Below are 109,372 nucleotides of genomic sequence, written 5' to 3' on the forward strand. Positions count from 1 at the left end.
GCGCCTGAAAAAGGACTCCACCCGGCATGGAAACGTTGATCTCAACCCTCATTCTGCTGGGCGTTCTGAGCCTCAGCGTCGGCCAGTTGCTTGCCTTCTTCCTGTTGCTCTCGCGAGCGGGGCCAGCTGCGCTGCTTGCATTGATCATCCCAGGCTTTGGCTTCTTCCTCGGTCGCCGCCACGGCATCTATAAGTGGCTCCTGCTGCCGTATCTGGTGTGCATGGGGTGCTTCACCTCCGCCATGATCATGGCCGGATGAATCCCACCAAGAGTCTGCGAACAGCGCGCGCAGGAGCAGGTTGGTTTAACAGAAGGCGCTCTAGGACAGCTATTTCAGCGTGATTTCTCCTATTCGGGAGGCGCTATTCTTGCTGTTACAAAACCTCTTCAGCAGCGCTGATGGCATTTCATCCAACTGTCATATTCGCGTCATAGAGTCTTCATGCGGCCTGACGATACTGGCCCCCGTTCCATCCAACCCCATTCTCCTCAAGGAGCAAGGCATGAAACTCAAGCGTTTGATGGCGGCCCTGACTTTTGTCGCCGCAGGCGTAGGCACCGCCAGTGCGGTGGCCGCGATCGATCCGGCTCTGCCGGACTACCAGAAAGCCAGCGGTGTGTCGGGTAACCTGTCGAGCGTCGGTTCCGACACGCTGGCCAACCTGATGACCATGTGGGCGGAAGAGTACAAGCGCCTGTACCCGAACGTGAACGTGCAGATCCAGGCCGCCGGCTCCTCCACCGCGCCGCCGGCTCTGACCGAAGGCACCGCCAACCTGGGCCCGATGAGCCGCAAGATGAAGGACGTCGAGCTGCAGGCTTTCGAGCAGAAGTACGGCTACAAGCCGACTGCTGTTCCGGTGGCCGTGGACGCCCTGGCGATCTTCGTGCACAAGGATAACCCCATCAAAGGCCTGACCATGCAACAGGTCGACGCCATCTTCTCCTCCACCCGTCTGTGCGGCGGCAAGTCGGAAGTGAAGACCTGGGGTGACCTGGGCCTGACCGGCGACTGGGCCAACAAGCCCGTCCAGCTGTTCGGTCGTAACTCCGTATCCGGCACCTACGGTTACTTCAAGGAAGAAGCCCTGTGCAAAGGCGACTACAAACCGAACGTGAACGAGCAGCCGGGTTCGGCTTCCGTGGTGCAGTCGGTCAGCCAGTCCCTGAACGGCGTTGGCTACTCCGGTATCGGTTACAAGACCGCTAGCGTGAAGACCGTTGCCCTGGCCAAGAAAGAAGGCGGCGAATTCATCGAGGACAACGAGGCGAATGCCCTGAACGGCACCTACCCGCTGTCGCGCTTCCTCTACGTCTACGTCAACAAGGCGCCGAACAAGCCGCTGAACCCGCTGGAAGCACAGTTCCTGAAGATGGTGCTGTCCAAGACTGGCCAGCAGGTTGTCGTGAAAGACGGCTACATCCCGCTGCCGTCCAAAGTCGCCGAAAAAGCGATCAAGGACCTGGGTCTGTAATCAGCCTTCAAACCGGGCGGAGATCCCCGCCCGGCATGGGCTGACGCTTACTCGACCGAGCCCGCCAGCATGGCTCTGCTGGTGGGCTTTGTCGCGTCACTTCCATGTCATCTTTCTGTCATACAGAGCCGCTAGGGTGTCACCCCATGAACGACATGGCCAACTCCCCGATGACTTCTTCTCTCCCCGAGCGGATCGATTTCAATACGCCTGCCCTGCAGCGCAAGCGCCGTATCCGAGCGCTCAAGGATCGACTGACCCGTTGGTACGTCCTGGTCGGCGGTCTCGCCGTGCTGGCTGCCATTACCCTGATTTTCTTCTACCTCGCCTACGTCGTGCTGCCGCTGTTCCGCGGCGCCGAACTGGAGACGCGTGATCCCCTGGCTCCGGCCTGGCTGAAGACGGCCCAGGCGCCGCTCCTGCTGAGCATCGAAGAGCAGAACATGGTGGGCATGCGTGTCGCCGCGAACGGCGAGGTGATGTTCTTCGACGCCAAGAAAGGCGACGAGATGGATCGCGTTGCGCTCAAGCTGCCTGCCGGTACCAGCGTCACCTCCATCGCCGAGGACCAACCGGGACATCCGACCGTTGCGCTGGGCCTGTCCAATGGTCAGGTGCTGGTGTTCAAGCACAACTACAAGGTTACCTACCCGGACAACAAGAAGACCATCACCCCGCAGATCGACTATCCCTATGGCGAAGCTCCGATGAACCTGGATCCCCAGGGCCGTCCGCTGGAGCACGTGGCGATCGTCTCGGGTGATGACAGCCTGTTGCTGGCCGCGTCCACCGGCAGCGAGATGCTCCTGCTCGGCCTGACCCAGCAGGAAAACATGCTGACCGGCGAAAGCACCCTGCAGGAAGAGCGCATCAACCTGCCGCAAATCGCCGACCCGGTGAAAGCCATCTACATGGACCCGCGCAAGCAGTGGCTCTATGTGCTCAATGGCCGTGCCCAGGCCGACGTCTTCAACCTGAATACCCACCAGCTCAACGGCCGCTACAAGCTGCTGGATGACGCCTCCGCCGAAGTGACTGCCAGCAGCCAGCTGCTGGGTGGCATCTCGCTGATGGTCGGCGACTCCAAGGGCGGCATCGGCCAGTGGTTCATGGCTCGTGGTGAAGATGGCGAGCCGCGCCTGTCTCACGTACGTGACTTCAAGCTGGGCGACCAGCCGATCTCCAGCATCGCCCCGGAGCAGCGCCGCAAGGGCTTCCTGGCCCTCGACAAGCAAGGCAACCTGGGTATCTTCCACAGCACCGCGCACCGCACGCTGTTGGTGGAGAACGTCGCTCCGTCCGCCGGCCCGATGGCCCTGTCGCCGCGCGCCAACCGTCTGATCGTCGAGCAGGGTGGCGAACTGCGCCGCTTCAGCCTGAGCAACCCGCACCCGGAAGTGTCCTTCAGCGCGCTGTGGGGCAAGGTCTGGTACGAGAGCTACGACAAGCCGTCCTACGTCTGGCAGTCCACCGCTGCGACCACCGACTTCGAGCCCAAGCTGAGCCTGTCGCCGCTGACCTTCGGTACCCTGAAGGCCGCCTTCTACGCGATGATTCTCGCCGCGCCGCTGGCCATCGCCGCTGCCGTCTACACCGCTTACTTCATGGCGCCGGGCATGCGCCGCAAGGTCAAGCCGGTGATCGAGTTGATGGAAGCGTTGCCGACCGTGATCCTCGGCTTCTTCGCCGGCCTGTTCCTCGCGCCCTACGTCGAAGGCCACCTGCCGGGCATCTTCAGCCTGCTGCTGCTCACGCCTTTGGGCATCCTCGCCGCCGGCCTGATCTGGAGCCGACTGCCCGAGCGCATCCGCCTGAGCCTGCCGGCCGGCTGGGAAGCAGCGATCCTGATCCCCGTGGTCCTCGCCACCGGCGCCTTCGCCCTGTGGATGAGCCCGCACCTGGAGACGCTGTTCTTCGGCGGCGACATGCGCCTGTGGATCAGCCACGACCTGGGCATCACCTACGACCAGCGCAACGCCCTGGTAGTCGGCTTGGCCATGGGCTTCGCGGTGATTCCGAACATCTTCTCCATCGCCGAAGACGCCATCTTCAGCGTGCCGCGCAGCCTGACCTACGGCTCCCTGGCCCTGGGCGCCACGCCCTGGCAGACGCTGACCCGCGTGGTGATCCTGACCGCCAGCCCGGGCATCTTCTCCGCGCTGATGATCGGTATGGGCCGCGCCGTGGGTGAGACGATGATCGTACTCATGGCCACCGGCAACACCCCGGTCATGGATGTGAACATCTTCCAGGGCATGCGCACGCTGGCGGCGAACGTCGCGGTGGAAATGCCCGAGTCGGAGGTGGGCGGCACTCACTACCGCGTGCTGTTCCTTTCGGCACTGGTACTGCTGACCTTCACCTTCGTGATGAACACCCTGGCAGAGCTGATCCGTCAGCGCCTGCGCAAGAAATACGCGTCGCTCTAAGCGCCGCCCGACGAGGCTAGTTCCGTGAAACAGAAACAGGAATCCGTCAAAGCGTGGTTTGCCAGCGGTTCTCCCTGGGTGTGGATGAACGCGGGGGCAGTGTCCATCGCCGTGATCATGACCATCGGCCTGCTCGCCGTGATCGCCGTGCGCGGTCTTGGCCACTTCTGGCCGGCGGACGTGATCGAGGCGACGTACAGCGTCCCCGGTGAAGCCCCCAAGACCCTGATCGGCGAAGAAGTGCAGATCGAACAGGTGCCGCGTGCGCGCCTGCGCGGCGCCGGCCTGCCGGTGCCGGACAACGGCCCGGAGTTCATGACCCGCGAACTGCTCAAGCTGGGTAACCGCGACCTGTATGGCAGCGACTTCTCCTGGGTGATCGGCGAGTGGCTGACCGACCGTCACCACCCCGCCGAGCTGGTGACCCTGGAGCGCCGCGAGTGGGGCAACTTCTATGGCTACCTGCTGAGCGTGAAAGAAAACGGCAAGGTGGTCGCCGAAGGTCCGGGCGCCATGGCCGAGCTGCAGACCCGTCTCAAGCGCGTCGATGAGCTCTACACCAAGCTGTATCAGCTGGAGAAGAAGGACATCGGCGGCATCAACCACGGCCTGGAGCGCCTACGCCTGAAAGAGCGCGGCTTGCAGCTGAACAACAAGCTGGACGCCACTGCCGAGGCTGACATCGCTGCCGGCCGCGCCGAGCTGAACGCCCAGTACAAGGTGCTGGAAGAACAGCTCAACGGCCTGCACCAGGAGTTCAACCGCGACAGCATCGTCATGCGTGATGCCACCGGGCAGCAGACCGAAATCAGCGTCGGCAAGCTGGTGCATGCCTATCAGCCGAACCAGATGGGCGTCGCGACCAAGCTGAGCTTCTACTTCAAGAAACTATGGGAATTCCTCAGCGACGACCCGCGTGAAGCCAACACCGAGGGCGGTATCTTCCCGGCCATCTTCGGCACCGTGATGATGACCCTGGTGATGGCCGTGATCGTCACCCCGTTCGGCGTGATCGCCGCGGTCTACCTGCGTGAGTACGCTCGCCAGGGCCTGCTGACCCGGATCATCCGTATCGCGGTGAACAACCTCGCGGGCGTTCCGGCGATCGTCTACGGCGTGTTCGGCCTGGGCTTCTTCGTCTACGTGCTGGGCGGTTCCCTCGACCGGATGTTCTTCCCCGAAGCGTTGCCGGCGCCGACCTTCGGCACGCCGGGGCTGTTCTGGGCCTCGCTGACCCTGGCCATCCTCGCGGTGCCAGTGGTAATCGTGGCCACCGAGGAAGGCCTGGCGCGCATCCCGCGGGCCACCCGTGAGGGCTCGCTGGCACTGGGCGCGACCAAGGCCGAGACCCTGTGGAAGGTGGTCCTGCCGATGGCCAGCCCGGCGATGATGACCGGCCTGATTCTCGCCGTGGCCCGCGCCGCCGGCGAAGTGGCGCCGCTGATGCTGGTGGGCGTGGTGAAGCTGGCTCCGGCGCTGCCGGTGGACGGCAACTACCCCTACGTGCACCTGGACCAGAAGATCATGCACCTGGGCTTCCACATCTATGACGTCGGCTTCCAGAGCCCCAACGTCGAGGCTGCACGCCCACTGGTATACGCCACCGCGCTGCTGCTGGTGATGGTGATCGCCCTGCTGAACTTCTCGGCCATCGCCATTCGTAACCGCCTGCGCGAAAAGTACAAGGCGCTGGAAAACTGATTCTGCAGGCGGCAGGCAAGGCCCGCCGCCAAGCCTCCCAAGGAGACTGGATATGCAACATGAAACCGCAACCCATGGCATCGACATCGGCGCACTCGGCCGTGGCGATCGCCAGGGCATGAACCTGGAAAGCGAGACCGTCGCCCTGGAAGTACCCGGCCTGAGCCTGTTCTACGGCGAGAAACAGGCGCTGTTCGACGTCAGCATGAACATCCCCAAGCAGCGCGTGACCGCCTTCATCGGCCCTTCCGGCTGCGGCAAGTCCACCCTGCTGCGCTGCTTCAACCGCATGAACGATCTGGTCGACGGCTGCAACGTGAAGGGCGAGATCCGCCTGGACGGCCATAACATCTTTGCCAAGAACGTCGATGTCGCCGAGCTGCGCCGCCGCGTCGGCATGGTGTTCCAGAAGCCCAACCCGTTCCCCAAGAGCATCTACGAGAACGTGGTGTATGGCCTGCGCATCCAGGGCATCAACAAGAAGCGCGTGCTCGACGAGGCCGTCGAGTGGGCCCTCAAGGGCGCCGCGCTGTGGGATGAAGTGAAGGACCGCCTGCACGAATCCGCTCTCGGCCTGTCCGGCGGCCAGCAGCAGCGCCTGGTGATCGCCCGCACCATCGCTGTGGAGCCGGAAGTCCTGCTGCTCGACGAGCCTTGCTCGGCACTGGACCCGATCTCCACCCTGAAGATCGAAGAGCTGATCTACGAACTGAAATCCAAGTTCACCATCGTCATCGTCACCCACAACATGCAGCAGGCCGCGCGCGTCTCTGACTACACGGCGTTCATGTACATGGGCAAGCTGATCGAGTTCGGCGACACCGATACCCTGTTCACCAACCCGGCCAAGAAGCAGACGGAAGACTACATCACCGGTCGTTATGGTTAAGCGCTGCGCGCCAGCTTCAAGCCGCAAGCTACAAGCGGCAAGAACACCAGGAAACGACTGACTTGAAGCTTGCAGCTTGCAGCTTGCAGCTATTTCGCGGAGCGAAAGCATGATCAACAAAGAAAGCCTCACCCACCATATCTCGCAGCAGTTCAACGCCGAGCTGGAAGATGTGCGCAGCCATCTGCTGGCCATGGGCGGCCTGGTGGAGAAGCAGGTCAACGATGCGGTCAACGCGCTGATCGACGCCGACTCGGGCCTGGCCCAGCAGGTGCGCGAGATCGACGACCAGATCAACCAGATGGAGCGCAACATCGACGAGGAATGCCTGCGCATCCTCGCCCGCCGCCAGCCGGCCGCCTCCGACCTGCGCCTGATCATCAGCATCTCCAAGTCGGTGATTGATCTGGAACGCATCGGTGACGAAGCTTCGAAGATCGCTCGTCGCGCCATCCAGTTGTGCGAGGAAGGCGAGTCGCCGCGCGGCTACGTCGAGGTACGCCACATTGGCAACCAAGTGCGCAAGATGGTGCAGGAGTCGCTGGACGCCTTCGCCCGCTTCGATGCCGACCTTGCGCTGTCGGTGGCGCAGTACGACAAGACCGTCGACCGCGAATACAAGACCGCCCTGCGCGAGCTGGTCACCTACATGATGGAAGACCCGCGCGCCATCTCCCGCGTGCTCAACGTCATCTGGGCCCTGCGTTCGCTGGAGCGCATCGGCGACCACGCGCGCAATATCGCCGAGCTGGTGATCTACCTGGTACGTGGCACCGACGTGCGCCACCTGGGCCTGACCCGCATGAAGGAAGAAGTGCAGGGCACCGCTGGCAAGGCAGACAAGGCCGAATAAGCCGGACGCCCGTGCCAGAACGAACCCGGCCACCGCGCCGGGTTCGTCATTTTATGGCCGAGCGGTCCCTCACCAATGGCATGTAGCCACCCGGCAAGGCTATTCTTCGCCCTATCGTTTTCGGGAGATGCCGATGGGCAAAGTCAGTGTGCTGGTGGTGGATGACGCTCCGTTCATCCGTGACCTGGTGAAGAAGGGGCTACGGGACCATTTCCCCGGTCTGCAGATCGAAGAGGCGGTCAACGGCCGCAAGGCTCAGCAGTTCCTTGCGCGCCAAGCGGTCGACCTGATCCTCTGCGACTGGGAAATGCCCGAGCTCTCCGGTATCGAGTTGCTCACCTGGTGCCGCGAGCAGGACAGCCTGAAGACCACGCCCTTCATCATGGTCACCAGCCGTGGCGACAAGGACAACGTGGTGCAGGCGATCCAGGCCGGCGTCTCCGACTTCATCGGCAAGCCGTTCTCCAACGATCAGCTGGTGAGCAAGGTGAAGAAGGCGCTGTCGCGCGCCGGCAAGCTGGAGGCCCTGGCGGCGCAGGCACCGCAGCGCAGCCTGGTTGGCTCGCTGCCCAACGACTCCCTCGCCGCCCTTACCGGAGGCAAGGCCGAAGTCGTTCGCCCGGCGGCGGCACCCGCTGCACCAAGTCCGGCTGCAGCGGCGCCGACAGCAGCTGCCCCCGCTGCGCGCAGCGGCGCCAAGGGCCAGCAGGGGCAACTGCGGCTGCCATCGGCGAACCTGCCCTGCGTCATCAAGGCGTTGAGCCTCAAGGAGGCGCTGCTGGTGGTGAAGCGCGGAACGCCGCTGCCACAGGTACTGGAAAGCGCCGTACTGGACCTGGAGGAAGACAGCGATGTCGCTCGCCTCAACGGCTACCTGCATGCCGTGGCGGCGCTGGAGCCCAAGTCGGACAGCGAGTGGCTGCAGCTGACCTTCCGCTTCGTCGACCGTGACCCGCAGAAACTCGACTACCTGTCGCGCCTGATCGCCCGAGGCAGCACCCAGAAGCACTACGTGCCTGGAGCCTGATCCGGCTACAAATGCGCCGACCGGCGGGTAGTACTGCTTCACAGGCCGACCGGCGGCAGGTCGCGACGCAGGAGCGACGCTGCTAGTCTTGCCACCGTCGCCATACCTATAACCAGAGTCGACATGCTAGGGCGCAGTATCCTCCTGTGCGGTCTATTGGCCGCCTCCGGGACGGCTTCGGCCGTGACCATCTACAAGTACACCGACGCCAACGGCGTGGTCACCTACACGGACAAGGCCGTGCCGGGTGCGGCCGTCTTCGTCTTCCGCGATCGCATGGTCGAGCACCTGGAACAGCAGGTGAAGTTGGAGACCAGGAAGCACGCCGGCGGCGAAACGCTGCAGGTGCGCAACGACCTGTACGCGCCGGTGGAAGTGGAGCTGAGCGTGACCGGTGCGCAGAACGCCGTTGGGGTTCCGAAGCAGCCGATTCGCTGGGTGCTGCCGCCGCGCAGTTCGATCCGCCTGGCCACCCTCAGCGCGCTGGATCCCAACCAGCCGCTGCGCTACAAGCCCAAGCTGCGCTACGCGCTGGGTGATCCGCGGCCGGCACCGCTGTCCTATCAGTACGCGCTGCCGTGGGTGGGCGGCCCGTTCCGCCTGACCCAGGGTGCCAACGGCCGCTACAGCCATTTCACGCCCAAGGGCCGCTACGCCATGGATATCGCCATGCCGGTGGGCACGCCGATCGTCGCGGCACGCGGCGGCATGGTAGTGAAGATCGAGAACGGGCAGAACGGGCGCGGCAAGAACCCCTCGGGCAACTTCGTGCGCATCCTCCACGATGACGGCACCATGGGCGTCTACCTGCACCTGATGCAGGGCTCGGTGCTGGTTCGCGAGGGGCAGCGCGTAGCTACCGGCTCGCCGCTGGCCAAATCGGGCAATACCGGCAACAGCAGCGGCCCGCATTTGCATTTCGTGGTGCAGCGCAACGTCGGGCTGGATCTGGTCTCGATTCCCTACGACTTTGCCCAGCCAGTCGATACGCTGCCCAATTTCGCGGTGGTCAGAGAGCACTGACGGCCACTCCCTGCAGGAGCGATCCTGCTCGCGAGCAGAATTGCCAGCAGCGCCGGCGCCGGGCAAGCTCGCTCTTACGAACAGACAAAAAAGGCTGCCCTGGGGCAGCCTTGTTCATTTCCGCGCAGGAGAATCAATCCAGCTTCACCACCTTGGCGAGGACGATCCTCGGGCCTTTCATCTTCTTCACGATGATGCGCAGGCCTTCGGTATCCAGCACTTCCTCTTCTTCCGGCACGCGCTTGAGCGTGTCGTAGACCAGGCCGGCGAGGGTGTCGGCCTCGATGTGATCCAGGTCGATGCCCAGCAGGCGCTCCAGCTTGAACAGCGGGGTATCGCCACGCACCAGCAGTTTGCCGGGCTGGTAGGCAACGATGCCGCGCTCGGCCTTGCGGTGTTCGTCCTGGATATCGCCGACCAGCACTTCCAGCACGTCCTCCATGGTCAGATAGCCGACCACCTTGTGATCGGCTTCCTCCACCAGCGCGAAGTGCGAACCGCCCTGGCGGAACTGCTCCAGCAGGCGCGCCAGCGGCAGGTGCTTGGTGACCATTTCCAGCGGATGAGTCAGCTCATCGAGATCGAAGGACTCCGGCAGGCTATCCAGCGTGGCCAGGGCCAGCAGCAGATCCTTGATGTGCAGCAGGCCGATGAACTCGTTCTTCTCGCTGTCGTACACCGGGTAGCGGCTGTACTTGTGGCGGCGAATGGTGGCGAGGATGTCATCCAGCGGCGCAGTGCGCTCAAGGTAGACCAGGTCCTCGCGGGAGTTGGCCCAGTCGGCCACTTCCAGCTCGCCCAGCTCCACCGCCGAGGCCAATACGCGCATGCCCTGGTCGCTGGGATCGTGGGCGCGGCTGGAGTGCAGGATCAGCTTGAGCTCATCGCGGCTGTAGTGGTGTTCGTGATGCGGCCCCGGCTCGCCTTGTCCGGCAATCTTCAGGATGGCGTTGGCGCTGGCGTTGAGCAGCCAGATCGCCGGGTACATCGCCCAGTAGAACAGGTACAGCGGTACCGCCGTCCACAGCGACAGCAGCTCCGGCTTGCGGATCGCCCAGGACTTGGGCGCGAGCTCGCCGACCACGATGTGCAGGTAGGAAATGATGAAGAACGCAGTGAAGAACGACACGCCGCGGATGACTTCCTCGGAGTGCACGCCGACGGCGGCCAGCAGCGGCTCGAGCAGCTCGGCGAAGGCCGGCTCGCCGACCCAGCCCAGGCCAAGGGAGGCCAGGGTGATGCCCAGCTGGCAGGCGGAAAGGTAGGCGTCGAGCTGGTTGTGCACCTTGCGCAGGATGGTGCCGCGCCAGCCGTGCTGGTTGGCGATGGTCTCCACGCGGGTGGAGCGCAGCTTGACCATGGCGAACTCGGCGGCCACGAAGAAGCCGTTGAGCACGACGAGGAACAGGGCGAACAGGATCAGGCCGAAATCGGCGAAATAGGTGAGGAAGTTGCTACTAGGGGAAGGGTCCATGGTTCTGTTGGATTAAGAATGGACGGACAAGAATGCGGTTCGTGGGGCCTGGCTGGCAAGCCCGTCTATACCAGAGTCGAAGTCGGGCACCGTTATGCGCGGCTCTCCACCTGCTGCGTCGGGAAGTGGCAGGTGAAACTGCTGCCCTTGCCCGGCACGCTGCTGATGTCCAGGGTGCCGCGGTGGCGCAGCAACACGTGCTTGACGATGGCCAGGCCCAGACCGGTGCCGCCGGTACTGGCGTTGCGGCTGGAGTCGACGCGGTAGAAGCGCTCGGTCAGGCGTGGCAGGTGCTTGGGATCGATGCCGATGCCGCTGTCCTGCACGGCCAGGTGCGCGCCTTGTTCGTCCGCCCACCAGCGAATGCGGATCTCGCCCTCGTCGGGGGTGTACTTCACCGCGTTGAACACCAGGTTGGAGAAGGCGCTGCGCAGTTCGGCCTCGCTGCCCTTGAGCTTCACCTTCGAATCCGCCTCCAGGCTGATGCGATGGTTGCGCGCGCCGGACAGCGCCTGGGCGTCGTTGCGGATCGACAGCAGCATCAGGTCCACTGCCACCGGCTTGTTGTCCGCCGGGTAGTCGGTGGCCTCCAGCTTGGCCAGCAGGAGCAGGTCGTTGAGCAGGTTCTGCATGCGCCCGGCCTGCTGCTGCATCTGCTGCAGCGCGCGGGTCCAGCGCGGGTTCACGTCCTCGACGTTGTCCAGCAGCGTCTCCAGGTAACCGGCGATCACCGTCAAGGGCGTGCGCAGTTCGTGGGAGACGTTGGCGACGAAGTCCTTGCGCATCTGCTCCAGTTGGTGGACGCGCGTCACGTCGCGCACCAGCATCAGGTGTTCGCCGGCGCCGTACAGGGTGATGTGGAACTGCAGGCGCAGGTTGTCGCTGATGGGGGAGGAAAGCTCCAGCGGCTCGCGGTAATCCTCGCCTTCGAAGTATTCCTTGAAGCGCGGGTGGCGCACCAGGTTGGTCACCGGCTGGCCGCCGTCCTGCGGGCTCTTGAGGCCCAGCAGGCGCTCGGCGGACTGGTTCCACCATTCCAGGTTGCCATCGCGGTCGAGCAGGATCATGCCGTCGCGCAGGGCTGCCGTGGATTCCTGCATGCGATCGATCACCGCCTGCAGGCGCCCACGGGCCCGCTGGTTGCGCCGCTGCAGGTGGTAGATGCTGTCGAACACCTCGCCCCACAGGCCGTAGCCATCGGGCGGAGCCTCATCGGGCTGGTGATGCTTCAGCCACCTGTGCAGGCGCAGCAGTTGCCAGGTCGACCAACCGAGGTAGGCGCCCAGCGCCACGGCGATGGCCCAGCCGTACTGGCCGGTGATCAGGCCGAGTAGCGAGCCGGCGGCCACCACCAACAGCAGGTGGCGTATCAGCACGCCTCTCCAGTTCTGGGTCACGAAATTCCGTTCCTTGTACCCGTCAGACGAGAAGTCGGGTCAGCTCTTGGTCGAGAAACGATACCCGGTGCCGCGCACGGTCTGAACCAGATTTTCGTAGACCTCGCCCAGGGCCTTGCGCAGACGACGGATGTGCACGTCGACGGTGCGTTCCTCGACGTAGACGTTGCCGCCCCAGACCTGGTCCAGCAGTTGGCCGCGGGTGTAGGCGCGTTCCTGGTGGGTCATGAAGAACTGCAGCAGGCGGTATTCGGTCGGGCCCATCTCGGCGGGCTTGCCGTCGATGGTCACGCGGTGGCTGATCGGGTCCAGCAGCAGGCCGCCGACCTCGATCGGCGTTTCGCTGTCACCGGCGCCGGTACGACGCAGTACGGCCTTCAAACGGGCCACCAGTTCGCGCGGGGAGAACGGCTTGGTGATGTAGTCGTCGGCGCCGACTTCCAGGCCCTGGATCTTGTTGTCCTCTTCACCCTTGGCGGTGAGCATGATGATCGGGATGGCCGAGGTCAGCTCGTCGCGCTTGAGCCGGCGGGCCAGTTCGATGCCCGAGGTGCCCGGCAGCATCCAGTCGAGCAGGATCAGGTCCGGTTTGCGATCGACGATCACCGCGTGAGCCGTCTGGGCGCTGTCGGCCTCCAGACATTCGTAGCCGGCCATCTCCAGGGCCACGGCGATCATTTCCCGGATCGGAGCTTCGTCATCGACGATGAGGATTGTCTTGCCAACCATGCTGAGGCCTCAGAATTTCTGTAATGCGCCGCATTAGATAACGGAAATATTTCATGAATGTGACACGCCGATGGTAGCCGAGCCTGGTCGCAACACGCTCGTCTATGCTGATCGAGTCGCCGCGCGATGCTTGCGCGGCACACGGAACGCACCGGCCCGGTCGGCGGTGTGCCCGGCAGGCGAGCCTGCCGGAGTCTTGCGATGACGGTAGTGAGTGCGTTGTCGACGTCGCCCTGGCCGGCCCTGCCTGCATTCCTGCCTGCCTTTGCGCCGATGCTCGCGCCGTTTCCACCTCACCAGAGGAGAAGCGCTCATGAAACTGCTATTCCCGGCCCTGGCACTGGGTCTGATGCTGCCCGCGATGTCCGCCCTGGCCGCCGGCCCCGGCATGGAGAAGAACGGCATGCTGGTCGATGCCAAGGGCATGACGCTCTACACCTTCGACAAGGACAGCGGCGGCAAGTCGATGTGCAACGGCGGCTGCGCGCAGAATTGGCCTCCGCTGATGGCCGCTGCGGATGACAGCGCCATGGGTGACTGGACGCTGATCAAGCGTGACGACGGCAGCGCCCAGTGGGCCTACAAGGGCAAGCCGCTGTACACCTTCGTGCAGGACAAGAAGGCCGGCGACATGGCCGGTGAGGGCAAGATGGGCGTCTGGCACATGGCCAAACCGTAGCGTCTCTTTGTAGAAGCGAGCTTGCTCGCGAACTGCTCCGCTGCGGGGGCGATTCGCGAGCAAGCTCGCTCCTACAGGGTTTGTATCAGCGCAGGGCGAAATCCAGCACGGTGCCGAGGAAGATCGCCAGCCCCGCCCAGTGGTTGTGCAGGAAGGCCTTGAAGCACTTCATCGGCTCGCGGTCGCGGGTCGAATGGAACTGCCAGGCGAAGCAGCCCGCCGCCACGGCCAGGCCCAGGTAGTAATACAGGTGCATCGCCAGCTTGTTGCCGGCCAGGATCAGCAGCAGGAGCATCAGGCCCTGCAGGCTCAGGTTGATCACCCGGTCGGCATCGCCGAAGAGGATCGCCGTGGACTTCATGCCCATCTTCAGGTCGTCCTCGCGGTCGGTCATCGCGTAGTAGGTGTCATACGCGACCGTCCACAGCACGTTGGCGAAGAACAGCAGCCAGGCCACCGCCGGCAGGGTGCCGCTGGCCGCGGTGAAGGCCATCGGGATGCCCCAGGAGAAGGCCGCGCCCAGTACCACCTGCGGGTAGTAGGTGTAGCGCTTCATGAACGGGTAGAGCGCCGCGATGGCCGCGCCTCCGAAGGACAGCCAGATGGTCTGCGCGTTGGTGCACAGCACCAGCAGGAAGCTCAAGCCCAGCAGCACGAAGAAGGCGATCCAGGCTTCGCGCACGCTGATCCTGCCGGTTGCGAGCGGGCGCAACTGGGTGCGTTCCACGTGGCCATCGAGCTTGCGGTCGGCGAAGTCATTGATCACGCAGCCGGCCATGCGCATCAGCACGGTGCCGAGGACGAAGATCACCAGGTTCTTCACGCTCGGCACGCCGCCGCTGGCCATCCACAGCGCCCACAGCGTCGGCCAGAGCAGCAGGTAGATGCCGATCGGCTTGTCCATGCGCGTCAGCTGGATGAAGTCCCAGGCGCGGGGATGCAGGCGGGCGAGGGGTTTGATCAGGGCGACGAACATGGCGGCCTCCGGAAAACGATCCGGGAATTATACGGGCTGTTGTTCCACGCGTTGCCACAGTGTCGGCAGGAATACTTCGGCAACCAGCACGCCCAGGCCATCGCGGCTGAAGCAGGAGCGGCGTCCCCACAGGCGTTCGGCGCGGACCTCGGCGGGCAGGCTGGCGGCAGGATAGCGGCACACTTCGATGGGCCCGCGCAGGAAGGCGCGGTCACTGAACAGCAGTTCGCCCAGAGAGCGCGTGCCGAGCAGGCGCAGGTCGAAGCCCGAACCCTCCAGCGCCGAGCGCGCAGCGACGCTGCGGGCGAATACCCAGGGCGTGCCGTGGCCCTTCAGGTACACCTCGCGCACCCAGCCCTGGCCGCCATCCGGCACGCCCAGCGCAGCGCACTCATCGGTACGCAGGCGATGCCAGCCCTCGGCCAGCGGCTGCACAGCGAAGGCTCCGTCGGACAGCGCGGTAAGGCGGCGCGTCAGCGAACCTTCGTCGAACAGCCAGTCCACCACCTGGGCGGCGGGGGCAGGGTGCAATTGGGCGGCGGTGAGCCAGCGAGGCGGGTGGATCAGGGCGGCTTCGGGCACGGGTTCGACTGCGGTTGGCCAGGGACGCGGCAGCTTAACATGGCGGCTTTGCGGCTCCGATTGCGTTGTCTGCAACAGTGCCTTGCGCAAAACCCCACCAAAGGTTTGGCCGGCTACCCGCATTTTCCCAGGGGCTTGCGCCACAAGCCCATCGCCAGTAAAAAGCCGAACATTGGATGCACTGACGTCCAAGCGACAAGAACATGAGGGTGATAGCTGATGAAGAAGTGGCAGTGCGTGGTTTGTGGCCTGATCTATGACGAAACCAAGGGCTGGCCGGAAGAGGGCATCGCCGCCGGTACCCGTTGGGAAGATGTGCCGGAAGACTGGCTATGCCCGGATTGCGGCGTCGGCAAGCTGGATTTCGAGATGATCGAGATCGGCTGATCCACGGCCAATGGAATCCCCGCGACGGCGGCCTTCGGGCCGCCGTCTGCGTTTGTGCGGCCAGCAGGCCTCAGCCGTGCGCGGTAGACTGGGCGGACGCCGGGTTGGCCTTGCTGACGCAGCTCGGCGGCACGGGCGCCGTTGGCCGGCGCCGCCAAAGTGGGTTAGGTTCACTTCGCAATCGCAGGAGGGCTTGGCTGATGCGCAAATGGCAATGCGTGGTCTGTGGCTTCATCTACGACGAGGCGCTGGGGTTGCCCGAGGAGGGCATAGCTCCCGGCACGCCGTGGGAAGACATCCCGGCGGATTGGGTCTGCCCGGATTGCGGTGTCGGCAAGATCGATTTCGAAATGATCGAAATTTCCTGAACCCTGCCGAGATAACGAATCAACGCGGCGGCCCGATGGCCGCCGCGCCGTCTTTACGAAGTGCCGTCTTTTGGATATGGAGAGAGCAATGAGCGAAAACGCACCGCTGGTGATCATCGGCACCGGCCTGGCCGGTTACAACCTGGCTCGCGAGTGGCGCAAGCTGGACAGCGAGACGCCGCTGCTGCTGATCACTGCCGATGACGGCCGCTCCTACTCCAAGCCGATGCTCTCCACCGGCTTCTCCAAGGACAAGGACGCTGACGGTCTGGCGATGGCCGGGGCCGGCGCCATGGCCGACCAGCTCAAGGCGCGCATCCTCACCCACACCCGTGTCACCGGCATCGATCCGGGCCATCGGCGCATCTGGATCGGCGAAGAGGAGGTCCAGTACCGCGACCTGGTGCTGGCCTGGGGCGCCGAAACCATCCGCGTGCCGGTCGAGGGCGATGCCCAGGAGCTGATTTTCCCGATCAACGATCTCGAGGACTACGCGCGCTTCCGCGCTGCCGCCGCCGGCAAGCGCCGCGTGTTGCTGCTGGGCGCCGGCCTGATCGGCTGCGAATTCGCCAACGACCTGTCCAGCGGCGGCTACCAGCTCGACGTGGTGGCGCCGTGCGAGCAGGTCATGCCCGGCCTGCTCCACCCGGCTGCCGCCCAGGCAGTGCAGCAGGGGCTGGAAGGCCTCGGCGTGCGCTTCCACCTCGGCCCGGTGCTGAACAGCCTGGTGCGCGCGGGAGATGGCCTGGAGGCTCATCTTTCCGATGGCCAGGTGATCCCCTGCGACCTGGTGGTTTCTGCCGTGGGCCTGCGCCCGCGCGTCGATCTGGCCGCCGCCGCCGGCCTGGATATCAACCGTGGCGTGATGGTCAATCGCGAGCTGCGCACCTCCCACGCCGATATCTACGCCCTGGGCGACTGCGCCGAGGTCGATGGCCTCAACCTGCTGTACGTGATGCCGCTGATGTCCTGTGCCCGCGCGCTGGCCCAGACCCTGGCCGGCAAGCCGACGCCGGTGACCTACGGTGCCATGCCCGTGACGGTGAAGACGCCGGTGTGCCCGCTGGTGGTGTCGCCGCCTCCGCGCGGAAGCGAGGGCGAATGGCAGGTGGAAGGCTCTGGCCCGGACCTCAAGGTCCTGTGCCGGGATACCGCCGGTCGATTGCTCGGTTACGCCCTTACCGGCGCCGCCGTGAGTGAAAAACTCTCTTTGAACAAGGAGTTGCCGGCCCTGTTGGCGTGACAGGCGCCGTCTATGGCGTTTTTGCCTTGGGAAACTGCTCGCAAATTGTCAGACGATACTGGCGTACCAGCTTTCGGCGTGCCATTCTCCCCCCGTCTGCCGCAGCCTAGAGCCTGTACGGCAAGGCTGCGGTGCCTTGGGCGCTGTTGGGAAGACAGCACGGACACAACAACAACAAACCGTCAAAGAGGCATTTATGCGTAAACCAGAACTCGCCGCCGCGATCGCCGAGAAGGCCGACCTCACCAAAGAACAAGCCAACAAGGTGCTGAACGCGCTGCTGGATGAAATCACTGGCGCGCTCAACCGCAAGGACAGCGTTACCCTTGTCGGTTTCGGTACCTTCGTTCAGCGCCACCGTGGCGCCCGTACCGGCAAGAACCCGCAGACCGGCCAACCGGTCAAGATCAAAGCCAGCAATACCGTTGCCTTCAAACCGGGCAAGGCGCTCAAAGACGCAGTCAACTGATCGTCTCAAGCCCGGAGCCAGAGCGGCTCCGGGTTGCTTCCTGCGGTTACATAATCCCTCCAAAAGACCGGATGTAGTCCGTTTTGAAACTGGCTACAATGCGCAGACTTTTGTCTCGAACGTCGAGGTTTGTGCATGAAATTCCGTCTTCTCCTGTGGATGCTCGGTCGCCTGATGGCCAAGGCCAGCCGCGAAAACCCGGCATTCCAGAAGCAGCTCGAAGGCAAGGACCTGGTGTTCCAGCTCCACACCCTCGACGGCAAGGTCGCCCGCCACTACATCGTCAAGGACCTCAAGGTCAGTGCCCGCCGCGGCACGCACCCCAGCCCTGCCTTCGCGCTCGGTTTCAAGGACGGCGCCTACGGCTTCGCCACCATGACCTCGAAGAACCCGCAGTTGGCGTTCATGCAGGGCATCCAGAACAAGGACATCCAGATCCAGGGCAACCCCGGCCTGGTGATCTGGTTCCAGGGCCTGGTGAAGTACCTGAAACCGAAGAAGAAGGCCGCACCGGCGAGCGACAAGAAAGCCGCCTGAGGCGCTTTCTTGCGGACAGAAAAAAGGCCCCTGATGGGGCCTTTTGCATTGGCGCCGGCTTTCAGTGCCCCGGGTTGAACTGGTTGGCCAGCTCGCGCAGAACGGCTTCGGCATCGAGTACCTTGCGCACGGCGTCCTCGGCCTTTTCACGCGGGATGTCCAGGCGATCGAGCAGGTCCTGCGGGATATCGCTCTCCGGGCCGCTGCCGATGCCGTGGTTGCGCAGCAGGCGGGTCGCCAGGCACACCAGGTTGGCGTAGGCCGAGCAGTCGCCGGCATAAGATGGGTCGTGCTGGAAGCGCAGCGCGGTGTAGATCTCTTCCGGCATGTCCCAGGTGCGCATCAGCCAGGCGCCGATCTGCTCGCGGGTGATGCCCAGCAGGTGCTGCTCGACGAGGTTGTGCTCGACGTGCGGGTTCACTTCCAGGTGCCGGCAGATCAGCGAGAAATGCGGTGGGAAGATGTGCGCCAGGACCAGGTAGCCGATGCTGTGCAGCAGGCCGCCGAGGTAGGTCAGGCCGGCTTCCGGGCGTTCTGCGCGGGGCACGGCGCGGGTCAGGCCCTCGATCACCGCGGCGGTGTAGATCGCCTGGTGCCAGTAGGGCGTGGCGTGCTGCGGCTGGTCCTTGGGCAGGCTCAGGGTCTTGCCCAGGGCCAGGCCCAGGGCGAGGTTGATCACCAGGTCGAAGCCCAGCACGCGGACGATGGCGTCTTCCACCGAGCGGATCTTGCCGGGTGCGGCGTAGTAGGGCGAGGCCGCCCAACTGACCACCTGCGCGGCGAGTGCCGGGTCGGTTTCCACCACGCCGGTGATGTCGTCCACCGTGGCGTTGGGATCGACGCGCAGCTTGATGATCTTCTGCGCGGTTTCCGGCAGCGGCGGAATCTCGATGGTTTCTTCCAGGCGCTGCTGGATGCGGCGGGCGGTGAACGCCTGCACGGCCTGGGTGATTTCCTTGCGGTCGTCGTCCGGGCGGTCCAGGTTCGGCCGGATCGAGTCCAGCAGCACGCCGAAGCGCGCCGCGCTGGCTTTCTCCAGCAGGCTGCGGAAGGACGCCGTAGGAATCTCCAGCAGGGTGCCCGGCGTGCCGGATTCGATCAGCAGCTGGGGCTCCTGCAGCAGGCGCTCGTCATACAGGCACGGCGAACTGGTCAGCGGTGGCAATGCCGGCAGGCGGCCGAGCTGATGCTTGCCGAGCATGCGCTCCAAGCGATCGGGCTTGACCGCCACCAGCTTGCGCCCGGTGAGTTCGGCGAGGCGATTGAGGTCCAGCAGTTGGCTCTGGGGGAACAGCACCAGCAGGGTGCCGACCGCATCCTCCAGCAGGCTGGCCTGCACCCGACGCGCAGCGGAAAGCGTGCTGCCGTCGTTCACCTCGCGAGAGGGAATGCCCAGCTTGGCGAGCAGCTGCAGGATGACCTCGGGGGCCTGCGAGGAGTCGGATGGGGCGAGTGCGGCATCGCTCATGAATGTGATCCGGTTATCAACGGCTGGGTCGGAGTATAACCACGCAGTCAGCGTGACCGAGCGGTCAACTGACCGATGAGAGTGAAATACATCACACTTGTCCGTATTGCTGCCCGTGTCGCAGCCAGCGCGCCAGCAATGGGCTGACCGATTGCGGCCAGTGCGCCAGCAGGGCTTGGGCGGCATCGCGTACTGCGGGCAGCAGGTCGGCGTCGCGCATCAGGTCGGCGACCTTGAATTGCAGCAGGCCGGTCTGGCGGGTGCCGAGCATTTCGCCGGGGCCGCGCAGCTCCAGGTCCTTCTCGGCGATGATGAAGCCGTCGCAGGTCTCGCGCATGATCCCCAGGCGCTCGCGGCCGATTTGCGACAGCGGCGGGTGGTAGAGCAGCACGCAGTGGCTCGCCGCACTGCCCCGGCCGACGCGCCCGCGCAGCTGGTGCAGCTGGGCCAGGCCCAGGCGCTCGGGGTTCTCGATGATCATCAGGCTGGCGTTGGGCACGTCCACGCCGACCTCGATCACCGTGGTCGCCACCAGCAGCTGCAGCAGGCCTTCCTTGAAGGCTTCCATGACCACGGCCTTGTCCGCCGGCTTCATGCGCCCGTGGATCAGGCCCACGCGCAATTCGCCCAGCGCCGAGGAGAGTTCCTCGTAGGTGGTTTCCGCGGCCTGGCAGGTCAGTTCTTCGGATTCTTCGATCAGCGTGCACACCCAGTAGGCCTGACGACCTTCAGCGCAGGCGGCGCGAACCCGCTCGATCACTTCGATGCGGCGGCTGTCGGCCACCAGCACGGTGTTCACCGGCGTGCGGCCGGGCGGCAGCTCGTCGAGGATCGAGGTGTCCAGGTCGGCGTAGGCGCTCATCGCCAGGGTTCGTGGGATCGGTGTGGCGGTCATGATCAGCTGGTGCGGGCAGAGCCGTCCGTCCACGCCTTTCTGGCGCAGGGCGAGGCGCTGCTGCACGCCGAAGCGGTGCTGCTCGTCGATGATCACCAGGGCCAGGCGCTTGAACTTCACTTCGTCCTGGAACAGCGCGTGGGTGCCGACGATCATCGGCGCGCCGCCGGCGATCTGCTCCAGCGCACTGGCGCGGGCCTTGCCCTTGAGCTTGCCGGCCAGCCAGGCGACTTCGATGCCCAGCGGCTGCAGCCACTTGGTGAAGTTGAGGAAGTGCTGCTCGGCAAGGATCTCGGTGGGCGCCATCAGCGCCACCTGGTAGCCGGCCTCCAGTGCTTGCAGGGCGGCGAGGGCGGCGACCACGGTCTTGCCAGCACCCACGTCGCCTTGTACCAGGCGCAGCATCGGCTCGGGCTGGGCGAGGTCGTAGGCGATCTCCGCACCGACCCGCTGCTGCGCGCCGGTGGGCTTGAAGCCGAGGTTCTTCAGGTACAGCGCCGGCAGTCGCTTGGCCGGTGGCAGCTGCGGCGCGGCCTGGGAGCGCACGCTCTCGCGCAGGCGTTGCAGCGACAGCTGGTGGGTCAGCAGTTCCTCGAAGGCCAGGCGGTGCTGCGCCCAGTGGCGGCCTTCGGCGAGCTCTTCCAGATCGGCGTCCGGCGGCGGCCGATGCAGGTAGCGGATGGCTTCGTCCAGCGGGCCCAGGCGGTAGTCGCGGGCCAGCTCCGCCGGCAGCCAGTCCGGCAGGCTCGACGGGCCGAGGCGCGCCAGGGTCTGCTCGCTCAGCTGGCGCAGACGCTGCTGGGTAAGGCCTTCGGTGGTCGGGTAGATCGGTGTCAGCGTCTGCTCCACCGGCGCCGCGACGGCGTCGGTGAGCGAGCGGTATTCGGGGTGGTAGATCTCCAGGCCCGATGCGCCGGGGCGCGCCTCGCCGTAGCAGCGCAGGTGCGTGCCGCGCTTGAGGTTTTCCTTCTGCGCCTGGCTGAAGTGATAGAAGCGCAGGCTCAGCGTGCCGGTGCCGTCCTGCAGGCGCACCAATAAACTGCGACGCTTGCCCATCACCACGTCGGCGCCGGAGACCACGCCTTCGACCACCGCATCCTGCCCCGGGCGCAGCGCGCCGATGGGCGTGATGCGGGTGCGGTCCTGGTAGCGCAGCGGCAGGTGGAAGAGGATGTCCTGGAGGTTCTCCAGGCCGACCTTCGCCAGCTTCTCCTCCAGCGCGGCGCCTACGCCCTTGAGCGCGGTGACCGGGACGTTAGACAGATCGGTCATGCCGGCTCGGCTTCACCCTTGACGGTCGGCTTGGCGACCGAACAGAGGCGGATCGAGTCGGCCAGCACCTCTATCGCTCGCGGCCGCGGGAAGCTGGCGCGCCAGGCGATGGCGACGGTACGGAAGGGCACTGGCGCGCTGAACGGACGCACTTCCAGCACGCCCGGCGCGTAGTGGTGGCTGTCCACGGCGGAGAACGGCAGCACCGACACGCCCAGGCCGGAGGCGACCATGTGGCGGATGGTTTCCAGCGAGCTGGATTCCACCGTGGTGTGCTTGTTCTCGCTGCCCTTGTGGGTCGTCGGGCAGGCTTCGAGCACCTGGTCGCGGAAGCAGTGGCCTTCGCCGAGCAGCAGCAGGCTCTTGTCGTTGAGCAGCTCCGGGTCGATGGTCTTCTTCGCGGTCCATTGGTGGTCCGCCGGCATCAGCACGTAGAAGGGCTCGTCGAACAGCTGCAGGGTCAGCACGTCGGCTTCCTGGAACGGCAGGGCGATGATGATCGCGTCCAGCTCGCCGGTGCGCAGCTTGTCGCGCAGGATGTGGGTGAAGTTTTCCTCGATGTACAGCGGCATCTGCGGAGCGACCCGATGCAGCTGCGGGATCAGGTGCGGGAACAGGTACGGGCCGATGGTGTAGATGGCGCCGACCTTGAGCGGCGAGGTCAACTGGTTCTTGCCGGCCTGGGCCAGTTCGCGGATGCCCTGGGCCTGTTCCAGCACCTTCTGCGCCTGCGCCACGATGCCTTCGCCGACCGGGGTCAGGCGCACCGCACTCTTGCTGCGCTCGAAGATCAGCACGCCGAGCTCGTCTTCCAGCTTCTTCACGCCCACCGACAGGGTCGGCTGGCTGACATGGCAGCGCTCCGCGGCGCGGCCGAAGTGTTGCTCCTGGGCAAGCGTGACGATGTAGCGCAGTTCGGTCAGGGTCATGGCGACTAAATCCGTTGAGGTGGCCCAAGCATAGCGGCTGCACCGCCGCGAACCAACCGCGCTAAACTGCCGAGCTTTGATTCGCGGAGCCAAGCATGAGCAAGAGCACCTTCCCGAGCCTGATGATCGTCGGTTGCGGCGATGTCGGCAGCCGCCTGGGGCGTCAACTGGCCGCGCAGGACTGGCGCGTCCATGGCCTGCGTCGCAACGTCGCCGCGCTGCCGCTGGAAGTGCTGCCGGTGGCAGGTGACCTGGCCCAGCTCGAATGCCCCGATACCTGGCCGGTCGGCAGCCTGGATTACCTGGTGTACTGCGCCGCCGCGACCCAGCATGACGAGGCTGGTTATCGTGCCGCCTATGTCGAAGGCCTGCGCAATACCCTCGGTTGGCTCAAGCAGCGCGGGCAGACGCCCAAGCGCCTGCTGTTCGTTTCCAGCAGCGGCGTGTATGCCCAGCGCAATGGCGAGTGGATCGACGAGACCTCGCCGGCCGAGGCCGAAAGCTATTCCGGCAGCGTGATGCTCGAAGCCGAGCAGGTGGCGCTGCAGAGCGGCATTCCCGCCAGCGTCGTGCGTCTCACCGGCATCTACGGCCCCGGCCGCGAGTGGCTGCTCAAGCAGGTGCGCGAGGGCTACCGCGTAGCCAGCGAGCCGCCGCTGTACGCCAACCGCATTCACGCCGAGGACTGTGCCGGCCTGCTGGCGCATCTGCTGGAGGCCGATCGCCAAGGTGTTGCGCTGGAAGACTGCTACCTCGGCGTCGACAACGACCCCGCTGCATTGCATGACGTGGTCGCCTGGCTGCGCTCGCACCTTGGCGTGACCCACTGGGCCGACGAGCAGACCGTGCGCCGCGCCGGCAGCAAGCGCTGCAGCAATGCTCGCGCCCGTGCGCTGGGCTGGGAGCCGCGTTACCCGAGCTTCCGCGAAGGCTACGCGGCGATTCTCGCGGGCAAGCAGGACTGATGGACGCCAACCGGCTGCTGGTGCGCCCCTGGTTGCCGGGGGTGGAGTTGTTCCACGCGGACTTCTCCGGCCAGCCGTTCGGGCGTCATAGCCACGATGCCTTCGCCATCGGCGCCATCCTGCACGGCGCTGGCGGCTACCAGTGCCGTGGCGCGCACCACGTGCTGCCGGCCGGCACCCTGTCGCTGATGAACCCGGAGGAGCCACATACCGGCAATGCCGAGTCCGAGCGTCTGGTCTACCGCATGCTCTACATCGAGGAGTCGCGCCTGCTCCCGCTGCTGGGCCGCAAGCAGTTGCCGCGCGGCTTCCAGGCGCTCAATCCGAACGATGACGGGCAGGTGGCGGAAGCGCTGCGGCGTGTGGCCAGCGAGTTCGAACGCAACGATGCGCTGGCGCTGGAAAGCGAACTGCTGGCGCTGCTGGAGTTGGTGTTCGTCCGCCACGGTGGCATGCGCCCGACGGCCTCGGCCGCGCGCGATGGCTGCGCCACCGCAAAGCTGCGGGATTATCTGGAGGCGCATTACCGCGAGGCAGTCAGCCTCGAAGAACTCGCCACGCTGTTGCAGCGCCATCCGCGCCACCTGATCGAAGCCTTCCGCAACGCCTACGGCGTGCCGCCGCATACCTATCTGCTGCAGCGACGCATCCGCGAGGCCAAGCGCCTGCTGGTGGCTGGCGAGAAGCCGCTGGATGTCGCGCTCGCCCTGGGCTTCTACGACCAGGCGCATTTTTCCGGCACCTTCCGCCGCTTCACTGGCGTCACTCCCGGACGTTTCCTGCGCGCCACGCGCACCTGAGTTTCTTCCAAGACTCCACGAGGTCGGTCCTTTCAGACTGCGCGACGCCGCATTCGGGAGATCGCCATGTTCGCCGCCTTCGCGCTGGTTGCCAGCACTCACTTCGCCGCCCTGCTGTCGCCGGGGCCGGATTTCTTCCTGCTGATTCGCGCTGCGCTTTTGCGCGGCAGGCGCCATGCAGACGGTTGCGCAGCGGGCATCTCCCTGGCCAATCTGGCCAGCATGCTGTTGGTGTTGTTCGTCCTCGGCCTGCTGCCGGAGGTGGCGAGCCATGGGCTGCGCGTCGTGCAATTGCTGGGAGGTGGCTATTTCGTCTGGCTCGGTACGCAGGCTCTGCTGGCGCGGCGGAAGCTGGAGATTCCCACAGCCGGCGGCAACCACAAGGCGGGCGGCTTCCTGCGGGGAGTGCGCGAGGGGTTCCTGGCCAGCAGCCTGAATCCCAAGCTGCCGATCTTCTATACCGGGCTGTTCGGCGTACTCGGGCAGTTCCACCTGCCCGCCTGGGCACTGGGGGCCTGCGTGCTGTGGATGGGCGCGGTGGTACTGCTGTGGGACCTGTTGCTGGTGCGCCTACTGGATCGCCCGCGCTGGCGCGGCTGGCTCAAGCGTCGGGTGACGGCACTGGACAGGATCTGCGGGGGATTGCTGCTGGCGCTGGGCGGCTGGCTGCTGTGGAGCGGGCTGCGCTGATGCTGTCAGCCCGTCCGCTTGCGGATCAGTCGCGCTCCAGGGTCCAGACCTTGTTGCCCGGCGCGTAGCTGGGCATTTCATCGGCCTGGGCGCGATTTACCGCCTCGAACAGCTCCAGCTTGTCGCCGTCACGCTCGAACAGATACTCGCGGCCTTGCTGGCCCTGTTGCAGCCAGATGCTGTCGTTGTCGCCGCTCATGGCCGCGCAGTCGCCGGCCAGGCACAGCGCGTAGCGGTCGAAGCCCGGCATGCCTTCGAGGCTGCCGTTGGAGAGGAACTTGACCTTGCTGCCCTTGCCTTCGCCTTCCTCGATGATCCAGGTGCCGTTGAGGTAGGCCGCATACAGGGCGTTCTCGAAGGTGCTGCCGGCCGATGCCTGCGTCGCGGGCTGCTCCTTGGGACGCAGGAAGCGCTGTTCGGGCCAGTTGTCGCTGCCTACCTGCACCAGTTCCTTGCCGTCCAGCTCCAGGGATTCCTGGTTGCTGCCGTAGAACTCCACGCGGTAGTGCTTGGGATCGGTCTGGGTAAGCTGCCCTTCGCCCAGCTCGAAGCCGTTGCTGAAGGTCGCCTGGCTGGCCTTGGTGTCCAGCTTCCATTCCAGGTTCGGGCCGTAGGCCAGCAGCGCCTCGCGCAGCTTGCCACCCTTGCCGGCAGCATCGATGGCGGCCTGGTTGACCCAGACGCCGGAAGGGTCGGACGGGGTGCCGGCGCAGCCAGTAAGCAGGCCGATCAGAGCGCTCAGGATCAGGGCGCGACGCATGTTTGCTCCTTGCAGACAAAGGAACGGGGAAAGGGTCTGATGACGTTTCGTCGTGAACCGCGTTGCCGCGTCAAATCACGCCAGGCTAGACGCGGGGCGACGGTAATGGCGCTCCCTTACCTAGCCCCGCAACGACGCATGGCGTGATTTGACGCGCAACCCGAAGGGACGGGCCGCATTTTGCGCAGCGCTTCGTTACTCATTGTTCATTTGGAGTGACCAAACCACACGATTCGCGCCTCACCCTGCGCAAAATGCGGCTCCGTCGCGGCCACGTCGAAACGACATCAGACCCTCCGGGGCCCCGTAGGTGTTTCGTAGCGCTTATTCCAGGACGACGATGGCGTCCATCTCGACCTGCGCGCCCTTGGGCAGTGCGGCGACGCCAATGGCGGCACGGGCCGGGTAGGGCTGGGTGAAGTACTTGCCCATGATCTCGTTGACCTTGGCGAAGTGCGAGAGGTCGGTGAGGAAGATGTTCAGCTTGGCGACGTCGTGCAGGTAGCCGCCGGAAGCCTCGATGACGGCTTTCAGGTTCTCGAAGACCTGGACGGTCTGCTCTTCGAAGCCCTCGACCAGTTCCATGGTTTTCGGGTCCAGCGGGATCTGACCGGAGACATAGACGGTGTTGCCGGCCTTGATCGCCTGGGAGTAGGTACCGATGGCGGCCGGAGCTTTGTCGGTGTGGATAACGGTCTTGGTCATGTCGACTCCTTAGGGTGGGATCAGCTGCGCATGCGGGTGATGCGGATCACGCCCTTGAGCGCGCGCAGCTTCTTGATGACGCGGGCCAGGTGCACACGGTCATGCACGCTGACGACGAGCTGGACCACGCTGATGCGGCCGTCGCGCTCGTCCATGCTGATCTTCTCGATGTTGCCGTCGGCGGCGTTGACGCTGGTCGCCAGCAGGGCGATCAGGCCGCGCTGGTGTTCCAGTTCGACGCGCAATTCGACGTTGAATTCGCCGGTGACATCCTTGGCCCAGCTGAGCTGGATGCATTTTTCCGGGTTGTGGCGAATCTCGCTGATGTTCCGGCAGTTCTCCAGGTGCACGACCATGCCCTTGCCGGCGGACAGGTGGCCGACGATCGGGTCTCCCGGGATCGGCGTGCAGCACTTGGCGTAGCTGAGCACCAGGCCCTCGGTGCCGCGAATCGCCAGCGGACCTTCGGCGCTGGGCGCTTCCTCGCCTTCGCTGGACAGCAGGCGGCGCGCGACCACGTAGGCCATGCGGTTGCCCAGGCCAATCTCTTCGAGCAGGTCCTCGAAGACTTCCATGCGGTATTCGCTGAGCACACCCTGGATGCGTTCCTGCGGAATCTTCTCCAGGTGGCTGTCGAAGCCGGCCAGGGTCTTGTTCAGCAGGCGCTCGCCGAGGTTGATCGACTCGGAGCGGCGCTGCAGCTTGAGCGCGTGGCGAATGTGCGTGCGCGCCTTGCCGGTGACCACGAAGTTGAGCCAGGCCGGGTTCGGCCGGGTGCCCGGCGCGGTGACGATTTCCACCGTCGCGCCGCTCTGCAGCGGTTCGGACAGCGGCGCCAGGCGGCGGTTGATACGGCAGGCGATGCAGCTGTTGCCGACGTCGGTGTGCACCGCGTAGGCGAAGTCGACCGCCGTGGAGCCCTTGGGCAACTCCATGATGCGGCCCTTGGGCGTGAAGACGTAGACCTCGTCCGGGAACAGGTCGATCTTCACGTTCTCGATGAATTCCAGCGAGTTGCCCGCGCGCTGCTGCAGTTCGAGGATGCCCTTCACCCACTGGCGGGCGCGGGCGTGGGTGCCCTTCTGGGCTTCCTCTTCGCTGGACTTGTACAACCAGTGCGCGGCGATCCCGTGGTTGGCCATCTCTTCCATCTCGCGGGTGCGGATCTGGATCTCGATGGGCACGCCGTGCATGCCGAACAGCGTGGTGTGCAACGACTGGTAGCCGTTGGCCTTGGGAATCGCGATGTAGTCCTTGAAGCGACCGGGGAACGGCTTGTACAGGTTGTGCACGGCGCCGAGCACGCGGTAGCAGGTGTCGACCTTGTCGACGATGACGCGGAAGGCGTAGACGTCCATGATCTCGTTGAACGCCTTGCGCTTGCCGCGCATCTTCTTGTAGATGCTGAACAGGTGCTTCTCGCGGCCCAGGACCTGGCCTTCCATGCCTTCGCGGGCGAGGCAGTTGACCAGCGATTCCTGGATCTTGCCGACGATCTCGCGGCGGTTGCCGCGGGCTTTCTTCACCGCCTGGCGGATGCGCTCGGAGCGCATCGGGTGCATGGCCTTGAAGCCCAGGTCCTCGAACTCCACGCGCATGCTGTGCATGCCCAGCCGGTTGGCGATGGGCGCGTAGATTTCCAGGGTTTCCTTGGCGATGCGCCGGCGTTTCTCGCCCGACAGCACTTCCAGCGTGCGCATGTTGTGCAGGCGGTCGGCCAGCTTCACCAGGATCACGCGGATGTCGCGTGCCATGGCCATGGCCATCTTCTGGAAGTTCTCGGCCTGCGCCTCGGCCTTGGACTCGAAGTTCATCTGGGTCAGCTTGCTGACCCCGTCCACCAGTTCCGAGACGGTCTCGCCGAACTGCGCGGTGAGCGCTTCCTTGGCGATGCCGGTGTCCTCGATCACGTCGTGCAGCATGGCCGCCATCAGGCTCTGATGGTCCATGTGCATGTCGGCGAGGATGTTGGCGACGGCGAGCGGGTGCGTGACGTAGGCTTCGCCGCTGCGGCGGCGCTGCCCGTCATGGGCCTGCTCGGCGTAGTAGTAGGCGCGGCGGACCAGGTTGACCTGATCCGGGCCCAGATAGCTCGATAGCCGGTCGGCGAAGGCATCTATGCTCGGCATGGGTTCACCCCCTGCCGAGCAGTGCGTCGTGGCGCGCCGATTCGTCGGCCGGACATCGACTTACAGGGCCTCGTTGTTGGCCTCGTCTTCAAAAGCAGCGAACAGCGGCTCTTCTTCAACCACGTCCTCCTGCTGAACGATGTCAGCATCCACCAGGCCCGAGGCGATTTCGCGCAGGGCGACAACGGTGGGCTTGTCGTTTTCCCACGGTACCTTGGGCTCCTTGCCGCCGGTAGCCAGCTGGCGCGAACGCTTGGTGGCGAGCATGACCAGCTCGAAACGGTTATCGACGTTGTCCAGGCAGTCTTCAACGGTGACGCGGGCCATGGTGTTCCTCATTACGCAAATGGAGACCCGGAGAATTACCGGGCGGACTGGATAGTCTAAAAAATCGCCAATCTTTATGGAAGTGCCTTTGCTCGCCCGATTCAGGCCAGCAGGCGCTGCAGCAGCTCGGTATGGCGTTGCTGCTGGGCATCCTGGCGCAGCTGGCGGGCGCGGAAGATTGCCTTGAGGTCTTCCAGCGCGTGGGCGAAATCGTCGTTGATCACCAGGTGATCGTACTCCACATAGTGGCTCATTTCGCTGACGGCTTCCTGCATGCGCCGCTCGATGACCTCGTCGCTGTCCTGGCCGCGGTTGGTCAGGCGCTGGCGCAGGGCTTCCTGGGTCGGCGGCAGGATGAAGATCGACTGCGCCTGGGGCATCAGCCGGCGCACCTGCTGCGCGCCCTGCCAGTCGATCTCCAGGATCAGGTCGTTGCCCTCGGCCAGGGTCTTTTCCACCCAGCGCTGGGAGGTGCCGTAGAGATTGTCGAAAACCTGCGCGTGCTCGAGAAACTCGTTGCGTTCGAGCATGGCCTTGAAAGTGTCATGACCGACGAAGTGGTAGTTCACCCCGTCCACCTCGCCCGGACGCATGCCGCGGGTGGTGTGGGAAACGGAGACGCGCACGCTGGGCATGGTGTCGAGCAGGGCCTTGACCAGGCTGGTCTTGCCGGCGCCCGACGGCGCGGAAACGATGTACAGGGTGCCGGACATGGCGCTTTCCTGGAGTAACGGTTGACTGAATGGAAGCCGGAGGCGTCCGGCTTACTCGATATTCTGGACCTGCTCGCGCATCTGCTCGATCAGGACCTTGAGGTTGACCGCTGCCTGGGTCGAGCGCGGGTCGAAAGCCTTCGAACCCAGCGTGTTGGCCTCGCGGTTGAGCTCCTGCATCAGGAAGTCCAGGCGGCGGCCGGCAGCTCCACCGGCCTTGAGTACGCGGCGCACTTCGGTGATGTGGGTGGTCAGGCGGTCGAGTTCTTCGGCGACGTCGCTCTTCTGCGCCAGCAGGACCATTTCCTGTTCCAGGCGCTGCGGGTCGAGCTCGGCCTTCATCTCGTTGAAGCGGTCGAGGATCTTCTGGCGCTGGTTGGCGAGCATCTGCGGCACCAGCTCGCGCAGGTTCACCACTTCTTCCTGCATGGCGCTCAGGCGTTCGTCGATGATCTTCGCCAAGTCCGCGCCTTCGCGGGCGCGGCCGGCCTTGAGCTCGTCCAGGGCCTGGTTGAAGGCGGCCAGGGCGCTGGCATTGAGCGCCTGCGGATCGGCGGCATCGCCCACCAGCACACCCGGCCAGGCCAGCACGGCCAGCGGGTCGAGCGGGGCGGGCTGCTGGATCAGGCCGGCGACGGTCTCGGCGGCGGCGACCAGTTGCGCGGCGCGTTCGCGGTCGACCTGCAGCGGCTTGCCGGCGTTCTCCTCGTTGAAGCGCAGGGTGCATTCCACCTTGCCGCGCGACAGGCCCTGGCGCAGCGCCTCGCGCACCGCGCCTTCGAGGTCGCGGAAGGCTTCGGGCAGACGCAGGTTGGGCTCGAGGTAGCGATGGTTGACCGAGCGCAGCTCCCAACTGAGGGTTCCATGGGTGCCGGCGCGCTCGACGCGGGCGAAGGCGGTCATGCTGTGGACCATGGAATTACCTCGCTTGAAGACTGTGGGAAACGGCCGACAGGTCGTCGGAAACCGGCAATTGTAACCCAGCCTGGCGCGCCACCGCACACCGGCGGTGGTTGCGGCCGTCCGCTGGCCTCTATAATGGCCGACATTCCCCCGCCAGCAATCTGTACAGGATGCCTCCATGAACCGTCCCAGTGGCCGCGCCGCCGACCAACTGCGCCCGATCCGTATCACCCGCCATTACACCAAGCACGCCGAGGGTTCCGTGCTGGTCGAGTTCGGCGACACCAAGGTGATCTGCACCGTCAGCGCCGAATCCGGTGTGCCGCGCTTCCTCAAGGGCCAGGGCCAGGGCTGGCTGACCGCCGAGTACGGCATGCTGCCGCGCTCCACCGGCGAGCGTAACCAGCGTGAAGCCGCACGCGGCAAGCAGGGTGGTCGCACCCTGGAGATCCAGCGCCTGATCGGCCGCTCCCTGCGCGCCGCGCTGGACCTGAGCAAGCTGGGCGAGAACACCCTGTACATCGATTGCGATGTGATCCAGGCCGACGGTGGCACCCGCACTGCGTCCATCACCGGCGCGACCGTGGCGTTGATCGATGCGCTGGCCGTGCTGAAGAAGCGTGGTGCGCTCAAAGGCAACCCGCTCAAGCAGATGGTCGCTGCCGTTTCCGTGGGCATGTACCAGGGCGAGCCGGTGCTGGACCTGGACTACCTGGAGGATTCCGCCGCCGAGACCGACCTGAACGTGGTCATGACCGATGCCGGCGGCTTCATCGAGGTCCAGGGCACCGCCGAGGGTGCGCCCTTCCAGCCGGCCGAGCTGAATGCCATGCTGGAGCTGGCGCAGCAGGGCCTGCGCGAACTGTTCGAACTGCAGCGCGCCGCGCTGGCGGACTGATCCGCACTCGATACCCAACGGCAAGGAGCGAAAGGATGAGCGACGAAGTACCGGTACAGCAGGTTCAACCGAGCCAGGAAGCCCGCCAGTGGGCGATGTTCTGCCACTTCGCCGCCTTTCTCGGCTTCATCTTTCCCTTCGGCAACCTGCTCGGGCCGCTGATCGTCTGGCAGATCAAGCGTGAATCGGACCCGTTCGTGGACCGCCAGGGCAAAGAGGCGCTGAACTTCCAGATCACCGTGAGCCTCGCGGTGATGGTCAGCTTCCTGCTGATGCTGGTGGTGATCGGCTTCTTCCTGCTGGGGCTGGTGAGTATCGGCGCGCTGGTGCTCACCATCATCGCCGGGATCAAGGCCAACGAAGGGCTGGATTATCGCTATCCCTTCACCTGGCGCCCGATCAAGTAGGGGCTGAACTCCAGGCACGAAAAAGCCGGCTCGAAGCCGGCTTTTTTCTGTCCGCCTCTCGGCGGCACGACGGGGCTCAGATGCTCAGGGTCCAGTCGTAGTCCACGATCAGCGGCGCATGCTGGGAGAAACGCGGCTGGCGCGGCAGCTTGGCGCCGCGCACGAAGCGGCGCAGCCCCGGCGTGAGGATCTGGTAGTCGAAGCGCCAGCCCAGGTTGAGCAGCTCGGCCTGTTCGCTTTCCGGCCACCAGCTGTACTGGTCGCCTTCGCGGTTGACCTCGCGCAGGGCGTCGACGTAGCCCATGGTGCCGAAGATCTCATCCATCCAGCCACGCTCCGGCGCCATGAAGCCGGGCGATTGCTGGCATTCGCGCCAGTTCTTCACGTCCAGCTTCTGGTGCGCGACGTAGAGCGAGCCGCAATAGATGTATTCGCGGCGCTTGCGGCGCTGCTTGTTCATGTACTGGGCGAAATCGTCCATGAACTTGAACTTGTGGTTCAGGTTCTCGTCCCCTTCCTGCCCGGTAGGCAGCAGGAGAGTGGCGATACTCACTTTATCGAAATCGGCTTGCAGGTAGCGCCCGTAACGATCGGCCATCTCGAAACCCAGGCCGCTTATGACAGCCTTGGGTTGCAGACGACTATAGATTGCGACGCCACCCTGACTGGGCACTTCGGCATCGCAGGCGTACAGGAAGTAGCCATCCAGTTGGTAGGACGGGTCATCCAGATCGAAAGCGGAGGCGCGGGTATCCTGCAAGCAGATCACGTCGGCATTCTGGGCTTGCAGCCAACTGAGCAAACCACGCTCGGCTGCAGCCTGAATACCATTCACGTTCACACTGATGATCCGCATAAATGGCCCCCAAAATCACGTGTGTGTATGATACCCGAGCTCAAACGGTTTAGCTAAATTCATACCGGCCGGTTCTCTCCCATGCACGCATATCAACGCGATTTCATCCGCTTCGCCATCGAGCGCGGCGTTCTTCGCTTCGGCGAGTTCACCCTCAAGTCCGGGCGCACCAGTCCGTACTTCTTCAACGCCGGTCTGTTCAATACCGGGGTTGCACTGTCCCAGCTGGGTCGTTTCTACGCCAGCGCGGTGGTCGACAGCGGCATACCTTTCGACGTGTTGTTCGGCCCGGCCTATAAAGGAATCCCGCTGGCGGCCGCTACAGCGATTGCGTTGGCCGAACAGCACGGCCGCGACCTGCCCTGGTGCTTCAACCGCAAGGAAGCCAAGGACCATGGCGAAGGCGGCACGCTGGTCGGCGCGCCGCTGGCCGGCCGCGCGCTGATCATCGATGACGTGATCACCGCCGGCACTGCGATCCGCGAGGTCATGCAGATCATCGACGCCCAGGGTGCCCAGGCAGCCGGCGTGCTGATCGCGCTGAACCGTCAGGAGCGCGGCAAGGGTGAGCTGTCGGCGATCCAGGAAGTTGAACGGGACTTTTCGATTCCGGTCGTCAGCATTGTCTCGCTGGAGCAGGTATTGGAATATCTGGCCGGTGACGGTCAGCTCAAGCAGCATCTCGCGGCTGTCGAGGCTTATCGGGCGCAGTACGGTATCTAACCGCAACCAGGACGTAGGGCATGGCCAAGCAGGGTGCTTTCCGCTACAGGGTGTTGATGGGGCTTCTGGGAGCCATGCTCGCAGGCCAGGTGACGGCTGCCGGGCAGCCGACCAGCCAGGTCGAGATGTACCGTTACGTCAATGACAAGGGCATCACCGTCATCGACCGCCTGGGTGTCCCTCCGCAGTACATCGGCAAGGGCTACCAGGTGCTCAACGACCAGGGCCGGGTCATCCGCGAGGTTCCGCCGGCACCGACCGCCGCCGAGATCGAGCAGCGCAAGGCGGACGCCGCCCGCGCCAGCTCCGATCAGCAGTTGATGCGCATGTATACCAGCGTGGAAGACGTCGACCGTGCCCGCGATCGCAAGCTGGCCGAACTCGATGGGCTGGCCAGCGTGGCCAAGGGCAACCTGCAATCGCTGAAGATGCAGCAGGCCAACCTGCAGGCCCGTGCCGCCGACCAGGAGCGCGCCGGTCGCCAGGTGCCGGACGACCTGGTCGCGCAACTGAGCAACCTGCGCGACGATGAACAGCGCCTGCAGCAGGATATCGCTCGCTACCAGCAGTTGCGGATTCAGGCGCAAAGCAGCTTTGCCTCCGATCGGGCGCGCTTCGCCCAGATATCCGGCGGTAATTGACGCGCCGTCCGCCGCGCTCACTGCTGCGGCGAGACGCGCTCGAATTCGTTGATCTTCCCGCGCAGCCAGTCCGGCAGGGGCTGGCTCGTCCGGTCCTCGCCGGCATAGGCGTAGATCAGTTCCCCCAGCGTCAGCAACTGTTCGTCACACCAGATCGACACCTGGAAGGTCAGGCTGCTGCGGCCCAGGCGGCTGACGCGTACGCCCATTTCCAGCCAGTCGTCGAAGCGTGCCGGCGCCAGATACTCCAGGGTGGTCTTCACCGCGAACAGGTCGCCGCCGCCACGCAGCAGGTCGGCCGGGTAGCTCACGCCCAGATGGCGGTAGTACTCGGTGGTGGCGACGTCGGCGTAGGTCAGGTAATTGCCGTTGAAGACGATGCCCTGTGGATCGACTTCCGACCAGCGCACGCGCAGGCCGTGGAAGAAGCTGAAGTCATTGCGGGAAACGGGAGACGCGGCCATGTCAGAAGGACTCCTGTAGACCTTTCGAGGCCGGGCATCCATGGGGCTGAAGCGGCCTGGAACAGGCAAAAAAACACCCGCGAGGATCGCTCCTGGCGGGTGTCGTTGCGATCAGCGCTGCTTGCGGTTGGTGATCAGCGTGCCGACACCGCTGTCGGTGAAGATCTCCAGCAGCACGGCGTTGGGTACGCGGCCATCGATGATGTGCGCGCTGGTCACGCCGCCCTGGACTGCCTCGAGGGCGCAGCGGATCTTCGGCAGCATGCCGCCGTAGATGGTGCCGTCGGCGATCAGCTCGTTGACCTGCTCGGTGGTCAGGCCGGTGAGCACCTGGCCCTGCTTGTCCATCAGGCCGGCGATGTTGGTGAGCAGCATCAGCTTCTCGGCCTTCAGCGCCTCGGCCACCTTGCCGGCCACCAGGTCGGCGTTGATGTTGTAGGACTCGCCGTTGGCGCCTACGCCGATCGGCGCGATGACCGGGATGAAGTCGCCCTGCACCAGCATGTTCAGCAGGTCGACGTTGACCCCGGTGACTTCGCCCACGTGGCCGATGTCGATGATTTCCGGCTTGGTCATTTCCGGCGTCTGGCGGGTGACGGTGAGCTTCTTCGCGCGGATCAGCTCGGCGTCCTTGCCGGTCAGGCCGATGGCGCTGCCGCCATGACGGTTGATCAGATTGACGATGTCCTTGTTCACCTGGCCGCCGAGGACCATCTCCACCACGTCCATGGTCTGCGCGTCGGTGACGCGCATGCCATCGATGAAGTGGCTTTCGATCGACAGGCGGCTGAGCAGGTCGCCGATCTGCGGACCACCACCATGGACCACCACCGGGTTGATACCGACGGCTTTCATCAGCACCACGTCGCGGGCGAAGCTGTTCTTCAGCTCGTCCGTTTCCATGGCGTTGCCGCCGTACTTGATCACCAGCGTCTTGCCGACGAACCGGCGGATATAGGGCAGGGCTTCGGCAAGGACGCGGGCAACCTGGGCGGCGTCATCGCGGCTCTGGGTCATGGTGGGCTCCGGCATAGGGGTCAAAATGGCAGGCTGAGGGCGGGGTCGACCGCTTTCAGCTGGGTACGGAACACGTCCTTGATGCGTTCCAGTTCGTCCTGGGAGTCCGCCTCGAAGCGCAGCACCAGCACCGGAGTGGTGTTGGACGCGCGAACCAGGCCCCAGCCTTTGGGGTAATCGACACGCACGCCGTCGAGGGTGGTGAGGTTGGCTTCACCCCACTGGCCGCGGGCCTGCAGCGCCTCGATCAGGGCGAACTTGCCCTCGTCGGTGACGGTGATGTTGATTTCCGGGGTGGAGATGTCCATCGGGAACGCGGAGAACACGCGCTCGGCATCGCGCTTGTCCAGGCTGATGATTTCCAGCAGGCGCGCGGCGCTGTAGATGCCGTCGTCGAAGCCGTACCAGCGCTCCTTGAAGAAGATGTGGCCGCTCATCTCGCCGGCGAGCAGGGCGCCGGTTTCCTTCATTTTCTTCTTGATCAGCGAGTGGCCGGTCTTCCACATCACCGGGCGACCGCCGTAGCCGCTGATCAGCGAGATCAGGCGACGGGTGCACTTGACGTCGAAGATGATGTCGGCGCCCGGGTTGCGCGAGACCACGTCCTTGGCGAACAGCATCAGAAGGCGGTCCGGGTAGATGATGGTGCCTTCGTTGGTCACCACGCCCACGCGGTCGCCGTCGCCGTCGAAGGCCAGGCCCAGGTCGGCGCCGGTCTCCTTGACCTTGGCGATCAGGTCTTCCAGGTTCTCCGGCTTGCCCGGATCCGGGTGGTGGTTGGGGAAGGTGCCGTCGACATCGCAGTACAGCGGGATCACGGTGCAGCCCAGGGCTTCGATCAGTTGCGGGGCGATCACGCCGGCCACGCCGTTGCCGCAGTCCACCACCACTTTCAGCGGCTTGGCCAGGGCGATGTCGTCGCGAATCTGCTGGAAGTAGCGCGGCAGGATGTCGACCTGCTGCACGCTGCCGACGCCAGAGGCGAGGTCATCGTTCTGGATGCGCTCGCGCAGGGCCTGGATCTGTTCGTTGGCCAGGGTTTCGCCGGCGACGACGATCTTGAAGCCGTTGTAGTCCGGCGGGTTGTGGCTGCCGGTGAGCATCACACCGGATTTGCCTTCCAGGACGTTGGCGGCGTAGTACAGGACCGGGGTGGGCACCATGCCGATGTCGGTGACCTGGCAACCGCAATCGACCAGGCCCTGGATCAACTGCTGGACCAACTCGGGGCCGGACAGGCGGCCGTCGCGGCCGACGGAGACGCACGGCTCGCCGCGCGCCAGGCTTTCGGAACCGATCGCGCGGCCGACCCAGTAGGCGGTCTCGGCGGTCAGGGTATCGCCGACCACGCCACGGATGTCGTAGGCGCGGAAGATGCTGGCGGGCAGTTGCGGGGCTTTTGGCGTGCTCATAGCGGGTGTTTGCTCCAATCCCAGGAGATCCTGGTCTTCATCAAGAATGTCGATGTCCAGAATGTCGGTGTTCTGGAATAGCGGATCGACCAATGGCGATTCGGTGGCAGCGGCCGGGGCGCTGGCAGCGGTGGCAGCCGGGATCGGCTGGGCGGGAGCTGCGGGCGCGGCGGGTGCGCTGGCACCGGGTGTTTCGGTCTTGCGGCGTGGCTGGCGGGCCAGCGCCTGAGCCAGCGCCTGCAGACTCGGCAGGCTCAGCTCAGGTGCTTTGGCAGTGCGTTGGCCGGCGAGTTCCTGAACGAACTGCCCCAGGGCCTGTGCATCCTTGCTGACCCGGCGCTGCATCGCACTTTGCGCAAGGTAGAGGCCAAGGAGACTGCCCACCAGTGCCAGCAAGGCGGCGATACCCAGCAGGGTTGGCGAGTACAGCTGGTCGGTGACGGTCGGGCCGGGGGTGAAGCTCAGCTTCCAGTTCGGATTGCCACTGGGTAGCGCTACCGCAGCGGCGTCGCTGGCCTGCCCGCGTTGCAGCAGCAACTGGGCCGGCGAGTTGCCGAACTGCTGGGAAATCTGCAGCCGGCCGATATCGGCGGACATCGGCGGCAGGTTGCCGAGCAGGCGCTGCAGGTCGACGACCAGCAGCAGGGAGCCCTGGATCGAGTTATCCGCGGCGCGCAGGGCGATGGGGTTGTAGACCAGCCAGCGGGTCCCGACCTTGTAGGCCTCCGGCGCCACGGCCTGGCCGCTTTCGACACGGTGCAGCATATCCAGCGCGGCATAGTTCAGCGGGCCGGGGCGGGCGGTGTCCTGCACAGCCTGACCGTTGGCGTTCAGGTGGACGTCCACCAGCCCATCCAGATGGCCCTGGGTCAGCGCCTTCTCCAGTGCGGCGATGCGCGTCGGGTCATTGCTCTGCAGGGTCGGCAGCAACTGCGGGTCTCCTGCCATGGCGCGGCTGTCGGCGGCCAGCAGATTCAGGGACTGACGCAGCGCGCCGGCCTGGCTTTCCGACCAGGCGTTGCTCAACTGGGTGACGTGAGCCTTGTCGGCCTGGCCGAACAGGCTGAACCACAGCAGCGCGCTGGCCGCCACTACGCCGCCCACGGTAAGGATGAGCGATGGCAGCAGTGGTTTGAGGTCGACCTTGGGGGGCGATCCCCTGACGGGCTTCTCCGCCGGCACGAGTTCCGGCAGGTCGGCGCTGTCCTTGGCAGTGCGTTGGAAAAGTTTCATGCAACGTCTCCTCGGCGATTCATCCTGAAATGGGTAGGGGTCAATGGCTGCCGGAGTGCCCGAAGCCGCCGGCGCCGCGCTGGCTTTCGTCGAAGCTCTCGACCAGCTCGAAATGCGCCTGCACTACCGGCACCAGCACCAGCTGGGCGATGCGCTCGCCGATGGCGATCGTGAAAGCGGTATTGCCGCGGTTCCAGCAGGAGACCATCAGCTCGCCCTGGTAGTCCGAGTCGATCAGCCCGACCAGGTTGCCCAGCACGATGCCGTGCTTGTGGCCCAGGCCCGAGCGCGGAAGGATCAGCGCGGCCAGGCCCGGATCGGCGATGTAGATGGACAGGCCGGTGGGGATCAGCACGGTCTGGCCCGGCTCGAGGATGAGGTCTTCCTTGAGCATGGCGCGCAGGTCGAGGCCGGCGGAACCCGGGGTGGCGTACTGCGGCAGCGGGAAGTCGCTGCCCAGGCGGGGATCGAGGATCTTGGCTTGCAGGGAATGCATTGGGTTCTCAGTGTTGATGGATGCGGTCGGCGATGAAGGCGATCAGCTGGCGGGCGATCTTGCCCTTGCTGGTCTGGGCGAATGCAGTCTTGTGCAATTCGCGGTCGATGACCGTGATGGCGTTCTCTTCACTATTGAAGCCGATTGACGGATTTGCCACGTCGTTGGCGACAATCAGGTCGAGATTCTTGTCCTTGAGCTTGCGCGAGGCGTACTCGAGCAGGTTCTCGGTCTCCGCCGCGAAGCCGACGCTGAAGGGCCGGTCCTCGCGCAGCGAGAGGGTGGCGAGGATGTCGGGATTGCGCACCAGCTGCAAGAGCAGGCCATCACCCTTGGTGGGATCTTTCTTCAGCTTCTGCGTTGCGACCAGTTCCGGGCGGTAGTCGGCCACGGCGGCGGAGGCGATCAGGATGTCCGCCGGCATCGCCGCTTCGCAGGCGGCGAGCATGTCGCGGGCGCTGACCACGTCGACGCGGCTCACCCGGTCCGGAGTCGGCAGGTGCACCGGGCCGGTCACCAGGGTCACGCGGGCGCCGGCCTCGGCGGCCGCCTCTGCCAGGGCGAAGCCCATCTTCCCGGAGCTGTGGTTGGTGATGTAGCGCACCGGGTCGATGTTTTCCTGGGTCGGCCCGGCGGTGATCAGGATGTGCTGGCCGGTCAGTGCCTTGAACTCGAAGCAGTCGGCGGCCAGTTGCGCCAGCTCCTCGGCTTCGAGCATGCGCCCGGGGCCGACGTCGCCGCAGGCCTGGCTGCCGGCAGCGGGGCCGAAGAAGTGCAGGCCACGGCTGCGCAGCAACTCGGCGTTGACCTGGGTGGCCGGGTCGCGCCACATGGCCTGGTTCATTGCCGGGGCGAGGGCAACCTGTGCATCGGTGGCCAGTACCAGGGTAGTCAGCAGATCGTTGGCCACGCCCTGGGCCAGACGCGCCATGAGGTCGGCGGTGGCGGGGGCGATCAGGACCAGGTCGGCCCAGCGGGCCAGCTCGATATGCCCCATGGCCGCTTCGGCGGCGGGGTCGAGCAGGTCCAGGTGCACTGGATGACCGGAAAGGGCCTGAAGGGTGAGCGGGGTGATGAACTCGCGGCCGCCCTGGGTCATCACGACACGCACCTCGGCGCCCTGGTCGCGCAACCGGCGGACCAGTTCGGCGCTCTTGTAGGCGGCGATGCCGCCGCCGACGCCCAGAACGATGCGTTTACGATAGAGCCGCTGCATAGGCCAGCCTTAAATACGGAAATGGATGACGCGCGCTGAAGCCGACGACGCCTCCCCAGGCCTCCGGCTGCGCGAAGCGAGGGGGCTAAGATAGCACAGCGCCTGCGCGGGAACAGCGGGCGGCCTGACCGGGAGGTTCCTTGAGTATTCGTGACTGGCCTGCGGCGGAGCGCCCGCGGGAAAAGCTTCTCGAACGGGGCGCGGCGAGCCTGAGCGACGCCGAGTTGCTGGCGATCTTCCTGCGTACCGGCGTGGTCGGCTGCAGTGCCGTCGACCTGGCGCGGCGGCTGCTCAGCGAGTTCGGCAGCCTGCGGGCCCTGCTGGAGGCCGACCTGGAATCGTTCTGCAGTCACCTGGGGCTGGGCGTCGCCAAGTTCGTGCAACTGCAGGCCGTGCTGGAAATTGCCCGGCGCCACCTGGCGGAACAGCTCAGTCGCGATTCGGCGCTGGAAAGCCCCCAGGCCGTGCGTGACTTTCTCAAGGCGCGGTTGCGGCATGAGCACCACGAGGTGTTCGCCTGCCTGTTCATGGACAATCGCCACCGGGTGCTGGACTTCGAAGTGCTGTTCCACGGCTCCATCGACAGCGCCAGCGTCTACCCCCGGCAGATCGTCAAGCGCGCCCTGGCGCACAACGCCGCCGCGCTGATCCTGGCGCACAACCATCCCTCGGGGATCTGCGAGCCGAGCCACTCCGACCGCCTGCTGACCCGCCGCATCATCGAGGCGCTGGCGCTCATCGACGTACGCGTGCTGGATCACTTCATTGTCGGCGACGGCGAGCCGCAATCAATGGCCGAGTTGGGGATGGTCTGAGATGCGCCGCTGGATGTCGCGCAGCAGGCGTCGGCGAATCAGCCCGCTGACCGGGCGGATCGCCAACCAGTAAGGTGTGAACAGCAGGCGGCTGCGGCGGTCCGGGCAGTGCACGCGGGTTTCCGTTCGGACCTGGGTGTAGCCGTCCCGATCCGCTGGCTCGCAGGAAAAGTGCAGCATCAGCCTGGCTGTGCCGGGCTCGGCGAAGCGCCGGAAGGCTTCGCCGTCCGCGCACGAACGCAGGCCGAAGTCGCTGCGCCAGAAGCGTCCAACCAGCCCATAGCCGATTTCCCGGTCGGCGTGGCGACCCAGCAGGGTGAACTCGTGCAGGCCGAAGCGCGGGCGATCAGCCAGCGCGTTTCGTAACCCCAGGCGCAGGGCGAGCCGCGCCGGTGCCTCGCGGATCTGCAGAAAGCGCTGTACCAGCGGGTCCTGCTCGGCGGTGAGCTGGGTCACTGCGTCCAGCACCTGGCCGGGTGACGCCCGCATGTTCAGCGTGTGCCGCTCGGAGAACTGGAACTCCGGTAGCAGATGATTGAGCAGGACGTCGCTCAAAGCTGCACCTTGGAGAAATCCTGGCGACCGAAGGGGCTGACTGAATAACCCTTCACGTTCTGGCGGGTGAGCGCCGAGGCGGTCGGATGTGCCAACGGCAGCCACAGCGCCTGGTCGTGGATGATCTGCTGGGCCTGGTGGTACAGCGCGCTGCGCTTGGTCTGGTCGGCGACTGCCTTGCCCTGGCTGATCAGGCCGTCGAGCTTCTCGTCGCAATGACGGGCGAAGTTGAGGCCGGACTTCACGCTGGCGCAGGAGAATTGCGGGGTGAGGAAGTTGTCCGGGTCGCCGTTGTCGCCGGCCCAGCCCATGAACAGCAGGTCATGCTCGCCGGCCTTGGCGCGGCGGATCAGCTCGCCCCATTCGATCACGCGGATCTCGGCCTGGATGCCGATCTGCGCCAGGTCCGCCTGCAGCAGTTGTGCGCCGACACTGGGATTGGGGTTGAGCAGGCTGCCGGAGGGGCGGGTCCAGAGGGTGGTCTTGAAGCCGTCCTTGTGTCCGGCTTCGGCCAGCAGCGCGCGGGCCTTGTCCAGGTCGCGCGGGTAGCCGGGGATGTCCTTGGCGTAGCTCCAGGTGTTGGGGGGGTAGATGCCGTCGGCGACGGTGGCACTGCCGGCGAACACGCTCTTGAGGTAGGTGCCCTTGTCGAAGGCAAGGTTGATCGCCTGGCGCACCTTGGGGTTGTCCAGCGGCGGGTGCTGGCTGTTGATGCCGACGAACGCGGTCATGAAGGCCGGGGTCTGCTCGACCTTGAGGTCGGCGCTCTTGGTCGCCGCCTCGACGTCCAGGGGCTTGGGCGACAGGGCGATCTGGCATTCGCCGCGCTTGAGCTTCTGCAGGCGCACACTGGCGTCCGGGGTGATGGCGAACACGAGGTTATCCACAGCCGGCTTGCCGCCGAAGTACTCGGCGTTGGCGCTGTAGCGCACCACGGCGTCCTTCTGGAAGCGCTTGAAGACGAAGGGGCCGGTGCCGATCGGCTGGGCGTTGAGCTTCTCCGGGGTGCCGGCCTTCATCAGCTGGTCGGCGTACTCGGCCGAATAGATTGAGGCGAAGCCCATGCTGAGCATTGCCAGGAAGGTCGCGTCCGGATGGTTGAGGGTGAAGCGCACATGGCGCTCATCGACCCTCTCCACGGCTTTTACCAGGCTCGGCAGCTGCATCGACTGGGCATGGGGGAAGCCGCTCTGCGCGACCTTGTGCCAGGGTTGGGCCGAGTCGAGCATGCGCTGGAAGCTGAACACCACGTCGTCGGCGCTCAGCGTGCGGCTGGGCTTGAAGTAGTCGGTGTGATGGAAGGCTACGCCGTCGCGCAACTGGAAGTCGTAGGTCAGGCCGTCATCGGAGACCTTCCAGCTTTCGGCCAGGCTCGGTACTACGGCGCCCTTTGCAGCATCGAAGTCCACCAGGCGATTCATCAGTACGTCGGCCGAGGCGTTGGTGGTGGTCAGCGAGTTGTACTGGACCACGTCGAAGCCTTCGGGGCTGGCTTCGGTGCAGACACTCAGCGAGGCGGCACTGGCGAGGGCGGGAGAAAGAAAGAGGGCGAGAAGGGCAAGGCGCATGACGGACTCCGTGTAAGCTGGCAAGATGCCCATCCGCGAGGCTGGGCGGGTCATGCAAGGCTGTTGGCAGCCTCGAAGGAGCTACCCTAGACCAAGCCGCTGCCCGTCACAACGATGACAGGCGACGAACGGCACCAGTGCCGCGGCCCGCGGGGGCTGGCGTCGGCTTTTCCGAGTCATGCTTTCCCTTGCAGCGTGAAGTGACTTTCTGATATAAAGCTGCGCTCTTTTCTGGGGCCCTGCCTGATCCTGCGACTCGATCGCGGCGAAGCGGCAGTTAAGACCCCGGTGAAACTGAGAATCCTATTGAGTTAAGCAGCCAACCCATGCCGGGTTTGGCATGTGGTTTACAGAGGGCTGAGCCATGTCGAGAGTTTGCCAAGTGACCGGTAAGGGTCCGGTTACCGGGAATAACATTTCCCACGCACACAACAAAACCCGTCGCCGTTTCCTGCCGAACCTGCAGCATCACCGTTTCTGGGTTGAATCCGAGAAGCGCTTCGTGCGTCTGCGCGTTTCCGCCAAAGGCATGCGTATCATCGACAAGCGTGGCATCGAGGCCGTTCTGAACGACCTGCGCGCCCGCGGCGAAAAATTCTAAGGAGCTGCAGTCATGCGCGAACTGATCCGTTTGGTGTCCAGCGCCGGTACCGGCCACTTCTACACCACCGACAAGAACAAGCGTACCAAGCCTGAGAAAATCGAGATCAAGAAATACGATCCGGTTGTTCGCAAGCACGTGATCTACAAGGAAGCCAAGATCAAGTAATTGATCTTCGCCCTTGTGAAGAAACCCGCCCCTTGTGGCGGGTTTTTTCTTGCCCGCGGTTTCTGACGGAACCGCAGGCAAAAAAAGCCCGCCGATCGGCGGGCTTTTTCATGTTCGGTGGATCAGGCCTTCTGCTCGAAGATCACGTAGACCTTGCGGCATGGCTCCAGCACTTCCCAGGTGCCACTGAAGCCGGCGGGGATGACGAAGCGGTCGCCGACGCGCACGGTCTTGGCGCCGCCATTGGCGTCACGGATCACCGACACGCCCTGGAGAATCTCGCAGTACTCGTGCTCGGTGTAGCTGACGTTCCAGTGGCCGGGCTCGCCTTCCCAGATGCCCACGTTGAACTGGCCGCAGTCGCTGGCGTAGTGGTTGCGCACGTTCTGCGCCGGGTCGCCCTTGATGATGCGGTCCGGGGCGGGGCGGTAGTGTTCGGGGGCGGTGGTGGCCTGGGCGAAATCGACGATCTGCTCGACGTTCATGGCGGTCTCGGTTCTTTAGAGTTGTAGGCGAGAGTGCGTGCGGGCACGCGCAGCGCTGTTGGTTATTTACTCCGAAGCGGCTGTCGGAAAACCATCAGCCGACGAATCAGGGCAGTCTATGTTTAATAAAACGAACGTGACAAGGCCATTTGGCCGCTTAGTGTAAAAAATATTGAAAATTGGCTGCCTCCGGTTTAGGGTTGCCAACAGCATGCGTTTGCTCCGCCTTGCGGAATATTTGACAGCGCGCCCACGCCGGGCGCCTGCACCTGAATAAGTACATTAATAAGAGGACACGTTGTCATGGGTACCCTCACTCGCGCCGATTGGGAAGCTCGCGCCAAGGACCTGAAGATCGAAGGCCGCGCCTTCGTCAACGGTGAATACGTCGACGCCGCATCCGGCGCCACCTTCGACTGCATCAGCCCTGTGGATGGCCGCTTCCTGGCCAAGGTCGCCAGCTGCGACCTGGCCGATGCCGAAAGTGCCGTGCAGGTTGCCCGTGCTGCCTTCGACTCCGGCGTGTGGTCGCGCCTGGCCCCGGCCAAGCGCAAGAAGGTCATGATCCGCTTCTCCGAGCTGCTGCTGGAGAACGCCGAGGAACTGGCCCTGCTGGAAACCCTCGACATGGGCAAGCCGATCAGCGACTCGCTGAGCATCGACGTATCCAGCGCCGCCAACAGCCTGCGCTGGAGCGGTGAGGCGATCGACAAGATCTACGACGAAGTCGCTGCCACTGCCCACAACGAACTGGGCCTGGTCACCCGCGAGCCGGTCGGCGTCGTCGCCGCCATCGTGCCGTGGAACTTCCCGCTGCTGATGACCTGCTGGAAGCTCGGCCCGGCGCTGACCACCGGTAACTCGGTGATCCTCAAGCCTTCCGAGAAGTCCCCGCTGACCGGTATCCGTATCGCCCAGCTGGCCATCGAGGCCGGCATCCCGAAAGGCGTGTTCAACGTCCTGCCGGGCTTCGGCCACACCGTAGGCAAGGCCCTGGCCCTGCACATGGACGTCGACACCCTGGTGTTCACCGGTTCGACCAAGATCGCCAAGCAGCTGATGATCTACGCGGGCGAATCCAACATGAAGCGCGTCTGGCTGGAAGCCGGCGGCAAGAGCCCGAACATCGTCTTCGCTGACGCGCCGGACCTGAAAGCCGCTGCCGAAGCCGCTGCCAGCGCCATCGCCTTCAACCAGGGCGAAGTCTGCACCGCTGGCTCGCGCCTGCTGGTAGAGAAGTCGATCAAGGCCGAGTTCGTGCCGATGGTCGTCGAAGCCATCAAGGCCTGGAAGCCGGGCAACCCGCTGGACCCGGAAACCAACGTCGGTGCGCTGGTCGACACCACCCAGATGAACAACGTGCTGAGCTACATCCAGGCTGGCCACGACGACGGCGCCAAGCTGGTGGCCGGCGGCAAGCGCACCCTGGAAGAGACTGGCGGCACCTACGTCGAGCCGACCATCTTCGACGGCGTGACCAACGCCATGCGCATCGCCCGTGAAGAGATCTTCGGCCCGGTGCTGTCGGTCATCGAGTTCACCGATGCCGAAGAAGCCGTGCGCATCGCCAACGACACTCCGTACGGCCTGGCCGCCGCGGTGTGGACCAGCGACCTGTCCAAGGCCCACCTGACCGCCAAGGCGCTGCGCGCCGGCAGCGTGTGGGTGAACCAGTACGACGGCGGCGACATGACCGCTCCGTTCGGCGGCTTCAAGCAGTCCGGCAACGGCCGCGACAAGTCGCTGCACGCGTTCGACAAGTACACCGAGCTGAAAGCCACCTGGATCAAACTCTGATCCTCGGCTGAAGCAGGTCGGCCCCGATCCAGGGGCCGGCTCTGACAAAGAGCCACACCCGCGGCCGGGTTTCCCTCAGGGAAACCCGGCCGCTGTGCATTGCGCATCGGGCACCCTCGCGCCTGGCGTGCGCTCCGGATGGAACGGGAGAAAGACAATGCGTTGGGGTCCTTATTTTGCTGTGTGTGCTGCCGTGATCAGCATCGGTCTGGCCCTGGGCCTGACCATGCCGCTGGTTTCTCTGCGCCTGGAGAGCTGGGGTTACGGCAACTTCGCTATCGGCGTCATGGCGTCCACGCCTGCGGTGGGCGTACTGCTGGGCGCAATGATCGCCGGCCGCCTCGCCGCGCGTGTCGGTACACCGCTACTGATGCGCATCTGCCTGATTTCCGGGGCCTTCTCGGTGGGCCTGCTGGCGTTGCTGCAGAGCTATCCGGTCTGGCTGATCCTGCGCCTGCTGATCGGTGTGCAGCTGACCGTCGTGTTCATCCTCGGGGAGAGCTGGATCAACCAGCTGGCCATCGAGAAGTGGCGCGGCCGCCTGGTCGCCCTCTATGGCACCGGCTATGCGCTGAGCCAGCTGTCCGGCCCGGTGCTGCTGACCTTCATCGGCACCGCCGACGACCTTGGTTTCTGGTTCAGCGTCTGCCTGCTGGTGGGTGGTTCCCTGTTGCTGCTCGGCCGCACCGGCGCGCCCAAGGTCGACCCGCACAGTGCCAACGGCCGCGGGCTGTTCAGCTTCTGCGCCCAGCTTCCGGCGATTGCCTGGGCGGTGGTGCTGTTCGCCGGCTTCGAGGCCATGATCCTCACCTTGCTGCCGGTGTATGGCATCCAGCAGGGCTTCACCCAGGCCGTGGCACTGGCGATGGTGAGCACCGTGGTGGTCGGCGATGCACTGCTGCAACTGCCCATCGGCTGGCTGGCCGACCGCATCTCCCGGCAGACGTTGTTCAAGGGCTGCGGCATCGTGCTGTTCCTCAGCAGCCTGGCCATGCCTCTGCTGCTGCAGCACATCGCCATCTGGCCGATCCTGGTGCTTTTCGGTGCCAGTGCAGGCGGGCTGTTCACCCTGTCGCTGATCCTGATTGGCGAGCGTTATCGCGATGATGCGCTGGTTCGCGCCAACGCGCATGTCGCTCAGCTGTGGGGGATAGGCTGCCTGATCGGCCCCCTGGCGACCGGCGCGGCCAGCCAGTGGATCAGCGGCCATGCACTGCCACTGGTGATGGCGCTGGGCGCTGCGGGGTTCGTGGTGCTGGTGTCCTATCGCGGTTTGCCGCCGGTGATGCGCGCGACCGACGCCGAGCTGCAGCAGGAGCGCTCCTAGAGCATCTTCTCCAGCCCGATGGCGCCGGCGATCCATACGTTGAGCCGGCGCCAGACGTTGCCCGGCTCACGGTCCAGCGCCACCCGCTTGCCGCCACGCTCCTCGATCCAGATCAGCTTCGGCGGCTCGCTGCCCGGCGCTATCTTCACCTGGTAGCTGACGCTGGGCGACATGCTCGCCAGCGCCAGGCGGCGCACCTGGTCGGCCAGTTCCGGGCTGTCGACTATAATGCCGACCTCGGTGTTCCACAGCACCGAGCGCGGGTCGAAGTTCAGCGAGCCGACGAACACCTTCTGCTGGTCGAACACCGCCGCCTTGCTGTGCAGGCTGGCACTGCTCGACCCGCGCACCATCCACGGCGCTCCGGAGAGGCGCTGGTCCGGGTCGGCGCGCAGCTCGTAGAGCTTCACCCCGTGCTCCAGCAGCTCCAGGCGGTAGGGCGCGTAACCGGCGTGCACGGCCGGCACGTCGGTGGCTTCCAGCGAGTTGGTCAGCAGGCGCACGCTGACGCCGCTTTCGGCACGCTGGGTCAGGTAGTCGACGCCGGCGCTGGTCGGCACGAAGTAGGCCGAGACCAGGATCAGCTCCTTCGACACTTCGTCGAACAGCGGTTGCAACTGGGTGCTGAGCAACTGCTCGCCTTTCGGATCGCCCTGGTCGAGTACCTTCAGTGGCGTATCCCAGACCGCCTTTCCCGGCGCCCAGACCAGGTCGTCCAGCCAGTTCTGCAGATGCGGGCGGTCACTGTTGCGATTCAGCCGGGCGATATAGCTGGAGCTCTTCACCCGCTCCTTCGCCAGGTAGTGATCCAGCTTGCGGCGCATGCGATTGAGCTCGTCGAGATCCGGCTCGCCCCACAGGTAGTCCTCGATGGGCCGGCTGATGCGGCTGTTCCAGTACTGGTCGAAGCTCTGCCCCAGCGATTGCGCTACCGGGCCGACACCCATCAGGTCGAGGTCGCTGAAGTTCATCTCGGCCTTGGCGTCGAAGTACTCGTCGCCCAGGTTGCGGCCGCCGACGATGGCCACGCTGTTGTCCGCCAGCAGCAACTTGTTGTGCATTCGCCGATGCTGCTCGGAGAGGTTGAACAGCCGACCGAGGTTGCGCGTGACGCCGGTACTGCGGCCCAGGTGCAGCGGATTGAACAGGCGCACCTGAATGTTCGGATGGGCGGCGAGGGCGCCCAGTTCGTAGTCCCAGCCATCGCTGCTGGTGTCGTCGATCAGGATGCGCACGCGCACGCCGCGATCTGCCGCGTGCAGCAGTTCGCGGATCAGCGCGCGGGTGGTGAGACCGTCGTGGACGATGTAGTACTGGACGTCGAGGCTGCGCTGGGCCTTGCGGATCAGTTCGGCGCGGGCGAGGAAGGCGTCGACGCTGGACGCCAGCAGGTGGAAGCCGGACTGGCCGGGATGGGCGGCGGCGCGCTCGCTGATCTGATTGTCCAGCCGCGTGCCCTGCACCGGCAGCACGTGCGAGGGCTCGGGCGGCGGCGCGCTGGCGCAGCCACCCAGGGCCAGAAGGATCAGCAGGAGCAGGCGTGGAAGCAAAGAGGAGTCTCCGACAAGCCCGCCGGTGACGGGCTGCGGAAGATTCTAGCCGCTGCAGCGCGCAGGGGTCAGCCGCCGAGGGTTTCCTTGAAGCGGTACCAGGCCATGCCCAGGGCCAGCAATGGCGAGCGCAGCAGCTTGCCGCCGGGGAAGGTGATGTGCGGCACCTTGGCGAACAGCTCGAAGCCGCTGCCCTGCTGGCCGGCAATGGCCTCGGCGAGCAGCTTGCCGGCCAGGTGCGTGGCGTTCACCCCGTGGCCGGCATAGGCCTGGGCGAAGTACACATTGGGCTGGTCCGGCAGGCGGCCGATCTGCGGCAGGCGGTTGGCGCCGATGCCGATCATGCCGCCCCACTGGTAGTCGATGCGCAGGTTTTCCAGGTGCGGGAAGACCTTGAGCATCTTCGGTCGCATATAGGCGGCGATGTCCGCCGGGTCGCGCCCGGAGTAATGGCAGGCGCCGCCGAACAGCAGGCGGTTGTCGGCGGAGAGACGGTAGTAGTCCAGCGCCACACGCTGGTCGCACACGGCCATGTTCTGCGGCAGAAGCGCATGGGCCTGTTCGGCGGACAGCGGCTCGGTGGCGATGACGTAGCTGCCGGCAGGCAGCACCTTGCCGTCGAGGTAGGGATTCAGACGGTTCTGGTAAGCGTTGCAGGCGATCACCAGGGACTTGGTGCGCACACTGCTCTGGGCGGTACGCACGCGCACTTCGCTGCCGTAGTCGATGCCGGTGACGGCGGAGTTCTCGAACAGCTTCACGCCCAGGCTCTGCGCCGCGGCCGCTTCGCCCAAGGCGAGGTTGAGCGGGTGCAGGTGGCCCGAGCCCATGTCCACCATGCCGCCGACATAGAGGTCGGAGCCGACGATGGAGCGCATTTCCTCCTTCGGGACCATGCGCAGTTCATGGCGGTAGCCGAGGCCCTTCAGTTCGTCGAAGTCTTCCTGGAAGCCTTCGACGTCGGAAGGCTTGTTGGCCAGGTCGCAGTAGCCCCAGGTCAGGTCGCAGTCGATGGCGTACTGCTCGACGCGGCGACGGACGATTTCCACCGCCTCCAGGCCCATCAGCTTGATGGCATGGACGCCTTCGGCACCGATCACCGGCTCGAATTGCTCCAGGCCATGGCCGACGCCGCGGATCAGTTGGCCGCCGTTGCGGCCGCTGGCGCCCCAGCCGATCTGGTGGGCTTCCAGCAGGATCACCGAGAACCCGCGCTCGGCCAGTTCGATGGCCGTGTTCAGCCCGGAGAAACCTCCGCCGATGATGCACACGTCGGCCCTTTCCTCGCCGGCCAGGGGCGGTACTTCGAGGCGCCGATTGACGCTCGCGGCATAGTAGGACGGGGCGTGGCGGTCGGTGTGTACCGGCTGGTGAACGCGGGCGTTCATGTGCGATATCCTGATTTTTGTGTTGTTAAAATTTTACGCAGGATAAACGCCGACTTCCCGCCCAGCCAATAGGCAGCGGCGCAAAAAACGCCGGGAAGTCGTAAATAAACTCGATGAGCCTGCCGCGAACGGCGGGGAGTCAGTCCGGCTATTTAGTCGGGGATGGGCAGGGTGAGGCTTTCCTTCACCTCTTCCATCACGATGTAGCTCTTGGACTCGCGGACATGGGGCAGCTTGAGCAGGATGTCGCCCAGCAGCTTGCGGTAGGAGGCCATCTCCGAGATGCGCGCCTTCACCAGGTAGTCGAAGTGGCCTGACACCAGGTGGCACTCCAGCACGTGGGGCAGCTTGAGCACCGAGCGGCGGAAGTCCTCGAAGGTGTCTCCGGATTTGTAGTCCAGGCTGATTTCGACGAACACCAGCAGGCTTGCCTTCAGGTATTGCGGGTTCAGCCGGGCGTTGTAGCCCATGATGATCCCCTCGCGCTCCAGCCGGCGCACGCGCTCGGTGCACGGCGTGGTGGAGAGGCCGACGCGCTCGCCCAGTTCGGTGAAGGAGATGCGACCCTCTTCCTGCAGGATGCGCAGGATATTGCGGTCGATCTTGTCCAGTTCGCGGCGGCTTTGGTGCTGGGTTCTCATGGGAAAGACTCTGGGATGAGCTTTGGGGGAATATCGGCAATATAGTCGGTTGTGTAGGGAATATCACTGGCAACCCTTGAACTTCCCGCGCCGGGCGGCCAGCCTGTAGGCCAGAGTTCTGCCGTTTCCGGCTGCAATCGCCTGTTTTTTCCGGAGCCTTCGCATGTCGTTCCCCCGCCTGCGCACCGCCCTCCTGCTGCTGTTGCTGCTCCTGGCACTGGCGGTTGGCGCGGCGTGGCTGGCGGTTCCGCGGCTGCTGGCCAATGCCGGGGTGAGCATCGAGCAGTGGCAGGGCCTGAGCGTTTCGCGACAAGGGCTGACCCTGGAACAGATGGTTCTTCAGCGGCAGACACCCGATGGTGCGCGGTTGGCCATCCAGTTGCGCGAGGTCCGTGTCGGCTGGCCCGAACATGCCGATGGCCGCTGGCGCTTGAAGGAGCTGGCCGCCGGCAGGATCGATGTCCGCCAATGGCCGGGAGAGAGCGCGGAAGGCGAGGACGTCGCACTGCCGGACCTGGCCCAACTCAATCGCTGGCTGGCGTTGCTGCCCGGACGGCTGGCGCTGGAACAGGTTTTCCTCGAGCTGCCCTGTGCCCGCGAGCAGCGTTGCACCCTCAACGGCAGCGCCCACTGGCAGCAGATCCCGGGCGGCGCCGCGGCGCTGGGTGGCGAGTTGCGCCAGGGCGGGCAGCAGCTCGCCTTCAATGGCCTGTTGCAGCCCGGCGACGGGCAGTGGCGCCTGCAACTGGACAGCTTCCTCGACAACGAACAGCTGCTGTCGCTGGATTCGATCTGGGCGCCGGGCGCCCGCCAGCTCAGCGGCAGCCTTGCCAGCCCCGCCGTGCCGCCGGTGCAGGCGGTGCGCAACTGGCTGGGCATGTGGTTGCCAACGCCGAACCTGCCGCTGCCTATCCCCGAAGCCGGCCGCCTGCGCCTGAGCTGGAATACGCAGCTGGCTGGCAACGCCGCGTGGCCGGACTGGCCCGGCCTGCGCGATGGCCGCGGCAACATCGATCTTTCCCTGCAATTGCCGCAACCCTGGCCGCTGCCGGGCCTGGGCAACCTGCAGGGCGACCTGCGGCTGATCGCCAGCGGCACCGACCTTGGCTGGCGGCCCTCGGTGCTCAGCGGCGATCTGCGCCTGTCCGACCTCTACGGCGACTGGCTGCAGGCGCTGCCAGTGGGCCTGCGCCCGGCACGCCTGACGCTGCACATGGAGCCCGGCGTGGATGAAGAGGCCGGTAGTGTTCGCGCCGACCTGCACGCCGTGGGCGCCGCCGACTTGCGCCTGCGTTCCCGCGTGGCATTGCTGGAAGCGACGCCGCTGGCGCTGCAGCTGATGGATTCGCGGCTCGAAGGCAAGGTCCCGCACCTTGAACTGGCCGGCTTGCGTGGCGACAACAGCCGCTTCGACCTGCGCTTCGAGGGGCGCATCGACCAGCAGTCCGCCAACGTCGCCTTCGCCGATGGCGCGCAACTCCAGGTCGGCACCCTGGCCGGGCCGCAGTCGCTCAAGGCGAGCAAGCTCAGCGCCGTTCTCGGCAAGGGCGCACTCGACCTGGGCTATGCGGCCGATGCGCCGGCCACCCTGCAACTGAATGCGCCGCTGAAACTGGCCGCGGGCGAACTCCGTCAGCCCCACGTCAAACCGCTTTCCTGGAATGCCCTCGGGACGCTGGCGGCGAGCCTCGACAGCCAGCAGTTCAAGGGCCGCCTGCTGAACAGCGGCGGGCTGAATGCCGAAGTCGATCTGAACAATTCCGCCAGGCAGGGCGTTGCGCTGGTTGCGCGCCAGCCGGAGTTCTTCCTGCGCACCGGCAACCCGCTGGAGAAGTCCCTTGGCGACTGGCCGGCGCTGCTCAGCCTGAACAACGGCAAGGCCAGCTTCGACCTGAACTGGCGCCTGCCACCGGGTAGCGCGCCGCAGAGCCTGGGCCTGAACCTGCGCGGGCAAGGTCTGGAGGGCGTGTACGACCGCAGCGAGGTCCATGGCCTCGACCTGCAGGCGAAGTTCGCGCTGAACGGCTCGCAGATGGAGCTGCAGTTGCCGCAGGTGAAAGTCGCCTCGCTCAACCCCGGCGTGACACTGGGGCCGCTGTCGCTGCAGGCCAACTACAGGGGCTCGCTGGACGCACCGCTGGCCGGGCGGGTCGACTGGCAGCAGGCGGAGCTGGGTATGTTCAACGGTCGCGCATGGCTACCGCCGGGGGGCGTGGATCTTTCCGCGCGCCGCGAGGGTCTGACGCTGAAGCTGGAAGGGCTGGCGCTGGAGGCGATCCTGGCGGCCTACCCGGCGGAAGGGCTGTCCGGCAACGGCGTCATCGACGGCAACCTGCCGCTGGGCCTGCGCGAAGGCAAGCTGGTCATCCACGGCGGGGAAGTCGCCGCACGGCAGCCGGGCGTGCTGCAGTTCCGTTCGGAGAAGATCCGCTCCCTGGGCCAGAGCAACCCGGCCATGCAACTGGTGGCCACGGCCATCGACGATTTCCGCTACGACAAACTGAGCAGCCGCGTGGATTATGATGAATCGGGCAAGCTGCTTCTCGCCCTGAGCCTGAGCGGGCGCAACCCGGCGCTGGAGCAGGGCCGGCCGATCAACCTCAACGTCAACCTGGAGGAGAACGTGCCCAAGCTGCTCACCAGCCTGCAACTGAGCGACCGGGTCAGCGACACCATTCGCAAGCGCGTGCAGGAACGCCTGCGCAACGACCCGGCCGCCGCGCCATGACCGCAAGGAGAACCCCGATGCGCCTTCGCGCCGTTTTACCCTTCCTGCTCCTGGCAGGCGTCGTCCAGGGCTGCACGCCTACCGTGCAGTTGGCCGCGCCCAAGGAGCCGATCAACATCAACCTCAACGTGAAGATCGAGCACGAGATCTATATCAAGGTCGACAAGGCGCTCGACGGCATCATCAACGAGAACAGCGGCCTGTTCTGAGAAGGAGCCTTTGCATGAGATTGCACCGCAAACTGGGCGTCGCGCTGGTCGCCCTCTGCCTGAGCCTGCCGGTCATGGCCATGAGCCTGGAACAGGCGATGTCCGCCCTGGGTGGCGCCAAGTCCCAGGGTCTGGTCGGTGAACAGACCGACGGCTACCTGGGCGTCGTGAAGAATGGCGGTGACGCCGCCGATATCGCCGCGCAGATCAACGCGGCACGTCGCGCCGAATACCAGAAGGTTGCCGGGCAGAGCGGCGCCAAGCTGGCTGACGTCGAAGCGCTGGCTGGCAAGAAGGCCATCGAACGTACGCCATCGGGGCAGTACGTGCAGGTCAATGGTCAGTGGGTACGCAAGTAGCCGCGCCAAGGGGAATTCCCTGCTCGCCGCCACCTGTGGCGGCGAGTTCGGGGGCGGGCGGCGGGAGCAGGTAATTCCCGTCGGGGAATGGTCCGGCGGGAGAAGTTCTGGCCAATCCCATTTCGTTCGCTATTTACTCTGGATCTGGTGAAATTTTCACCAGATCATCGACCATTCGGTCTCGGCTGAAAATGCCGTAATCCTGGTGGATGTCCCTCCGTGAAAGCGACTTTTGCCAGGATTTTTCGTCAAATACCGCATCGCAATCAGTGAATATCGCTGAGCCCGACTTCCTATACTGCGCGCATCTACGTTCAGAATAAGAAACGTCTGCGCCCCTGGCGCGACGTAGGAGGCAAAGATGCGCGTTCTGGTGCTTGGCAGCGGTGTGATCGGTACCGCCAGTGCTTACTATCTCGCCCGTGCCGGCTTCGAAGTGGTCGTCGTCGACCGCCAGCCCGGCCCGGCCCTGGAAACCAGCTTCGCCAACGCCGGCCAGGTGTCGCCTGGCTACGCCTCGCCCTGGGCCGCCCCGGGCATCCCGCTCAAGGCCATGAAATGGCTGCTGCAGACCCACGCCCCGCTGGCCATCAAGCTGACCGGTGACCCCAGCCAGTACAGCTGGATGTGGCAGATGCTGCGCAACTGCAACGCCAAGAGCTACGCGGTGAACAAGGAGCGCATGGTGCGCCTGTCCGAGTACAGCCGCGATTGCCTCGATGAGCTGCGCGCCGAGACCGGCATCACCTACGAAGGCCGCTCCCTGGGCACCACCCAGCTGTTCCGCACCCAGGCGCAGCTGGATTCCGCCGCCAAGGACATCGCCGTCCTGGAAAGCACCGGCGTTCCTTATGAAGTGCTGGACCGCGCCGGCATTGCCCGCGTCGAGCCGGCCCTGGCCAAGGTGGCCGACAAGCTGGTCGGCGCCCTGCGCCTGCCCAATGACCAGACCGGCGACTGCCAGATGTTCACCACCAAGCTGGCCGAGATGGCCAAGGCCCTGGGCGTGGAATTCCGCTTCGGCCAGGACATTCAGCGCCTGGACTTCGCCGGTGACCGCATCAACGGCGTCTGGGTCGATGGCCAACTGGTCACCGCCGACCGCTACGTGCTGGCGCTGGGCAGCTACTCGCCGCAGATGCTCAAGCCGCTGGGCATCGACGCCCCGGTCTACCCGCTCAAGGGTTACTCGCTGACCGTGCCGATCACCAACCCGGACATGGCGCCGACCTCGACCATTCTCGACGAGACCTACAAGGTCGCGATCACCCGCTTCGACCAGCGCATCCGCGTCGGCGGTATGGCGGAAATCGCCGGCTTCGACCTGTCGCTGAACCCGCGTCGCCGCGCTACCCTGGAAATGATCACCACCGACCTCTATCCGGAAGGCGGCGATGTCAGCCAGGCGGAATTCTGGACCGGCCTGCGCCCGGCTACCCCGGACGGCACCCCGATCGTCGGTGCCACCTGCTATCGCAACCTGTTCCTCAATACCGGCCACGGCACCCTGGGCTGGACCATGGCGTGCGGCTCGGGCCGTTACCTCGCCGACCTGATGGCCAAGAAGCGCCCGCAGATCAGCACCGAAGGTCTGGACATCTCCCGCTACGGTTCCACTTCGGAGGCCCAGAATGGCCATCCAGCGCCTGCACACTAATCAGCGGATGAGCCAGGTCGTCGTCCACAACGGCACGGTGTACCTCGCCGGCCAGGTGGCGGACGACCTCACCGCCGACGTCGAGCAACAGACCCGCGAAGTCCTCGCCAGCGTCGAGCGCCTGCTCGACGAGGCCGGCACCGACAAGTCGCGTGTCCTCTCGGCAACCATCTACCTCAAGGACGTCGCCGCCGACTTCGCCGGCATGAACGGCGTCTGGGACCAGTGGGTCCCGCAGGGCTGCGCCCCGGCGCGCGCCACCGTCCAGGCGGCGTTGTGCTACCCGGAGATCCTCGTCGAGATCTCCATCGTCGCCGCACTGCCCTGATCGTTTTTGCGTGGCCCGGCCGGAGCGCCGGGTTTTTTTCGTCTGCAGTTTCGTACCACGTTGATAAAAAGAGAGCCTCGCCATGCGTCCCGCCCGTGCCCTGATCGATCTCGCCGCCCTGCGCCACAACTACCGCCTGGCCCGTGAAGTCACCGGCGCGCGAGCGCTGGCCGTGGTCAAGGCCGACGCCTACGGCCACGGTGCAGTGGTCTGCGCCCGCGCCCTGGAAGGCGAGGCTGACGGCTTCGCCGTGGCGTGCATCGAGGAAGCGCTGGAGCTGCGCGAAGCCGGCATCCGTGCGCCGATCCTGCTGCTCGAAGGCTTCTTCGAGGCCAGCGAACTGGAACTGATCGACGCCCATGATTTCTGGTGCGTGGTGCACTCGGCCTGGCAGCTGGAGGCCATCGAGCGTGCCCACCCCAGCAAGCCGCTGACCGTCTGGCTGAAGATGGACTCGGGCATGCACCGCGTCGGCTTCTTCCCGCAGGACTACGCCGCCGCGCTGGCGCGCCTGAAGGCGCTGCCCCACGTGGCCAAGGTCGTGCTGATGAGCCACTTCTCCCGCGCCGACGAACTGGACTGCGTCCGCACCGAAGAGCAGGTCGCCGCCTTCCAGGCCGTGCGCGAAGCCGCAGGCCAGGGGCATGAGATCAGCCTGCGCAATTCCCCCGGCATCCTCGGCTGGTCCGAAGTGCCCAGCGACTGGGTGCGCCCCGGCATCATGCTCTACGGCGCCACTCCGTTCGAGCAGGCCCATCTGCTGGCGGACCAACTGCGTCCGGTGATGACCCTGGAATCCCAGATCATCAGCATCCGCGAGCTGCCGGCCGGCGAGCCGGTGGGGTACGGCGCGCGCTTCATCGCCGACCGCCCGGTACGCGTCGGGGTGGTCGCCATGGGATACGCCGATGGCTATCCGCGCCATGCGCCGGATGGCACGCCGGTGTTCATCGACGGCAAGCCCAGCCGCATCATCGGTCGCGTGTCCATGGACATGCTCACCGTGGACCTGACCGACCTGCCGCAGGCAGGCCTGGGCAGTCGCGTCGAGCTCTGGGGCCCGAACGTCCCCGCCAGCCAGCTGGCTTCCCTGTGCGGCAGCATTCCCTACCAGCTGTTCTGCAACCTCAAGCGCGTCCCGCGGGTCTATAGCGGCGAGTGACGGATACCGCCCGTAAAGTTTGCGCAGGATCGTCGGGCGATCTGTTGTAAATACTGAACGGTGTTGCCATGATACGTGGCACTTGGAACCCGCTCGGCTCAAGCCGCTGCGGGTTCTGCCTTTCAGAGCCTGCCTGATCACAAGAATAAGGAGGACCCCACCCTTGGACGTCGGTGCTCGTCTGCAAGCCATCCGTAAGCTCAAAGGTTTGTCCCAGCGCGAACTCGCCAAACGGGCGGGTGTGACCAACAGCACAATCTCGATGATCGAGAAGAACAGCGTCAGCCCCTCCATCAGTTCGCTGAAGAAAGTGCTGGGTGGTATTCCGATGTCCCTGGTCGAGTTCTTCTCCCTCGATCTTGAGCAGAGCAGCAACACTCCTGTGGTCTACAAGGCGGACGAGCTCAGTGACCTGTCCAGTGGCTCGATCATCATGAAGCTGATTGGCAAGGACTACCCCAGCCGCGCCATCACCCTGCTCGACGAGACCTATCCGCCGGGTTCCGACACCGGTGACGACATGTATGCCCACGAAGGCGAAGAGACCGGCGTGCTGGTCGAAGGCCGCCTGGAACTGACCGTCGGCGACGAGACTTTCGTCCTCGAATGTGGCGACAGCTACTATTTCGACAGCACCAAGCCGCACCGCTTCCGTAATCCGTTCGAAACCCCGGCACGACTGATCAGCGCGACCACACCGGCAAATTTTTGAACAGCCGGTAGGACCGGCCAGATCAGCTGCGACCTAATGCCGCAAAGGCCGGCAAGGTGGCGCAATTGTTTCGAGCTTCCCGGCTTTGCCGTTATACTTGCGCCCGCTCGCGCGGCCCGAGACTGTGACTGCACCGCGACCGGGCGTGATAAGCCACGATGAGGGTGAAAGGGTGAACCTGATTAGAAAAATCCTGGCAGCCCAAGCTGCCGTACTGGCCCTGTGGGCAGTGAGCGTTCAGGCCGCGACCAATGATGACGCCATTGCCAAGCGTCTCGAACCTGTCGGCAAAGTCTGCGTCCAGGGCAAGGAATGCGAAGGCGTTGGCGCCGTCGCTGCTGCCGGTGGTGGCGGTGCCCCGCGTTCGGGCGAAGAGATTGTCGGCAAGGTCTGCACCAACTGTCATGGTACAGGCCTGCTGAATGCACCGAAGATCGGTGACAAGGCCGAATGGAGCAAGCGGGCGAAAGAGCAGGGTGGTTTGGATGGCCTGCTGGCCAAAGCTATCTCCGGCTTCAACGCCATGCCGCCCAAGGGTACTTGTGCTGATTGCTCCGATGACGAGCTGAAAGCTGCGATTCAACACATGTCCGGCCTGTAACAGCCGACCTGTGCGAAAAAGCCGCCCAAGGGCGGCTTTTTCATGCCCGCGATTTTTCACCTCGTGAGTCGCGGGAGCAACTTTTGCGTAAAGCCGGTCCAAACTCCTGTCGTGGACAACGAACCCGGAGGGATGCCCGGTGCAATCCTGCTCGATCGAAACCGCTGTCGAAGAACTGCTGCATCGCCTGGACGGGCACATCCGTCTCGGGCTTCCCCTGGGCCTGGGCAAGCCCAACCGACTGGCCAATGCGCTGTATCGGCACATGCGCGAGAACCCGTGCCGGCAACTGACGTTCTACACGGCGCTGTCCCTCGGTCGCCCGCAGGCCGGCGGCGAACTGCAGCGGCGCTTCCTCGACCCCTTCGTCGAGCGCATCTACGGCGACTACCCCGAACTGGACTACCTGCACGACCTGCGCAGCGGCAACGTGCCGGAAAACATCCGCGTCGAAGAGTTCTACCTGCAGCCCGGCAGCCTGCTGGACAGCGCCCCGGCACAGCAGAACTACATCAGCTGCAACTACAGCCACGTGGCGCGGGACATCAATGCCAAGGGCGTCAATGCCGTTGCCCAACTGGTTGCGCGCGACCCGGCGCGGCCGGGCAAGCTGAGCCTGGCGTGCAACCCGGACATCACCCTCGACTTGCTGCCGATGTTGCAGCGTCGCCGCGCGGCGGGCGAAACCATCGTCATTATCGGTGTCGTCCACGACCAGTTGCCGTACATGCCTGGCGATGCCGAAGTGGATGAGGATTTCTTCGACCTGCTGGTGGATTCACCGGGCGACAACAGCACGCTGTTTTCCACCCCCAACCTGCCAGTGGGCCTTCAGGACCACTGCATCGGCCTGCACGCCAGCGCCCTGGTGCGCGACGGCGGAACCCTGCAGATCGGCATCGGCTCCATGGGCGATGCCCTCACCTCGGCGCTGCTGACCCGCCAGCGCGACAACGATGGCTATCGTGCGCTGCTCGACGGCCTCGACTCCACCGCCCGTCACGCCGGGCTGATCGAGCGCGACGGCGGGCTGGGCGCTTTCCAGCACGGGCTGTACGGCTGCAGCGAAATGTTCGTACCCGGCCTGCTGGCCCTGGCCGAGGCGGGTGTGCTCAACCGCCGGGTAGCGGCGCGCCCCGGCGCCGCACCGACCGAGCCGGGCGTCTGGCTGCACGGCGGCTTTTTCCTCGGTCCGCAGGCCTTCTACCGGCGCCTGCGCGAGATGCCCCGCGAGGAGCGGGCCGGTATCGGCATGACCGGCATCGGCTTCGTCAACAACCTGTACCGCGACGAGGAGCTCAAGCGCGAGCAGCGCCGGGATGCGCGCTTCATCAACAGTGCCTTCACCGTCACCCTGCTCGGCGCCGGCGTGGCCGACCAACTGGAGGACGGCCGGGTACTCAGCGGTGTCGGCGGGCAGTACAACTTCGTCGCCCAGGCCCATGAGCTGGAAGGCGGGCGCTCCATCCTGATGCTGCGCAGCTGGCGCGAGTCCGAGGGTGAGCTGAGCTCCAACATCGTCTGGAGCTACGGCCACACGACGATTCCCCGACACTTGCGTGACATGGTGGTCACCGAGTACGGCGTCGCCGACCTGCGCGGCCGCAACGATGCCGAGGTGATCGCCGCCATGCTGTCCATCGCCGACTCGCGCTTCCAGGATGCGCTGATCGCCCAGGCCCAGGAGGCCGGCAAGCTGCCGAAGGACTTCGAGCTGGACCAGCGCTATCGCGACAATACCCCGGAGCGCTTGCGGGACGCGACGCGACAGTATCGTCATCTGCTGCCGGAGTTCCCGTTGGGTTGCGACTTCACCGAACAGGAGCGCGAGTTGCTGCGCGCGTTGGGTTGGCTCAAGGGCAAGCTGAAGCTGAGCGAGGTTCTCGAGCTGGGCAGGGCGACCCTCGATGCGCCGGCGCCGGAGGCCTACCCGGCGCACCTGGAACGCATGGGGCTGGCGAATCCGGAGGGGCTGCGCGAGGAGCTGTACCAGCGTCTGGTGCTGGCCGGCCTGAAAGCCAGCGACGAACAAACCTTGTAGGACGCGCTGAACTGTCAGGCATGAAAAAAGCGGGCCCTGTCGGCACCCGCCTTTTTACAGCGCAGGATCAGTCTTCGAGGAATTCGACCTGACCGTTGGCCAGGGACTTCACCCGGGCCAGGGATTCCACGCGGTAACCCTCGCTTTCCAGCAGGGAACGGCCTTCCTGGAAGGACTTCTCGATGACGATGCCCAGCCCGGCGATGCTGGCGCCGGCCTGCTGGATCAGGTCGATCAGCGCCTTGGCGGCGTGGCCATTGGCGAGGAAGTCGTCCACCACCAGCACGTGGTCGGCGGCGGTCAGGTGCTTGGCCGAGATGGCGATGGTGCTTTCGGTCTGCTTGGTGAAGGAGAACACCTTGGAGATCAGCAGGTCGTTCTTCAGCGTCAGCGACTGGAACTTGCGGGCGAAGATCACCGGGATGCCCAGCTCGAGGCCGGCCATGATCGCCGGGGCGATGCCCGAGGCCTCGATGGTGACGATCTTGGTGATGCCCTGGTTCTTGAAGCGTTCGGCGAATTCATGGCCGATCTGCTTCATCAGCGCCGGGTCGATCTGGTGGTTGAGGAAGGCGTCTACCTTGAGGACCTGTTCGGAAAGAACGATGCCTTCGCTGCGAATTTTGTCTTTGAGAGTGTTCACGGGGGTGCTTCCGGAGCGGCTGTCGCTGATGAAGCGCGTAATTCTACAACGCTAGTGGCCATCTGCGCGACGTTCCGACCAATGCAATTGCTGATCGAATGGACAGTTTTTCGATGGGCGGGAAGCGTGGGGTTGCCTGCCGCGGAATCTGTCCTGGGGCTTGGCCCTCTCCCTAACCCTGGCTGCGCGCCCCGCTCCGAAGGGAGAGGGGACAGTTCGGCATCAGGGGGGAGTGGTGGTGTCAGCTGGCTCGGATAGCTCCCTCTCCCTTGAGGGAGAGGGTAGGGGAGAGGGGGCCCGGCACAAAACCGACCGGTAACACCCGGCAACATCAGCGCTTGAGCATCGCCCGGATATCCGCCAGCGCCGAATTGCCCTTGGCCACCTTCACCTCCTGCGGCGCGTCCTCCTGGCCTTCCCAGACCAGGTCTTCGGGCGGCAGTTCGTCGAGGAAGCGACTGGGCGAGCAGTCGATGATTTCGCCGTACTGCTTGCGCTTGGCGGCGAAGGTCATGGCCAGGTTCTTCTTCGCCCGGGTGATGCCCACATAGGCCAGGCGCCGCTCTTCCTCGATGGTGTCGGCTTCGATGCTGGAGCGGTGCGGGAGGATTTCCTCTTCCACGCCGAGAATGAACACGTAGGGGAATTCCAGGCCCTTTGAGGCGTGCAGGGTCATCATCTGCACGCCGTCGGCGCCTTCTTCCTCTTCCTGCTGGCGCTCGAGCATGTCGCGCAGCACCAGCTTGGCGATGGCCTGCTCGATGGTCATGTTGCCTTCTTCGTCGCGCTCCAGGGTGTTCTTCAGCGCTTCGATGAGGAACCAGACGTTGCCCATGCGGAAATCGGCGACCTTGTCGCTGGAGGCGTTCTGCCGCAGCCAGTTCTCGTAGTCGATGTCCATCACCATGCTCCGCAGCGCGCCGATCGGGTCGCTGCCGGCGCATTGCTCGCGGACCTTGTCGATGAAGCGCTTGAAGCGCTGCAGGCGCTCGATGTAGCGGGCGTCCAGGTGTTCGGACAGGCCGAGTTCGCCGGAGGCGTTGAACATCGAGCATCCGCGCTCGGTGGCGTAGTTGCCGAGCTTCTCCAGCGTGGTGGAGCCGATCTCGCGGCGCGGCACGTTGATCACCCGGAGGAAGGCGTTGTCATCGTCCGGGTTCACCAGCAGGCGGAAATAGGACATCAGGTCCTTCACCTCCTGGCGTCCGAAGAAACTGGTGCCGCCTGACAGGTGATAGGGAATCTGGTGATGCTGGAGTTTCAGTTCGATCAGCTTCGCCTGATAGTTGCCCCGGTAGAGGATGGCGAATTCGCTGTAGGGCCGCTGCGTCTTCAGGTGGATGGTGAGGATTTCCATCGCCACCCGCTCGGCCTCGGACTCCTCGTTGCGGCAACGGATCACGCGGATCGGGTCGCCTTCGCCCATCTCGCTCCACAGCTGCTTCTCGAACACGTGGGGATTGTTGGCGATGAGGATGTTGGCGCATTTGAGGATACGGCTGGTGGAGCGGTAGTTCTGCTCCAGCATCACCACCTTCAGCGAGGGAAAGTCATCCTTGAGCTGCATCAGGTTTTCCGGGCGCGCGCCGCGCCAGGCGTAGATCGACTGGTCGTCGTCACCCACCACGGTGAAGTGCGCGCGCTGCTGCACCAGCATCTTCACCAGCAGGTACTGGCTGGCGTTGGTGTCCTGGTATTCGTCCACCAGCATGTAGCGCACGCGGTTGCGCCACTTGTCGAGGATCTCCGGGTGCTCCTGGAACAGCTTCACCGGCTGCAGGATGAGGTCGTCGAAGTCCACCGCGTTGTACGCCTTGAGCGTGCGCTGGTAATGCAGGTAGACCATGGCCGCGGTCTGTTCCTTGGGGTTGCGCGCCTTTTCCAGCGCCTCTTCCGGAAGGATCAGGTCGTTCTTCCAGCTGCCGATCAGGTTCTTGATCTCGTCCAGACCGTCATCGCCGGAATATTCCTTCTGCATGATGTCGGTCATCAGCGCCTTCACATCGCTCTCGTCGAAGATCGAGAAGCCGGGCTTGTAGCCCAGGGCCGCGTGTTCCTTGCGGATGATGTTCAGGCCCAAGTTGTGGAAGGTCGAGACGGTCAGGCCCTTGCCTTCGCCCGGGCGCAGCAGGGTGCTGACGCGCTCCTTCATCTCGCGTGCGGCCTTGTTGGTGAAGGTCACGGCGACGATGTACTGGGCGCGGATGCCGCATTGCTGCACGAGGTAGGCGATCTTGCGGGTGATCACGCTGGTCTTGCCGGAGCCGGCGCCGGCCAGCACCAGGAGCGGGCCGCCGACGTAGTTCACGGCCTCTTGCTGCCGGGGATTGAGTCGGGACATGAAGGCGGGGGTCTTTAGTGAAGCGGGGGCATATTCTAGCAGGCCCTGCCGGGCGTCGGGGTGCCGCTCGGAATAGCGGCGATCTGTGACACGATCGTACTTATGTGTTTTGGATAAATCTGTACATGTATTAGGCTTGTGACAGCATTACTTGAAGAAAACTCTTAAGAGTTTCTCTGAAGTTTCGTCTACATCCACTGGATGTCCGGATGGCGTCGCTTCAAAACCGGGGGAAATGGGCGCAGGGATGGTGCCTGGAGTTTCCCCTCTTTCTAGAGATACATGGGGGTCGCTTGGCAGCGTCGGTCGAACCAACGCGCCTGCTCCTGCTGGCGGAAGCGCCGCAGTGGGCCCAGCTACTGCGCGGGCATCTGGCCGCGTTGGGGCCGGGCTATTCGCTGATCACGGCCCCGTCCTGGCAAGCCGCCAGCGCCCTGTTCGACGAGGATCAGGTCGGCCTGGTGCTCGCCACGCCCGCCAAGTTGCCGTCCGCCCACCAGTGCCACCTGCCGCTGATCCTGCTGCTGGAGCGCGAGCCCGCGGAAGAGCCCGTCGGCGTCGCCGACTACCTGGTGGCCGAATCCCTCGGTGTCGAAGTCCTGCGCCGTACCCTGCGCTACGTGCGCGAGCGCACTTCGCTGCAGAACACCCTGCAGAGCCTGGCCGAGCAGGACCCGCTGACCGGCATCGCCAACCGCCAGGGTTTCCAGACCCTGCTCGCCGCCCGGCTGAGCGAGAGCGAAGGGCGCGGCCTGGCGCTGGGCCACCTGGACCTGGACAACTTCCGCCACGTCAACGACGCCCTCGGCCACCAGGCCGGCGACCGCCTGATCCTGCAGGTGGTGGCACGGCTGAAGGCGCACCTGGACAACGGCGACCACATCGCCCGCCTGGGCAGCGACGAGTTCGCCCTGCTGCTGGACACCCGCCGCGATCCGGCACGGGTGGAGAAGGTCGCCGAACTGATAGTCGAGTCCCTGGGCGAACCCTACTGGGTCGAGGGCGAAAGCCTGCTGCTGGGCTGCAGCCTGGGCATGGCCCACGCCCGCGCCGGTGAAGCCGCCGACCCGTTGCTGTGGCACGCGCACATCGCCATGCAACAGGCCAAGTCGCGCCAGGGCTGCACCTTCCACATCTTCGATGAGCGCATCAACCGTGGCGCCCGCAGCCTTGCCGACCTGGAGAGCGAACTGCGCCGGGCGCTGCGTCGCGACGAGCTGGAGCTGCACTACCAGCCGCGCCTGGACCTGCACAGCGGGCAGATCGTCGGCCTCGAGGCCCTGGTGCGCTGGCGCCATCCCGAGCGCGGCCTGCTGACGCCGGGCGACTTCGTGCCGCTGGCCGAGGAAAGCGGGCTGATCGTGCCGCTGGGTTACTGGGTCATCTCCCGCGCCCTGCGCGACATGCAGTGGCTGCGCGGGCGCGGCCTGCCGCCGCTGCACATGGCGGTGAACCTGTCGTTCCGCCAGTTCCAGGACAGCCAGTTGCTGCCGACCCTGGAGCGACTGATCCGCGAGCGCGGCGTCGACGCCCAGTGGCTGGAATTCGAACTCACCGAGACCGCCGTGATGCGCCGCAGCGACCAGGTCCTGCAGACCATGCAGGCCCTCGGCCGGCTGGGCGTGCGCTTCTCGCTGGACGATTTCGGTACCGGCTTCTCCTCCTTCGTGCACCTCAACAGCCTGCCGATCACCCTGCTGAAGATCGACAAGAGTTTCGTCGGCGGCATGCACGTGCGCCCGGAAAACCTGCAACTGGTACGGGCCATGATCAACCTGGCGCACAACCTGAACCTGGAAGTGGTCGCCGAAGGCGTCGAGACCGCCGCCCAGCAGGATGAGTTGCGCCAGTTCGGCTGTGACCAGGTCCAGGGTTACTGGATCAGCCGCCCGCTGCCTTTGCCGGAGCTGGCGCGTTTCCTGGTCTTTGGCGCCAACCGTGCGCTGCGCCTGCAGGACTCGGTCAGCTAGCGACCAGCTCCGCGGCCGGCAGGCTCGGACGCAGCAATCGCGATGTCTTCGTCTCGAAGGCCAGCGTCAGCCCGATGGCCGCGCAGGCCAGGCCCGACGCCAGGCCCCACCATACGCCACTCGGTCCCCAGCCCAGAGGGAAGGCCAGCAGCAGCGCCATCGGTACGCCCACCAGCCAGTAGCCGGCCAGCCCGACCAGGAAGGTCGTGCGCGCATCCTTCAAGCCACGGATCGCCCCCATGGCGATGCATTGGGTACCGTCGAACAGCTCGAACCACGCGGCGATGGCCAGCAGGCCGACGGCCAGTTGCACCACGTCGCGGTTGGCTGGGTCGTTGTGGTCGATGAACAGGCCGATGACCAGCTCCGGGGCCAGCCAGAACAGCGCGGCGAAGGCAAACATGCAGCTGGCGCCGAAGCCGATGCCCAGCCGCCCGGCGCGTCTCGCCTCGAACAGCCGGCCCGCGCCGTAATGCTGGCCGATGCGGAAGGTCACCGCGTAGGAAAGCCCCATGGGCACCATGAAGGCCACATACACCGACTGGATGGCGATCTGGTGCGCCGCCAGCGCGGTGCTGCCGATCACGCCCATGCACAGCGTCGCCACGGTGAACATGCCCGACTCCACGGCGTAGGTGCCGCCGATGGAAATGCCCAGCCGTAGCGATTCGCCGATCACCTTGAAGTCCGGCTTCGACAATCCCTTCAGCAGCGGGTAGGGCGCGTACGCCCGGTGCCAGCGCAGGTACAGGGCGAAGATCACCGGCAACGCATTCATCACCACCGCGGTGACCATGCCGATCCCCGCCAGCCCCAGGCGCGGCAGGCCGAACAGTCCTTCGATGAAGGCGTAATTGAGGGCGAAGTTGGCCAGCGCGCCGATCAGGCTGATGGCCATGACCGGGCCGGGCCGCTCGATGGCGCTGGTGAAGCCGCGCAGCACCATCAAGGCCATGTAGCCGGGCAGGGCGAAGACGATGCTGTGCAGAAAACTCATGGTGCCGGCGACCGTTTCCGGGGCCTGGCCGAAGGCGATCAGGATCGGCCCGAGGTTCCACAGCAACAGGCCCGCCAGCAGCGCCAACGCGGCGCCGATCCACAGGCCGGCCTGGGTGGCTTCGACTACGCCGCGGGCGTCTTTTGCGCCATGCCGGATCGCCACCAGGTTGCCGGTGGCCGCCACCACGCCTACGCAGAAGGTCGAGATCAGCGCATAAGTAGATGCACCCAACCCACCGGCGGCCAGCGCCTCGCGGCCGAGCTTGCCCATCATCACGGTGTCGGTGAACACCATGGCGACGTAGGCCAGTTGGGCGGCAATCAGCGGGCCGGCCAGGCGCAGGATGGCGGCGAGTTCGTCACGGTACGGGCGTTTCATGAGTCAGGCTCAGCAAGCGGCAGGCGCCGCATCGATAGGAATGGCCCATTCTCCGGCCGTTATGGACGCGGGCACAAAAGGAAAAATGCGATGCCATCCATGAGTCATACTCATGTTTAAGACAGCCGGAGCCCGCCATGAACCGCCAGTTGCCGCCCCTTTACGCCCTGCGCGCCTTCGAGGCTGCCGCGCGGCACGCGTCCTTCACCCGCGCCGCCGAGGAATTGGCGATCACCCAGAGCGCGGTGAGCCGGCACATCAAGACCCTGGAAGAACACTTCGCCTGCCGGCTGTTCCAGCGCCGCGGCCGCCAGCTGGAGCTGAGCGAAACCGCACGGATGCTGCTGCCCGGCCTGCGCGACGGCTTCGATGCGCTGGAGCGCGCCTGCGCCAGCCTGCGCGCGGACGAAGGCGTACTGCGGCTGAAGGCGCCGTCCACCCTGACCATGCGCTGGTTGCTGGCGCGGCTGAGCAAGTTCCGCATGCAGAACAGCGATATCGAGGTGCAGCTGACCAGTGCCTGGATGGACGTGGATCGCGTCGACTTCGTGCATGAGCCCTTCGATTGCGCGGTGCTGCTGAGCTCGGGGCACTTCCCGCCGGACTGGGAGGCCGCCTTGCTGTTTCCCGAATGGCTGATTCCCGTCGGCTCGCCCGCGCTGCTGGCGGATGGCCCCTGGGACGCCGAGCGGCTGGCCGGCGCCGAACTGCTGCACCCCACCCCCGACCGTCGCGACTGGCGGCGCTGGTTGCAGCGCATGGGCCTGGGGGAGCAGGTCTCGCTCAAGGGCGGACAGGTATTCGATACCCTCGAGCTGGGCATAGTCGCTGCGACCCGCGGCTACGGTGTTTCCATCGGCGACCTGGTGATGGTCGCCGAGGATGCCAATCAGGGCCGCCTGGCACTGCCCTGGCCCAGTGCCGTCGCCAGTGGCGAGAGTTACTACCTGGTCTGGCCCCGCGCACGCCGAGACCAGGGGCGCCTGCGGCGGCTGCGCGAATTCCTCCAGGCGGAGATGCAGGCGATGCAGATGCCAGCGGTGGACTACTTCGAATGACCTGTCGCTGCGGATAATCTGTCAGCCGTTGCCTTCGCCGGGAATCCCATGAACTCCATCGACCACCTCATCCAGCTCGCTGGCCTGCGCGGCAGTCTCGACCTGCGTTGCCGCTTCCTCGGCGACTGGGCGCTGGACCACGAGCCCTTGCCCGAGGGGACGGCGCAGTACCACGTGGTGCTGTCCGGCAGCTGCCGGGCGGAAATGCCCGACGGACAGGCCCTGGACCTCGAGGCAGGCGACGTACTGGTCCTTCCCGACGGTGCAGCCCACCTGTTGCGCAGCCAAGGCGCTCGGGTGGCCGCGCAGTCGCCGGAAGTCCACGAGGCGGGCCTGTTGCCGGTCCATCGCCTTGGCACGGGCGAAGGCGAGCTGGACATGCTTTGCGGCAGCTTCCATTACCAGCGCGGCTCGCTGCTGATCGGCTCCTTGCCGAGCGTCCTGAAGGTGTCCTGCCAGGACAATGGACTGGGCGATGCCGTGGCCGCGCTGGTCGGCCTGCTGCGCGCCGAGGCTGACGGCAACCAGGCCGGTGCGCGCTTCCTGGTCGATGCATTGTCCTCGGCGCTGTTCACCCTGATCCTGCGCGTCTACCTGCAGGAGCACACCCCCAGCAGCGGCACCCTGGCATTGCTCGCCGACAGGCGCCTGAGCCGCGCCTGGCAGGCCATGCTCGACGATCCTGCCCACGAATGGACCATCGAGGCCCTGGCCGAACGGGCGAACATGTCCCGCGCCACTTTCACGCGCCTGTTCACCCAGGTTGCCGGGCGGTCGCCCTGGGCGCTGCTGACCACAGTGCGCATGGAACTGGCCTACCGCCTGCTGAGCACCTCGCAGCTGCGCCTCTGCGACATTGCCGCCCAGGTCGGCTACCAGTCCCAGGCCTCCTTCACCAAGAAGTTCAGGGACACCTACGGCGAGGCCCCCGGCCGCCTGCGCCGTGCGGTGAACTAGACCAGTCGTCGCTGCCGGCAAAGCCGCGTGGCGCGTATGGATATGTCCTGCCGCCTTCGCGACGGTTCGCGTCGCTGCCGTCGCAGAGCTGAAACAGCGCTTTGCTAGGGTCATTGCTGGACTAGTCCAGCGAGGGCCCGTTTCGGGCCTTCCCCATTCCAACAACACCACTCGGGGGAATTCCATGAAGCCCATGCGCACCTTGCTCGCCGGCCTGATCCTGGCCGGCCTCGCCAGCACCACGTTTGCCGCCACTGAGCTGAAGCACTGGCCGGCGCCCGCCGCCAAGCAGCTCGACGCCTTGATCGCTGCCAATGCCAACAAGGGCGCCTTCGCGGTCTTCGACATGGACAACACCAGCTACCGCTACGACCTCGAGGAATCGCTGCTGCCCTTCCTGGAAATGAAAGGCGTGCTGACCCGCGAGAAGCTCGATCCCTCACTCAAGCTGATCCCCTTCAAGGACGTGAACGGCCACAAGGAAAGCCTCAACAGCTACTACTACCGCCTCTGCGAAGTCGACGACCTGGTCTGCTACCCCTGGGTCGCCCAGGTGTTCTCCGGCTTCACCCTCAAGGAGCTCAAGGGCTATGTCGACGAGCTGATGGCCTACGGCAAGCCGGTGCCCAGCACCTATTACGAAGGCGATGTGGTCAAGACCCTCTCGATCAACCCGCCCAAGGTCTTCACCGGCCAGACCGAGCTGTACAACAAGCTGATGGAGAACGGCATCGAGGTCTATGTGATGACCGCCGCCCATGAGGAACTGGTGCGCATGGTCGCCAGCGATCCCAAGTACGGCTACAACGTGAAGCCGGAGAACGTCATCGGCGTCACCACCCTGCTCAAGGACCGCCAGAGTGGCGCGCTGACCACCGCGCGCAAGCAGATCAGCGAGGGCAAGTACGATCCCAAGGCCAACCTGAACCTGGAAATCACCCCCTACCTGTGGACTCCGGCGACCTGGATGGCCGGCAAGCAGGCGGCGATCCTCACCTATATCGACCAGTGGAAGAAGCCCATCCTGGTCGGCGGCGATACGCCCAGCAGCGACGGCTACATGCTGTTCAACGGAACCGCCGAGAACGGCGTGCACCTGTGGATCAACCGCAAGGCCAAGTACATGGACCAGCTCAACGGCATGATCAAGAAGAATGCCGAAGCTCAGGCCAAGCTCGGCCAGCCGGTGACCGCCGACAAGAACTGGGTGATCGTCACGCCGGAGGAGATCCAGTAAGCAGTAAGCGCTTAGCGCTTTTGCACGAGTTGGCTTCGTCCGCGATAGGCTCGTATCGCGCCGGGCCCCATCGCGGACGGAGTCCACTCTTGCGCCATTCCCCTGCTCTGGCCTCCCAGCCGCTTACGAATTCGCGGCTTTTACTGTGGGTCAGTCCTTGAGCTGGCCCAGCCCGTACTCCAGGCTGGCAGCAGAAAGCTCGCCCATCTGGCTGTGCTTCAGGCGCCCCTGGGCGTCGTAGAACAGGGTGGTGGGCATGCCGTAGGAACCGGTGAGCTGGCCCAGGCGGTTGCCGCTGTCGAGCAATACTGCCGCTTCGCTCAGGCCCTGGTCGCGCAGGAAACGCTGCACGGCTTCGGCGTTCTCACCCTGGTTGACCAGCAGGAAGCGCACATCACTGCGCTGCTTCTGGGCGGCCTCCAGCACCGGCATTTCGCGCCGGCACGGTGGGCACCAGGTGGCCCAGAGGTTCACCACCATGGGCCGGCCATCCCGCGCGCGCAGGTCCACGGCCGCCCCGCGCAAGTCCATCACCGTGAGTTCGGGAAGCTGCTGGCTGCGATCCAGCGCCGAAGTCACTGCCTTGCCGCCGCCCCACAGGCATACGCCGACCACGGCGGCGACGGCCAGCGGGCGACGCAGTGCGGCCCTGCGCCAGGCCAGCACGGCGCCGATCAGCGCAGCGGCGATCACGCCCGGTAGCGCGAGAAACCCGCCATCGCGGATATCCACAATGCTCAGGGGCGTCGCCGCGTACTGCTCGGCATAGCGCGCAACGAATGCCAGCCGTGCCACCAGCAGGCCGCCGAGGAACATGGCGAACAGCGCACCTTCTGGATTGGCGCCGCGCCTGCGCCCGGCCAGCCAGCCGGCCAGCAGCGCACCGAAGAAGCCGAGGTAGAGCAGGACGTGGGGCAGGGGAATGGCCAGTGGGCCGAGGGTCAGACTGGTCAAGGCAGGAGCCCGGCAAAAGGAAACCAAGGTACAGCAGGGCGCGGCCATGCGGCAGCGCCGGGCTGTGGATAAATGTTTCGCCTCAGGCCGGCAGCGGCTCCGCTTGCTGCTCGCGCAACTCGGCGGTGAGCCGCCCGGCGCAGGCGCCGACCTTGCGCACGGCCGCTTCGATCAGCGGCAGGTCGCGGTTGGAGTAGTTCATGCGGATGCAGTTGCGGTATTTGCCCGAGGCGGAAAAGATGTTGCCCGCCGCTACCTGTACGTTGTCGCGGCGCAATTCGTGGTTCAGCCGCACGCTGTCGAACTGCGGGTCGAACTCGACCCAGAGCATGAAGCCGCCGCGCGGCCGGGTGACTCGCGCGCCTTCGGGGAAGTAGCGGCCGACCCACTCGGTCATCAGGTCGCGGTGGCGCTGGTACTGCGCGCGCATGCGGCGGATGTGCGGCTCGTAGTGGCCGCCGCCGACGAACTCGGCCAGGGCCATCTGCGGCTGCGGCGCGCAGGTGCCACTGGCGATGTACTTGAAGTGCAGGATGCGATCCAGGTAGCGCCCCGGTACCACCCAGCCGGTGCGCAGGCCGGGCGCGACCGTCTTGGAGAAGGAGCTGGCCAGCAGGACGCGGTCGTCGGTGTCGAAGGACTTGATGCTGCGTGGGCGCGGGAAGGCGTAGGCCAGTTCACCGTAGACGTCGTCCTCGAGGATCGGCACGTCGTAGCGCGCGGCCAGCGTCAGCAGGGCGCGCTTACGGGCGTCGGGCATGATGTAGCCCAGCGGATTGTTGCAGTTGGGGGTGAGCAGGATCAGCTTCACCGGCCACTGTTCCATCGCCAGTTCCAGCGCTTCCAGGCTGATGCCATTGGTGGGGTCGGTGGGAATTTCCAGCGCCTTCAGGCCATACGCCTTGAGCGCCTGCATGGCGCCGTGGAAGCTCGGCGAGTCGATGGCGATGATGTCCCCCGGTTCGCAGATGGCGCGCAGGGTGATGGCCAGCGCTTCCTGGCACCCGGTGGTGATGACGATCTCGCTGGGCGGCACCTGGCAGCCGGAGTCGAGCATCAGCCGGGCGATCTGCTCGCGCAGCGGCAGCGAGCCCTGGATGCCTTCGTAGCCCAGGCTCTGCAGGTCGGTCCGCCGCGCGGCATGCACCATCGCGCGTTGCAGCGGCTTGAGCGAAGGGCTGGCGATATCCGGCGTGCCGCGCCCGAGCTGGACGAAATCGCCGCCCGGCGCGCGGCGCACCTGTTCCAGAACCTGGTCCCACTGCGACACATCCACCGGCCGCTGTGCCGGGCGAGTCATCGCCGGCATCGGCGGCAGTTCGCGACGTTCCGGCACGAAGTAGCCGGACTTGGGCCGCGGCTCCACCAGGCCGTCATCTTCCAGTACGCGATAGGCCTGCTGCACGGTGCTGATACTGACGCCATGTTCTTCGCTTAGCGCGCGCACCGAGGGCAGGCGGTCGCCAGGGCGATACAGGCCTTGCTCGATGCGTTCGCCGAGGGTGGCGGCCAACTGCGCGTAGCGTTTCATGACAGATCTCCCGTGCCGGGTTGGTTCGGCTCGATGCAGTACAGATCGGGAAAAAATACGCCATTCAGACCGATTTCGCCCAGTTCTGTATGGAAAAAACTTTGTCGTGTTGAATCTGTAATGATTTTCCCCGATTCGTCACGCTTGCCCCACGTCCGAGGAACCCGACTGGAGGAGTGACGACATGAGCGGCCTGAGCGATGTGCGGCTGACCCTTTATCAACAGGAACTGCTGGAGATCCCCGGCACCCGCGTGGCGCCGCGTGAGCACGGCGAAAGCCGCTGGCAGCAGTTCTGGCGCCGCGTGCGCACCCGCAAGCAACTGCTGGAGCTCTCCGACGAGCAATTGCGCGACATCGGCATCAGCCGCGAGCAGGCGAAGCTGGAAGCGATGCGGCCATTCTGGCGCTGCTGATCACCTCCAGACCAATCAGGGAGCACTTATGAGCGAGACGCGCGCTGCTGCGTTTGAACGGATTGCCGCCGAGCTCGGCTACGACTTCAGCGGTGAAATGAAGATCGGTGGCAACTACGTGCCTTTCCTCATCGAGGGAAACCAGGTGCACCTGAGCGGGCAGATTCCGCGAGTAGGCGATGAAATCGTCGTCACCGGTCGGGCGGGCAGTGAGGTGTCGCTGGCCGACGCCCAACGGGCCGCCAAAGTCTGTGTGATGCGGGCGCTGGCGCTGCTGCGACAGGCGCTGGGGGATCTCGAGCGGGTGCGCAAGGTGCTGCAGCTCAATGTGTTCGTGCAGTCGGCGGAGCACTTTACCCAGCACAGCGAGGTGGCCGACGGCGCCTCGGCAGTCCTGTATGAGGTGCTGGGCGTGGCCGGTGTGCACACGCGCACGTCGGTCGGCGTCTATCAGTTGCCGAAGAATGCGACGGTCGAGCTGAATCTCCTCGTCATCGCCGAGGGCCTGCCGCGCTAGTGCCCCGCACGGTATTGCAGCGCTTCGGCCAGGTGCGGGCGCGCGATGCGGTCTTCCTGCTGCAGGTCGGCAAGGGTGCGGGCGACCTTGAGAATCCGGTGCAGGGCGCGCAGTGACAGGTTCAGGCGTTCGCCGGCCTTTTCCAGCCAGGCCTGGTCTTCCGGGCTTAATGCACAATATTGGTGCATTTTCTTCAGCGTAAGAAACGCGTTCGCGCAGCCCTGGCGGGCGAGTTGGCGCTGGCGGGCAGCGGCGACCTGAGTGGCCAGTTCCGCGCTGCTGGTGCTGGGCCCGCTGGGGGCAAGGGTGGTGCTTTCACGGTTGACGGTGAGGTGCAGGTCGATGCGGTCCAGCAGCGGCCCGGAGAGCTTGGCGCGGTAGCGCTGGATCTGTTCCGGCGAACAGCGGCAACGGCCGCTGGGGTCGCCGAGATAGCCGCAGGGGCAGGGGTTCATCGCTGCCACCAACTGGAAGCGTGCCGGGAAGCGCACACGGCCGCTGGCGCGGGCGATGACAATTTCGCCCCCTTCCAGCGGTTCGCGGAGAACCTCCAGGACCTTGCGATCGAACTCCGGCAATTCATCCAGGAACAACACACCCTCGTGCGCCAGTGTGATCTCGCCCGGCTGCGGGCGGCTTCCCCCGCCGACCAGCGCCGGCGCGGAGGCGGTGTGGTGCGGTTGTCTGAAGGGGCGCTGTGGCCAGTGAGTCAGCGGCCCGCGACCTGCCACGGAATGGATCGCCGCAACCTGCAATGCCTCGTCTTCGTTCAGCGGCGGCATCAGACCGGGCAGGCGGCTGGCGAGCAGGGTCTTGCCGGTGCCGGGCGGACCGCTGAACAGCAGGTTGTGCGCCCCGGCAGCGGCGACCAATAGCGCGCGCTTGGCGGCGGCCTGGCCCTGGACTTCCGACAGGTCCGGATAGGGCGGCGTCACCCGCATCAGGCCGTTCGCCTCATAAGGACGCAGTCGCTCCTGGCCGCTGAAGTGCGCGGCCAGTTCCAGCAGGTGGCCGACGGCATAGACGGTCAGGCCGCTGGCGAGGCTGGCCTCTTCGGCGTTCTCCTTCGGCACCACCAGGGCGCGGCCGGCGGCGCGGGCAGCCAGGGCGGCGGGTAGTACTCCGGGGACCGGGCGCAAAGTGCCGGACAGCGCCAGTTCGCCCAGGCATTCCAGTTCATCCAGCCCGGCAGCGTCGGCCAATTGGCCGCTGGCGGCGAGGATGCCCAGGGCAATGGCCAGGTCGAAGCGCCCGCCATCCTTCGGCAGGTCGGCCGGGGCGAGGTTCAGGGTGATGCGTCGGTTGGGGAAATCGAAGCCGGCGTTGAGCAGGGCGCTGCGCACGCGGTCCTTGCTCTCTTTCACGGCGCCTTCGGGCAGGCCGACCAGGGTCAGGGAAGGCAGGCCGTTGGCCAGGTGTGCCTCGACGATGACGCCGGGCGCTTCCACGCCGACCTGGGCGCGGCTATGGACGATGGCGAGGGACATGGATCACTCCTGGATCGCATGCCGCCCGCCAGGAGGGGATTACTCGGCGGGTTCGGCGGCGGGCGGCGAGAGCTTGGCTTCCATTTCCGCGACCTTGGCTTCCAGCGCCTCGAGGCGCGCGCGGGTACGGGCGAGGACGACCATCTGGCTGTCGAATTCGTCGCGGCTGACCAGGTCGAGCTTGCTGAAGGCGCTCTGCATCAGAACCTTGAACTGGGCTTCCAGCTCGGCCTTCGGCAGGGGCGATTCGCCACCGAACAGACGTCCGGCTTGTTGGCTGATGGCATCGAGGAAGGCTTTGGGCGGCAGCATGGTTCATGGGTTCCGGATTGAATCAGAGCGCAGTCTATCACGCAGCCGCCGCCGGCTGCGGCGTGCGGGGTTGCACGCTTTTTGAGCAGTGTGCCCGCCCGCCGTGCGCGCTTTCGGTGCGCCCGGGCGGCGCTGGCGAATCGCCAGAAACTCCTTTTTTAAGCCAAGTGCCTGATGGCGCGGGCATTTCCACGAACTGGCAAGCTTCATGCTTTGGGGCATACATGGCGTGCACCGATGCAGTTCCGGTGCGGCAGGCGAGGCAGGGGATCGCTTCGATCAACGCAGTCGGAGTGCTGAGGTAGGGCGGCCGGCGCATTACAAAAGCCAGACACTGCGCTTAGACTTGTCTCCGGGTTCGTTCTTCCTGGGGCGGGTCCACCAAAACACGGGAGAGAGTTACATGAAGCTAGTCACAGCCATCATCAAGCCGTTCAAGCTGGACGACGTTCGTGAGTCGCTGTCCGAGATCGGCGTGCAGGGCATCACTGTGACCGAAGTCAAAGGCTTCGGCCGGCAGAAGGGCCACACCGAGCTGTACCGTGGCGCGGAATACGTTGTCGATTTCCTGCCGAAGGTGAAGATCGATGTCGCCATTGCCGATGACCAGCTGGATCGTGTTATCGAAGCCATCACCAAGGCCGCCAACACCGGGAAGATCGGTGACGGCAAGATCTTTGTCGTAAATCTGGAACAGGCCATTCGTATCCGTACCGGCGAAACCGGCACCGACGCGATCTAAGCCAAGCCCACACCGAACCCCACGCCCCAGGAGAAACAACAATGACTCTGCGCAAATACGCAGGGCTAGGCGCCCTATTGCCCCTCGCAATGCCCGGTCTGGCCTTGGCCGACGAGGCTGCGGCCCCCGTCCTGAACAGCGGTGACACCGCCTGGATGCTGATTTCCAGTGCCCTGGTGCTGCTGATGACCATCCCCGGCCTGGCCCTGTTCTACGGCGGCATGGTGCGCGCCAAGAACGTCCTGTCGATCATGATGCAGTGCTTCGCGATCACCGCGCTGATCAGCATCCTCTGGGTCGTCTACGGCTACAGCCTGGCCTTCGATACCGTCGGTATGGAGAAGGGCGTGGTCAACTTCGCCTCCTTCGTCGGCGGCCTGGACAAGGCCTTCCTCAGTGGCCTGACCAGCACCGGCCTGACCTCTGCCGCGGCGCTGTTCCCGGAAAGCATCTTCGTGATGTTCCAGATGACCTTCGCGATCATCACTCCGGCCCTGATCGTCGGCGCCTTCGCCGAGCGCATGAAGTTCTCGGCCATGCTGATCTTCACCGCGCTGTGGTTCACCCTGGTCTACGCACCGATCGCCCACATGGTCTGGAGTGGTGACGGCGGCCTGCTGTGGGACTGGGGCGTGCTGGACTTCGCCGGTGGCACCGTGGTGCACATCAACGCCGGTATCGCCGGCCTGGTGGCGTGCATCGTATTGGGCAAGCGCAAGGGCTACCCGACCGCTGCCATGGCACCGCACAACCTGGGCTACACCCTGATCGGCGCCGCGCTGCTGTGGGTGGGCTGGTTCGGCTTCAACGCCGGTTCCGCCGCTGCTGCCAACGGCACTGCCGGCATGGCCATGCTGGTCACCCAGATCGCCACCGCCGCCGCCGCCCTGGGCTGGATGTTCGCCGAGTGGATCACCCACGGTAAGCCGAGCGCCCTGGGCATCGCTTCGGGTGTGGTTGCCGGCCTGGTGGCCATCACCCCGGCCGCCGGTACCTGCGGCCCGATGGGCGCCATCGTGATCGGCCTGGCGGCCGGCGTGATCTGCTTCTTCGCCGCTACCAGCCTCAAGCGCGCCGTCGGCTATGACGACTCCCTGGACGCCTTCGGCGTGCATGCGGTCGGCGGTATCGTCGGCGCCCTGCTCACCGGCGTGTTCGCAGCGCCGGCCCTGGGCGGCTTCGGCACCGTGACCGACATCGGCGCGCAGCTGTTCACCCAGTTCAAGGGCGTGGCCTTCACCATCGTCTACACCGGTATCGTCAGCTTCGTGATCCTCAAGGTCCTGGACCTGGTCATGGGCCTGCGCGTCACCGAGGAAGAGGAAACCGTGGGTCTGGACCTCTCCCTGCACAACGAACGCGGCTACAACCTGTAAGGGTTCGCGCAAGTTCGACGAAGGGCGCCCTCGGGCGCCCTTTGCTTTTTCGATCAGCACGCTAGAATGCGCGCGCATCACCGTTAGCGACGGAGAAGTGCCCGCCATGTGGCAGCAGAAGTCCATCACCCTGCGCCCTCGCCCGCGAGGTTTCCACCTGGTCACCGACGAGATCCTGGCCGCGTTGCCGGAGCTGTCGAAGTGCCGGGTAGGCCTGCTGCACCTGCTGTTGCAGCACACCTCCGCCTCGTTGACGGTCAACGAGAATGCCGATCCCTCGGTGCGTCGCGATTTCGAGCGGTTCTTCAATCGCCTGGTGCCCCAGGGTGAAGGCGGCTACGAGCATGACTACGAGGGGCCGGATGACCTTCCGGCGCATTTCAAGTCGAGCCTGCTGGGCTGTCAGCTGACGCTGCCGATACAGCAGGGAGGCTTGGCAATGGGCACCTGGCAGGGTATCTATCTGGGCGAGCACCGTGACCACGGCGGCCCGCGCAGGATAGTGGCGACCTGGCAGGGCGAGCTTGTATGAATTTTTTCCGGCGGCGTTCGTCAAAGCGCGCAGCTGGGCTATAACTAACGTGCTTTGCAGCACCACAGAGGTTGAACGATGAGCGACGAAGAACTGGAACAGGACGAGCTGGACGGCGCTGACGAGGATGATGGCGAAGAGCTCGCCGCAGCCGACGACGGCGACGCCGAAGCAGACAGCGGCGATGGGGATGAAGCCCCTTCTTCCAAGGGCGGTGGCAAGAAAGCCAAGGCCGCCGCAGAAGAAGAGGAACTGCCCTCGGTCGAAGCCAAGCAGAAGGATCGTGACGCACTGGCCCGCGCTATGGAGGAGTTCCTCAATCGTGGTGGCAAGGTGCAGGAGATCGAACCCAACGTCGTGGCCGACCCGCCCAAGAAGCCGGATAGCAAATACGGCAGCCGCCCTATCTGATATCTGACGCAATACGAAAAGCCCCGTCGCTCCGTCTGGAGCGGCGGGGCTTTTTCATGTCCGATTATTGCGGCGTGCCGTGCTGTAGGAGCGAGCAGGAGTATCAGAGCTTCGCCAGGACGCCCGGCAGCTCTGCCAGGTTGTGGATGATCGCGCTGGGCGCTTCTTCGCCGTCCCATTGCTTGCGTGCGGGGTTGAACCAGATCGCCTTCATGCCCGCGCGGCGCGCGCCGGCGATGTCATCGCTGGGGTGGTCGCCGATGTGCACGGCGTGTTCGGCGGCGACGCCGCCGCGCTTGAGCGCTTCCTGGAAGGGATGCGGATCGGGCTTGCCGACGCCCAGTTCTTCCGCGCACAGGGCGAACTGGAAGTAGTCCGCCAGGCCCAGCCGGCGCACGTCGGCGTTGCCGTTGGTGAGCACGCCGAGGATGAAGCGGTTGGCCAGTTGCTCCAGGGTCGGATGCACCTCGGGGAACAGTGCCACCTGGTGTCGCGCCTGGAGGAAGGTCTGGAAGCCGGCCTCGGCCAGCTCCGTCGCCTCGGGCTGTGGATAACCCGCGTCGAGCAGCGCGTGGAACAGGATGCGCCGGCGCAGCTCACTCAGGCGGTGCTTGAGCATCGGGTCCTGCTCCATCAGCCGCGAACGGATTGCCCACAGGTGCTCGATGGGCACCGGGCCGAGCTGTGCAGCGTGCACCGCGAGCCAGTCACGCAGGGTGGCTTCGGCGCTGTTCATCACCGGGGCGACGTCCCACAGCGTGTCGTCGAGATCGAAGGTGACCAGACGGATACTCATTCTTCTGCTCCGGGTTTACGGCGTGCCCGCGGGTGCGCCTGGTCGTAGACCGTGGCGAGGTGTTGGAAGTCCAGGTGGGTATAGATCTGCGTGGTGGCGATGTCGGCGTGGCCGAGCAGCTCCTGTACCGCGCGCAGGTCCTGGGAGGATTCGAGCATATGACTGGCGAACGAATGCCGCAGCATGTGCGGGTGCAGGTGCTGGCCCAGCTCGCGCACGCCGGCCTCGCGCACCCGCAGCTGGATGGCGCGCGGCGTCAGGCGCTTGCCGCTGCGGCCGATGAAGACGGCGTTGTCCTGCGGCGACACGCTGGCCCGTAGTGGCAGCCAGGCTTCGATGGCCTGCCGCGCGGCGCGGCCGACCGGGAGTTCGCGAACCTTGTTACCCTTGCCGTGGACGCGTACCAGGCCGTCTTTCAGGTCCAGCCATTCCAGGTCGAGGCCGACCAGCTCGGAGAGGCGCAGGCCGGAGGAATAGAACAGCTCCAGCAACGCCTGGTCGCGACGGGCGATGAAGTCGTCCTCGACGCCGCCGTCGAGCAGTTGCGCAGTGCGGTCGGTATCCAGCGTGCGCGGCAGCTTACGGGCGCCCTTCGGAGCGGCGAGGCCGTCGGCGGGATCGTGCCGGCAGCGGCCTTCGCGGATCAGGTACTGGTACAGCCCGCGCGTGGCCGACAGCAGGCGCGCCAGGCTGCGGCTGGCAAGGCCCTGCTGGTGCAGGCGGGCGACGAACAGGCGCAGGTCGCGCACCTGCAGCGCCGACCATTCGTTGATCGAGGATTTCTCGCACAGCGCGGCGAGCCGCGCCAGGTCGCGGCGGTAGCCGTCGAGCGTGTGCACGGACACCTGGCGCTCGCTGCGCAGGTGTTCCAGATAGGATTCCAGATCGGCTTCGAGCGACACGCGGAAAGCTCCCAGTGATACAGCCAGGCTGGCAGCTTACCGCGTTGCGAAGGTCAGCGTACCGAGCGCAGTGGCGTGGAGAAGCGCGGCAGGGTGCGCGCGAGGACTTCGGCAACGTAGCCGAGGAACAGGGTGCCCAGCGAGCTCTTATAGTGCTGCGGATCGGGGCTGCCGATCGCCAGCACGCCGTGCAGACCCTGGAAGGTCAGCGGCACGACGGCGGCGGACCCGACCTGCTCGCGTTCGCTTTCGCAGAACAGGAAGGCCAGCTCGTGGGGGCGCAGCACGCCGCAGACGGTCTTGCCGCCGGACAGCAGGCCACCGATGGCCTGGTGCGCTTCGGCGCTGCTCACCGAGCGGCCCACCGGCAGATTGTTGTCGCTGAACAGGATCAGGCTGACGTAGGGCACGAGGAATTCGTGGCGCAGGCTGTCTTCCACCGTGCTGACGATTTCCTCGAGGCTGGTGGCGTCGAGCAGATCGAGCACCAGGCGGCGGGTCTTGTCGAACAGGCGATCGTTGTCGCGGGCTACGTCCATCAGTTGCGACAGCCGATGGCGCATCTCGATGTTGCGCTCACGCAGCAGGCGCACCTGGCGTTCCACCAGCGACACGGCATCGCCCGGCTGGTGCGGAATGCGCATCTCCGGGATCAGCTCGTCATGGTCGACGAAGAATTCAGGGTGCCGGCGAAGATAGTCGGCGACCTGTTCGGCTTCGAGCGTAACGGTGGGGTCCTGGGGGATATCGGTCATAAGCGTCCCGGTTCAGCGCCTGTCCAATGTCTGCCTGCGCTTTGCTCATACGGCGTTGGAAACAGGCTCAAAATGCTCATCTACTCTTCGTAAACTGCGCTTTCTCGCCTGTTTCCGCCTTGTCTGAGCTGCGCTCGGCAAGACCTTGAACAGGCTTATAGACGTACCTGGCCTTCGAACACCCGCACGGCGGGCCCGGTCATCATAACGGGCTGACCCGGTCCTGCCCACTCGATGGACAACCGTCCGCCGGGAAGGTCGATCTGTACCGGCGATTGCAGCCAGCCCTGGCGAATGCCGGCGACGGCGGCGGCGCAGGCGCCGGTGCCGCAGGCCAGTGTCTCGCCGGCGCCGCGTTCCCAGACGCGCAAGCGTGCCTGGTGCGGATTGACGATCTGCAGGAAGCCGATGTTGGCCTTCTGCGGGAAGCTTTCGTGGACTTCGAGTTTCGGGCCCAGGGTGCGTACCGGTGCGCTGTCGACGTCATCCACGCGCAGCACGCCGTGCGGGTTGCCCATGGAGATGGCGGCCAGCTCGTAGCGCTGCCCGTCCACTTCCAGGGGATAGCTCAGCGCCTCGCTCTCGGCCTTGAACGGCACCTGCTCGGGCACCAGGCGCGGCGGGCCCATGTCGACGGTGACCTGGCCATCGTTGGCGATGGTCAGCTCGATCATGCCGCCCTTGGTTTCCACGCGGATGGTCTTCTTCGCGGTCAGGCGCTTGTCGACCACGAAGCGCGCGAAGCAGCGCGCGCCGTTGCCGCACTGTTCGACCTCGGTACCGTCGCAGTTGAAGATGCGGTAGCGGAAGTCCGCGTCCGGTGTGCTCGGCGGCTCGACGATCAGCAGTTGATCGAAACCGACTCCGAAATTGCGGTCGCCCCACTGTTTGACGTGGCGTGGCTGCACATGGGCGTGCTGGCTGACCAGGTCCAGGACCATGAAGTCATTGCCCAGCCCGTGCATCTTGGTAAAGCGCAGAAGCATCGTCGTCTCGGCCTCAGTCCGGCAGCAGGCTTTCGCCGGCGAACAGCTCTTGTCTCTTGCGGCAACGCACCCCGTGCGCGGCCGAGCTATCCGCCAGCACCTCGGCGGCGCGGCCCCGGGTGTTGTCGTTGGAAATCATGACGAAACCATAGGCGCCGGCCGGATGAACGGCCAGCAGGTCACCTTCTTTCCGGGCGGGGGCGCGAAGCCGGGCGGGGAAGTCGCCGGTTTCGCCCGGCGGCGTGCCAAAGCGCTCGGCAATCGCCGACGCTGGCACGTCTGCCGCGAGCAGTCGCCCGCCGCGGACGTCGAAGGCGTCCATGGGAACGCCCTCAGAGACCGTAGCGGTCCTTGCTGTGTTCGTTCTTGGCCTTTTCGTCGTCCGGCAGGTACAGCGGGCCTTTCTGCCCGCAGCCAGCAATGGCGGCGGTCAGCAGGGCGATCGCGACGAAGGGAAGCAGCAGTCGCTTCATGGCGGAATCCTTTAAATAAAGCGTCGATTGGGCCGGAGTATACCGGCCCCCCGCCGGCTTGCCTATGCGAGCCGGCTCCCGCCTGGCGGGGCTTTCGGCTCGCGCCCGGCGGGCCGCTGGCCCTATGATGGTGGGCAAAAAATGGAAAGCTCGATGGACTATCGCGATCCCCTGCCCAGTTCGGTGTCGGTGGCCTACCTGCAGGGCCTTGTGGGGCATCTGCAGCGCCACGGCGTGGAGCCGACGCAGTTGCTGGAGACGGTGCATCTGGAGCCCTCGATCCTCGCCCAGCGTGACCAGCGTATCGCCGCCAGTGCTTACCTCGAACTGGTTGGCGCCGGCGTGCGCCTGAGTGGCGACGACAACCTCGGCCTGCATCTGGGCGAGGCGGTGCGCCCCGGCTACTACGGCGTACTCGGCTACCTGATCATGAGCTGCGCGACCCTTTCCGACGCCCTGCATCGCCAGGCGCGCTATGCCGCGCTGGTGGGCAACCTGGGCCGCGTCGAGCTGGCCGACGAGCCGCCGCGCGACGGTTGCGAGCCGTTGGTCAAGCACTGCTGGGAGGCGCTGCTGCCGCAACAGCAGCGGCAGATGAGCGAGGAGACGCTGGCCGGCTGGGTCAGCTTCGGCCATTGGGTCAGTGGCGTGGACGAGGCGCCGTTCGAAGTCCGCTTCAGGCACAGCGCCCCGGCGGACGTCAGCGAGCACGCCCGTATCTTCCGCTGCCCGGTACTCTTCGATCAGCCGGACAATGCCCTGGTCTTTCCCAAACGCCTGCTGGCGCTGCCGCTCGGCCAGGCTGACGCCCAGGTGCAGCGCACCCTGGATGCCTACGCCGAACGCCTGCTGGTGGAGATCAACAAGGGCGACAGCGTGCTCGACCGTGCGCGCCGGGAGCTGGCGCGCCAGTTGCCGGAGCAGGGCGCCGACCTGGAGCACCTGTCGCTGACGCTCGCCCTGAGCCCCCGCACCCTGCAACGCCGCCTGCGCGATACCGGCCTGTCGTTCAGCCAACTGGTGGACGAAACCCGCCAGCAGCTGGTGCTCCACTATTTGCGCGACCCGGCATTGGATACCGCCGATATCGCCTATCTGCTGGGCTTCAGCGAAGCCAGTTCGCTCGCCCGCGCATTCCGGCGCTGGACGGGGCAGAGTCTGGGCGAATACCGGCGTAAACTGGTGCCTTTGACTGATCCCGAGGACGATGCATGAGTACTTTGAGCGAAGCCCGCTTCCATGACCTGGTGGACGCCGTACAGGTAACGGTGGAGGACGCCTTCGACGACAGCGATCTGGACCTGGACCTGGAGAACTCCAGCGGCGTGCTGACCGTGCGCTTCGAGAACGGCACCCAGCTGATCCTCAGCCGCCAGCCGGCGCTGCGCCAGCTGTGGGTGGCGGCGCGCTCCGGCGGCTTCCACTTCGACTACGACGAATCCGGCTCGCTGTGGATTTGCGACAGCACCCGCGAACCGCTGGGCGCGCTGCTCAATCGCGCCACGCTGGAACAGGCTGGCGAGGATGTCGACTTCCCCGGCATCTGAGGGGCAGGCGAGCGTCGCTTCGCCCTGCTGCCGGCGCTGCTGCCTGGACGACGCGGATGTCTGCGTCGGCTGCGGCCGCACCCTGGGCGAGATACTGGAGTGGAACGAGGCGGACGGCGAGCGTCGCCGGGCGATTCTGGCGGACTGCGAAAAGCGCCGAAACAACCACTCGCCGAAGTGGTGACTGGTCGGTGTTGCTTATTTTCTGTGCTGTGTTAGTGTCCGGGAAAACCCCGCCTTGGGCGGGGTTTTTCTTTTTTCGGAATTCATTGCGCGTTCGTTTCCCGAACGTCTTTACTGCCAGAACACCCAGGGCCCCGAGCGCGCGAGCGTCCGGGGCTCTCCTGTAAGGAGACTGCCAACCATCATGACCACGACTCCCATCACCGTCACCCGACTCGACCTGCAACGTCTGGAGCGCATGCTCGACAGCCTGGATGAGTACGGCCCCTCTGCCGAGGCGTTGGAGGCCGAGCTGGCCCGTGCCACGGTCGTCGGCCACGACGAGATACCGCCGGGCGTGGTCACGATGAACTCCACCGTGCGCTGCCGCGAGGAAAGCAGTGGCAAGGAGTACCACCTGACGCTGGTCTACCCGGCCAATGTCGGCGGGGAAGGCAAGGTGTCGATCCTGGCGCCGGTCGGCACCGCGCTGCTCGGCCTGACCACCGGCCAGAGCATCGACTGGCCGGCGCCCAGCGGCAAGACGCTGAAGCTGACCCTGCTGGAAGTCGAATACCAGCCCGAAGCGGCCGGCGACTTCGATCGCTGAGTTCCCTTCCGGGACTTTCCCTCCCCGGGCGTCCGGTCCGGCCTTCAGGCCTCGGCCAGCGCCCGGTTCAGCGCCTGTTCCAGGCTCTGCTTGTAGCGCAGGAAGTGCACCGTCTGCAGCTCGCCGCCCTCGCGCATGGCCGAGAGGTCCAGGTCGGTGATGTAGCAGGGGTAGCGCTCCTGTCCCCGGCGCCGGTCCAGGATGTGCCTGGCCACGGCCTGGAACAGCTCGTTACCGAACTCCAGTTCCGAGAACTCGCGGTGGTTGCAGAACAGCGTGGTGCGCGCGCGCTGGCCTTCTCCGGGTTCGACGATCGCCTGCACGTTGTAGAACGGCAGCGCTTCCAGCGGCTGCGGCGTATTGCGCCGCTCGATGCGTTGCGCGCGCTGGTGACCGTTGGTCACCACTTCGTAGAAGAGGATGTCCGCACCCACCGGTCCCTGGCTTTCCAGTAGCGAGATCACGGCGTTGCGGCGGTACTGCACCGACTGCAGGAAGCGCTGCAGCGGCAGCAGCAGGCCTTCCTCGGTGTCGTACTCCTGGCGCCGCCGCCAGAGGGCGTTGCGCTCATCGAGGATGGTGATTTCCGCGCTGCCTTCGTCCAGGCGGTAGAACACCTGCACGGTATTGGCCCGGCCCAGCGGCAGGATCATGGCGAGGTCGTCGCCTTCCAGCGCGTGCCGGTCCAGCTGCAGGAAGCCGCTGTCGTCCTGGGTGTCGCCCAGGTGCTCGACGAGCGCCGGCAGCCCTTCGATCACCCGGTGGCTGACGCTGCCGGGCACCAGGTGCAGCAGGTGGAAATGCTGGCGCACCTGCAGCAGGTAGCGCCCGCCCTTGCCGCTGGCGAGCTGCGCATGGGCATCGCGGAACAGGTCTTCCACACGCTGGGCGATGGCCGCGGCGCGGTTGCGGCAGAAGCAGCGCACCAGCAGACGCGGCGGCGGGGCGTCGGTGGGCAGCGTGTTGAGGAACTCGCGCAGGCAGTCGAGCAGCGCGTGGGGTCCCGAGTAGCGGCTGACCAGCAGTTCGTTCCAGCTGTTGAGGGTGATTTGGTCGAGGGTCAGCACCAGGTTGTCGCGCACCCCGGAGTAGCCGAGCGAGTCGGTGCGCTCGGTGGTCATGTGCACGTTCATCTGGCTGTGCTGGCGCAGCGGGTCGATGCCGACGTTCACCAGCAGCAACACCTGCGACGGCACCGCACTGCGCAGCAGGGCGCTTTCCGGCACCTCGTCGAGCGGCAGCGGGACGGCCTGCTGCAGGCTGCCCAGCAGGTTCTGCAGTTCGAACTCGCTCAGGTCGCTGGCGCCCGGCTGCAGGGACAGCCGCGTTGTCGCATCGACCACGCCGTTGCGGTGGCTCCAGGCGAGCAGGTCCATGAGGTCACGGGCGCGACGTAGCGGGGCGAAGTCGGCCATCTCCTGCAGCGACAGGTTGCCGCCATACAGCGCCCAGAACGGAGGTTTGCCGGCGTCGCCACCCGGCAGCTGGGCGAGGGTGAGGATGTCTTCGGCCATGTCCGGGGCGATACCCGGGTTGATGAATTCGACCTTGCCGGCCTTGCGCTCGAAGGCGGCGTACAGGCGTCGTCCGAGGATGCCCATGTCCCGCGGGTTGATGCCGCTGGCGGCCTGCTGCAGGCGGGCGAACTGAGAAAGGAAGCGGTAGCTATGGGTCAGCTCGTTGACCAGCGCGCGGCGTTCCAGCAGCACCTGGCGCACTTTCCACTGGCTGCGGCTGTCCAGTTGGGCGAAGGCGCGGTTGTCCCACTTCCACTCCGCCGAGACGCGCTCCATCACCTTGCGCTGCCAGCTCTTGTGGCCCTGGCGCGGCGGCCGGCCGAGCTTCTTGCCGACCTTCAGGTAGAGGCAGCGGCGGATCAGTTCCAGGCGCTCGGTTTCCCCGCGCGCCTTGAGGTATTCCTCCAGGCGCCGGTAGAGCATCACGTAGGGGTCGAGATCCTCCACGTCCAGGCGGCCGGCGTAGATCGCCTGCTTGTAGCGCAGGCTCAGGCAGGAAACCTGCGGGTGTTCGCTGGCGTAGACCTCGGTGAGCAGCAGCTTGAGCACCGATTTGTAGGGCGACTCGATGCCCTTGAACAACTGCCACATGCCGGCGCCGATGAACTCGCCGGGCGGGATGCGCGCCAGGTGCCCGAGATCGAGGACGTCCTCGGCGCGGATGAAGCGTTTGCTCAGCAGTGTCTGGCAGTACTCTGCGTAGCGATTCTCCTCATAGACCGGTACCAGCCACCACAGCGGCGTGCGGCCGCCAAGCCAGATGGCGGTGCGGTAGAACTCGTCGAGCAGCAGGTAGTGCTGGCTGGTGCCGCAGTCGTCGGAGGTCAGCCGCGCCTCGCGGGCGCCCTGGGTGTAGTGCTGCGGGTCGACGAGGAAGCAGTGCACCTCGGCGCCCAGGGTCGCGGCCCATTGTTCGAGCAGCTCGCATTTGCGGCGCAGTTCCGCCAGCTCCCGCTCGGAGAGGTCGGGGGCGTGGCAGACCCACAGGTCCAGGTCGCTCTGTTCGGCCTGGGCGACGGTGCCCAGGCTGCCCATCAGGAACAGCCCGTGGATCGGCAGTGGCGGGTTGCCGCGACGGGGCTTGTAGCTGAAGGAGCGGGTCAGGCGCTGGGCTTCGGCGAGGACGTCGTCCTCCGGGACGAAGTTCGACAGCCCTGCGGGGGTGCTGGCCGATACGTAGCCGGGCAGCAGCGGGTGGTTCACGTCCAGCAGCAGCGGCAGCAGCTTGAGAACAAGCTGCTGCCGCGTGGAAAGCGCTTCACTGGCCCGTTGCAAGCGCGCGGAGTTGACCTTCAGGAAGCGCTGACGCAGCTGCGTCAGCACCTTTCGGTCGATGCCGTCGTCGATGTCCGGGCGAATTTCGGGAGTGAGCGTCATGGCGTACTGCTGCCTGGCCAGCGGCGCCGCATCAGGGAATGCGGCGCTCGGAAGTGTGCCAGTTTATCGCCCGCTCGCAGGGGAACTTGAGGTCAGCCGCGCAGGATGCCGAGCAGGACCTGAGCGTGTTCGGCGGCGTCGAGGCCCAGGCTGGTCAGATAGCCTCCGTCCTGCTGGTCGATCAGGCCTTTGGCATGGAGTCGGCCGGCGGCCGCCACGGCCTCGGCGGAAGCGTCGTGATGCACTTTCAACCCGGCCTGGCTGTTCTCCAGGTCGTAGAGCGCCAGCAGATCAAGTTCCTCAACCATTTCTTTGGTGAAAGCCATTCTTCTAACTCCCGATGGTCAATGAGGCTCCAGTGTAGTCTCAAGTCCGACCGGTTCGGCAAGCGGTCTTATGCCGCTGCCTCATTCGGCAACAGTGCCGTCGGGCAGGGTCGGCAGTGCGCGCAAGGCCTGTTCGTACCATTCGCCGTTGAACGGGCGGTCTTCGGCCAGCATCGACTCGATCTCGTGGGCGAGCACGAGGGCCATCAGGTGCAGTGCATCCTCGCGCTCGTAGCCGACCAGCGTCAGCTTGTTGAACACCGCGCGGGCGGCTGCCGGGCTCTCGCTTTCAATCTGGTTCTCGATCGCCTGGATCAGGGTGTCTTCGGCGAAGGACTCTTCGGCATCGTCCTGGTCAGTCATCACATTGCTCTCCGCTGGACTTGTGAAGCCGCCTGAAGTTGGCCAACCTGCGGGACAACTTCAGGTGCGTAAAAGGATTGTGGGGCGACATGATCACCTATTACACCCTCGTCGGCGACCGCCTGGTTCGCCACAACGGCAGCGAGTGCCATGGCATGCCCAAGGACACGCTCTGGATCGACCTGTTCCGGCCCACGGCGGAAGAGGAAAAACTGCTGGAGTCGATCATCGAGGTGGATGTGCCGACCCAGGAGGAGATGGCCGAGATCGAGGACTCCTCGCGCTTCTACGAGAGCAAGGGCGCGCTGTACATGACCACCACCGTGGTCGGTGGCATCCGCGAGCACAAGCCGAGCACCTCGGAGGTCACCTGCGTACTGACGCCGCACTGGCTGGTGACGGTGCGCTACACCGACCTGCTGGCCTTCCGTACCTTCGAGTCGCGCACCCAGCGCGGCGGCTGCGAGGGGCGCAGCGACCAGTTGTTCGTGACCCTGATGGACAGCGTGGTGGACCGCATCGCCGACGTGCTGGAGAACGTCCAGAAGCAGCTCGACAGCCTGGGCACCAGCATCTTCCGCGAGGGCCCGGCCAACGAGAAGGCCGACCTGCAGGAAGTGGTCAAGCAACTCGGGCGCAAGAACTCGCTGCTGTCCAAGCTCAACGAGAGCCTGCTGAGCATCAGCCGGCCGCTGAGCTATTTCCGCCAGGGCAGCAACGGCTGGATCAGCGACGAAGTGAAGCTGGGCATGAAGTCGGTGGAGCGCGACGTCCGCTCGCTCAGCGAGTACCAGACGAAGATGGCCGGGGAAATCACCTTCCTGCTCGATGCCACCCTGGGCCTGATCAACATCGAGCAGAACAGCATCATCAAGGTGTTCTCCATCGCCGCGGTACTGTTCCTGCCGCCGACCCTGGTGGGTACGGTGTACGGCATGAACTTCGCGCACATGCCCGAGCTTGCGTGGCTGGCCGGCTACCCCATGGCGCTGGTGGCGATGGTGATCTCGGCGATCATTCCCTACTACTGGTTCAAGTACAAAGGCTGGCTGTAGCCGGTTGCTGGGTGGATTGAGGCGAGCTCGCTCGATGAGATTGATGCCGGTCAAGAAGGCTCGCCCCGCTGGGGCAGAGAGTGGGAAGTCCCCTGACCACTCAATGTCTCACCGGAGGAGACCATGTCCGAGACCGTCACCCGCAGAACCGCCGCGGTACGCCGTGCCAACAAGACTGCCAGCCGGGCGCCGGCCGCCGCCAAGCCACCGATGACCGATGGCGCGGAGGAAATCCGTGCCCAGAGCCATGGCCCGGTTGCGCTGAAAGTGGCCATGGCGCCCCGCGGCAGCAACGAGGACTCCACGTCCGCCGAGCTGCCGGCCCTCTACCCTTACCGCAAGCGGCTGCAGCGCAGGGAATACGAACATCTCAAGGAGCAGTTGCAGGTCGAGCTGCTGAAGGTGCAAAGCTGGGTGAAGGAGACCGGCCAGCGCGTCGTCGTGCTGTTCGAGGGCCGTGACGCCGCGGGCAAGGGCGGCACGATCAAACGCTTCATGGAGCACCTCAACCCGCGTGGCGCGCGGGTCATCGCCCTGGAGAAACCCAGCGACGCCGAGCGCGGCCAGTGGTACTTCCAGCGCTACATCCAGCACCTGCCCACGGCCGGGGAGATCGTCTTCTTCGACCGCTCCTGGTACAACCGCGCCGGCGTCGAGCGGGTGATGGGCTTCTGCTCGCCGCGCCAGTACCTGGAGTTCATGCAGCAGACACCGGAGCTGGAGCGCATGCTGGTGCGCAACGGCATCCTGGTCTTCAAGTACTGGTTCTCGGTGAGCCGCGAGGAGCAACTGCGCCGTTTCGTCTCGCGCCGCGACGACCCGCTCAAGCACTGGAAGCTGTCACCCATCGACATCCAGTCGCTGGACAAGTGGGATGACTACACCCAGGCCAAGGAAGCGATGTTCTTCCACACCGACACCGCCGATGCGCCCTGGGTGGTGATCAAGTCCGACGACAAGAAGCGTGCGCGCCTCAACTGCCTGCGGCACTTCCTGCACACGCTGGATTACCCCGGCAAGGACGAGAAGATCGCCCACGCGCCTGACCCGCTGCTGGTCGGCCGGGCCGCCGACCTGGACCGTGACGAGATGCAGGCGCCGCCTGTGGTGGAGAGTGCTGCCGCGGTACCCGAGGCGGAGCCGGAACCCGAGGCGATCCCAGCCTGAGGCGCTACTGCTGGCTGATCAGCATGAGCTGGCCGGAAACGGCGCGGGCGTTGCGGTCGACGATGATCGGGGCCCAGGGACGGCCGGAAGCGCTGACGCCGCTGTTGCTCTTGCTGTTCATGTCCAGCAGCGCCTTGCTCAGGTATTCCCAGCGGGTGCGCAGTTTCTTGGTCGCATCGCTATCGGGCAACTGATCGATGCGCTGGGTCAGCAGCGGCACCAGCACGCTCTCGTCCTGGCCGAGGTATTCCTGCGGCTGCTCGCGGGCCAGCTCCAGGCCGCTGATGTACGCGCGGCCCAGGTACTGGGTGGCCAGGTACTCGACGCGCACCGGCAGTTCCCACAGCGGAATCTGATTGGCGTCGGCGCTAGCCGGCACGAAGCGCTCGACCTGGTTGAGCAGCTCGCGCAGGGCACGGCTCAGGTCCTGGTTGTAGCGCCAGGGCAGGTCTTCTTCCTTGGGGCCGTAGGAAACGCCATTGCGAATCTGCGTTACGAATTCCGCATGGGCCTTCTTGAGGGCGTCGTCGGCCTTGGGGTAGCCCTTGACCGCCTTGTCCAGGGTGGCCAGGTCCTTCTCCAGCTGGGCGGCGTGGGTTTCCTGGAAGCCTTCGCCGCGCAGCAGCAACAGGCTGTTGATCGAGCGGCAGGTGTAGACCTGCAGGGTCTGCAATTGCAGTTCCTCGCTGGGCAGGTTGGCCTGGGCGGCGAGGGAGAGGAGTCCGAAACAGCACAGCAGGAAACCGCGATAGACATCGAGCTTTCGGAACATGGCGGAGGCGTCCTTCTTGTTATTGTGAGCTGCCTGATTCGCCCGGGCGCGTGTTCTCTGGCGCCAGAAATGCAGCTATCCCTAGGCTAGCTGCGAACCTTGCCGCTGCAACCGTCCGAAAGAGTGATTTGTGCAGTTGAACCGGTGCCGGCGGAAGGTTCGGGAGGGGGAGGACTGCTCTGGGGAGAGCCGAACCTCCGCCGGGCTTTGCGGGGCAGACGGGCGTCAGAAGCGCCAGTAGGCCGAAAGGGTGGTCTGGTCGAGGTCGATGTCGCCGATGTCCAGGTACTCCTGCTCCAGGCGCACGCCCAGGCCGCCGATCACATCCATTTCACCGCCGAAACCGTAGAGCGCGTCCACGTCGTCGGATTTGCCGGCGGCATCGTCATCAGCGTGCCAGGCATGCACGCCGGCGATGCCGTACAGGCGGATGCGCTGGCCGATGGGGACGCCCAGGTGGACGTTGGCTTGCAGCGACTCGCCGTCGAAGTGCTTCTTGCCGTCGCTCATGTCACCGAAGTCGACCACTGCGCCTTCCAGGGACAGGTAATTGTTGAAGCGGTAGCCGGCGTACAGCTTGTAGCTGTTGTCGTGGTCATCGAAGGACCGCTCGTCGATCTCGAGGCGGGTCACGCCGCCACCGACGTAGAGGCCGCTGTCGTCGGCCATCGCCAGGGCCGGAGCGGTCAGGGCGAGGGCGCAGAGGAGTTTCGAAAGGCGCATAGGATTCCCTTGCGGCCGGCGCGTGGCGCTGGCCGCCTTGCTGTCATGCTGAAGGTTCGGGTGCCGGCTCGGCGCTGACGGATGGGGGCCAGCGCGGCGGCGGGTGCATTAGAACGAGGGGGCGACGGGCTCGACCATCGTAGGTTGTCGAGACTCGCCTGGCTTTTTTTCTAGACGGGCCGGCAGAGGTCAGACGTGGGCCGCCTGGCGCAGGCGTTCGCGGTCGAGGATCTCGATGCCGCCGTAGCTCAGGCGCACGATGCCCTGGGCTTCCAGGTCCTTGAGGATCTGGTTGGTGGTCTGCCGTGACAGCGAGAGCATGGCCGCCAACTGCTCCTGGGGCAGGTGCAGCTCGCGCTTGGCAGTGGCCGACTCGCCGTAGCCCTCGGCGATCATCAGCAGGCGCCGGGCCAGGCGCGGCGCGGCGGGCAGCAGCGACAGCTCTTCCAGTACGGCGAAGGTGATGCGCAGCTTGTGGCTCATCAGCAGGGCGAAGTCGCGCCAGTATTCCGGGTGCTGCGCCAGCAGCGCCTGCAGCGGCGCCAGGGGCACCTGCAACAGCACGGTGGCACCTTCGGCGTAGGCGTCGTGGGTGCGCGGCTGGCCGTCGAACAGGCAGATCTCGCCGAACCAGTTGGGCGCTTCCACCAGGGCCAGCAGCGCTTCCTTGCCGCTCTCGCCGACCACGCTGACGCGCATCGCCCCATCCACCACGCAATACAGGCCGCACGGCGCGTCGCCACGGGCGAACAGGCGCTGGCCGGCGGGCAGGCGGCGCACCAGGGCGGCTTCGCACAGGGCCTGGCGCAGACCCTCCGGCAGGGTCTGGAACCAGCGGCCTTCCGGCAGGCGGGCGAGGTAGGGCTTGGCGTCGGTCATGGGTAATGTCGGCTAGCTGACAGAGTGGCGAGGCGCACATCGCCATGATGCCAGTACCTTGCGGGAGAACAACAATGAAAACGCTCGTCGACCACCTTGCCCAATATGCCGCCTACCATCGTGACCGGCGGAACATCGTCAGCCATTTCATCGGCATCCCGATGATCGTGCTGGCCATCGCTACCCTGCTGTCGCGCCCGGGCTTCGAGCTGGCCGGGCTGCCGGTCTCGCCGGCCACGCTGCTGGCGCTGGCCTCCGTGGTCTTCTACCTGCGCCTGGACTTGCGCTTCGGCCTGCTGATGACCGCGCTGCTGGCGCTGTCGCTATGGGTCGGCGCCGCATTCGCAGCCGGTACCACGGCGTCCTGGCTTGCCTGGGGTATCGGCCTGTTCGTGGTGGGCTGGATCATCCAGTTCGTCGGCCACTGGTACGAGGGGCGCAAGCCGGCGTTCGTCGATGACCTCACCGGGCTGATCGTCGGCCCGCTGTTCGTCGCTGCCGAAGCGGCCTTCCTGCTTGGCCTGCGCGACGAAGTGCGCCACGCCGTGGAAGAGCGCGCCGGCCCCACCTGCATCCGCGAGAAGAAGGCGACCGCCTGATTCAGCTCATTCTGTGCCGCTGAGCTGGCGCAGGATCCTGGCGCTGTCGGGGTCGGCCGGGAAGAAGGTTTCCAGCGCCAGCTCCGACAGCGTTACGTCCACCGGCGTGCCGAACACCGTGATGGTGCCGATCAGGCTGCAGACGCCCAGCTCCGTCTGCAATTGCACCGGGATCAGCACCATGTCGCCGCTGGCTGTCTCGTCGTAGGGCGGCGCCGGATAGGCGGCCACCTCGTCGCGCAACGCCGCCAATGCCGGGTCGCCGCTGGCCTCGTAGTCGCGCTGCAAGCGCTCCACTACATGCGCCTTCCACGGCCCGAGATTGAGGATGCGCGGCGCCAGGCCCTTGGGGTGCAGGCTCATGCGCAGCACGTTGATCGGCGGCTGCAGCAGCTCCGGGGCGACGCCGAGCAGGAAGATATCCACCGTGCGGTTGGACGCCAGCAGATTCCAGTGGCGGTCCACCACCATCGCCGGGTTCGGCTCGTGGGCCTTGAGCAACTGGTCGATGGCCTGTTTCGCCACGGTCAGCGCCGGATCGTCCAGGCCTTTCTCCGAATACACCGGGGCGTAGCCCGCCGCGCTGAGCAGGCGGTTGCGCTCGCGCAGCGGAATGTCCAGTTGCTCCGCCAGGTGCAGGAGCATCTCGCGGCTGGGCAGGGCGCGTCCGGTTTCGACGAAGCTCAGGTGGCGCGTGGAGATATCCGCGTCGCAGGCGAGGTCGAGCTGGCTGAGTCGGCGGCGCTGGCGCCATTGGCGGAGCAGGGCGCCGACAGGTTGGGCTGGGCTGTTCATGGGAGGCAACGATAGACCTCCCGCTTCGATGCGGCCATTACCTGGCAGGTAATCGACGGGCTTACGCCAGGGGCGGATTCTTCAGCCACACGCTGCCAACCGGTGGCGACACTTGAAGGAGCTTTGCCATGACTTTGCTGCAACCGTCCCCGCTGCTTCGCCTCACCCTGAAAGTCGACGCCCTGGCCGGTGGCGCCATGGGCCTGCTGATGGCCTTGGCTGCACAACCGCTGGGCGAGCTGCTGGGCCTGCCCTTCGTTCTGTTGCTGGTGGCCGGCATCGTCCTGTTGCCGCTGGCGCTGGTGCTCTACTGGATGTCCAATCAGCCGGCGCTGTCGCGCACCGGAGTCTGGGCCGTGATCGCGCTGAACGCGCTGTGGGTGGTGGAGAGCGCTGCCCTGCTGGTGACCGGCTATGTGCAGCCGACCGCCCTGGGCTATGCCTTCGTCATCGGCCAGGCGCTGGTGGTCCTGCTGTTCGCCGAACTGGAGTTCTTCGGCCTGCGTCGCTCGGCTGTCCTGGCGCTGTGATGTTCGCGAGCTAGAACTAGGCGTCCCCCTCGCTCCTACAGGGCTGCATCGGTGGGCTTTTCGTAGGAGCGAGCTTGCTCGCGAACCGCTTCCTGCCGGCGGATAACCTGTTCCAGGTTATGCGCCCTACGGTACTCGAGAACCGCTTTACGCCAGCGCTTCGCGAACGAAATCCAGACGATCCTGGCCGAAGAACATCTCGTTGCCGACGAAGAAGGTCGGCGCTCCGAACATGCCGCGCTTGATCGCCGCTTCGGTGTTGGCCTTCAGCGCATCCTTCACTTCCTGCTCGGCGGTCAGCGCCAGCAGCGCCTGCGGGTCGAAGCCCGCCTCGGCCAGCAACCGGCCGAGCACCGCCGGGTCGCCCAGGTTCAGCGCATCCACCCACATACCCTTGAACACGCAGGCCAGCAGCGCCTCGAAACGCTCCGGCTGGCGTAGCTGGATGCCGGTGGCGGCACGCATCAGGGTGAGGGTGTTGATCGGGAAGTGCGGGTTCATCTTCATCGGCACGCCATAGCGGCGGGCGAAGCGGGTCATGTCGATCAGCGTGTAGCGACCCTTGGCCGGCACGGCGATGGGCGAGGCGTTGCCGGTGGCCTGGAACACGCCGCCCAGCAGGACCGGGCGGTAGACCAGCTCGGCGCCGGATTCGGCGCAGATGCCCGGCAGTTGGGTATACGCCAGGTAGGACGTCGGGCTGCCGAAGTCGAAGTAGAACTCGACGGATTTGCTCATGAGTGGCTCTCTTCTTGTTGTCGTTATGAGGGGATTACCAGCGCTCGATCCAGGGGCGGAGATCGAGTTCGAAGGTCCAGGCATCGCGCGGTTGCGAATGCAAATACCAGTAACTGTCGGCGATGTGCTCGGGGTCGAGGATGCCGTCCTGGTCCTTCTGCGCGTACTTCTGCGGGAAGTTCTCGCGGATGAATTCGGTGTCGATGGCGCCGTCCACCACCACGTGGCCGACGTGCAGGCCCATCGGCCCCAGTTCGCGGGCCATGCTCTGGGCCAGGGCGCGGATGCCGTGCTTGGCGCCGGCGAAGGCGGCGAAGCCCGAGGCGCCGCGCAGGCCGGCCGTGGCGCCGGTGAACAGGATGGTGCCGCGCTGGCGCTTGACCATGCGCTTGGCCACTTCGCGGCCTGTGAGGAAGCCGGAGAAGCAGGCCATCTCCCAGATCTTGAAGTACTTGCGCGCGGTCTCTTCGAGGATGCTGCAGGGTACGTTGGCGCCGATATTGAAGACGAAGGCTTCGATGGGGCCGATGTCGCGCTCGATGGTCTCCACCAGTTCGATCACCGCTTCTTCCTTGCGTGCGTCGGAGGCAAAGCCGTGGGCCTCGCCGCCTTCGGCGCGGATGGCATCCACCAGCGGCTGCAGTTTGTCCGCCGAGCGCCGGGTGACGCAGGCGACGTAGCCTTCGCGGGCGAAACGGCGGGCGATGGCGCCGCCGGTGGCATCGCCGGCGCCGATCACCAGGACGACTTTCTTGTTCGACATTCTCGTTTCCTCTGGGATGCGCGAAATTTGGTAAACGGTCGTTAGGTAAACGAACGTTATGTTAATATTCGACGCATCGTCAACCGCTTCGACGGAGGCGCTCCATGCGCTACTCAGCGACCCACAAGGAAGAAACCCGCCAGCGCCTGCTCGACAGCAGCGGCTCGCTCGCCAAGCAGGGCGGTTTCGCCACCACCGGCGTGGACGGGCTGATGAAGGCCGTGGGGCTGTCCGGCGGGGCGTTCTACAACCACTTCGGTTCGAAGGACGAACTGTTCGCCGCCATCGTCGAGCGCGAGCTGAGCCAGAGCGTCGAGCGCCTCGCGGCGAAGGGCAAGGTGCTCGACCGCGCGCGCCTGGAGCGCGGGTTGAAGCGCTACCTGAACGTCACCCATGTGCAGGATTCGGCTGCCGGTTGCGCGATTCCGGCGCTGGGCGCGGAGATTGCCCGTGCCGACGAGTCAGTGCGACAAAGCGCCGAGGATGCGCTGGTGGAATTGCAGCAGGCCTGGGCTGAGGTGCTGGGTTCGGCGGAAGACGCCTGGGCATTGCTGGCGCAGTGCGTCGGCGCGCTGGTGCTGGCGCGCATGGTGGCCAGCGAACAGGCACAGAAGGCGATCGTCGAGTCGAGCCGGGATTTCCTGCTACAGCATCTGGACGAAGCTGTGCGGGATTAACACTTGCAGGAGCGAGGGGACGCCTCGTTCTTGCTCGCGAACAAACCCTCGCTCGGGGCCGGGTTCGCGAGGCCGAATCCGTTCCCTTCGGATAACGGCATTCCCCACATCCCTGTGGGTCACAAGCTCGCTCCTACAGAAAAGCAATCCGGCGCGAGATCAAATACCGCGAACTGCGAGGTCCGCGCCCAGCAGCAACAGCCCGCCGAAGAAGCAGCGGCGGAACGCCAGCGGGCTGATCCGCGAACGCAGCCAGGTGCCCAGGTACATGCCTGCCAGCGCCGGCAGCAGGGCCAGTAGCGACAAGCCGAGCACATCCGCCTGCAACAGCGAGCCGTGCTGGCTGAGGGTGACCGCCAGGGCCAGCGTCGAGACGGTGAACGACAGCCCCAGTGCCTGCACCAGATCGTCCTTCTCCAGGCCGAGGGCCTGCAGGAAAGGCACGGCGGGAATCACGAAGACGCCGGTCACGGCGGTGACGCCGCCGGTGATCAGACCGATCACCGGCGATAGCCAGCGCTCGTGCTGCGGCGCCACGCTGAAGCGTTGGTTCGACAGTCCCAGCAACGCATAGAGGATCAGCGCCACGCCCAGCAGCGGCGTGGCTGCCGGCCAGTTTTCCCCCGCCAGCAGCCAACCCACCGCCAGCGTTCCGACGACGATGCCGAGCAGCATCCCCCACAACCGTTTGAGCAGCCCGAGGAAGCGCGGGCCGGCAGCCAGCTGCCAGATATTGGTGACGGTGGAGGGGACGACCAGGATCGCGGCAGCCTGCATCGGCGGCATCACCAGCCCGAGCAGCCCGACGGCGACCGTGGGCAGGCCGAGCCCGACCACGCCCTTCACCAGGCCGGCGAGGAGGAAGGTGAGGACGATCAGTGCGAGGTGTTGCGGGAGGGCGTCGAACATGGCCGGGCCTTGTTGAAAGCAAGGCCGGCAGGATACGAGGGATTGGCAGTCAGGGGAAAGCGCGGGCGGCTCTCTGTAGGAGCGAGGAGGACGCTCAGTTCTTGCTCGCGAACCCGGCCCCGTAGCGGAGTTGTTCGCGAGCAAGCTCGCTCCTACAGAAAAGCGGTTTGCCGGATCAGATGTTGGCCACCGGCTGATACGCCTTCGGCTTGAAGTACAGCGTCTCGCCACGCGCCAGGCCAGTCAGGCTGTCGTGGTCCTTCACCACTTCGGCCTCGATCAGCTCGTCCTGGCCGTCGACCTTGAGGGTCACGCGGGTGATCGCGCCCAGCGGGCGGATGTCGCGGACCTCGGCGGCGCGGTGCTCGGCCACTTCGGAGCGCGACAGCGAGATCTCGTGCGGGCGGAACAGCACGTGCTCGTCCCCGCCGAGGTGCAGGCGGTTGGAGTCGCCGAGGAAGTGGTAGACGAAGTCGCTGGCTGGGTTCTCGTAGACCTCGCCCGGCGAGCCGATCTGCTCGATCACGCCCTTGTTCATCACCACGATGCGGTCGGCGACTTCCATCGCTTCTTCCTGGTCATGGGTGACGAACACGCTGGTCAAGTTGATCTCCTCGTGCAGGCGCGCGAGCCAGCGGCGCAGCTCCTTGCGCACCTTGGCGTCGAGGGCGCCGAAAGGTTCGTCGAGCAGCAGGATCTTCGGCTCCACCGCCAGGGCGCGGGCCAGGGCGATACGCTGGCGCTGGCCGCCGGAGAGCTGCTCCGGGTAGCGGTCGGCGAGCCAGTCCAGCTGCACCATGTTCAGCAGTTCGTGGACTTTCTCGGCGATGCGCGCTTCGCTTGGGCGCTCCTTCTTCGGTTTCATGCGCAGGCCGAAGGCGACGTTGTCGAACACTGTCATATGGCGGAACAGCGCGTAATGCTGGAACACGAAGCCGACGTTGCGATCGCGCACGTCGTGCTGCGAAACGTCTTCGCCGTGGAAGACGATTTTGCCGGCGTCCGGGGTTTCCAGGCCGGCGATGATGCGCAGCAGGGTGGTCTTGCCGCAGCCGGACGGGCCGAGCAGGGCGACCAGCTCGCCGCTGTGGATGTCCAGGTTGATGTCGTTCAGCGCCTTGAAGGCGTTGAAGTTCTTGCTGACGTTACGGATCTCGATGCTCATGGCTGGGCTCTCACTTATTCATCGTCAGCTTTGACTTTGGTGCGGGACAGGCGCGACTCGCTCCACTGCTTGAGCAGCAGGATGACGAGGGCCATCAGCAGCAACAGGGTGGCAACGCTGAAAGCGGCGACGTGGTTGTACTCGTTGTAGAGGATTTCGACGTGCAGCGGCAGGGTGTTGGTGACGCCGCGGATGTGCCCGGAGACCACCGACACGGCGCCGAACTCGCCCATGGCCCGCGCGGTGCACAGCACCACGCCGTAGATCAGGCCCCATTTGATGTTCGGCAGGGTCACGTGCCAGAACATCTGCCAGCCGTTGGCGCCGAGCAGGCGCGCGGCTTCTTCTTCCTGGGTGCCCTGTTCCTGCATCAGCGGGATCAGTTCGCGGGCGACGAAGGGGAAGGTGACGAAAATGGTGGCCAGGACGATGCCGGGCACGGCGAAGACGATCTGGATGTCGTGCTCGCTCAGCCACTCGCCGAAGTAGCCCTGGGCGCCGAACAGCAGCACGTAGATCAGGCCGGCGATCACCGGCGAGACCGAAAACGGCAGATCGATCAGGGTCACCAGGATGCTCTTGCCGGGGAACTCGAATTTGGTCACGCACCAGGCGGCGGCGACGCCGAACACCAGGTTCAGCGGCACCGAGATGCCCACGGCGATCAGCGTCAGCTTCAGCGCGGCCAGCGCGTCGGGCTCCAGGATGGCCTCGAAGAAGGTGCCGAAGCCCTGCTTCAGCGCCTCGCTCAGGACCACGAACAGCGGCAGCAGCAGGAACAGCGCGAAGGCCAGCCAGGCCAGCGCGATCAGGGCGCGGCGGCCCCAGACATTACCCCGGCGAGCAGCGTTGGCAGCGGCCGCGGCGGAAAGGCTTGCGGTACTCATGGCGCGCTCCTCAGGGCGTTTCGATGCGGCGCTGCAGCAGGTTGATCAGCAGCAGCAGGACGAAGGCGACGACCAGCATCAGCACGCCGATGGCGGTGGCGCCGGTGTAGTCGTACTGGTCCAGCTTGACCATGATCAGCAGCGGCAGGATCTCGGTCTTCATCGGCATGTTGCCGGCGATGAAAATCACCGAGCCGTACTCGCCGACGCCGCGGGCGAAGGCCAGGGCGAAGCCGGTCAACCAGGCGGGGAGCAACGCCGGCAGCAGCACGTGACGGAATACCTGCAGCGGCTTGGCGCCGAGGCAGGCGGCGGCTTCTTCCACTTCACGCGGTATGTCCGCCAGCACCGGCTGCACCGTGCGCACCACGAAGGGCAGGACCACGAAGGTCAGCGCCAGGGTGATGCCCAGCGGGGTATAGGCGATCTTCAGGCCGATCTCGGTGGCGAAGCGCCCGACCAGGCCGTTGGGCGCATACAGCGCGGTGAGCGCGATGCCGGCCACGGCGGTGGGCAAGGCGAAAGGCAGGTCGATCATCGCGTCGATGATCTTGCGGCCGGGGAAGCGGTAGCGCACCAGCACCCAGGCCAGCAGCGTGCCGATCACGCCGTTGATCAGGGCGGCGATCAGCGCGGTGCCGAAGCTCAGCTTGAGCGCGGCGATGACGCGCGGCGCGGTGATGATGGTCCAGAACTGATCCCAGGAAAGCTGGGTCGTCTTGAGGAACATGGCCCCCAGCGGAATCAGCACCAACAGGCTGAGGTACACCAGGGTGTAGCCCAGAGTCAGCCCGAAGCCGGGTATGACCGGGGAGATGCGTCGCGACATTGTCTGTCCTTTCTCGTGAACGCGTTAAGCCCCCGCCATGGGGCGGGGGTTTTCGTTCCGGCGGGCTGTGCACCGCCCGCCGGATCGGACCGCCCGGCGCAGGGCCGGGCGGGTGGCGCATCACTGCGCCTGGTAGATCTTGTCGAAGATGCCGCCGTCGTTGAAGAACTTCGGCTGTGCGGATTTCCAGCCACCGAAGTCCTTGTCGATGGTCACCAGGTTCAGTTTCGGGAACTGGCTGGCGAACTCGGCAGCGACCTTGGCATCACGCGGGCGGTAGAAGTTCTGCGCGGCGATGCGCTGGCCTTCTTCGCTGTACAGGTACTTCAGGTATTCCTCGGCGACCTTGCGGGTGCCTTTCTTGTCGACGGTCTTGTCGACCACGGCCACCGGCGGTTCGGCCAGGATCGAGATGGACGGAACGACGATCTCGAAGTTCTCGCCACCCTGTTCCTTCTTGGCCAGGAAGGCTTCGTTCTCCCAGGCCAGCAGTACGTCGCCAATGTTGTTGTTGACGAAGGTGATGGTCGAACCGCGGGCGCCAGTGTCCAGAACCGGGACGTGCTTGTACAGGTTCTGCACGTATTCCTGGGCTTTCTCGTCGCTACCGTATTGCTTCTTGGCCCAGGCCCAGGCGGCCAGGAAGTTCCAGCGGGCGCCGCCGGAGGTCTTCGGGTTCGGGGTGATGACTTCCACGCCCTGCTTGGTCAGGTCGCCCCAGTCCTTGATGCCCTTGGGGTTGCCCTTGCGGACCAGGAACACGATGGTCGAGGTGTAGGGCGTGCTGTTGTCGGGCAGGCGTGCCTGCCAGTCGGCGGGCAGCAGCTTGCCCAGCTTGTTCAGTTCGTCGATGTCGCCGGCCAGGGCCAGGGTCACCACGTCGGCCTTCAGGCCGTCGATCACGGCGCGGGCCTGCTTGCCCGAGCCACCGTGGGATTGCTGCACGGTCAGGTCATCACCGCCCTGGGCCTTCCAGTGCTTGATGAAGGCGGCGTTGTAGGCTTGGTACAGCTCGCGGGTCGGGTCGTAGGAAACGTTCAGCAGTTGGGTGGCGGCGGATACCGGGCCGGCAATCAGGGCGCTGGCCAGTGCGGCCAAGGCGAAACGGCGGATGGACATGTGCAGCTCCTGAAAAAATGCAGTTCTTTATGTTTGTTGGGCAGGGTCTTTCGGGGGAGGGGCGTTGTCAGCCACGCATTCGCGGCTGACAGCTGCAGTACCGGTGGGGCAGTTTGCTCATGGCGAGGCTCCGGTGGTCCAGTCATGCCCCTTGATAAAGGGACGAAAGGCTCAGGCGGGCTTGCCCGGGCTCTGTTGCAGGCGGAATTTTTCCTTGCGCTCGATCTGCACGACCTGGCCGTTGTGCACGGTGATCTCGACGGCGCCGAAACGCAGGCCACGCAGGGCGCTCTGCACTTCGCGCAGGATGTTGGCTTCGTCCTGGCCGTCCAGGCTACGGAGGGTTGCGCTCATGGGTATCTGCTCCTAATGGGTTGACCACCGGCCGATTCACCAACGGCGCGTGCGGTGTGAGCGCATAGTAAGCAGGAGCTGGATATTCTTAAAAATACTGTTTAAGAATTTTTATATATCAGAAAGTTTTTAGCCTGTTTTAGGCCGTGTCGCGCGGCAATTGCGGCAGCAGGAGCTCGGCCGGCTGCGGGGCGCCGTACCAGTAGCCCTGGCCGAAATTGCAGGCATGGGTGAGGAGGAAGGCGGCCTGGTCCGGGCGTTCCACGCCCTCGGCGACCACCTGCAGCCCCATGCTCTGGCCCAGGGCGATCACTGCGCAGGCGATGGCGGCGTCCTCGGAGTCGTCCGGCAGACCAGCGACGAAGCCCTGGTCGATTTTCAGCTTGTGTACCGGCATACGCTTCAAGCGCATCAGCGAGGAATACCCGGTGCCGAAGTCGTCGATGGCCAGGTGCACGCCCAGCAGGCGCAACTGGCAAAGCAGTTCCAGCGCCTGGTCGAAATTTTCCATCACCGCGCTTTCGGTGACTTCCAGCTCCAGGTGATGCGGCGCCAGGCCACTCTGTTCCAGGGCCAGGGCCACGCGTTCCTCCAGGCCGCCGCGGCCGAACAGTCGGCTGGAGACGTTCACTGCGATGAAGTCCAGGTGGATTCCGTCGTCCAGCCACTGGCGCATCTGCCGGCAGGCGCGCTCCAGTACCCAGGCGTCGATGGCGGTGATCAGGCCACTTTCCTCGGCCACCGGGATGAATTCGCTGGGGGCAATGAGGCCGTGTTGCGGGTGCTGCCAGCGCACCAGCGACTCGACGCCGACCATGCGGCCGCTGGCGAGGTCGTGTACCGGCTGGAAATACAGGCGCAGTTCGTCGTGGTCCAGCGCATGGCGCAGCGCCGACTCCACCTGCACGTGGGAGCGCGCGCGGGCGGTCAGCTCGGGGGTATAGAAGGCATAGAGGTTGCGTCCGCTGGCCTTGGCCTGGAACAGCGCGGCGTCGGCGTGCTGCATCAGGTGATCGACGTTGCGTGCATCCTCGGGGAACAGGCTGACGCCCAGGCTCACCGACATATAGATGAGCTGGCCATTGACCTCGAAGGGCGCGCTCATCGCCTCCAGCAGGCGCTGGGCGAGGCTGCTGGCGTGATGCGGCTGCTGGCTTTCGAGGACCACGGCGAACTCGTCGCCGCCCAGGCGCGCCAGGGAGCAGCGCTCGTCCAGGCAGTCTTCCAGGCGCTCCGCCACGGCGCGGATCAGCAGGTCGCCGATGCTGTGGCCGAGGCTGTCGTTGATGTGCTTGAAGTGGTCCAGATCGATGCTCAGCAGCGCGCCGCCGCTGCCTTCACGTTCGGCGCGGGCCAGCGCCTGCTCGATGCGCTCGCGCAGCAGCAGGCGGTTGGGCAGGCCGGTGAGCGGGTCGTGGTGGGCGAGGAAGTCCAGCTCGTGCTGGGAGCGCTTGAGGCTGCTGAGGTCGGAGAACACCGCCACATAATGCGTCAGTTCGCCTTCGTCGTTGCGCACGGCGCGGATGTGCTGCCACTGCGGGTATACCTCGCCGCTCTTGCGGCGGTTCCAGATTTCGCCGCTCCAGACACCCTGTTCATGCAGGGCGGTCCACATGCGCTGGTAGAAGGCGGCATCCTGGCGGCCGGACTTGAGCACCGAGGGCTGGCCGCCGAGCACGTCTTCGGCGCTGTAGCCGGTGATGCGCGAGAAGGAGGGGTTGATGTGCACGATCACGCCGCGAGCATCGGTGACCAGCAGGCCTTCCTGGGTCGCCTCGAACACGGCGGCGGCCTGGCGCAGGTGGTCTTCGTTGCTGCGCTGGTGGGTGATGTCGCGGTTGATGCCGGTCAGGCGCAGGGGGCGGCCGTCTTCGGCGCGGGTCAGGCGGCCGCTGCTGCGGACCCAGCGATAGCTGCCGTCGCCGTGGCGGATGCGGTAGACGCACTCCAGGTGGGTGCGCAGGCCCTGGATGCAGTCCTGGTGGAGGGCCAGGATACGCGCGCGGTCGTCCGGGTGCAGGCGGTTCTCCCAGAGCAGCAGGTCATCGCTCAGGTGCTCCAGGGGCAGGCCGATCAGGTTGGCATAGCCGGGCGAGTAGTAGACGCGCTGGGATTCCAGGTCCCAGTCCCAGATGCCGTCCTCGACCACCGCGAAGGCGCGGCTCAGGCGCTGTTCGCTGTCGGTCAGCGCGGCAAGGGCGGCGTGCTGCCGGCGAAAGTGCCGCCAGAGCAGAAAGAACAGCAGCAGGAAGGTAATCGCGAGGAAGACGTACTTCTTCAGCTCCAATGCCCGCGCCAGCGAGGCCGGGTCGCGCAGGACATTTTGTAACCATTGGTCACCCAGCCAGACCCATAGGGTGGCGGCGATCAGGTACAGGAAGCTGATGCGCAGGGCGCTGAGGCGTGGATTCATGCGGTAGTGGGTTGGAATTATTGGCTGAGCAGTATAAATGATGGCCACTTGGCCTTGTTCGTATCTAAAAGACCGGATGGTAATCCGGACCCGCTTAGTGATAATGCGGGCTGGCTTTTCCCGGCAACGCATGCCCAGCAAGGCGTTGCCCACACCCCTTCCGAGGTACAGTATCGCCTATGTGGTACAACGGTTTCCTTGATCTGTCGCCGTGGCAATTGGTGGCGGTCACCCTGATCCTGACCCATATCACCATCGTCGGTGTCACGGTCTACCTGCATCGCTATTCCGCGCACCGGGCGCTCGAACTGCACCCGGCTCTGAAGCATTTCTTCCGCTTCTGGCTGTGGCTGACCACGGCCATGAACACCCGCGAGTGGACTGCCATCCATCGCAAGCACCACGCCAAGTGCGAGACCGCCGAAGACCCGCACAGCCCGGTGTTCAAGGGCCTGGGCACCGTGCTGCGTACCGGCGCCGAGCTCTATCGCAAGGAGGCGGAGAACGCCGACACTCTGCGTATCTACGGCAAGAACTGCCCGGAAGACTGGGTCGAGCGCAACCTCTACTCGCGCTTCCCCATCGGCGGCGTGGTGCTGATGGCGATCATCGACCTCGCCCTGTTCGGCGTACTCGGCATGACCGTCTGGGCCGTGCAGATGATGTGGATCCCCGTGTGGGCCGCCGGCGTGATCAACGGCCTGGGCCACGCCATCGGCTATCGCAACTTCGAGTGCCGCGACGCCGCCACCAACCTGGTGCCCTGGGGCATCCTGATCGGCGGTGAAGAGCTGCACAACAACCACCACACCTACCCGAACTCGGCGAAGCTGTCGGTGAAGAAGTGGGAGTTCGACCTGGGCTGGGCCTGGATCAAGGTGTTCAGCTTCCTGCGCCTGGCCAAGGTGGCCCGCGTGGCGCCCATCGCCCACCGCGTGGAAGGCAAGGGCAGCCTGGACATGGACACCGCCATGGCGATCCTCAACAACCGCTTCCAGATCATGGCCCAGTACCGCAAATTGGTGATCGGCCCGCTGGTGAAGCAGGAACTGGCCAAGGCCGACGAGTCGGTGCGCCACCTGTTCCGTCGCGCCAAGCGACTGCTCTCGCGGGAAACCAGCCTGCTGGAAGAGCGCCATCACGCGCGCATCCAGGACCTGCTCGCGCAGAGCCAGTCCCTGCAGGTGATCTACGAGAAGCGCCTGGCGCTGCAACAGATCTGGGTGAAAACCAGCGCCAACGGCCACGACATGCTCGCCGCGATCAAGCAGTGGGTGCACGAGGCGGAAGCCAGCGGCATCCAGTCCCTGCGCGAATTCGCCGAGCAGCTGAAGACCTACTCCCTGCGCCCTGCCGTCTGAATGGCGGAAGCGTCCTAGGACGTTGAGAGATGCGTCTCAAGAAAAGCCCGCCGTTCGGCGGGCTTTTCGTTTAATTTGCAGCAGCCTGGCGTAGTTTGCGGTCATAGCCCCGGTCAATGAACGGGAGGACGCTGATACATGGATGAGAATAAATTGCCGGCCGATCAGGAAGAGGCCCTGCTGGCATTGCTGCACAGTCGCGCCGAGGTGACGCGCCTGAAGGAGCGCGAACAGCTTTTCAGCGCACTGCTGGCCAGTGTGAACTCGGTGCTCTGGGCCTTCGACTGGCAGGCGCAGCGCATGGTCTATGTCAGCCCGGCGTACGAGCGCATCTTCGGTCGCTCCGCGGCGCTGCTGCTGGCGGATTACAACGAGTGGCGCAACTGCATCTATCCCGATGACCTGGACTACGCCCAGAGCACCCTGCAGGAAGTACTCGAGCGCGGCGCCATCGAGCAGCGCGAGTACCGCATCCTGCGGGCCGACGGCGAGGTGCGCTGGCTCAGCGACAAATGCTTCGTCAGCCAGCACAGCGATGCCGGCCTGCCGCTGATGATCGTCGGCATTGCCGAGGACATCACCGACAAGAAGCACCTGGAAACCGAGCTGCACCGTCTGGCCACCACCGACGTGCTGACCCAGAGCAGCAACCGCCGCTACTTCTTCGACAGCGCCGAGCAGGCCTTCCGCGACTGCAAGGCGACCTCCACGCCGCTGGCCTTCCTGCTGCTGGACGTGGACGACTTCAAGAAGATCAACGACGTCTACGGCCACCAGGTCGGCGACGTGGTACTGCAACGCATCGCCCAGAGCGGTGCTGGCGCGCTGCGCCGTGGCGACCTGTTCGGGCGTATCGGTGGCGAGGAGTTCGCCGTGCTACTGCCCGGCTGCGACGAGAACATGGCGCGGCAGATCGGCGAGCGCCTGCAGCGGGAAGTGCAGCGTCTGCGCTTCAACGAGGCCGAGCATTTCTTCAGCGTGACCATCAGCCAGGGGCTCACCCTGTTGCAGCCCGATGACCAGAATCTTTCCGCGCTCTACAGCCGCTCCGACGCGGCGCTGTACCAGGCGAAACGCACCGGCAAGGACCGCATAGTTCAGGGATGAAACACATCCGCCGTGTCCGCGGCGGATACATTAATACTTTCCGACTAATACTTTTAATGCAGATTCGAAGGTGTACGTTTATGCTGTCAAAACGCCTGTGTCGGGTTTATGGCGCGTTATAAATCAATAAGTTACAAAGACTGATTTGCCTTCTGTCGGATTCCTGGCGTAGTGGCGCTTCCTACGTTGACATGCCTTTGTTCCCCCCTCTATTACTATCCACATAGCAATATCGTGTGGTGTCCGGATGAGACACCTCAGGGAGTAGTCGCAAGAGCAGTAAGGTCAAGGAAGATTCTGCCCCCCTCTTCTTCCTGTCATTTTCCTATCGCTGCCTGACAACTTTCGCCAGCCTTCTTTGCTGCGGAAGCGCGATAGCTTTTTGCTGTTGTTTTTCCAGATTTTCGGAACAGGCCGAAGGGCGGTAGCTTTGCCCAGCGAAAACTAGCGGCCACTCCAGGGACGAACAGTTGATTGTCGTTGTTTGAATCGGGTCGTTCGAACTCGGGCGGTAGCCTTGTCTTCGAATTTTGTGAAAGGCCCGGTACAGAGCTTCTCCTGGATTGGAGTCAGTGACGATGGCCGCTCGAAGAATGGATAACGACGGAACTTTGCGTTCCCTCGAAGCAGGCAGAAAGAACCGCCCGTTGCACTCGGAAAGTGTTTCTTTCACGGGGCTGCGAAAGTCTGGAGTCAAACTTTGCGGTATTCATGAGCAATATGCTTTCGCCCGCTTAGTTAGTTTAGCGATGAGTTATGCCATGTATCCGCGGTGTAACGATTCTGAACTTTCGTCGAAACTTTCCCTGCGTCATTCAGTGCCTGTTTCATTGTCGAAACACTCACTTCAATTTATCCCCGAAGTTACCTCGCCGGCATCCGCCATCCATTCCGAAGACTCTCCCGCCGCCTTCTCGACGAGGGTGCGCGTGCCTGCGGCTGCGCCGCGAGTGACGGAATTCCGGCGCGAGCGCTGCCACCCTGCCGGCCGACAGTGCCGGTATCACGAAAGCCGCGCGCCCCGTCGCGCTGGGAGTCAAGGCTGATGGCCGAGCAATCTCTTCGTTCCAACTATGCCTGTGTGGTCGGCGGCGCCGGCCCGGCAGGCATGGGGTTCCTCTTCAACGCCTACAAGACCGGCGCGCTGGCGAGCCTCGCCCGTGATGGCCTGCTGGTCGTGGACGCTGCACTGGCGGTCGGCCGTGGCCGCCTGGGGGACTATCACATCACCGCGAACTCGGTGGGCGATGTGTTCCTCGACTGCCTGCGCGATCCGGCGTTGTTGCCCATCTTCGCGCCGCTGGCGCATTCGCCCGCGTTTCGCGCGCTGCAGAACGATCCCCATGGTGCGCCGATGCTAACGCAGGTGGGCGAGTTGCTGGCCCATGCCTCGACCCTGTTCATGCGCTACGTCACCGAGCACCTGGGCGTCGAAGTGGCGCTGGGTACCCGCATCGAGAAGATCACCGCGCAGGACGACGGCAGCTTCCAGCTGGCGCTGCGCAGTGGCTCCCATGGCGTGCAGATCGGCGCCGGCACACTGGTGATGAACCTCGGCGGGCGGCAGAACCGCGAGTACCTGAACTGGAGCCTGGCCGAGCAGGACCTGCACCTGGCCCACGACGGCCCGACGGTTTACTCCTCCGACGCGCTGCTCAGCCTGAACCCTGCCGAGCTGGTGGAGCTGTTCGGCGACCGGGTCACCCCGGGCACCCGCTTTACCGTGGTCGGCGGTTCCCACAGTGCCTTCTCGATCCTCGACAACCTCGCCTGCGCGCTGGACTGCCTGGGGCTGGAGCAGATCACCCTGCTGCACCGCGCGCCGATCCGCCTGTTTTTCGAGAGCGTCGAGGAAGCCCGCGCGGCTGGCTACGTGGTCGACGAAGGCATGGATGTCTGCCCGGTCTCAGGCCGGGTCAACCGTTCCGGCGGCCTGCGCTACCGCGCCCACCAGGTCGGCACCGACGTACTGGCCAACGGGATCGTCAGCGGCACGCGGGTGAAG

General features: G+C 65.3%; 111 protein-coding genes and 1 pseudogene (1 of these 112 cut by a window edge). 57 read left to right on the forward strand and 55 right to left on the reverse strand.

Going from position 1 to position 109,372, the window contains the following annotated elements; genetic code table 11:
* The first annotated feature begins 26 nt into the window (after positions 1 to 26).
* The 8 genes from PNI01S_RS18470 (at position 27) to PNI01S_RS18505 (ending at position 9,398) form a co-directional block, all read left to right on the forward strand.
* Positions 27 to 260 (forward strand): hypothetical protein, encoded by a 234-nt coding sequence (locus PNI01S_RS18470; protein ID WP_024762033.1) that lies wholly within the window; start codon positions 27 to 29, stop codon positions 258 to 260.
* Between the two features lie 244 nt (positions 261 to 504).
* Entirely contained in the window at positions 505 to 1,476 is a 972-nt protein-coding gene (pstS, locus tag PNI01S_RS18475) for a phosphate ABC transporter substrate-binding protein PstS (protein WP_024762034.1), read from the forward strand.
* Between the two features lie 395 nt (positions 1,477 to 1,871).
* On the forward strand, positions 1,872 to 3,905 hold the full coding sequence (locus PNI01S_RS18480; RefSeq protein ID WP_089285857.1) for an ABC transporter permease subunit: 2,034 nt from the start codon (positions 1,872 to 1,874) through the stop codon (positions 3,903 to 3,905).
* Between the two features lie 24 nt (positions 3,906 to 3,929).
* Entirely contained in the window at positions 3,930 to 5,606 is a 1,677-nt protein-coding gene (gene pstA, locus PNI01S_RS18485; RefSeq protein ID WP_024762036.1) for a phosphate ABC transporter permease PstA, read from the forward strand.
* A 52-nt stretch (positions 5,607 to 5,658) separates the two neighbouring features.
* Entirely contained in the window at positions 5,659 to 6,495 is an 837-nt protein-coding gene (gene pstB / locus PNI01S_RS18490; protein WP_024762037.1) for a phosphate ABC transporter ATP-binding protein PstB, read from the forward strand.
* Positions 6,496 to 6,604: 109 nt separating this feature from the next.
* Positions 6,605 to 7,348 (forward strand): phosphate signaling complex protein PhoU, encoded by a 744-nt coding sequence (gene phoU, locus PNI01S_RS18495; RefSeq protein WP_084358779.1) that lies wholly within the window; start codon positions 6,605 to 6,607, stop codon positions 7,346 to 7,348.
* Positions 7,349 to 7,481: 133 nt separating this feature from the next.
* Positions 7,482 to 8,375, forward strand: a complete 894-nt coding sequence (locus tag PNI01S_RS18500; protein ID WP_084358780.1) for a response regulator — start codon at positions 7,482 to 7,484, stop codon at positions 8,373 to 8,375.
* 123 nt (positions 8,376 to 8,498) lie between these two features.
* The gene (locus PNI01S_RS18505; protein ID WP_084358781.1) at positions 8,499 to 9,398 is read left to right on the forward strand and encodes a peptidoglycan DD-metalloendopeptidase family protein; all 900 of its coding nucleotides are present in this window, start codon (positions 8,499 to 8,501) and stop codon (positions 9,396 to 9,398) included.
* A 133-nt stretch (positions 9,399 to 9,531) separates the two neighbouring features.
* On the opposite strand, the gene PNI01S_RS18510 is transcribed toward PNI01S_RS18505, so the two are convergent.
* From PNI01S_RS18510 to phoB, 3 genes are all read right to left on the reverse strand, one after another.
* On the reverse strand, positions 9,532 to 10,872 hold the full coding sequence (locus tag PNI01S_RS18510) for a hemolysin family protein (RefSeq protein ID WP_038803560.1): 1,341 nt from the start codon (positions 10,870 to 10,872) through the stop codon (positions 9,532 to 9,534).
* Positions 10,873 to 10,964: 92 nt separating this feature from the next.
* Positions 10,965 to 12,269, reverse strand: a complete 1,305-nt coding sequence (phoR, locus tag PNI01S_RS18515) for a phosphate regulon sensor histidine kinase PhoR (protein WP_084358782.1) — start codon at positions 12,267 to 12,269, stop codon at positions 10,965 to 10,967.
* Between the two features lie 39 nt (positions 12,270 to 12,308).
* Positions 12,309 to 12,998 (reverse strand): phosphate regulon transcriptional regulator PhoB, encoded by a 690-nt coding sequence (gene phoB / locus PNI01S_RS18520; protein WP_024762043.1) that lies wholly within the window; start codon positions 12,996 to 12,998, stop codon positions 12,309 to 12,311.
* Between the two features lie 313 nt (positions 12,999 to 13,311).
* Between phoB and PNI01S_RS18525 the strand changes: the two genes are divergently transcribed.
* Positions 13,312 to 13,677, forward strand: coding sequence for a COG4315 family predicted lipoprotein (locus PNI01S_RS18525; protein ID WP_024762044.1), 366 nt, complete (start codon positions 13,312 to 13,314; stop codon positions 13,675 to 13,677).
* An 85-nt stretch (positions 13,678 to 13,762) separates the two neighbouring features.
* On the opposite strand, the gene ubiA is transcribed toward PNI01S_RS18525, so the two are convergent.
* Together ubiA and PNI01S_RS18535 are read right to left on the reverse strand one after the other, a co-directional pair.
* Positions 13,763 to 14,653 (reverse strand): 4-hydroxybenzoate octaprenyltransferase, encoded by an 891-nt coding sequence (gene ubiA, locus PNI01S_RS18530; protein WP_084358783.1) that lies wholly within the window; start codon positions 14,651 to 14,653, stop codon positions 13,763 to 13,765.
* 27 nt (positions 14,654 to 14,680) lie between these two features.
* Complete coding sequence (locus PNI01S_RS18535) at positions 14,681 to 15,220, reverse strand: chorismate lyase (protein ID WP_089285858.1); 540 nt, start codon at positions 15,218 to 15,220, stop codon at positions 14,681 to 14,683.
* Between the two features lie 234 nt (positions 15,221 to 15,454).
* Between PNI01S_RS18535 and PNI01S_RS18540 the strand changes: the two genes are divergently transcribed.
* From PNI01S_RS18540 to PNI01S_RS18565, 5 genes are all read left to right on the forward strand, one after another.
* On the forward strand, positions 15,455 to 15,622 hold the full coding sequence (locus PNI01S_RS18540) for a rubredoxin (protein WP_015479573.1): 168 nt from the start codon (positions 15,455 to 15,457) through the stop codon (positions 15,620 to 15,622).
* A 200-nt stretch (positions 15,623 to 15,822) separates the two neighbouring features.
* A complete protein-coding gene (locus tag PNI01S_RS18545) occupies positions 15,823 to 15,990 on the forward strand; it encodes a rubredoxin (RefSeq protein WP_024762047.1) in 168 nt (55 codons plus the stop codon).
* Between the two features lie 88 nt (positions 15,991 to 16,078).
* Positions 16,079 to 17,233 (forward strand): NAD(P)/FAD-dependent oxidoreductase, encoded by a 1,155-nt coding sequence (locus tag PNI01S_RS18550; protein WP_084358784.1) that lies wholly within the window; start codon positions 16,079 to 16,081, stop codon positions 17,231 to 17,233.
* 196 nt (positions 17,234 to 17,429) lie between these two features.
* Positions 17,430 to 17,702, forward strand: a complete 273-nt coding sequence (locus PNI01S_RS18560) for an HU family DNA-binding protein (RefSeq protein ID WP_017520695.1) — start codon at positions 17,430 to 17,432, stop codon at positions 17,700 to 17,702.
* A 135-nt stretch (positions 17,703 to 17,837) separates the two neighbouring features.
* The gene (locus tag PNI01S_RS18565) at positions 17,838 to 18,239 is read left to right on the forward strand and encodes a hypothetical protein (RefSeq protein ID WP_024762049.1); all 402 of its coding nucleotides are present in this window, start codon (positions 17,838 to 17,840) and stop codon (positions 18,237 to 18,239) included.
* A 61-nt stretch (positions 18,240 to 18,300) separates the two neighbouring features.
* Here PNI01S_RS18565 and PNI01S_RS18570 read toward each other — a convergent pair whose 3' ends face one another.
* From PNI01S_RS18570 to PNI01S_RS18580, 3 genes are all read right to left on the reverse strand, one after another.
* Positions 18,301 to 19,707, reverse strand: coding sequence for an aminoacyl-tRNA deacylase and HDOD domain-containing protein (locus PNI01S_RS18570; RefSeq protein ID WP_024762050.1), 1,407 nt, complete (start codon positions 19,705 to 19,707; stop codon positions 18,301 to 18,303).
* Between the two features lie 91 nt (positions 19,708 to 19,798).
* A complete protein-coding gene (recG, locus tag PNI01S_RS18575; protein ID WP_024762051.1) occupies positions 19,799 to 21,874 on the reverse strand; it encodes an ATP-dependent DNA helicase RecG in 2,076 nt (691 codons plus the stop codon).
* Positions 21,871 to 22,803, reverse strand: coding sequence for a hydrogen peroxide-inducible genes activator (locus tag PNI01S_RS18580; protein WP_037016754.1), 933 nt, complete (start codon positions 22,801 to 22,803; stop codon positions 21,871 to 21,873). Before PNI01S_RS18580 ends, recG begins: the two co-directional genes overlap by 4 nt.
* Positions 22,804 to 22,898: 95 nt before the next feature.
* Between PNI01S_RS18580 and PNI01S_RS18585 the strand changes: the two genes are divergently transcribed.
* The 3 genes from PNI01S_RS18585 (at position 22,899) to PNI01S_RS18595 (ending at position 25,258) form a co-directional block, all read left to right on the forward strand.
* Positions 22,899 to 23,768, forward strand: a complete 870-nt coding sequence (locus PNI01S_RS18585) for an NAD-dependent epimerase/dehydratase family protein (RefSeq protein ID WP_024762052.1) — start codon at positions 22,899 to 22,901, stop codon at positions 23,766 to 23,768.
* A complete protein-coding gene (locus tag PNI01S_RS18590; RefSeq protein WP_084358785.1) occupies positions 23,768 to 24,568 on the forward strand; it encodes a helix-turn-helix transcriptional regulator in 801 nt (266 codons plus the stop codon). The genes PNI01S_RS18585 and PNI01S_RS18590 overlap by 1 nt, the downstream gene beginning before the upstream one ends.
* 66 nt (positions 24,569 to 24,634) lie before the next feature.
* Entirely contained in the window at positions 24,635 to 25,258 is a 624-nt protein-coding gene (locus tag PNI01S_RS18595) for a LysE family translocator (RefSeq protein WP_084358786.1), read from the forward strand.
* A gap of 25 nt (positions 25,259 to 25,283) precedes the next feature.
* On the opposite strand, the gene PNI01S_RS18600 is transcribed toward PNI01S_RS18595, so the two are convergent.
* The 6 genes from PNI01S_RS18600 to PNI01S_RS18625 all read right to left on the reverse strand — a co-directional run bounded on the left by PNI01S_RS18600 (position 25,284) and on the right by PNI01S_RS18625 (position 30,807).
* Positions 25,284 to 26,018 (reverse strand): putative periplasmic lipoprotein, encoded by a 735-nt coding sequence (locus PNI01S_RS18600; protein WP_024762055.1) that lies wholly within the window; start codon positions 26,016 to 26,018, stop codon positions 25,284 to 25,286.
* Between the two features lie 324 nt (positions 26,019 to 26,342).
* The gene (gene ridA, locus PNI01S_RS18605) at positions 26,343 to 26,723 is read right to left on the reverse strand and encodes a RidA family protein (protein WP_024762056.1); all 381 of its coding nucleotides are present in this window, start codon (positions 26,721 to 26,723) and stop codon (positions 26,343 to 26,345) included.
* Positions 26,724 to 26,743: 20 nt separating this feature from the next.
* Positions 26,744 to 28,852: a bifunctional GTP diphosphokinase/guanosine-3',5'-bis pyrophosphate 3'-pyrophosphohydrolase gene (gene spoT / locus PNI01S_RS18610; RefSeq protein WP_024762057.1), complete on the reverse strand. Its 2,109-nt coding sequence runs from the start codon at positions 28,850 to 28,852 to the stop codon at positions 26,744 to 26,746.
* A 60-nt stretch (positions 28,853 to 28,912) separates the two neighbouring features.
* Entirely contained in the window at positions 28,913 to 29,179 is a 267-nt protein-coding gene (rpoZ, locus tag PNI01S_RS18615; protein WP_024762058.1) for a DNA-directed RNA polymerase subunit omega, read from the reverse strand.
* A gap of 101 nt (positions 29,180 to 29,280) precedes the next feature.
* Positions 29,281 to 29,892, reverse strand: a complete 612-nt coding sequence (gmk, locus tag PNI01S_RS18620) for a guanylate kinase (RefSeq protein ID WP_024762059.1) — start codon at positions 29,890 to 29,892, stop codon at positions 29,281 to 29,283.
* A 51-nt stretch (positions 29,893 to 29,943) separates the two neighbouring features.
* Complete coding sequence (locus PNI01S_RS18625) at positions 29,944 to 30,807, reverse strand: YicC/YloC family endoribonuclease (RefSeq protein WP_024762060.1); 864 nt, start codon at positions 30,805 to 30,807, stop codon at positions 29,944 to 29,946.
* A gap of 166 nt (positions 30,808 to 30,973) precedes the next feature.
* Here PNI01S_RS18625 and rph point away from each other — a divergent pair, with 166 nt between their 5' ends.
* Together rph and PNI01S_RS18635 are read left to right on the forward strand one after the other, a co-directional pair.
* Positions 30,974 to 31,693 carry a ribonuclease PH gene (gene rph, locus PNI01S_RS18630; RefSeq protein ID WP_015479557.1) on the forward strand — a complete coding sequence of 240 codons (720 nt, stop codon included), beginning with the start codon at positions 30,974 to 30,976 and terminating at the stop codon, positions 31,691 to 31,693.
* A 35-nt stretch (positions 31,694 to 31,728) separates the two neighbouring features.
* Positions 31,729 to 32,100 (forward strand): DUF4870 domain-containing protein, encoded by a 372-nt coding sequence (locus tag PNI01S_RS18635; RefSeq protein ID WP_024762061.1) that lies wholly within the window; start codon positions 31,729 to 31,731, stop codon positions 32,098 to 32,100.
* Between the two features lie 76 nt (positions 32,101 to 32,176).
* Here PNI01S_RS18635 and crc read toward each other — a convergent pair whose 3' ends face one another.
* Positions 32,177 to 32,956, reverse strand: a complete 780-nt coding sequence (crc, locus tag PNI01S_RS18640) for a catabolite repression control protein Crc (protein WP_037009721.1) — start codon at positions 32,954 to 32,956, stop codon at positions 32,177 to 32,179.
* 81 nt (positions 32,957 to 33,037) lie between these two features.
* Here crc and pyrE point away from each other — a divergent pair, with 81 nt between their 5' ends.
* Both pyrE and PNI01S_RS18650 read left to right on the forward strand, forming a co-directional pair.
* Positions 33,038 to 33,679, forward strand: coding sequence for an orotate phosphoribosyltransferase (gene pyrE, locus PNI01S_RS18645; RefSeq protein WP_024762062.1), 642 nt, complete (start codon positions 33,038 to 33,040; stop codon positions 33,677 to 33,679).
* A 20-nt stretch (positions 33,680 to 33,699) separates the two neighbouring features.
* Positions 33,700 to 34,320, forward strand: coding sequence for a hypothetical protein (locus tag PNI01S_RS18650; RefSeq protein ID WP_024762063.1), 621 nt, complete (start codon positions 33,700 to 33,702; stop codon positions 34,318 to 34,320).
* Positions 34,321 to 34,337: 17 nt separating this feature from the next.
* Here PNI01S_RS18650 and PNI01S_RS18655 read toward each other — a convergent pair whose 3' ends face one another.
* From PNI01S_RS18655 to coaBC, 5 genes are all read right to left on the reverse strand, one after another.
* Positions 34,338 to 34,784, reverse strand: coding sequence for an acyl-CoA thioesterase (locus tag PNI01S_RS18655; protein ID WP_024762064.1), 447 nt, complete (start codon positions 34,782 to 34,784; stop codon positions 34,338 to 34,340).
* Positions 34,785 to 34,895: 111 nt separating this feature from the next.
* Positions 34,896 to 35,801, reverse strand: a complete 906-nt coding sequence (gene argB, locus PNI01S_RS18660) for an acetylglutamate kinase (RefSeq protein ID WP_024762065.1) — start codon at positions 35,799 to 35,801, stop codon at positions 34,896 to 34,898.
* Between the two features lie 20 nt (positions 35,802 to 35,821).
* Positions 35,822 to 38,446, reverse strand: coding sequence for a phosphomannomutase/phosphoglucomutase (locus tag PNI01S_RS18665; RefSeq protein ID WP_084358787.1), 2,625 nt, complete (start codon positions 38,444 to 38,446; stop codon positions 35,822 to 35,824).
* A 40-nt stretch (positions 38,447 to 38,486) separates the two neighbouring features.
* Entirely contained in the window at positions 38,487 to 38,942 is a 456-nt protein-coding gene (gene dut, locus PNI01S_RS18670) for a dUTP diphosphatase (RefSeq protein ID WP_024762067.1), read from the reverse strand.
* 7 nt (positions 38,943 to 38,949) lie between these two features.
* A complete protein-coding gene (gene coaBC, locus PNI01S_RS18675) occupies positions 38,950 to 40,158 on the reverse strand; it encodes a bifunctional phosphopantothenoylcysteine decarboxylase/phosphopantothenate--cysteine ligase CoaBC (protein WP_024762068.1) in 1,209 nt (402 codons plus the stop codon).
* 140 nt (positions 40,159 to 40,298) lie between these two features.
* Here coaBC and radC point away from each other — a divergent pair, with 140 nt between their 5' ends.
* Positions 40,299 to 40,973 (forward strand): RadC family protein, encoded by a 675-nt coding sequence (radC, locus tag PNI01S_RS18680; RefSeq protein WP_024762069.1) that lies wholly within the window; start codon positions 40,299 to 40,301, stop codon positions 40,971 to 40,973.
* On the opposite strand, the gene PNI01S_RS18685 is transcribed toward radC, so the two are convergent.
* Positions 40,947 to 41,528, reverse strand: a complete 582-nt coding sequence (locus tag PNI01S_RS18685) for a DUF2867 domain-containing protein (protein ID WP_226045648.1) — start codon at positions 41,526 to 41,528, stop codon at positions 40,947 to 40,949. The two genes, radC and PNI01S_RS18685, sit on opposite strands and share 27 nt — an antisense overlap.
* Positions 41,525 to 43,096, reverse strand: coding sequence for an ABC transporter substrate-binding protein (locus PNI01S_RS18690; protein WP_024762071.1), 1,572 nt, complete (start codon positions 43,094 to 43,096; stop codon positions 41,525 to 41,527). The genes PNI01S_RS18685 and PNI01S_RS18690 overlap by 4 nt, the downstream gene beginning before the upstream one ends.
* 364 nt (positions 43,097 to 43,460) lie before the next feature.
* Between PNI01S_RS18690 and rpmB the strand changes: the two genes are divergently transcribed.
* The gene (gene rpmB / locus PNI01S_RS18695) at positions 43,461 to 43,697 is read left to right on the forward strand and encodes a 50S ribosomal protein L28 (protein WP_009614118.1); all 237 of its coding nucleotides are present in this window, start codon (positions 43,461 to 43,463) and stop codon (positions 43,695 to 43,697) included.
* Between the two features lie 12 nt (positions 43,698 to 43,709).
* The gene (gene rpmG, locus PNI01S_RS18700; RefSeq protein WP_017520721.1) at positions 43,710 to 43,865 is read left to right on the forward strand and encodes a 50S ribosomal protein L33; all 156 of its coding nucleotides are present in this window, start codon (positions 43,710 to 43,712) and stop codon (positions 43,863 to 43,865) included.
* A 122-nt stretch (positions 43,866 to 43,987) separates the two neighbouring features.
* On the opposite strand, the gene PNI01S_RS18705 is transcribed toward rpmG, so the two are convergent.
* Positions 43,988 to 44,350 (reverse strand): cupin domain-containing protein, encoded by a 363-nt coding sequence (locus tag PNI01S_RS18705; RefSeq protein WP_024762072.1) that lies wholly within the window; start codon positions 44,348 to 44,350, stop codon positions 43,988 to 43,990.
* Positions 44,351 to 44,653: 303 nt separating this feature from the next.
* Between PNI01S_RS18705 and PNI01S_RS18710 the strand changes: the two genes are divergently transcribed.
* The gene (locus PNI01S_RS18710; RefSeq protein WP_024762073.1) at positions 44,654 to 46,147 is read left to right on the forward strand and encodes an aldehyde dehydrogenase; all 1,494 of its coding nucleotides are present in this window, start codon (positions 44,654 to 44,656) and stop codon (positions 46,145 to 46,147) included.
* Positions 46,148 to 46,304: 157 nt separating this feature from the next.
* Positions 46,305 to 47,474 carry an MFS transporter gene (locus tag PNI01S_RS18715; protein ID WP_084358788.1) on the forward strand — a complete coding sequence of 390 codons (1,170 nt, stop codon included), beginning with the start codon at positions 46,305 to 46,307 and terminating at the stop codon, positions 47,472 to 47,474.
* Here the strand turns inward: PNI01S_RS18715 and PNI01S_RS18720 are convergent.
* The 3 genes from PNI01S_RS18720 to dadR form a co-directional block, all read right to left on the reverse strand.
* A complete protein-coding gene (locus PNI01S_RS18720) occupies positions 47,471 to 49,024 on the reverse strand; it encodes a phospholipase D family protein (protein ID WP_024762074.1) in 1,554 nt (517 codons plus the stop codon). The genes PNI01S_RS18715 and PNI01S_RS18720 overlap by 4 nt on opposite strands.
* Before the next feature lie 68 nt (positions 49,025 to 49,092).
* The gene (locus tag PNI01S_RS18725) at positions 49,093 to 50,412 is read right to left on the reverse strand and encodes an NAD(P)/FAD-dependent oxidoreductase (RefSeq protein WP_084358789.1); all 1,320 of its coding nucleotides are present in this window, start codon (positions 50,410 to 50,412) and stop codon (positions 49,093 to 49,095) included.
* 152 nt (positions 50,413 to 50,564) lie between these two features.
* A complete protein-coding gene (gene dadR / locus PNI01S_RS18730) occupies positions 50,565 to 51,053 on the reverse strand; it encodes a transcriptional regulator DadR (protein WP_015479539.1) in 489 nt (162 codons plus the stop codon).
* Between the two features lie 163 nt (positions 51,054 to 51,216).
* Between dadR and PNI01S_RS18735 the strand changes: the two genes are divergently transcribed.
* From PNI01S_RS18735 to PNI01S_RS18775, 9 genes are all read left to right on the forward strand, one after another.
* Positions 51,217 to 53,781 (forward strand): intermembrane phospholipid transport YdbH family protein, encoded by a 2,565-nt coding sequence (locus PNI01S_RS18735; protein WP_084358790.1) that lies wholly within the window; start codon positions 51,217 to 51,219, stop codon positions 53,779 to 53,781.
* Positions 53,782 to 53,798: 17 nt separating this feature from the next.
* Positions 53,799 to 53,990: a YnbE family lipoprotein gene (locus tag PNI01S_RS18740; protein WP_024762075.1), complete on the forward strand. Its 192-nt coding sequence runs from the start codon at positions 53,799 to 53,801 to the stop codon at positions 53,988 to 53,990.
* A gap of 14 nt (positions 53,991 to 54,004) precedes the next feature.
* On the forward strand, positions 54,005 to 54,349 hold the full coding sequence (locus tag PNI01S_RS18745) for a YdbL family probable chaperone protein (RefSeq protein ID WP_024762076.1): 345 nt from the start codon (positions 54,005 to 54,007) through the stop codon (positions 54,347 to 54,349).
* 361 nt (positions 54,350 to 54,710) lie between these two features.
* The gene (gene dadA / locus PNI01S_RS18750; protein WP_084358791.1) at positions 54,711 to 56,006 is read left to right on the forward strand and encodes a D-amino acid dehydrogenase; all 1,296 of its coding nucleotides are present in this window, start codon (positions 54,711 to 54,713) and stop codon (positions 56,004 to 56,006) included.
* Positions 55,981 to 56,334, forward strand: a complete 354-nt coding sequence (locus tag PNI01S_RS18755) for a RidA family protein (protein WP_024762078.1) — start codon at positions 55,981 to 55,983, stop codon at positions 56,332 to 56,334. The genes dadA and PNI01S_RS18755 overlap by 26 nt, the downstream gene beginning before the upstream one ends.
* A gap of 82 nt (positions 56,335 to 56,416) precedes the next feature.
* Positions 56,417 to 57,496 carry an alanine racemase gene (alr, locus tag PNI01S_RS18760; RefSeq protein ID WP_084358792.1) on the forward strand — a complete coding sequence of 360 codons (1,080 nt, stop codon included), beginning with the start codon at positions 56,417 to 56,419 and terminating at the stop codon, positions 57,494 to 57,496.
* Between the two features lie 163 nt (positions 57,497 to 57,659).
* Positions 57,660 to 58,208 carry a cupin domain-containing protein gene (locus tag PNI01S_RS18765; RefSeq protein WP_037009703.1) on the forward strand — a complete coding sequence of 183 codons (549 nt, stop codon included), beginning with the start codon at positions 57,660 to 57,662 and terminating at the stop codon, positions 58,206 to 58,208.
* Positions 58,209 to 58,380: 172 nt separating this feature from the next.
* Positions 58,381 to 58,809 carry a c-type cytochrome gene (locus PNI01S_RS18770; protein ID WP_024762081.1) on the forward strand — a complete coding sequence of 143 codons (429 nt, stop codon included), beginning with the start codon at positions 58,381 to 58,383 and terminating at the stop codon, positions 58,807 to 58,809.
* Positions 58,810 to 59,074: 265 nt separating this feature from the next.
* Positions 59,075 to 60,850 carry an acetyl-CoA hydrolase/transferase C-terminal domain-containing protein gene (locus PNI01S_RS18775; RefSeq protein WP_089285860.1) on the forward strand — a complete coding sequence of 592 codons (1,776 nt, stop codon included), beginning with the start codon at positions 59,075 to 59,077 and terminating at the stop codon, positions 60,848 to 60,850.
* A gap of 67 nt (positions 60,851 to 60,917) precedes the next feature.
* Here PNI01S_RS18775 and PNI01S_RS18780 read toward each other — a convergent pair whose 3' ends face one another.
* Positions 60,918 to 61,493, reverse strand: coding sequence for a xanthine phosphoribosyltransferase (locus PNI01S_RS18780; protein ID WP_024762083.1), 576 nt, complete (start codon positions 61,491 to 61,493; stop codon positions 60,918 to 60,920).
* A gap of 331 nt (positions 61,494 to 61,824) precedes the next feature.
* Positions 61,825 to 63,834, reverse strand: a complete 2,010-nt coding sequence (gene rep / locus PNI01S_RS18785; protein WP_084358794.1) for a DNA helicase Rep — start codon at positions 63,832 to 63,834, stop codon at positions 61,825 to 61,827.
* A 293-nt stretch (positions 63,835 to 64,127) separates the two neighbouring features.
* Between rep and PNI01S_RS18790 the strand changes: the two genes are divergently transcribed.
* Positions 64,128 to 65,804 (forward strand): putative bifunctional diguanylate cyclase/phosphodiesterase, encoded by a 1,677-nt coding sequence (locus PNI01S_RS18790; RefSeq protein WP_024762084.1) that lies wholly within the window; start codon positions 64,128 to 64,130, stop codon positions 65,802 to 65,804.
* Here PNI01S_RS18790 and PNI01S_RS18795 read toward each other — a convergent pair.
* Positions 65,797 to 67,182, reverse strand: coding sequence for a NorM family multidrug efflux MATE transporter (locus tag PNI01S_RS18795; RefSeq protein ID WP_084358795.1), 1,386 nt, complete (start codon positions 67,180 to 67,182; stop codon positions 65,797 to 65,799). The two genes, PNI01S_RS18790 and PNI01S_RS18795, sit on opposite strands and share 8 nt — an antisense overlap.
* A 137-nt stretch (positions 67,183 to 67,319) precedes the next feature.
* Here PNI01S_RS18795 and PNI01S_RS18800 point away from each other — a divergent pair, with 137 nt between their 5' ends.
* The 3 genes from PNI01S_RS18800 to PNI01S_RS18810 all read left to right on the forward strand — a co-directional run bounded on the left by PNI01S_RS18800 (position 67,320) and on the right by PNI01S_RS18810 (position 70,434).
* On the forward strand, positions 67,320 to 68,240 hold the full coding sequence (locus tag PNI01S_RS18800) for a LysR substrate-binding domain-containing protein (RefSeq protein WP_037012812.1): 921 nt from the start codon (positions 67,320 to 67,322) through the stop codon (positions 68,238 to 68,240).
* A gap of 48 nt (positions 68,241 to 68,288) precedes the next feature.
* Positions 68,289 to 69,197 (forward strand): AraC family transcriptional regulator, encoded by a 909-nt coding sequence (locus PNI01S_RS18805; protein ID WP_037012811.1) that lies wholly within the window; start codon positions 68,289 to 68,291, stop codon positions 69,195 to 69,197.
* 184 nt (positions 69,198 to 69,381) lie between these two features.
* On the forward strand, positions 69,382 to 70,434 hold the full coding sequence (locus PNI01S_RS18810; protein ID WP_084358796.1) for a phosphorylcholine phosphatase: 1,053 nt from the start codon (positions 69,382 to 69,384) through the stop codon (positions 70,432 to 70,434).
* 150 nt (positions 70,435 to 70,584) lie between these two features.
* Here the strand turns inward: PNI01S_RS18810 and PNI01S_RS18815 are convergent, their stop codons facing one another.
* Entirely contained in the window at positions 70,585 to 71,388 is an 804-nt protein-coding gene (locus PNI01S_RS18815; RefSeq protein WP_024762089.1) for a TlpA disulfide reductase family protein, read from the reverse strand.
* Between the two features lie 82 nt (positions 71,389 to 71,470).
* Positions 71,471 to 72,919: an aminotransferase-like domain-containing protein gene (locus PNI01S_RS18820; RefSeq protein WP_038803555.1), complete on the reverse strand. Its 1,449-nt coding sequence runs from the start codon at positions 72,917 to 72,919 to the stop codon at positions 71,471 to 71,473.
* 184 nt (positions 72,920 to 73,103) lie between these two features.
* Between PNI01S_RS18820 and PNI01S_RS18825 the strand changes: the two genes are divergently transcribed.
* Both PNI01S_RS18825 and PNI01S_RS18830 read left to right on the forward strand, forming a co-directional pair.
* Positions 73,104 to 73,334 carry a DUF1127 domain-containing protein gene (locus tag PNI01S_RS18825; RefSeq protein WP_024762090.1) on the forward strand — a complete coding sequence of 77 codons (231 nt, stop codon included), beginning with the start codon at positions 73,104 to 73,106 and terminating at the stop codon, positions 73,332 to 73,334.
* A gap of 28 nt (positions 73,335 to 73,362) precedes the next feature.
* Complete coding sequence (locus PNI01S_RS18830; RefSeq protein ID WP_024762091.1) at positions 73,363 to 73,851, forward strand: RidA family protein; 489 nt, start codon at positions 73,363 to 73,365, stop codon at positions 73,849 to 73,851.
* Here the strand turns inward: PNI01S_RS18830 and PNI01S_RS18835 are convergent.
* Both PNI01S_RS18835 and PNI01S_RS18840 read right to left on the reverse strand, forming a co-directional pair.
* Positions 73,848 to 75,338, reverse strand: a complete 1,491-nt coding sequence (locus tag PNI01S_RS18835; protein WP_024762092.1) for a YifB family Mg chelatase-like AAA ATPase — start codon at positions 75,336 to 75,338, stop codon at positions 73,848 to 73,850. The genes PNI01S_RS18830 and PNI01S_RS18835 overlap by 4 nt on opposite strands.
* Before the next feature lie 39 nt (positions 75,339 to 75,377).
* Entirely contained in the window at positions 75,378 to 75,650 is a 273-nt protein-coding gene (locus PNI01S_RS18840; protein WP_024762093.1) for an accessory factor UbiK family protein, read from the reverse strand.
* 403 nt (positions 75,651 to 76,053) lie between these two features.
* Here PNI01S_RS18840 and glnK point away from each other — a divergent pair, with 403 nt between their 5' ends.
* From glnK to sutA, 4 genes are all read left to right on the forward strand, one after another.
* A complete protein-coding gene (glnK, locus tag PNI01S_RS18845) occupies positions 76,054 to 76,392 on the forward strand; it encodes a P-II family nitrogen regulator (protein WP_003457590.1) in 339 nt (112 codons plus the stop codon).
* 41 nt (positions 76,393 to 76,433) lie between these two features.
* Positions 76,434 to 77,768: an ammonium transporter gene (locus PNI01S_RS18850; RefSeq protein WP_037011554.1), complete on the forward strand. Its 1,335-nt coding sequence runs from the start codon at positions 76,434 to 76,436 to the stop codon at positions 77,766 to 77,768.
* Between the two features lie 106 nt (positions 77,769 to 77,874).
* A complete protein-coding gene (locus PNI01S_RS18855) occupies positions 77,875 to 78,300 on the forward strand; it encodes a secondary thiamine-phosphate synthase enzyme YjbQ (RefSeq protein ID WP_024762094.1) in 426 nt (141 codons plus the stop codon).
* Between the two features lie 78 nt (positions 78,301 to 78,378).
* Positions 78,379 to 78,711: a transcriptional regulator SutA gene (sutA, locus tag PNI01S_RS18860; protein ID WP_024762095.1), complete on the forward strand. Its 333-nt coding sequence runs from the start codon at positions 78,379 to 78,381 to the stop codon at positions 78,709 to 78,711.
* 103 nt (positions 78,712 to 78,814) lie between these two features.
* Here the strand turns inward: sutA and PNI01S_RS18865 are convergent, their stop codons facing one another.
* The 6 genes and pseudogenes from PNI01S_RS18865 to lptM form a co-directional block, all read right to left on the reverse strand.
* Positions 78,815 to 79,507: an HAD family hydrolase gene (locus PNI01S_RS18865; RefSeq protein ID WP_024762096.1), complete on the reverse strand. Its 693-nt coding sequence runs from the start codon at positions 79,505 to 79,507 to the stop codon at positions 78,815 to 78,817.
* Positions 79,504 to 80,409, reverse strand: coding sequence for a tyrosine recombinase XerC (xerC, locus tag PNI01S_RS18870; RefSeq protein ID WP_024762097.1), 906 nt, complete (start codon positions 80,407 to 80,409; stop codon positions 79,504 to 79,506). The genes PNI01S_RS18865 and xerC overlap by 4 nt, the downstream gene beginning before the upstream one ends.
* A gap of 53 nt (positions 80,410 to 80,462) precedes the next feature.
* Positions 80,463 to 81,164 (reverse strand): DUF484 family protein, encoded by a 702-nt coding sequence (locus PNI01S_RS18875; RefSeq protein WP_024762098.1) that lies wholly within the window; start codon positions 81,162 to 81,164, stop codon positions 80,463 to 80,465.
* 155 nt (positions 81,165 to 81,319) lie between these two features.
* A complete protein-coding gene (dapF, locus tag PNI01S_RS18880; RefSeq protein ID WP_024762099.1) occupies positions 81,320 to 82,150 on the reverse strand; it encodes a diaminopimelate epimerase in 831 nt (276 codons plus the stop codon).
* 13 nt (positions 82,151 to 82,163) lie between these two features.
* Positions 82,164 to 82,391 (reverse strand): annotated as a pseudogene (locus tag PNI01S_RS18885) (diaminopimelate decarboxylase); the annotation flags it as partial.
* 91 nt (positions 82,392 to 82,482) lie between these two features.
* Entirely contained in the window at positions 82,483 to 82,623 is a 141-nt protein-coding gene (gene lptM / locus PNI01S_RS18890; protein ID WP_017520757.1) for an LPS translocon maturation chaperone LptM, read from the reverse strand.
* Between the two features lie 153 nt (positions 82,624 to 82,776).
* On the opposite strand from lptM, the gene PNI01S_RS18895 reads away from it, so the two are divergent.
* The 4 genes from PNI01S_RS18895 (at position 82,777) to rnk (ending at position 84,942) form a co-directional block, all read left to right on the forward strand.
* Positions 82,777 to 83,838, forward strand: a complete 1,062-nt coding sequence (locus PNI01S_RS18895; RefSeq protein WP_084358797.1) for an AraC family transcriptional regulator — start codon at positions 82,777 to 82,779, stop codon at positions 83,836 to 83,838.
* The gene (cyaY, locus tag PNI01S_RS18900) at positions 83,835 to 84,170 is read left to right on the forward strand and encodes an iron donor protein CyaY (RefSeq protein ID WP_024762102.1); all 336 of its coding nucleotides are present in this window, start codon (positions 83,835 to 83,837) and stop codon (positions 84,168 to 84,170) included. Before PNI01S_RS18895 ends, cyaY begins: the two co-directional genes overlap by 4 nt.
* A complete protein-coding gene (locus PNI01S_RS18905) occupies positions 84,148 to 84,354 on the forward strand; it encodes a DUF1289 domain-containing protein (protein ID WP_081753917.1) in 207 nt (68 codons plus the stop codon). Before cyaY ends, PNI01S_RS18905 begins: the two co-directional genes overlap by 23 nt.
* A gap of 183 nt (positions 84,355 to 84,537) precedes the next feature.
* Entirely contained in the window at positions 84,538 to 84,942 is a 405-nt protein-coding gene (gene rnk / locus PNI01S_RS18910; RefSeq protein ID WP_084358798.1) for a nucleoside diphosphate kinase regulator, read from the forward strand.
* A 44-nt stretch (positions 84,943 to 84,986) separates the two neighbouring features.
* Here rnk and PNI01S_RS18915 read toward each other — a convergent pair whose 3' ends face one another.
* From PNI01S_RS18915 to PNI01S_RS18925, 3 genes are all read right to left on the reverse strand, one after another.
* Positions 84,987 to 87,836 carry a class I adenylate cyclase gene (locus PNI01S_RS18915; protein ID WP_065085334.1) on the reverse strand — a complete coding sequence of 950 codons (2,850 nt, stop codon included), beginning with the start codon at positions 87,834 to 87,836 and terminating at the stop codon, positions 84,987 to 84,989.
* Between the two features lie 92 nt (positions 87,837 to 87,928).
* Positions 87,929 to 88,162, reverse strand: coding sequence for a TIGR02647 family protein (locus PNI01S_RS18920; RefSeq protein ID WP_017520761.1), 234 nt, complete (start codon positions 88,160 to 88,162; stop codon positions 87,929 to 87,931).
* Positions 88,163 to 88,243: 81 nt separating this feature from the next.
* Positions 88,244 to 88,525: a hypothetical protein gene (locus PNI01S_RS18925; RefSeq protein WP_024762105.1), complete on the reverse strand. Its 282-nt coding sequence runs from the start codon at positions 88,523 to 88,525 to the stop codon at positions 88,244 to 88,246.
* A gap of 89 nt (positions 88,526 to 88,614) precedes the next feature.
* Between PNI01S_RS18925 and PNI01S_RS18930 the strand changes: the two genes are divergently transcribed.
* Together PNI01S_RS18930 and ppk2 are read left to right on the forward strand one after the other, a co-directional pair.
* A complete protein-coding gene (locus tag PNI01S_RS18930; protein ID WP_024762106.1) occupies positions 88,615 to 89,580 on the forward strand; it encodes a magnesium transporter CorA family protein in 966 nt (321 codons plus the stop codon).
* 210 nt (positions 89,581 to 89,790) lie between these two features.
* Positions 89,791 to 90,747, forward strand: a complete 957-nt coding sequence (gene ppk2 / locus PNI01S_RS18935) for a polyphosphate kinase 2 (RefSeq protein ID WP_065085371.1) — start codon at positions 89,791 to 89,793, stop codon at positions 90,745 to 90,747.
* Positions 90,748 to 90,751: 4 nt separating this feature from the next.
* On the opposite strand, the gene PNI01S_RS18940 is transcribed toward ppk2, so the two are convergent.
* The 3 genes from PNI01S_RS18940 to PNI01S_RS18950 form a co-directional block, all read right to left on the reverse strand.
* A complete protein-coding gene (locus PNI01S_RS18940; RefSeq protein ID WP_038803554.1) occupies positions 90,752 to 91,519 on the reverse strand; it encodes a hypothetical protein in 768 nt (255 codons plus the stop codon).
* Between the two features lie 225 nt (positions 91,520 to 91,744).
* Positions 91,745 to 92,242, reverse strand: a complete 498-nt coding sequence (locus tag PNI01S_RS18945) for an outer membrane beta-barrel protein (protein ID WP_065085332.1) — start codon at positions 92,240 to 92,242, stop codon at positions 91,745 to 91,747.
* A gap of 189 nt (positions 92,243 to 92,431) precedes the next feature.
* On the reverse strand, positions 92,432 to 93,121 hold the full coding sequence (locus PNI01S_RS18950) for a Crp/Fnr family transcriptional regulator (protein WP_065085331.1): 690 nt from the start codon (positions 93,119 to 93,121) through the stop codon (positions 92,432 to 92,434).
* Positions 93,122 to 93,195: 74 nt separating this feature from the next.
* Between PNI01S_RS18950 and PNI01S_RS18955 the strand changes: the two genes are divergently transcribed.
* Positions 93,196 to 93,720: an Mpo1 family 2-hydroxy fatty acid dioxygenase gene (locus PNI01S_RS18955; RefSeq protein WP_084358799.1), complete on the forward strand. Its 525-nt coding sequence runs from the start codon at positions 93,196 to 93,198 to the stop codon at positions 93,718 to 93,720.
* Positions 93,721 to 93,726: 6 nt separating this feature from the next.
* Here the strand turns inward: PNI01S_RS18955 and PNI01S_RS18960 are convergent, their stop codons facing one another.
* A complete protein-coding gene (locus tag PNI01S_RS18960; protein ID WP_024762112.1) occupies positions 93,727 to 94,515 on the reverse strand; it encodes an MmyB family transcriptional regulator in 789 nt (262 codons plus the stop codon).
* Positions 94,516 to 94,643: 128 nt separating this feature from the next.
* Between PNI01S_RS18960 and PNI01S_RS18965 the strand changes: the two genes are divergently transcribed.
* A complete protein-coding gene (locus PNI01S_RS18965) occupies positions 94,644 to 95,045 on the forward strand; it encodes a hypothetical protein (RefSeq protein WP_024762113.1) in 402 nt (133 codons plus the stop codon).
* Positions 95,046 to 95,192: 147 nt separating this feature from the next.
* On the opposite strand, the gene PNI01S_RS18970 is transcribed toward PNI01S_RS18965, so the two are convergent.
* The gene (locus tag PNI01S_RS18970; protein WP_084358800.1) at positions 95,193 to 95,783 is read right to left on the reverse strand and encodes a 2-hydroxychromene-2-carboxylate isomerase; all 591 of its coding nucleotides are present in this window, start codon (positions 95,781 to 95,783) and stop codon (positions 95,193 to 95,195) included.
* 34 nt (positions 95,784 to 95,817) lie between these two features.
* The gene (locus PNI01S_RS18975; RefSeq protein WP_024762115.1) at positions 95,818 to 96,546 is read right to left on the reverse strand and encodes an SDR family oxidoreductase; all 729 of its coding nucleotides are present in this window, start codon (positions 96,544 to 96,546) and stop codon (positions 95,818 to 95,820) included.
* A gap of 104 nt (positions 96,547 to 96,650) precedes the next feature.
* Between PNI01S_RS18975 and PNI01S_RS18980 the strand changes: the two genes are divergently transcribed.
* Positions 96,651 to 97,223, forward strand: a complete 573-nt coding sequence (locus tag PNI01S_RS18980; protein ID WP_065085326.1) for a TetR/AcrR family transcriptional regulator — start codon at positions 96,651 to 96,653, stop codon at positions 97,221 to 97,223.
* A gap of 159 nt (positions 97,224 to 97,382) precedes the next feature.
* On the opposite strand, the gene PNI01S_RS18985 is transcribed toward PNI01S_RS18980, so the two are convergent.
* The 7 genes from PNI01S_RS18985 to PNI01S_RS19015 form a co-directional block, all read right to left on the reverse strand.
* Positions 97,383 to 98,132 carry a sulfite exporter TauE/SafE family protein gene (locus PNI01S_RS18985; protein WP_084358801.1) on the reverse strand — a complete coding sequence of 250 codons (750 nt, stop codon included), beginning with the start codon at positions 98,130 to 98,132 and terminating at the stop codon, positions 97,383 to 97,385.
* Positions 98,133 to 98,307: 175 nt separating this feature from the next.
* Entirely contained in the window at positions 98,308 to 99,297 is a 990-nt protein-coding gene (locus tag PNI01S_RS18990) for a sulfate/molybdate ABC transporter ATP-binding protein (RefSeq protein WP_024762118.1), read from the reverse strand.
* Positions 99,298 to 99,311: 14 nt separating this feature from the next.
* Entirely contained in the window at positions 99,312 to 100,184 is an 873-nt protein-coding gene (cysW, locus tag PNI01S_RS18995; protein ID WP_024762119.1) for a sulfate ABC transporter permease subunit CysW, read from the reverse strand.
* A 10-nt stretch (positions 100,185 to 100,194) separates the two neighbouring features.
* A complete protein-coding gene (gene cysT, locus PNI01S_RS19000) occupies positions 100,195 to 101,013 on the reverse strand; it encodes a sulfate ABC transporter permease subunit CysT (RefSeq protein WP_017520777.1) in 819 nt (272 codons plus the stop codon).
* A 120-nt stretch (positions 101,014 to 101,133) separates the two neighbouring features.
* Positions 101,134 to 102,132 carry a sulfate ABC transporter substrate-binding protein gene (locus tag PNI01S_RS19005; protein ID WP_024762120.1) on the reverse strand — a complete coding sequence of 333 codons (999 nt, stop codon included), beginning with the start codon at positions 102,130 to 102,132 and terminating at the stop codon, positions 101,134 to 101,136.
* Positions 102,133 to 102,303: 171 nt separating this feature from the next.
* Entirely contained in the window at positions 102,304 to 102,486 is a 183-nt protein-coding gene (oscA, locus tag PNI01S_RS19010; protein ID WP_017520779.1) for a sulfur starvation response protein OscA, read from the reverse strand.
* Positions 102,487 to 102,625: 139 nt separating this feature from the next.
* Entirely contained in the window at positions 102,626 to 104,899 is a 2,274-nt protein-coding gene (locus PNI01S_RS19015; protein ID WP_084358802.1) for a putative bifunctional diguanylate cyclase/phosphodiesterase, read from the reverse strand.
* Positions 104,900 to 105,078: 179 nt separating this feature from the next.
* Here PNI01S_RS19015 and desA point away from each other — a divergent pair, with 179 nt between their 5' ends.
* The 3 genes from desA to PNI01S_RS19030 form a co-directional block, all read left to right on the forward strand.
* Positions 105,079 to 106,260, forward strand: a complete 1,182-nt coding sequence (gene desA, locus PNI01S_RS19020; protein WP_084358803.1) for a delta-9 fatty acid desaturase DesA — start codon at positions 105,079 to 105,081, stop codon at positions 106,258 to 106,260.
* Positions 106,261 to 106,398: 138 nt separating this feature from the next.
* Entirely contained in the window at positions 106,399 to 107,367 is a 969-nt protein-coding gene (locus PNI01S_RS19025) for a GGDEF domain-containing protein (RefSeq protein ID WP_024762123.1), read from the forward strand.
* A 1,045-nt stretch (positions 107,368 to 108,412) separates the two neighbouring features.
* Positions 108,413 to 109,372: the 5' portion of a hypothetical protein gene (locus PNI01S_RS19030; protein ID WP_084358804.1), read on the forward strand. It continues 450 nt past the right edge of the window; 960 of the gene's 1,410 nt are visible here — the first part of the coding sequence; its start codon is at positions 108,413 to 108,415; its stop codon lies beyond the right edge, outside the window.

The organism is Pseudomonas nitroreducens NBRC 12694 (genome assembly GCF_002091755.1).
Taxonomy (GTDB): domain Bacteria; phylum Pseudomonadota; class Gammaproteobacteria; order Pseudomonadales; family Pseudomonadaceae; genus Pseudomonas; species Pseudomonas nitroreducens.

What these genes read in the sequence shown, in the direction of transcription:
- PNI01S_RS18470 (WP_024762033.1), top strand. Translation starts at nt 27, where the DNA reads ATGGAAACGTTGATCTCAACCCTCATTCTGCTGGGCGTTCTGAGCCTC.
- pstS (WP_024762034.1), top strand. Translation starts at nt 505, where the DNA reads ATGAAACTCAAGCGTTTGATGGCGGCCCTGACTTTTGTCGCCGCAGGC.
- pstB (WP_024762037.1), top strand. Translation starts at nt 5,659, where the DNA reads ATGCAACATGAAACCGCAACCCATGGCATCGACATCGGCGCACTCGGC.
- phoU (WP_084358779.1), top strand. Translation starts at nt 6,605, where the DNA reads ATGATCAACAAAGAAAGCCTCACCCACCATATCTCGCAGCAGTTCAAC.
- PNI01S_RS18500 (WP_084358780.1), top strand. Translation starts at nt 7,482, where the DNA reads ATGGGCAAAGTCAGTGTGCTGGTGGTGGATGACGCTCCGTTCATCCGT.
- PNI01S_RS18505 (WP_084358781.1), top strand. Translation starts at nt 8,499, where the DNA reads ATGCTAGGGCGCAGTATCCTCCTGTGCGGTCTATTGGCCGCCTCCGGG.
- PNI01S_RS18510 (WP_038803560.1), bottom strand. Translation starts at nt 10,872, where the DNA reads ATGGACCCTTCCCCTAGTAGCAACTTCCTCACCTATTTCGCCGATTTC.
- phoB (WP_024762043.1), bottom strand. Translation starts at nt 12,998, where the DNA reads ATGGTTGGCAAGACAATCCTCATCGTCGATGACGAAGCTCCGATCCGG.
- PNI01S_RS18525 (WP_024762044.1), top strand. Translation starts at nt 13,312, where the DNA reads ATGAAACTGCTATTCCCGGCCCTGGCACTGGGTCTGATGCTGCCCGCG.
- ubiA (WP_084358783.1), bottom strand. Translation starts at nt 14,653, where the DNA reads ATGTTCGTCGCCCTGATCAAACCCCTCGCCCGCCTGCATCCCCGCGCC.
- PNI01S_RS18540 (WP_015479573.1), top strand. Translation starts at nt 15,455, where the DNA reads ATGAAGAAGTGGCAGTGCGTGGTTTGTGGCCTGATCTATGACGAAACC.
- PNI01S_RS18545 (WP_024762047.1), top strand. Translation starts at nt 15,823, where the DNA reads ATGCGCAAATGGCAATGCGTGGTCTGTGGCTTCATCTACGACGAGGCG.
- PNI01S_RS18550 (WP_084358784.1), top strand. Translation starts at nt 16,079, where the DNA reads ATGAGCGAAAACGCACCGCTGGTGATCATCGGCACCGGCCTGGCCGGT.
- PNI01S_RS18560 (WP_017520695.1), top strand. Translation starts at nt 17,430, where the DNA reads ATGCGTAAACCAGAACTCGCCGCCGCGATCGCCGAGAAGGCCGACCTC.
- PNI01S_RS18565 (WP_024762049.1), top strand. Translation starts at nt 17,838, where the DNA reads ATGAAATTCCGTCTTCTCCTGTGGATGCTCGGTCGCCTGATGGCCAAG.
- PNI01S_RS18570 (WP_024762050.1), bottom strand. Translation starts at nt 19,707, where the DNA reads ATGAGCGATGCCGCACTCGCCCCATCCGACTCCTCGCAGGCCCCCGAG.
- recG (WP_024762051.1), bottom strand. Translation starts at nt 21,874, where the DNA reads ATGACCGATCTGTCTAACGTCCCGGTCACCGCGCTCAAGGGCGTAGGC.
- PNI01S_RS18580 (WP_037016754.1), bottom strand. Translation starts at nt 22,803, where the DNA reads ATGACCCTGACCGAACTGCGCTACATCGTCACGCTTGCCCAGGAGCAA.
- PNI01S_RS18585 (WP_024762052.1), top strand. Translation starts at nt 22,899, where the DNA reads ATGAGCAAGAGCACCTTCCCGAGCCTGATGATCGTCGGTTGCGGCGAT.
- PNI01S_RS18590 (WP_084358785.1), top strand. Translation starts at nt 23,768, where the DNA reads ATGGACGCCAACCGGCTGCTGGTGCGCCCCTGGTTGCCGGGGGTGGAG.
- PNI01S_RS18595 (WP_084358786.1), top strand. Translation starts at nt 24,635, where the DNA reads ATGTTCGCCGCCTTCGCGCTGGTTGCCAGCACTCACTTCGCCGCCCTG.
- PNI01S_RS18600 (WP_024762055.1), bottom strand. Translation starts at nt 26,018, where the DNA reads ATGCGTCGCGCCCTGATCCTGAGCGCTCTGATCGGCCTGCTTACTGGC.
- ridA (WP_024762056.1), bottom strand. Translation starts at nt 26,723, where the DNA reads ATGACCAAGACCGTTATCCACACCGACAAAGCTCCGGCCGCCATCGGT.
- spoT (WP_024762057.1), bottom strand. Translation starts at nt 28,852, where the DNA reads ATGCCGAGCATAGATGCCTTCGCCGACCGGCTATCGAGCTATCTGGGC.
- rpoZ (WP_024762058.1), bottom strand. Translation starts at nt 29,179, where the DNA reads ATGGCCCGCGTCACCGTTGAAGACTGCCTGGACAACGTCGATAACCGT.
- gmk (WP_024762059.1), bottom strand. Translation starts at nt 29,892, where the DNA reads ATGTCCGGCACCCTGTACATCGTTTCCGCGCCGTCGGGCGCCGGCAAG.
- PNI01S_RS18625 (WP_024762060.1), bottom strand. Translation starts at nt 30,807, where the DNA reads ATGGTCCACAGCATGACCGCCTTCGCCCGCGTCGAGCGCGCCGGCACC.
- rph (WP_015479557.1), top strand. Translation starts at nt 30,974, where the DNA reads ATGAACCGTCCCAGTGGCCGCGCCGCCGACCAACTGCGCCCGATCCGT.
- PNI01S_RS18635 (WP_024762061.1), top strand. Translation starts at nt 31,729, where the DNA reads ATGAGCGACGAAGTACCGGTACAGCAGGTTCAACCGAGCCAGGAAGCC.
- crc (WP_037009721.1), bottom strand. Translation starts at nt 32,956, where the DNA reads ATGCGGATCATCAGTGTGAACGTGAATGGTATTCAGGCTGCAGCCGAG.
- pyrE (WP_024762062.1), top strand. Translation starts at nt 33,038, where the DNA reads ATGCACGCATATCAACGCGATTTCATCCGCTTCGCCATCGAGCGCGGC.
- PNI01S_RS18650 (WP_024762063.1), top strand. Translation starts at nt 33,700, where the DNA reads ATGGCCAAGCAGGGTGCTTTCCGCTACAGGGTGTTGATGGGGCTTCTG.
- PNI01S_RS18655 (WP_024762064.1), bottom strand. Translation starts at nt 34,784, where the DNA reads ATGGCCGCGTCTCCCGTTTCCCGCAATGACTTCAGCTTCTTCCACGGC.
- argB (WP_024762065.1), bottom strand. Translation starts at nt 35,801, where the DNA reads ATGACCCAGAGCCGCGATGACGCCGCCCAGGTTGCCCGCGTCCTTGCC.
- PNI01S_RS18665 (WP_084358787.1), bottom strand. Translation starts at nt 38,446, where the DNA reads ATGAAACTTTTCCAACGCACTGCCAAGGACAGCGCCGACCTGCCGGAA.
- dut (WP_024762067.1), bottom strand. Translation starts at nt 38,942, where the DNA reads ATGCATTCCCTGCAAGCCAAGATCCTCGATCCCCGCCTGGGCAGCGAC.
- coaBC (WP_024762068.1), bottom strand. Translation starts at nt 40,158, where the DNA reads ATGCAGCGGCTCTATCGTAAACGCATCGTTCTGGGCGTCGGCGGCGGC.
- PNI01S_RS18690 (WP_024762071.1), bottom strand. Translation starts at nt 43,096, where the DNA reads ATGCGCCTTGCCCTTCTCGCCCTCTTTCTTTCTCCCGCCCTCGCCAGT.
- rpmB (WP_009614118.1), top strand. Translation starts at nt 43,461, where the DNA reads ATGTCGAGAGTTTGCCAAGTGACCGGTAAGGGTCCGGTTACCGGGAAT.
- rpmG (WP_017520721.1), top strand. Translation starts at nt 43,710, where the DNA reads ATGCGCGAACTGATCCGTTTGGTGTCCAGCGCCGGTACCGGCCACTTC.
- PNI01S_RS18705 (WP_024762072.1), bottom strand. Translation starts at nt 44,350, where the DNA reads ATGAACGTCGAGCAGATCGTCGATTTCGCCCAGGCCACCACCGCCCCC.
- PNI01S_RS18710 (WP_024762073.1), top strand. Translation starts at nt 44,654, where the DNA reads ATGGGTACCCTCACTCGCGCCGATTGGGAAGCTCGCGCCAAGGACCTG.
- PNI01S_RS18715 (WP_084358788.1), top strand. Translation starts at nt 46,305, where the DNA reads ATGCGTTGGGGTCCTTATTTTGCTGTGTGTGCTGCCGTGATCAGCATC.
- PNI01S_RS18725 (WP_084358789.1), bottom strand. Translation starts at nt 50,412, where the DNA reads ATGAACGCCCGCGTTCACCAGCCGGTACACACCGACCGCCACGCCCCG.
- dadR (WP_015479539.1), bottom strand. Translation starts at nt 51,053, where the DNA reads ATGAGAACCCAGCACCAAAGCCGCCGCGAACTGGACAAGATCGACCGC.
- PNI01S_RS18735 (WP_084358790.1), top strand. Translation starts at nt 51,217, where the DNA reads ATGTCGTTCCCCCGCCTGCGCACCGCCCTCCTGCTGCTGTTGCTGCTC.
- PNI01S_RS18740 (WP_024762075.1), top strand. Translation starts at nt 53,799, where the DNA reads ATGCGCCTTCGCGCCGTTTTACCCTTCCTGCTCCTGGCAGGCGTCGTC.
- PNI01S_RS18745 (WP_024762076.1), top strand. Translation starts at nt 54,005, where the DNA reads ATGAGATTGCACCGCAAACTGGGCGTCGCGCTGGTCGCCCTCTGCCTG.
- dadA (WP_084358791.1), top strand. Translation starts at nt 54,711, where the DNA reads ATGCGCGTTCTGGTGCTTGGCAGCGGTGTGATCGGTACCGCCAGTGCT.
- PNI01S_RS18755 (WP_024762078.1), top strand. Translation starts at nt 55,981, where the DNA reads ATGGCCATCCAGCGCCTGCACACTAATCAGCGGATGAGCCAGGTCGTC.
- alr (WP_084358792.1), top strand. Translation starts at nt 56,417, where the DNA reads ATGCGTCCCGCCCGTGCCCTGATCGATCTCGCCGCCCTGCGCCACAAC.
- PNI01S_RS18775 (WP_089285860.1), top strand. Translation starts at nt 59,075, where the DNA reads ATGCGCGAGAACCCGTGCCGGCAACTGACGTTCTACACGGCGCTGTCC.
- rep (WP_084358794.1), bottom strand. Translation starts at nt 63,834, where the DNA reads ATGTCCCGACTCAATCCCCGGCAGCAAGAGGCCGTGAACTACGTCGGC.
- PNI01S_RS18795 (WP_084358795.1), bottom strand. Translation starts at nt 67,182, where the DNA reads ATGAAACGCCCGTACCGTGACGAACTCGCCGCCATCCTGCGCCTGGCC.
- PNI01S_RS18800 (WP_037012812.1), top strand. Translation starts at nt 67,320, where the DNA reads ATGAACCGCCAGTTGCCGCCCCTTTACGCCCTGCGCGCCTTCGAGGCT.
- PNI01S_RS18805 (WP_037012811.1), top strand. Translation starts at nt 68,289, where the DNA reads ATGAACTCCATCGACCACCTCATCCAGCTCGCTGGCCTGCGCGGCAGT.
- PNI01S_RS18810 (WP_084358796.1), top strand. Translation starts at nt 69,382, where the DNA reads ATGAAGCCCATGCGCACCTTGCTCGCCGGCCTGATCCTGGCCGGCCTC.
- PNI01S_RS18820 (WP_038803555.1), bottom strand. Translation starts at nt 72,919, where the DNA reads ATGAAACGCTACGCGCAGTTGGCCGCCACCCTCGGCGAACGCATCGAG.
- PNI01S_RS18825 (WP_024762090.1), top strand. Translation starts at nt 73,104, where the DNA reads ATGAGCGGCCTGAGCGATGTGCGGCTGACCCTTTATCAACAGGAACTG.
- PNI01S_RS18830 (WP_024762091.1), top strand. Translation starts at nt 73,363, where the DNA reads ATGAGCGAGACGCGCGCTGCTGCGTTTGAACGGATTGCCGCCGAGCTC.
- PNI01S_RS18835 (WP_024762092.1), bottom strand. Translation starts at nt 75,338, where the DNA reads ATGTCCCTCGCCATCGTCCATAGCCGCGCCCAGGTCGGCGTGGAAGCG.
- PNI01S_RS18840 (WP_024762093.1), bottom strand. Translation starts at nt 75,650, where the DNA reads ATGCTGCCGCCCAAAGCCTTCCTCGATGCCATCAGCCAACAAGCCGGA.
- glnK (WP_003457590.1), top strand. Translation starts at nt 76,054, where the DNA reads ATGAAGCTAGTCACAGCCATCATCAAGCCGTTCAAGCTGGACGACGTT.
- PNI01S_RS18850 (WP_037011554.1), top strand. Translation starts at nt 76,434, where the DNA reads ATGACTCTGCGCAAATACGCAGGGCTAGGCGCCCTATTGCCCCTCGCA.
- PNI01S_RS18855 (WP_024762094.1), top strand. Translation starts at nt 77,875, where the DNA reads ATGTGGCAGCAGAAGTCCATCACCCTGCGCCCTCGCCCGCGAGGTTTC.
- sutA (WP_024762095.1), top strand. Translation starts at nt 78,379, where the DNA reads ATGAGCGACGAAGAACTGGAACAGGACGAGCTGGACGGCGCTGACGAG.
- PNI01S_RS18865 (WP_024762096.1), bottom strand. Translation starts at nt 79,507, where the DNA reads ATGAGTATCCGTCTGGTCACCTTCGATCTCGACGACACGCTGTGGGAC.
- PNI01S_RS18875 (WP_024762098.1), bottom strand. Translation starts at nt 81,164, where the DNA reads ATGACCGATATCCCCCAGGACCCCACCGTTACGCTCGAAGCCGAACAG.
- dapF (WP_024762099.1), bottom strand. Translation starts at nt 82,150, where the DNA reads ATGCTTCTGCGCTTTACCAAGATGCACGGGCTGGGCAATGACTTCATG.
- lptM (WP_017520757.1), bottom strand. Translation starts at nt 82,623, where the DNA reads ATGAAGCGACTGCTGCTTCCCTTCGTCGCGATCGCCCTGCTGACCGCC.
- PNI01S_RS18895 (WP_084358797.1), top strand. Translation starts at nt 82,777, where the DNA reads ATGGACTATCGCGATCCCCTGCCCAGTTCGGTGTCGGTGGCCTACCTG.
- cyaY (WP_024762102.1), top strand. Translation starts at nt 83,835, where the DNA reads ATGAGTACTTTGAGCGAAGCCCGCTTCCATGACCTGGTGGACGCCGTA.
- PNI01S_RS18905 (WP_081753917.1), top strand. Translation starts at nt 84,148, where the DNA reads ATGTCGACTTCCCCGGCATCTGAGGGGCAGGCGAGCGTCGCTTCGCCC.
- rnk (WP_084358798.1), top strand. Translation starts at nt 84,538, where the DNA reads ATGACCACGACTCCCATCACCGTCACCCGACTCGACCTGCAACGTCTG.
- PNI01S_RS18915 (WP_065085334.1), bottom strand. Translation starts at nt 87,836, where the DNA reads ATGACGCTCACTCCCGAAATTCGCCCGGACATCGACGACGGCATCGAC.
- PNI01S_RS18920 (WP_017520761.1), bottom strand. Translation starts at nt 88,162, where the DNA reads ATGGCTTTCACCAAAGAAATGGTTGAGGAACTTGATCTGCTGGCGCTC.
- PNI01S_RS18925 (WP_024762105.1), bottom strand. Translation starts at nt 88,525, where the DNA reads ATGACTGACCAGGACGATGCCGAAGAGTCCTTCGCCGAAGACACCCTG.
- PNI01S_RS18930 (WP_024762106.1), top strand. Translation starts at nt 88,615, where the DNA reads ATGATCACCTATTACACCCTCGTCGGCGACCGCCTGGTTCGCCACAAC.
- ppk2 (WP_065085371.1), top strand. Translation starts at nt 89,791, where the DNA reads ATGACCGATGGCGCGGAGGAAATCCGTGCCCAGAGCCATGGCCCGGTT.
- PNI01S_RS18940 (WP_038803554.1), bottom strand. Translation starts at nt 91,519, where the DNA reads ATGTTCCGAAAGCTCGATGTCTATCGCGGTTTCCTGCTGTGCTGTTTC.
- PNI01S_RS18945 (WP_065085332.1), bottom strand. Translation starts at nt 92,242, where the DNA reads ATGCGCCTTTCGAAACTCCTCTGCGCCCTCGCCCTGACCGCTCCGGCC.
- PNI01S_RS18950 (WP_065085331.1), bottom strand. Translation starts at nt 93,121, where the DNA reads ATGACCGACGCCAAGCCCTACCTCGCCCGCCTGCCGGAAGGCCGCTGG.
- PNI01S_RS18955 (WP_084358799.1), top strand. Translation starts at nt 93,196, where the DNA reads ATGAAAACGCTCGTCGACCACCTTGCCCAATATGCCGCCTACCATCGT.
- PNI01S_RS18960 (WP_024762112.1), bottom strand. Translation starts at nt 94,515, where the DNA reads ATGAACAGCCCAGCCCAACCTGTCGGCGCCCTGCTCCGCCAATGGCGC.
- PNI01S_RS18965 (WP_024762113.1), top strand. Translation starts at nt 94,644, where the DNA reads ATGACTTTGCTGCAACCGTCCCCGCTGCTTCGCCTCACCCTGAAAGTC.
- PNI01S_RS18970 (WP_084358800.1), bottom strand. Translation starts at nt 95,783, where the DNA reads ATGAGCAAATCCGTCGAGTTCTACTTCGACTTCGGCAGCCCGACGTCC.
- PNI01S_RS18975 (WP_024762115.1), bottom strand. Translation starts at nt 96,546, where the DNA reads ATGTCGAACAAGAAAGTCGTCCTGGTGATCGGCGCCGGCGATGCCACC.
- PNI01S_RS18980 (WP_065085326.1), top strand. Translation starts at nt 96,651, where the DNA reads ATGCGCTACTCAGCGACCCACAAGGAAGAAACCCGCCAGCGCCTGCTC.
- PNI01S_RS18985 (WP_084358801.1), bottom strand. Translation starts at nt 98,132, where the DNA reads ATGTTCGACGCCCTCCCGCAACACCTCGCACTGATCGTCCTCACCTTC.
- PNI01S_RS18990 (WP_024762118.1), bottom strand. Translation starts at nt 99,297, where the DNA reads ATGAGCATCGAGATCCGTAACGTCAGCAAGAACTTCAACGCCTTCAAG.
- cysW (WP_024762119.1), bottom strand. Translation starts at nt 100,184, where the DNA reads ATGAGTACCGCAAGCCTTTCCGCCGCGGCCGCTGCCAACGCTGCTCGC.
- cysT (WP_017520777.1), bottom strand. Translation starts at nt 101,013, where the DNA reads ATGTCGCGACGCATCTCCCCGGTCATACCCGGCTTCGGGCTGACTCTG.
- PNI01S_RS19005 (WP_024762120.1), bottom strand. Translation starts at nt 102,132, where the DNA reads ATGTCCATCCGCCGTTTCGCCTTGGCCGCACTGGCCAGCGCCCTGATT.
- oscA (WP_017520779.1), bottom strand. Translation starts at nt 102,486, where the DNA reads ATGAGCGCAACCCTCCGTAGCCTGGACGGCCAGGACGAAGCCAACATC.
- PNI01S_RS19015 (WP_084358802.1), bottom strand. Translation starts at nt 104,899, where the DNA reads ATGAATCCACGCCTCAGCGCCCTGCGCATCAGCTTCCTGTACCTGATC.
- desA (WP_084358803.1), top strand. Translation starts at nt 105,079, where the DNA reads ATGTGGTACAACGGTTTCCTTGATCTGTCGCCGTGGCAATTGGTGGCG.
- PNI01S_RS19025 (WP_024762123.1), top strand. Translation starts at nt 106,399, where the DNA reads ATGGATGAGAATAAATTGCCGGCCGATCAGGAAGAGGCCCTGCTGGCA.